Annotated in this window: 109 protein-coding genes, 2 tRNA genes, 1 other RNA gene and 1 pseudogene (2 of these 113 only partly in view); 36 read left to right on the forward strand and 77 right to left on the reverse strand. The window is 70.5% G+C overall.

The annotated features are described in order from the left end of the window. The 4 genes from DEJ21_RS05770 to DEJ21_RS05785 form a co-directional block, all read left to right on the forward strand. Positions 1-498: the 3' portion of a M50 family metallopeptidase gene (locus DEJ21_RS05770; RefSeq protein ID WP_071406357.1), read on the forward strand. Its footprint begins 216 nt before the window's first position; 498 of the gene's 714 nt are visible here — the last part of the coding sequence; its start codon lies beyond the left edge, outside the window; its stop codon occupies positions 496-498. 88 nt (positions 499-586) lie between these two features. Beyond that, positions 587-1,972 carry an O-acetylhomoserine aminocarboxypropyltransferase/cysteine synthase family protein gene (locus DEJ21_RS05775; RefSeq protein ID WP_111224000.1) on the forward strand — a complete coding sequence of 462 codons (1,386 nt, stop codon included), beginning with the start codon at positions 587-589 and terminating at the stop codon, positions 1,970-1,972. Continuing rightward, on the forward strand, positions 1,973-3,289 hold the full coding sequence (locus tag DEJ21_RS05780) for an LLM class flavin-dependent oxidoreductase (protein WP_111224001.1): 1,317 nt from the start codon (positions 1,973-1,975) through the stop codon (positions 3,287-3,289). Positions 3,290-3,412: 123 nt separating this feature from the next. After that, positions 3,413-3,976, forward strand: coding sequence for a heme-binding protein (locus DEJ21_RS05785; protein WP_111224002.1), 564 nt, complete (start codon positions 3,413-3,415; stop codon positions 3,974-3,976). Between the two features lie 92 nt (positions 3,977-4,068). On the opposite strand, the gene DEJ21_RS05790 is transcribed toward DEJ21_RS05785, so the two are convergent. The 3 genes from DEJ21_RS05790 to DEJ21_RS05800 are packed head-to-tail and all read right to left on the reverse strand — an operon-like array spanning position 4,069 to position 6,836. Then, the gene (locus DEJ21_RS05790; RefSeq protein ID WP_111224003.1) at positions 4,069-4,725 is read right to left on the reverse strand and encodes a response regulator transcription factor; all 657 of its coding nucleotides are present in this window, start codon (positions 4,723-4,725) and stop codon (positions 4,069-4,071) included. After that, positions 4,722-5,915 (reverse strand): sensor histidine kinase, encoded by a 1,194-nt coding sequence (locus DEJ21_RS05795; RefSeq protein WP_111224004.1) that lies wholly within the window; start codon positions 5,913-5,915, stop codon positions 4,722-4,724. Before DEJ21_RS05795 ends, DEJ21_RS05790 begins: the two co-directional genes overlap by 4 nt. Before the next feature lie 48 nt (positions 5,916-5,963). Next, the gene (locus DEJ21_RS05800; protein WP_111224005.1) at positions 5,964-6,836 is read right to left on the reverse strand and encodes a hypothetical protein; all 873 of its coding nucleotides are present in this window, start codon (positions 6,834-6,836) and stop codon (positions 5,964-5,966) included. A 211-nt stretch (positions 6,837-7,047) separates the two neighbouring features. On the opposite strand from DEJ21_RS05800, the gene DEJ21_RS17935 reads away from it, so the two are divergent. Continuing rightward, the gene (locus DEJ21_RS17935; RefSeq protein WP_146247705.1) at positions 7,048-8,385 is read left to right on the forward strand and encodes a hypothetical protein; all 1,338 of its coding nucleotides are present in this window, start codon (positions 7,048-7,050) and stop codon (positions 8,383-8,385) included. A gap of 259 nt (positions 8,386-8,644) precedes the next feature. Beyond that, complete coding sequence (locus tag DEJ21_RS05805; protein ID WP_181435795.1) at positions 8,645-9,784, forward strand: reverse transcriptase family protein; 1,140 nt, start codon at positions 8,645-8,647, stop codon at positions 9,782-9,784. A 223-nt stretch (positions 9,785-10,007) separates the two neighbouring features. Here the strand turns inward: DEJ21_RS05805 and ssrA are convergent. The 6 genes from ssrA to DEJ21_RS05840 all read right to left on the reverse strand — a co-directional run bounded on the left by ssrA (position 10,008) and on the right by DEJ21_RS05840 (position 14,534). Continuing rightward, positions 10,008-10,384, reverse strand: a transfer-messenger RNA (tmRNA) gene (ssrA, locus tag DEJ21_RS05810). Between the two features lie 95 nt (positions 10,385-10,479). After that, positions 10,480-10,956: an SsrA-binding protein SmpB gene (gene smpB, locus DEJ21_RS05815; RefSeq protein ID WP_027465851.1), complete on the reverse strand. Its 477-nt coding sequence runs from the start codon at positions 10,954-10,956 to the stop codon at positions 10,480-10,482. A gap of 131 nt (positions 10,957-11,087) precedes the next feature. After that, a complete protein-coding gene (ftsX, locus tag DEJ21_RS05820) occupies positions 11,088-12,002 on the reverse strand; it encodes a permease-like cell division protein FtsX (protein WP_111224007.1) in 915 nt (304 codons plus the stop codon). Then, a complete protein-coding gene (gene ftsE / locus DEJ21_RS05825) occupies positions 11,999-12,754 on the reverse strand; it encodes a cell division ATP-binding protein FtsE (protein ID WP_111023996.1) in 756 nt (251 codons plus the stop codon). The genes ftsX and ftsE overlap by 4 nt, the downstream gene beginning before the upstream one ends. Before the next feature lie 61 nt (positions 12,755-12,815). After that, positions 12,816-13,925, reverse strand: a complete 1,110-nt coding sequence (gene prfB / locus DEJ21_RS05830; protein WP_071244840.1) for a peptide chain release factor 2 — start codon at positions 13,923-13,925, stop codon at positions 12,816-12,818. A 114-nt stretch (positions 13,926-14,039) separates the two neighbouring features. Next, a complete protein-coding gene (locus tag DEJ21_RS05840) occupies positions 14,040-14,534 on the reverse strand; it encodes a GNAT family N-acetyltransferase (RefSeq protein WP_214564971.1) in 495 nt (164 codons plus the stop codon). 151 nt (positions 14,535-14,685) lie between these two features. On the opposite strand from DEJ21_RS05840, the gene DEJ21_RS05845 reads away from it, so the two are divergent. After that, positions 14,686-15,321, forward strand: coding sequence for a hypothetical protein (locus DEJ21_RS05845; RefSeq protein ID WP_111224009.1), 636 nt, complete (start codon positions 14,686-14,688; stop codon positions 15,319-15,321). On the opposite strand, the gene DEJ21_RS05850 is transcribed toward DEJ21_RS05845, so the two are convergent. The 5 genes from DEJ21_RS05850 to DEJ21_RS05860 are packed head-to-tail and all read right to left on the reverse strand — an operon-like array spanning position 15,314 to position 17,973. Then, positions 15,314-15,808, reverse strand: a complete 495-nt coding sequence (locus DEJ21_RS05850; protein WP_111224010.1) for a hypothetical protein — start codon at positions 15,806-15,808, stop codon at positions 15,314-15,316. The two genes, DEJ21_RS05845 and DEJ21_RS05850, sit on opposite strands and share 8 nt — an antisense overlap. 2 nt (positions 15,809-15,810) lie before the next feature. Beyond that, positions 15,811-16,008: a hypothetical protein gene (locus DEJ21_RS17940; protein ID WP_128780060.1), complete on the reverse strand. Its 198-nt coding sequence runs from the start codon at positions 16,006-16,008 to the stop codon at positions 15,811-15,813. 4 nt (positions 16,009-16,012) lie between these two features. Next, positions 16,013-16,585, reverse strand: a complete 573-nt coding sequence (locus DEJ21_RS05855; RefSeq protein ID WP_111224011.1) for a hypothetical protein — start codon at positions 16,583-16,585, stop codon at positions 16,013-16,015. An 8-nt stretch (positions 16,586-16,593) separates the two neighbouring features. Continuing rightward, entirely contained in the window at positions 16,594-16,776 is a 183-nt protein-coding gene (locus tag DEJ21_RS17945) for a hypothetical protein (RefSeq protein ID WP_146247706.1), read from the reverse strand. Between the two features lie 15 nt (positions 16,777-16,791). Beyond that, positions 16,792-17,973, reverse strand: coding sequence for a cysteine desulfurase family protein (locus DEJ21_RS05860; protein WP_111224012.1), 1,182 nt, complete (start codon positions 17,971-17,973; stop codon positions 16,792-16,794). 59 nt (positions 17,974-18,032) lie between these two features. On the opposite strand from DEJ21_RS05860, the gene DEJ21_RS05865 reads away from it, so the two are divergent. The 3 genes from DEJ21_RS05865 to glgB all read left to right on the forward strand — a co-directional run bounded on the left by DEJ21_RS05865 (position 18,033) and on the right by glgB (position 24,865). Further along, positions 18,033-20,132: a glycogen-debranching protein gene (locus DEJ21_RS05865; RefSeq protein ID WP_111224013.1), complete on the forward strand. Its 2,100-nt coding sequence runs from the start codon at positions 18,033-18,035 to the stop codon at positions 20,130-20,132. A gap of 174 nt (positions 20,133-20,306) precedes the next feature. Then, a complete protein-coding gene (locus DEJ21_RS05870) occupies positions 20,307-22,307 on the forward strand; it encodes an alpha-1,4-glucan--maltose-1-phosphate maltosyltransferase (RefSeq protein WP_181435796.1) in 2,001 nt (666 codons plus the stop codon). After that, positions 22,304-24,865 carry a 1,4-alpha-glucan branching protein GlgB gene (gene glgB, locus DEJ21_RS05875; RefSeq protein ID WP_111224014.1) on the forward strand — a complete coding sequence of 854 codons (2,562 nt, stop codon included), beginning with the start codon at positions 22,304-22,306 and terminating at the stop codon, positions 24,863-24,865. The genes DEJ21_RS05870 and glgB overlap by 4 nt, the downstream gene beginning before the upstream one ends. A gap of 88 nt (positions 24,866-24,953) precedes the next feature. Here glgB and DEJ21_RS05880 read toward each other — a convergent pair whose 3' ends face one another. Both DEJ21_RS05880 and DEJ21_RS05885 read right to left on the reverse strand, forming a co-directional pair. Then, positions 24,954-25,964 carry a tetratricopeptide repeat protein gene (locus DEJ21_RS05880; protein WP_111224015.1) on the reverse strand — a complete coding sequence of 337 codons (1,011 nt, stop codon included), beginning with the start codon at positions 25,962-25,964 and terminating at the stop codon, positions 24,954-24,956. Further along, positions 25,961-27,703 carry a hypothetical protein gene (locus DEJ21_RS05885; protein WP_111038568.1) on the reverse strand — a complete coding sequence of 581 codons (1,743 nt, stop codon included), beginning with the start codon at positions 27,701-27,703 and terminating at the stop codon, positions 25,961-25,963. The genes DEJ21_RS05880 and DEJ21_RS05885 overlap by 4 nt, the downstream gene beginning before the upstream one ends. Positions 27,704-27,887: 184 nt before the next feature. On the opposite strand from DEJ21_RS05885, the gene DEJ21_RS05890 reads away from it, so the two are divergent. Continuing rightward, entirely contained in the window at positions 27,888-29,729 is a 1,842-nt protein-coding gene (locus DEJ21_RS05890) for a hypothetical protein (RefSeq protein WP_111224016.1), read from the forward strand. 87 nt (positions 29,730-29,816) lie between these two features. Here DEJ21_RS05890 and DEJ21_RS05895 read toward each other — a convergent pair whose 3' ends face one another. The 10 genes from DEJ21_RS05895 to DEJ21_RS05940 all read right to left on the reverse strand — a co-directional run bounded on the left by DEJ21_RS05895 (position 29,817) and on the right by DEJ21_RS05940 (position 38,623). Beyond that, the gene (locus DEJ21_RS05895; protein WP_111224017.1) at positions 29,817-30,566 is read right to left on the reverse strand and encodes an alpha/beta hydrolase; all 750 of its coding nucleotides are present in this window, start codon (positions 30,564-30,566) and stop codon (positions 29,817-29,819) included. Continuing rightward, positions 30,563-30,865 (reverse strand): hypothetical protein, encoded by a 303-nt coding sequence (locus DEJ21_RS05900; protein ID WP_110863985.1) that lies wholly within the window; start codon positions 30,863-30,865, stop codon positions 30,563-30,565. Before DEJ21_RS05900 ends, DEJ21_RS05895 begins: the two co-directional genes overlap by 4 nt. 12 nt (positions 30,866-30,877) lie before the next feature. Further along, positions 30,878-31,792, reverse strand: coding sequence for a lytic transglycosylase domain-containing protein (locus DEJ21_RS18540; RefSeq protein ID WP_258374888.1), 915 nt, complete (start codon positions 31,790-31,792; stop codon positions 30,878-30,880). A gap of 147 nt (positions 31,793-31,939) precedes the next feature. After that, a complete protein-coding gene (locus DEJ21_RS05910) occupies positions 31,940-32,488 on the reverse strand; it encodes a DivIVA domain-containing protein (protein ID WP_071406375.1) in 549 nt (182 codons plus the stop codon). Positions 32,489-32,565: 77 nt separating this feature from the next. Further along, a complete protein-coding gene (locus DEJ21_RS05915) occupies positions 32,566-33,576 on the reverse strand; it encodes a phosphatidate cytidylyltransferase (protein ID WP_258374889.1) in 1,011 nt (336 codons plus the stop codon). After that, the gene (gene frr / locus DEJ21_RS05920) at positions 33,576-34,130 is read right to left on the reverse strand and encodes a ribosome recycling factor (RefSeq protein WP_027465871.1); all 555 of its coding nucleotides are present in this window, start codon (positions 34,128-34,130) and stop codon (positions 33,576-33,578) included. The genes DEJ21_RS05915 and frr overlap by 1 nt, the downstream gene beginning before the upstream one ends. A gap of 47 nt (positions 34,131-34,177) precedes the next feature. Then, positions 34,178-34,897 (reverse strand): UMP kinase, encoded by a 720-nt coding sequence (gene pyrH / locus DEJ21_RS05925; RefSeq protein ID WP_110859085.1) that lies wholly within the window; start codon positions 34,895-34,897, stop codon positions 34,178-34,180. Positions 34,898-35,024: 127 nt separating this feature from the next. Beyond that, entirely contained in the window at positions 35,025-35,852 is an 828-nt protein-coding gene (gene tsf / locus DEJ21_RS05930; RefSeq protein ID WP_111224018.1) for a translation elongation factor Ts, read from the reverse strand. Between the two features lie 88 nt (positions 35,853-35,940). Beyond that, positions 35,941-36,858: a 30S ribosomal protein S2 gene (gene rpsB, locus DEJ21_RS05935; RefSeq protein WP_027465874.1), complete on the reverse strand. Its 918-nt coding sequence runs from the start codon at positions 36,856-36,858 to the stop codon at positions 35,941-35,943. A 322-nt stretch (positions 36,859-37,180) separates the two neighbouring features. Further along, positions 37,181-38,623, reverse strand: a complete 1,443-nt coding sequence (locus DEJ21_RS05940; protein ID WP_258367097.1) for a sugar porter family MFS transporter — start codon at positions 38,621-38,623, stop codon at positions 37,181-37,183. A 331-nt stretch (positions 38,624-38,954) separates the two neighbouring features. Here DEJ21_RS05940 and DEJ21_RS18135 point away from each other — a divergent pair, with 331 nt between their 5' ends. Continuing rightward, on the forward strand, positions 38,955-39,542 hold the full coding sequence (locus tag DEJ21_RS18135; RefSeq protein ID WP_181435797.1) for a murein hydrolase activator EnvC: 588 nt from the start codon (positions 38,955-38,957) through the stop codon (positions 39,540-39,542). 72 nt (positions 39,543-39,614) lie between these two features. Here the strand turns inward: DEJ21_RS18135 and DEJ21_RS05950 are convergent, their stop codons facing one another. Both DEJ21_RS05950 and DEJ21_RS05955 read right to left on the reverse strand, forming a co-directional pair. After that, a complete protein-coding gene (locus DEJ21_RS05950; protein ID WP_258374890.1) occupies positions 39,615-40,547 on the reverse strand; it encodes a tyrosine recombinase XerC in 933 nt (310 codons plus the stop codon). A 25-nt stretch (positions 40,548-40,572) separates the two neighbouring features. Continuing rightward, complete coding sequence (locus DEJ21_RS05955; RefSeq protein WP_111224019.1) at positions 40,573-41,112, reverse strand: DNA-processing protein DprA; 540 nt, start codon at positions 41,110-41,112, stop codon at positions 40,573-40,575. On the opposite strand from DEJ21_RS05955, the gene DEJ21_RS05960 reads away from it, so the two are divergent. From DEJ21_RS05960 to DEJ21_RS05995, 9 genes are all read left to right on the forward strand, one after another. Next, positions 41,050-42,492 (forward strand): recombinase family protein, encoded by a 1,443-nt coding sequence (locus tag DEJ21_RS05960; protein ID WP_111224020.1) that lies wholly within the window; start codon positions 41,050-41,052, stop codon positions 42,490-42,492. The genes DEJ21_RS05955 and DEJ21_RS05960 overlap by 63 nt on opposite strands. Before the next feature lie 1,013 nt (positions 42,493-43,505). Next, positions 43,506-44,108 carry a hypothetical protein gene (locus DEJ21_RS05965; protein ID WP_111224021.1) on the forward strand — a complete coding sequence of 201 codons (603 nt, stop codon included), beginning with the start codon at positions 43,506-43,508 and terminating at the stop codon, positions 44,106-44,108. Then, positions 44,105-44,335 carry a hypothetical protein gene (locus DEJ21_RS17950; protein ID WP_146247707.1) on the forward strand — a complete coding sequence of 77 codons (231 nt, stop codon included), beginning with the start codon at positions 44,105-44,107 and terminating at the stop codon, positions 44,333-44,335. Before DEJ21_RS05965 ends, DEJ21_RS17950 begins: the two co-directional genes overlap by 4 nt. Next, entirely contained in the window at positions 44,332-44,454 is a 123-nt protein-coding gene (locus DEJ21_RS18545; protein WP_258374891.1) for a hypothetical protein, read from the forward strand. Before DEJ21_RS17950 ends, DEJ21_RS18545 begins: the two co-directional genes overlap by 4 nt. 788 nt (positions 44,455-45,242) lie before the next feature. Continuing rightward, entirely contained in the window at positions 45,243-45,413 is a 171-nt protein-coding gene (locus DEJ21_RS18140) for a hypothetical protein (protein WP_181435799.1), read from the forward strand. Positions 45,414-45,747: 334 nt separating this feature from the next. Beyond that, on the forward strand, positions 45,748-48,417 hold the full coding sequence (locus tag DEJ21_RS05980) for a hypothetical protein (protein ID WP_146247708.1): 2,670 nt from the start codon (positions 45,748-45,750) through the stop codon (positions 48,415-48,417). 861 nt (positions 48,418-49,278) lie between these two features. Further along, entirely contained in the window at positions 49,279-49,401 is a 123-nt protein-coding gene (locus DEJ21_RS18550; RefSeq protein ID WP_258374892.1) for a hypothetical protein, read from the forward strand. Continuing rightward, a complete protein-coding gene (locus tag DEJ21_RS05990; RefSeq protein WP_111224026.1) occupies positions 49,398-49,856 on the forward strand; it encodes a hypothetical protein in 459 nt (152 codons plus the stop codon). The genes DEJ21_RS18550 and DEJ21_RS05990 overlap by 4 nt, the downstream gene beginning before the upstream one ends. Positions 49,857-49,949: 93 nt before the next feature. After that, positions 49,950-50,231 (forward strand): hypothetical protein, encoded by a 282-nt coding sequence (locus DEJ21_RS05995; RefSeq protein WP_146247709.1) that lies wholly within the window; start codon positions 49,950-49,952, stop codon positions 50,229-50,231. 44 nt (positions 50,232-50,275) lie between these two features. Here the strand turns inward: DEJ21_RS05995 and DEJ21_RS06000 are convergent, their stop codons facing one another. From DEJ21_RS06000 to rplS, 9 genes are all read right to left on the reverse strand, one after another. Then, positions 50,276-50,872 carry a hypothetical protein gene (locus tag DEJ21_RS06000; RefSeq protein ID WP_146247710.1) on the reverse strand — a complete coding sequence of 199 codons (597 nt, stop codon included), beginning with the start codon at positions 50,870-50,872 and terminating at the stop codon, positions 50,276-50,278. A gap of 1,002 nt (positions 50,873-51,874) precedes the next feature. Beyond that, complete coding sequence (locus DEJ21_RS06010; RefSeq protein WP_111224030.1) at positions 51,875-52,762, reverse strand: DNA-processing protein DprA; 888 nt, start codon at positions 52,760-52,762, stop codon at positions 51,875-51,877. Next, complete coding sequence (locus DEJ21_RS06015; protein ID WP_111224031.1) at positions 52,762-54,285, reverse strand: YifB family Mg chelatase-like AAA ATPase; 1,524 nt, start codon at positions 54,283-54,285, stop codon at positions 52,762-52,764. The genes DEJ21_RS06010 and DEJ21_RS06015 overlap by 1 nt, the downstream gene beginning before the upstream one ends. Further along, complete coding sequence (locus DEJ21_RS06020; protein ID WP_244993148.1) at positions 54,282-54,659, reverse strand: YraN family protein; 378 nt, start codon at positions 54,657-54,659, stop codon at positions 54,282-54,284. The genes DEJ21_RS06015 and DEJ21_RS06020 overlap by 4 nt, the downstream gene beginning before the upstream one ends. A 163-nt stretch (positions 54,660-54,822) precedes the next feature. Next, the gene (locus DEJ21_RS06025; protein WP_017888250.1) at positions 54,823-55,173 is read right to left on the reverse strand and encodes an Lsr2 family protein; all 351 of its coding nucleotides are present in this window, start codon (positions 55,171-55,173) and stop codon (positions 54,823-54,825) included. A 117-nt stretch (positions 55,174-55,290) separates the two neighbouring features. After that, positions 55,291-55,614: a DUF2469 family protein gene (locus tag DEJ21_RS06030; RefSeq protein WP_017888251.1), complete on the reverse strand. Its 324-nt coding sequence runs from the start codon at positions 55,612-55,614 to the stop codon at positions 55,291-55,293. Between the two features lie 45 nt (positions 55,615-55,659). After that, on the reverse strand, positions 55,660-56,367 hold the full coding sequence (locus DEJ21_RS06035) for a ribonuclease HII (protein WP_111023976.1): 708 nt from the start codon (positions 56,365-56,367) through the stop codon (positions 55,660-55,662). Next, positions 56,364-57,107 carry a signal peptidase I gene (gene lepB / locus DEJ21_RS06040; RefSeq protein ID WP_111224032.1) on the reverse strand — a complete coding sequence of 248 codons (744 nt, stop codon included), beginning with the start codon at positions 57,105-57,107 and terminating at the stop codon, positions 56,364-56,366. Before lepB ends, DEJ21_RS06035 begins: the two co-directional genes overlap by 4 nt. A gap of 124 nt (positions 57,108-57,231) precedes the next feature. After that, positions 57,232-57,588, reverse strand: a complete 357-nt coding sequence (rplS, locus tag DEJ21_RS06045) for a 50S ribosomal protein L19 (RefSeq protein WP_017888254.1) — start codon at positions 57,586-57,588, stop codon at positions 57,232-57,234. A gap of 168 nt (positions 57,589-57,756) precedes the next feature. Between rplS and map the strand changes: the two genes are divergently transcribed. Next, the gene (map, locus tag DEJ21_RS06050; protein WP_111224033.1) at positions 57,757-58,548 is read left to right on the forward strand and encodes a type I methionyl aminopeptidase; all 792 of its coding nucleotides are present in this window, start codon (positions 57,757-57,759) and stop codon (positions 58,546-58,548) included. A 150-nt stretch (positions 58,549-58,698) separates the two neighbouring features. On the opposite strand, the gene trmD is transcribed toward map, so the two are convergent. The 8 genes from trmD to aroA form a co-directional block, all read right to left on the reverse strand. Next, positions 58,699-59,391 (reverse strand): tRNA (guanosine(37)-N1)-methyltransferase TrmD, encoded by a 693-nt coding sequence (gene trmD / locus DEJ21_RS06055; protein WP_111224034.1) that lies wholly within the window; start codon positions 59,389-59,391, stop codon positions 58,699-58,701. A gap of 5 nt (positions 59,392-59,396) precedes the next feature. Beyond that, positions 59,397-59,942 carry a ribosome maturation factor RimM gene (gene rimM / locus DEJ21_RS06060; protein WP_171907871.1) on the reverse strand — a complete coding sequence of 182 codons (546 nt, stop codon included), beginning with the start codon at positions 59,940-59,942 and terminating at the stop codon, positions 59,397-59,399. Between the two features lie 19 nt (positions 59,943-59,961). Next, entirely contained in the window at positions 59,962-60,198 is a 237-nt protein-coding gene (locus DEJ21_RS06065) for an RNA-binding protein (protein ID WP_017888258.1), read from the reverse strand. A 3-nt stretch (positions 60,199-60,201) separates the two neighbouring features. Next, a complete protein-coding gene (gene rpsP / locus DEJ21_RS06070; RefSeq protein WP_027465884.1) occupies positions 60,202-60,615 on the reverse strand; it encodes a 30S ribosomal protein S16 in 414 nt (137 codons plus the stop codon). A gap of 164 nt (positions 60,616-60,779) precedes the next feature. Continuing rightward, positions 60,780-62,915 (reverse strand): FAD-dependent oxidoreductase, encoded by a 2,136-nt coding sequence (locus DEJ21_RS06075; RefSeq protein ID WP_111224035.1) that lies wholly within the window; start codon positions 62,913-62,915, stop codon positions 60,780-60,782. A 4-nt stretch (positions 62,916-62,919) separates the two neighbouring features. Further along, complete coding sequence (locus DEJ21_RS06080) at positions 62,920-63,783, reverse strand: SDR family oxidoreductase (protein WP_111029153.1); 864 nt, start codon at positions 63,781-63,783, stop codon at positions 62,920-62,922. A gap of 83 nt (positions 63,784-63,866) precedes the next feature. After that, complete coding sequence (locus tag DEJ21_RS06085; protein WP_111224036.1) at positions 63,867-65,045, reverse strand: acyl-CoA dehydrogenase family protein; 1,179 nt, start codon at positions 65,043-65,045, stop codon at positions 63,867-63,869. Then, complete coding sequence (aroA, locus tag DEJ21_RS06090) at positions 65,042-68,308, reverse strand: 3-phosphoshikimate 1-carboxyvinyltransferase (protein ID WP_111224037.1); 3,267 nt, start codon at positions 68,306-68,308, stop codon at positions 65,042-65,044. The genes DEJ21_RS06085 and aroA overlap by 4 nt, the downstream gene beginning before the upstream one ends. 119 nt (positions 68,309-68,427) lie before the next feature. Between aroA and DEJ21_RS06095 the strand changes: the two genes are divergently transcribed. Continuing rightward, complete coding sequence (locus DEJ21_RS06095; RefSeq protein ID WP_181431646.1) at positions 68,428-69,567, forward strand: glutamate--cysteine ligase; 1,140 nt, start codon at positions 68,428-68,430, stop codon at positions 69,565-69,567. Between the two features lie 340 nt (positions 69,568-69,907). Here DEJ21_RS06095 and ffh read toward each other — a convergent pair whose 3' ends face one another. Both ffh and DEJ21_RS06105 read right to left on the reverse strand, forming a co-directional pair. Then, entirely contained in the window at positions 69,908-71,458 is a 1,551-nt protein-coding gene (gene ffh, locus DEJ21_RS06100) for a signal recognition particle protein (protein WP_027465889.1), read from the reverse strand. A 44-nt stretch (positions 71,459-71,502) separates the two neighbouring features. Further along, positions 71,503-72,180 carry a hypothetical protein gene (locus tag DEJ21_RS06105; RefSeq protein ID WP_111224038.1) on the reverse strand — a complete coding sequence of 226 codons (678 nt, stop codon included), beginning with the start codon at positions 72,178-72,180 and terminating at the stop codon, positions 71,503-71,505. A gap of 84 nt (positions 72,181-72,264) precedes the next feature. Here DEJ21_RS06105 and lipB point away from each other — a divergent pair. After that, a pseudogene (gene lipB / locus DEJ21_RS18555) lies at positions 72,265-72,909 on the forward strand (lipoyl(octanoyl) transferase LipB); the annotation flags it as partial. A gap of 99 nt (positions 72,910-73,008) precedes the next feature. Further along, a complete protein-coding gene (gene lipA / locus DEJ21_RS18560) occupies positions 73,009-73,992 on the forward strand; it encodes a lipoyl synthase (RefSeq protein ID WP_111029146.1) in 984 nt (327 codons plus the stop codon). 78 nt (positions 73,993-74,070) lie between these two features. On the opposite strand, the gene DEJ21_RS06115 is transcribed toward lipA, so the two are convergent. Next, positions 74,071-75,096 (reverse strand): TerC family protein, encoded by a 1,026-nt coding sequence (locus DEJ21_RS06115; protein ID WP_110859106.1) that lies wholly within the window; start codon positions 75,094-75,096, stop codon positions 74,071-74,073. Positions 75,097-75,313: 217 nt separating this feature from the next. Between DEJ21_RS06115 and ftsY the strand changes: the two genes are divergently transcribed. After that, the gene (ftsY, locus tag DEJ21_RS06120) at positions 75,314-76,183 is read left to right on the forward strand and encodes a signal recognition particle-docking protein FtsY (RefSeq protein WP_017888268.1); all 870 of its coding nucleotides are present in this window, start codon (positions 75,314-75,316) and stop codon (positions 76,181-76,183) included. A 129-nt stretch (positions 76,184-76,312) separates the two neighbouring features. Then, on the forward strand, positions 76,313-76,471 hold the full coding sequence (locus tag DEJ21_RS18145; RefSeq protein WP_017888269.1) for a hypothetical protein: 159 nt from the start codon (positions 76,313-76,315) through the stop codon (positions 76,469-76,471). Between the two features lie 96 nt (positions 76,472-76,567). Here DEJ21_RS18145 and DEJ21_RS06125 read toward each other — a convergent pair whose 3' ends face one another. The 7 genes from DEJ21_RS06125 to DEJ21_RS06155 all read right to left on the reverse strand — a co-directional run bounded on the left by DEJ21_RS06125 (position 76,568) and on the right by DEJ21_RS06155 (position 85,742). Continuing rightward, positions 76,568-80,296 (reverse strand): AAA family ATPase, encoded by a 3,729-nt coding sequence (locus DEJ21_RS06125; protein WP_111224040.1) that lies wholly within the window; start codon positions 80,294-80,296, stop codon positions 76,568-76,570. A 31-nt stretch (positions 80,297-80,327) separates the two neighbouring features. Beyond that, positions 80,328-81,299, reverse strand: coding sequence for a bifunctional DNA-formamidopyrimidine glycosylase/DNA-(apurinic or apyrimidinic site) lyase (gene mutM / locus DEJ21_RS06130; RefSeq protein ID WP_111224041.1), 972 nt, complete (start codon positions 81,297-81,299; stop codon positions 80,328-80,330). 4 nt (positions 81,300-81,303) lie between these two features. Then, the gene (rnc, locus tag DEJ21_RS06135; RefSeq protein WP_173034235.1) at positions 81,304-82,029 is read right to left on the reverse strand and encodes a ribonuclease III; all 726 of its coding nucleotides are present in this window, start codon (positions 82,027-82,029) and stop codon (positions 81,304-81,306) included. A 13-nt stretch (positions 82,030-82,042) separates the two neighbouring features. Beyond that, positions 82,043-82,246, reverse strand: a complete 204-nt coding sequence (rpmF, locus tag DEJ21_RS06140) for a 50S ribosomal protein L32 (RefSeq protein WP_017888273.1) — start codon at positions 82,244-82,246, stop codon at positions 82,043-82,045. A 55-nt stretch (positions 82,247-82,301) separates the two neighbouring features. After that, a complete protein-coding gene (locus DEJ21_RS06145; RefSeq protein WP_071405664.1) occupies positions 82,302-82,874 on the reverse strand; it encodes a DUF177 domain-containing protein in 573 nt (190 codons plus the stop codon). A 115-nt stretch (positions 82,875-82,989) separates the two neighbouring features. Continuing rightward, positions 82,990-83,475 (reverse strand): pantetheine-phosphate adenylyltransferase, encoded by a 486-nt coding sequence (coaD, locus tag DEJ21_RS06150; protein WP_110863963.1) that lies wholly within the window; start codon positions 83,473-83,475, stop codon positions 82,990-82,992. A 38-nt stretch (positions 83,476-83,513) separates the two neighbouring features. Further along, positions 83,514-85,742 (reverse strand): ATP-dependent DNA helicase RecG, encoded by a 2,229-nt coding sequence (locus DEJ21_RS06155; protein ID WP_258374893.1) that lies wholly within the window; start codon positions 85,740-85,742, stop codon positions 83,514-83,516. 97 nt (positions 85,743-85,839) lie between these two features. Between DEJ21_RS06155 and DEJ21_RS06160 the strand changes: the two genes are divergently transcribed. Continuing rightward, complete coding sequence (locus DEJ21_RS06160) at positions 85,840-86,400, forward strand: RsmD family RNA methyltransferase (RefSeq protein WP_111224042.1); 561 nt, start codon at positions 85,840-85,842, stop codon at positions 86,398-86,400. Between the two features lie 18 nt (positions 86,401-86,418). Here DEJ21_RS06160 and thiL read toward each other — a convergent pair whose 3' ends face one another. Beyond that, positions 86,419-87,414 carry a thiamine-phosphate kinase gene (thiL, locus tag DEJ21_RS06165; RefSeq protein ID WP_111224043.1) on the reverse strand — a complete coding sequence of 332 codons (996 nt, stop codon included), beginning with the start codon at positions 87,412-87,414 and terminating at the stop codon, positions 86,419-86,421. Positions 87,415-87,438: 24 nt separating this feature from the next. On the opposite strand from thiL, the gene DEJ21_RS06170 reads away from it, so the two are divergent. After that, positions 87,439-87,924 (forward strand): DUF3515 family protein, encoded by a 486-nt coding sequence (locus DEJ21_RS06170; RefSeq protein WP_111224044.1) that lies wholly within the window; start codon positions 87,439-87,441, stop codon positions 87,922-87,924. A gap of 9 nt (positions 87,925-87,933) precedes the next feature. Here DEJ21_RS06170 and DEJ21_RS06175 read toward each other — a convergent pair whose 3' ends face one another. From DEJ21_RS06175 to leuC, 6 genes are all read right to left on the reverse strand, one after another. Next, entirely contained in the window at positions 87,934-89,016 is a 1,083-nt protein-coding gene (locus DEJ21_RS06175) for a D-alanine--D-alanine ligase family protein (protein WP_111047098.1), read from the reverse strand. Between the two features lie 59 nt (positions 89,017-89,075). Beyond that, positions 89,076-90,089 carry an NAD(P)H-dependent glycerol-3-phosphate dehydrogenase gene (locus tag DEJ21_RS06180; RefSeq protein WP_031259730.1) on the reverse strand — a complete coding sequence of 338 codons (1,014 nt, stop codon included), beginning with the start codon at positions 90,087-90,089 and terminating at the stop codon, positions 89,076-89,078. A 79-nt stretch (positions 90,090-90,168) separates the two neighbouring features. Next, positions 90,169-90,993, reverse strand: a complete 825-nt coding sequence (locus tag DEJ21_RS06185; protein ID WP_084741194.1) for a 1-acyl-sn-glycerol-3-phosphate acyltransferase — start codon at positions 90,991-90,993, stop codon at positions 90,169-90,171. Positions 90,994-90,998: 5 nt separating this feature from the next. Further along, on the reverse strand, positions 90,999-92,366 hold the full coding sequence (murA, locus tag DEJ21_RS06190) for a UDP-N-acetylglucosamine 1-carboxyvinyltransferase (protein ID WP_111023958.1): 1,368 nt from the start codon (positions 92,364-92,366) through the stop codon (positions 90,999-91,001). Further along, positions 92,366-92,962, reverse strand: a complete 597-nt coding sequence (gene leuD, locus DEJ21_RS06195) for a 3-isopropylmalate dehydratase small subunit (protein WP_111023957.1) — start codon at positions 92,960-92,962, stop codon at positions 92,366-92,368. The genes murA and leuD overlap by 1 nt, the downstream gene beginning before the upstream one ends. Beyond that, on the reverse strand, positions 92,962-94,419 hold the full coding sequence (gene leuC / locus DEJ21_RS06200; protein WP_111224045.1) for a 3-isopropylmalate dehydratase large subunit: 1,458 nt from the start codon (positions 94,417-94,419) through the stop codon (positions 92,962-92,964). Before leuC ends, leuD begins: the two co-directional genes overlap by 1 nt. A 202-nt stretch (positions 94,420-94,621) precedes the next feature. Between leuC and DEJ21_RS06205 the strand changes: the two genes are divergently transcribed. Continuing rightward, complete coding sequence (locus DEJ21_RS06205; protein ID WP_111224046.1) at positions 94,622-95,689, forward strand: FUSC family protein; 1,068 nt, start codon at positions 94,622-94,624, stop codon at positions 95,687-95,689. A 322-nt stretch (positions 95,690-96,011) separates the two neighbouring features. Here the strand turns inward: DEJ21_RS06205 and DEJ21_RS06210 are convergent, their stop codons facing one another. The 5 genes from DEJ21_RS06210 to DEJ21_RS06230 all read right to left on the reverse strand — a co-directional run bounded on the left by DEJ21_RS06210 (position 96,012) and on the right by DEJ21_RS06230 (position 97,737). Further along, a complete protein-coding gene (locus DEJ21_RS06210) occupies positions 96,012-96,617 on the reverse strand; it encodes a histidine phosphatase family protein (RefSeq protein WP_027465908.1) in 606 nt (201 codons plus the stop codon). Beyond that, complete coding sequence (crcB, locus tag DEJ21_RS06215; protein ID WP_111224047.1) at positions 96,614-97,003, reverse strand: fluoride efflux transporter CrcB; 390 nt, start codon at positions 97,001-97,003, stop codon at positions 96,614-96,616. The genes DEJ21_RS06210 and crcB overlap by 4 nt, the downstream gene beginning before the upstream one ends. Continuing rightward, entirely contained in the window at positions 97,000-97,446 is a 447-nt protein-coding gene (locus DEJ21_RS06220) for a CrcB family protein (protein WP_111224048.1), read from the reverse strand. Before DEJ21_RS06220 ends, crcB begins: the two co-directional genes overlap by 4 nt. Before the next feature lie 106 nt (positions 97,447-97,552). Then, positions 97,553-97,628, reverse strand: a tRNA-Glu gene (locus DEJ21_RS06225). 33 nt (positions 97,629-97,661) lie between these two features. Continuing rightward, positions 97,662-97,737: transfer RNA gene (locus DEJ21_RS06230), tRNA-Glu, on the reverse strand. 103 nt (positions 97,738-97,840) lie between these two features. Between DEJ21_RS06230 and DEJ21_RS06235 the strand changes: the two genes are divergently transcribed. Continuing rightward, the gene (locus DEJ21_RS06235) at positions 97,841-98,737 is read left to right on the forward strand and encodes a DUF72 domain-containing protein (RefSeq protein WP_111224049.1); all 897 of its coding nucleotides are present in this window, start codon (positions 97,841-97,843) and stop codon (positions 98,735-98,737) included. A gap of 120 nt (positions 98,738-98,857) precedes the next feature. Here DEJ21_RS06235 and DEJ21_RS06240 read toward each other — a convergent pair whose 3' ends face one another. From DEJ21_RS06240 to DEJ21_RS06265, 6 genes are all read right to left on the reverse strand, one after another. After that, the gene (locus DEJ21_RS06240) at positions 98,858-99,493 is read right to left on the reverse strand and encodes an MBL fold metallo-hydrolase (protein ID WP_111224050.1); all 636 of its coding nucleotides are present in this window, start codon (positions 99,491-99,493) and stop codon (positions 98,858-98,860) included. A gap of 10 nt (positions 99,494-99,503) precedes the next feature. Continuing rightward, complete coding sequence (locus tag DEJ21_RS06245) at positions 99,504-100,520, reverse strand: LacI family DNA-binding transcriptional regulator (RefSeq protein WP_111224051.1); 1,017 nt, start codon at positions 100,518-100,520, stop codon at positions 99,504-99,506. A gap of 21 nt (positions 100,521-100,541) precedes the next feature. Continuing rightward, a complete protein-coding gene (locus tag DEJ21_RS06250; RefSeq protein WP_111224052.1) occupies positions 100,542-101,039 on the reverse strand; it encodes a hypothetical protein in 498 nt (165 codons plus the stop codon). 5 nt (positions 101,040-101,044) lie between these two features. After that, complete coding sequence (locus DEJ21_RS06255; protein WP_241660376.1) at positions 101,045-101,887, reverse strand: carbohydrate ABC transporter permease; 843 nt, start codon at positions 101,885-101,887, stop codon at positions 101,045-101,047. Between the two features lie 65 nt (positions 101,888-101,952). Further along, on the reverse strand, positions 101,953-102,978 hold the full coding sequence (locus DEJ21_RS06260; protein WP_111093393.1) for a carbohydrate ABC transporter permease: 1,026 nt from the start codon (positions 102,976-102,978) through the stop codon (positions 101,953-101,955). A gap of 104 nt (positions 102,979-103,082) precedes the next feature. Then, positions 103,083-104,366, reverse strand: coding sequence for an ABC transporter substrate-binding protein (locus tag DEJ21_RS06265; RefSeq protein ID WP_111023949.1), 1,284 nt, complete (start codon positions 104,364-104,366; stop codon positions 103,083-103,085). Between the two features lie 294 nt (positions 104,367-104,660). Here DEJ21_RS06265 and DEJ21_RS06270 point away from each other — a divergent pair, with 294 nt between their 5' ends. Next, on the forward strand, positions 104,661-105,989 hold the full coding sequence (locus DEJ21_RS06270; RefSeq protein ID WP_071405684.1) for a glycosyltransferase: 1,329 nt from the start codon (positions 104,661-104,663) through the stop codon (positions 105,987-105,989). 102 nt (positions 105,990-106,091) lie between these two features. Here DEJ21_RS06270 and DEJ21_RS06275 read toward each other — a convergent pair whose 3' ends face one another. Further along, complete coding sequence (locus tag DEJ21_RS06275; RefSeq protein WP_111224053.1) at positions 106,092-107,405, reverse strand: glycosyltransferase family 2 protein; 1,314 nt, start codon at positions 107,403-107,405, stop codon at positions 106,092-106,094. A gap of 158 nt (positions 107,406-107,563) precedes the next feature. On the opposite strand from DEJ21_RS06275, the gene DEJ21_RS18150 reads away from it, so the two are divergent. From DEJ21_RS18150 to DEJ21_RS06290, 4 genes are all read left to right on the forward strand, one after another. After that, positions 107,564-107,737, forward strand: a complete 174-nt coding sequence (locus tag DEJ21_RS18150; RefSeq protein ID WP_163343513.1) for a hypothetical protein — start codon at positions 107,564-107,566, stop codon at positions 107,735-107,737. Positions 107,738-107,851: 114 nt separating this feature from the next. Further along, positions 107,852-108,814: a beta-1,6-N-acetylglucosaminyltransferase gene (locus DEJ21_RS06280; protein WP_111224054.1), complete on the forward strand. Its 963-nt coding sequence runs from the start codon at positions 107,852-107,854 to the stop codon at positions 108,812-108,814. After that, entirely contained in the window at positions 108,811-110,316 is a 1,506-nt protein-coding gene (locus DEJ21_RS06285) for a lipopolysaccharide biosynthesis protein (RefSeq protein WP_111224055.1), read from the forward strand. The genes DEJ21_RS06280 and DEJ21_RS06285 overlap by 4 nt, the downstream gene beginning before the upstream one ends. Then, a complete protein-coding gene (locus tag DEJ21_RS06290; protein ID WP_181435800.1) occupies positions 110,313-111,524 on the forward strand; it encodes a glycosyltransferase family 4 protein in 1,212 nt (403 codons plus the stop codon). The genes DEJ21_RS06285 and DEJ21_RS06290 overlap by 4 nt, the downstream gene beginning before the upstream one ends. Positions 111,525-111,594: 70 nt before the next feature. On the opposite strand, the gene DEJ21_RS06295 is transcribed toward DEJ21_RS06290, so the two are convergent. The 3 genes in view from DEJ21_RS06295 to DEJ21_RS06305 are tightly spaced (at most 58 nt apart) and all read right to left on the reverse strand, a layout consistent with a single transcriptional unit that may run on beyond the window. Then, on the reverse strand, positions 111,595-112,563 hold the full coding sequence (locus DEJ21_RS06295) for a glycoside hydrolase family 16 protein (protein ID WP_111224057.1): 969 nt from the start codon (positions 112,561-112,563) through the stop codon (positions 111,595-111,597). After that, the gene (locus tag DEJ21_RS06300) at positions 112,548-114,428 is read right to left on the reverse strand and encodes a PIG-L family deacetylase (protein ID WP_181435801.1); all 1,881 of its coding nucleotides are present in this window, start codon (positions 114,426-114,428) and stop codon (positions 112,548-112,550) included. Before DEJ21_RS06300 ends, DEJ21_RS06295 begins: the two co-directional genes overlap by 16 nt. Positions 114,429-114,486: 58 nt before the next feature. Then, on the reverse strand, positions 114,487-114,591 hold the 3' portion of the coding sequence (locus DEJ21_RS06305; protein ID WP_111224059.1) for a glycosyltransferase. 3,459 nt of this gene lie beyond the right edge of the window; the window shows 105 of its 3,564 coding nt (coding positions 3,460-3,564); its start codon lies off the right edge, out of view — the gene reads right to left on this strand; it ends in the stop codon at positions 114,487-114,489.

The following is a 114,591-nucleotide window of genomic DNA, read 5'->3' on the forward strand; positions in this document are numbered from 1 at the left end:
CCCGGCGGCATCCGGTGGCTCGTCCGGATCCTGAACCTGTACGCCGGGTACAGCGCACCCCTGTGGGCGGGGGTGCTCCTGGTGACCGGGGTGCTGCACGGCTCCCGCTGGCTGCCCGTGGTGGTGCTCGCGGTCATCGGGCTCGTCGCGCTGGCGTTCGTCCGGAACTGGTTCGGCCTGCTCGTCGTGCTCGGCTTCGACGCGCTCGCCCTGTGGGTGGCCGTCCGCCCGTCCGAGGCCACCGTCCTGGTGGTCGCCGCCGTCGGGGCCTTCTTCGTCGTCGACGGCCTGCGCTCGGTGGTGCAGGTCGGTCGGTGGCTGCTCACCGGCGCCCGGGTGCAGACTGACTTCCACATCGCCGCGGCCGAGATGCGGGTGCCGGCGTCCCTGTGGTTCGTGCTGTTCGTCGCCGTGAACGCCGTCGCGGTGTGGCTGGCACGCGAGCCGCTGCTCCAGGTCTGGGACACCGTCGTCACCGGGGTCCGCGCGCTCGTCTGAGGCTGCGCTCGCGTAACCGGGGGCCGCAATCGCCTGTCCGCGCCGAGCGGCTGCGAGGCTACCGCCAGACGACCCCCGGAGGTGTCCCATGGCGACCGACGACCACGGCTTCGCGACCGAGCAGGTACACGGCGGCTTCGTGCCCGACGCCGGGCACGGTGCCCGGGTCCCCGCGATCCACATGTCCTCCGGGTTCCTGTTCGACGACTTCGACCAGGCCCGCGACCGCTTCGCCGACACCGACGACGGCTACACCTACACGCGCCTCGGCAACCCCACGAACGCCGACGTCGAGCGTCGCGTGGCGCTGCTCGAACGCGGTGTCCAGGCGATCCTGGTCGGCAGTGGTCAGGCGGCGGCGACCGTGGCGTTCCTCGGCCTGCTGCAGGCCGGCGACCACGTCGTCAGCGCCCGGAGCATCTACGAGGGCACCCGCGGGCTGCTGCTGCAGAACCTCGGCCGGCTCGGCATCGAGGTCGACTTCGTCACCGATGCCCGCGACCTCGACGCCTGGGCCGCCGCGGTCCGACCGAACACGAAGGCGTTCTTCGCCGAGACGATCCCGAACCCGAAGAACGACGTCCTCGACATCACCGGCGTCGCCGAGACCGCGCACCGCGCCGGCGTCCCGCTGATCGTCGACAACACCCTCGCCACGCCGTACCTGGTGCGCCCGGTCGAGCACGGTGCGGACATCGTCGTGCACTCGGCGTCGAAGTTCCTCTCCGGGCACGGCGCCGGACTCGGCGGCGTGGTCGTCGACGGCGGCCGCTTCGACTGGTCCGCCGCCCCCGAGCGCTGGACCCACCTGACCAGCCCCGAACGGTCCCTCGGCGGCGAGAGCTACGTCGACCGGTACGGCAACCGGGCCTTCGCCGTGTTCGCCCGCGACGTCGTCGCCGCACGCATCGGCCCGGCGCCGTCCCCGTTCAACGCGTTCCTGCTCCGCCAGGGCATCGAGACGCTGTCGCTGCGGGTGGAACGCCACTGCGCGAACGCGCTGGCCGTCGCGTCCTGGCTGGACCAGCAGCCGGAGGTGACGAGCGTCGACCACGCGGGCCTGGCCTCCAGTCCGTTCCACGACCTCGCCCAGCGCTACCTGCCCCGCGGGGCCGGGTCCGTCTTCGCCTTCACGCTCGCCGGTGGCGAAGCCGCCGCGCGGGCGTTCATCGACGCCGTGCAGCTGTTCAGCCGGATGACCCACCTGGGCGACGTCCGCTCGCTGATCCTGCACCCGGCGACCACCACGCACGCCGGCCGCACGCCGGAGGAGCGAGCCGAGCAGGGCATCGACGACGGCCTGATCCGGCTGTCGGTCGGCATCGAGGACGTCGCGGACCTGCTCCGCGACCTGGAACGCGGGTTCGCCGCGGTGCGGTCCGCAGACGCCGCCGCCGGCCTGGAGGCACGTGGAGCGTCCGACGCGCAGCGCACGGCAGTCGGTGGGCCGGCCCTCGACCGGCAGGAGCGCTGAATGGCCGAGCTGCAGCACTTCGGGTACTTCTTCTCGCGCGGCTTCGGCCCGCAGGCCTGGGGCCGGTCCGACTGGGACTGGGGCCACGACTGGACGAAGCCGGACCTGTACCAGGAGTCCGTCCGGACGCTCGAGCAGGCCGGCATGGACCTGGTGATCGCCGAGGACGCCGTCTCGCTCGGCTCCCCCGCGACCCTCGACCTGCGCATCCGGCAGGCGTACGGCGGCCCGAAGCACGACCCGCTGCTGCTCGCCCCGTACCTGTTCGCCGCGACCTCGCACATCGGCATCGCGCCGACCGTCAACGCGGGCATCACCCCGCCGTACCTGGCGGCACGGCAGTTCGCGACCCTGGCGCACCTGTCCTCGGACCGTCTGGGTATCAACGTCGTCACCGACGTCGGCAGCGCACGCCACGCCGGCCTGCCGCCGCTGCCGCACGACCAGGCGTACGACCGCGCCGAGGAGTGGATCACGCTGCTCCGCCGGCTCTGGCACTCGTGGGGCGACGCGTACGTCGGCTCACCGGACTCGTGGCACTTCGCGGACGGCGACGCGCTCGACGCGTTCCACCACGAGGGCACCCACTTCACCGCCGACGGTCCGCTCAACGCCCTGCCGCTGGCGTCGGACCCCGTGGTCGTCTCCCCCGGTGGCTCGGGCCGAGGGCTCGCGTTCGCCGGGACCCACTCGGACGTGCAGCTCGCGCTCGCGCCGCTGTCCGCCGCCGCGGTGACGGAGTACCGAGCACGGGTGATCGCGGCAGCCGAGGCCGCAGGGCGGTCCACCGCGGACCTGCGGATCCTGTTCGTGCTCAAGCCCGTGATCGTGTCCTCACCGGAGGAGGCCGACCGCATCGTCGCGGCGTCCGAACACCCCACCGACGACGCGCTGCGTGCGGCGGCGATCGCGTGGTCGAGCGACTCCGAGACCGACCTGCTCGCACTCGACCTGGACGCCCCGGTGCCCGACGGGACCTTCGGGGAGCACGTCTCGGCCGGCACGATCCGCGGGCTGCTCGGGGACACCCCGGACGCACCGCTGCGGGAGCTGCTCACCCGCAAGGCGCGGCAGGGGCGGATCGCGCCTGGGTCGGGATCGCGGTCCGGGTTCGTGGGGACCGCGGACGAGTTCGCGGACTTCATCGAGGAGCTCGGCAGCGACGCCGACAACGACGGGATCATCTTCTCGGGCGACCTGCACCCGGCGCAGATCCACCGGATGTTCGGTGACCTGGTGCCGGTGCTCCGGCGCCGAGGGCTCCTGCGACGGGAGTACGGCGCCGGAGGGATCCGGGCGAACCTGTTCGACTTCTAGCGGGAGCGGCTGCGGGCGCCCCGTCGACCGTTCGGTCCGGATCCGCGGTCCGGACGGTCGATGTGCCGCACCACGCGTCGGCGCGAGGCTGGACCCACCACACCGAACGGAAGGACCATCCCCATGCGTCTCCCCCGCACCCTCGTCGCCACCGCCGCTGCAGCCCTCGCCGTCACCGGCATCACGGCCGGCGCTGCCGTCACCTCGTCGAACAGCGCCACCGCCGATGTCCGCACCGCCACGGACGCCCGCACCGTCGCGGTCACCGGCGACGCCGTCGTCGAGTCGAAGCGGCTCAGTTCCGCCGACGCCATGCGGGCGGCCTCGGCCGCCCTCGCCGCCGCAGAGGCGGACGGCGCCGGCTTCGTCAGCGTCTCGGTCGTCGACCGCAACGGCCAGCTGCAGGCCTTCGTGCGCGGGGAGAACGCCGCGTCCCACACGATCAGCGCATCACGGCAGAAGGCGTACACCGCCGCAGCCTTCGGGTCGCCGACGTCCGAACTCGCGAAGCGCGCCACGGGCGACAACGCCGGGCTGAAGGACCTGCCCGGCACGCTGTTCCTCGCCGGGGCCGTGCCGGTCAAGGCGGGCGAGGCCTCCATCGGCGGCATCGGTGTCGGCGGCACCCCGTCCGGCGCCACGGACCAGGAGTACGCGCAGGCGGGGCTCGACGCGATCACGAAGTGACCCGGCAGCGCTGAGTCGATCGTGACGACGGCGGAGCGACCATCGGTCGCCCCGCCGTCGTCACGTCGTCACGTCGTCACGTCGTCACGTCGTCACGTCGTCACGTCGTCGGGCGAGCGTGCGGTTTGCGCCTGGCCGTCGAAGGCGATGATGCCCCGTCGGGTGGCCTCGGCCACCGCGCCGGCCCGGCCGTCGACACCCAGCTTCGCGAACACCCGCACCAGGTGCGTCTTCACCGTCGACTCGCTCATGAAGAGCCGCCCCGCGATCACCCGGTTCGTCGAGCCGTCGGCGAGCAGTTCGAGCACGTCGAGCTCACGAGGGGTCAGGGCCTCGTCCGGTCGTCGACCACGGTCGAGCATGCGTTCCGCCACGGCCCGCGCGTACACGGCGGTCCCGGTGGCGGCGGCCCGGACCGCGGCGGCGAGTTCCTCGGCCGTGGCGTCCTTGAGCAGGTACCCCGTCGCCCCGGCATCGAGCGCCCGCATGATCGCCACGTCGGTCCCCGTGGCCGTGAACACCAGCACGCGGGTGGTCCGCACCAGTCCGGGGATCAGGTCGACGCCGTTCCGCGTCCCCAGACCCAGGTCGAGCACGACGACGTCCGGGGCAGCCTCGGCGACCAGGGCGGTCACGGCTTCCGGGTCCCCGGTCGACGCGACGACGTCGATGTCGGGGAAGGTGCCGAGGATCGCAGCGACACCGGCCCGGAGCACCGGATGGTCGTCGACGAGCAGGACGCGGGTCATGGTTCCTCCAACGGGACGGTCGCCCGCAGCACCGTACCGTCCGGGCCGGAGCGGATGTCGAGCGTGCCGCCGACGGCCTCGAGGCGCCGGCGCATCATCGTCAGGCCGTGGCCCCCGGTCGGCCCGGGCGTGACCGGCAGGCCCGGGTCGAAGCCGCCGCCGTCGTCGCGGACGACGACCGCGACCGAGTCGTCCTGGTTCCGGAGCTCCAGCGAGATCAATGCGGCGCCGGCGTGCCGTTCGGCGTTGCCGAGCGCCCCCTGCGCGCTCCGCAGCAGGGCCAGTGCACGCATCGGGGTCACCGTCTGCGGCTCCCCGACCGCCGACCAGCGGGCGCCCACGCGCTCGGCGGCCGTGGAGAGCGCGGCCGTCAACGAGTCGGTCAGCCCGTCCGCCGCGCCGTTCGCCGACTCGCCGGCGTCCGGTCGGTCTGCTCCGAGGCCGTCGACGAGCGCGCGGGTGTCCACCACCGCGCTGCGCAGTGCACGGCGTGCCTGCTGTGCCAGGGCATCGTCCCCGGACCGTTCCGCCGCTTCGGTCAGGAACAGTGCGCCCGCCACCGACTGCACCACGGTGTCGTGGAGCTCAGCGGCGACGTGCTGGCGGGCTTCGAGCGCACCGGCCCGCCGCTCGGAGGCAACGAGTCGGGCGCGGGTGGCGACGAGCTGCCGGACGGTTCGCGATCGCTCGTGCAGTGCCACTCGCGACACCACGATCGCGGCGAGGAACACCGAGCCGGACAGCAGACACCCCACGAGCAGCCCCGGGTCGTCGTTCCCGGTCAGGCGGGGCACCGAGACCGCGGCGACGACGAGCGCCGCTGCGCTGGCGAGCGTGGCCGGGACGACCCGCATGGTCGTCTGCAGCAGGACCACCAGCGGGACGACGCTCCACGCGGCGCTCGGGGCGACCACGACGAGCACGACGGTGAGGAGCACGAGTCCGAGGGGTACCGCGACGGGAACCGGCCGGCGGAGGAGCACGACGGCGCTGGCCGAACCCGCTGCGATCAGGGCGACCCCGAGCGTGACCGCGACGACGTGGTTCGGCTCACCGGCGTGGAACTGGTGGTACCGCAGCGTCCCGACGGCGGTGACGAGCGCCAGGGCTGCGGCGGCGAGGGTGCTCGCCCGGCGGCTGAGGAGCCGGCCCAGCCCGCGCCAGGACGACGAGGGTGGGACCGGGGGCACCGCACCAGGGTACGGACCCCCGGTCGGAGATCTGCTGTGCCGCCCCTGCTACTTCTTGGACTTCTTCTTGTCGTCGTCCTTCTTGGACTTCTTCTTCTTGTCGTCGTCCTTCTTGGACTTCTTCTTGTCGTCGTCCTTCTTGGACTTCTTCTTGTCGTCGTCCTTCTTCGACTTCTTCTTCTTGCCGTCGTCCTTCTTCGACTTCGCCTTGCTGGCGCCCGTCGGCAGCGGCAGCACGGCCGACACGGCCTCCGGCTCCGCCTGCGAGGCGTCATCGTCGGCGTCGGTCTCGCCGGACGCAGCCTCGGTCTCGGGCGACTCCACCCCGTCGATCCGCTCGACGACCACGGCCGAGCCGGTGTCCAGCTCGACGTCGACCGCGTGCTCCTCGAGCACCGGTGCCAAGGCGTCGGCAACCCGCTCGACCGTCAGGACGGCGTCTGCTTCGGCGAGCCGGAGCAACGCCTGCGCGGTCCGGACCCGGGTGGTCGTCTTGCGCTCGAGGACGTCGGACCGTGCCCCCTCGAGGAACGTGCGCAGCGAGCGTTCCACGGCGGAGCGTCCGCGCGGTGCGGCGCGGTCGAGCCGATCGAGTTCCCCGGCGACCCCCGAGACGTCGTCGGCGACGTGCTCGTGGCGGACCGAATCGATGAGCGCGGCGATGGCAGCTGCGGCACGCTCGACCCCGACGGAGCGCTGGTCGAGCACGACGAGCATCTCGACCACCGAGCCGTACGTGACGGTCTCGAGCCGCACCGGTTCGGCGCCGCGGCCGCGCACGACCAGGCGGGTGTCGGGGTTCGGCAGCCATGCGGCGAGGGCGGCGACCGTGGCGACGGAGCCCACGATCCGCTCGTACTCGCTGAGCACCACTCGTTCCTGCTCCCGCAGACGGACACGGATCGCGATCTCCTGCACCACGTGCTGACCTCTCGTTCGGGGTTCGGCGCGAGCGTGTGCTGCGCGCCTGTGCCGGAGCGTAGTCCAAAGCCTTGGCTCCGAAGCGTGCGGAACGATCCCACGCCAACGGAGCCCTTCAACGACATCCGACTGCGAGTACTAGTAAGCCATCCGGATTCGCACTATCGTCGGACATGGCGACCTACCACCGGTCGGACGAAAGAAGATAACCATGACGGAATCGGCTAAGCGCTTCGCTGACACATCTAGGGGTCGGGAATGGCTGAGAAACTTCCCGGAATCAGATCGCACAACCGCGACTCTTCTGCTCAACAGCATTACGTACTATTCGGACAACCAGTTTCGAGCAGAAATGAAAGCCCTGCTCGTCTCCACGATTGCAGCCAGCGATAGAGCACCAACAGCCGTATTCCCGATTCATAATCTAAGAAAAACCAGTTCCGCTCATTTTCTGGGATGTGCCGGCTACCACGAGTCGGACGAATGTAAGACTGAATCACTATCAGGTAGCGAGCTTGTAGTCCTTAACATCCTTCAAAAGCTCTCGGTGCCACTCAACCTTCGCGTGTCGCCCAGACCCGATGAGATGTACAGCGATCGAATCCGACGCATCCTTCTCGTGACAGACCAGATAATAACGGGGCAAGAAGCGGAACTCTACCGAGAGTTTGTGATGCGTAATCCGCGGATTCGGAGTTGGACCTCATTAAGGTGGACAACTGTCGAAGTCGTGAGCCATTCCATCTCAGACTCAGCACTATCCCGCCTCGGCCAAGCCGGTCCCATTCACTTCGAGCATGTTGCGAAGACGTTCAATAACGCGGGATGGACCGAAAGCGAACAGGCCGCAGTTCGTGACCTCTGCTTTCGATCCACGCCAGCTTCGAAAGAGCCCCTCGGTCGCGGTGATGCCGAATCTCTCCAGGCCTATGGACACACAGTCGGTAACGGCCTACCGGCAATTCTTCGTCAGACGAAACGAAAGGGCGGCGGCTCCTGGACCCCTCTCCTTCCGTACGATCGAGGTTATGGCTTCGAAACAGCCGAACTGAACGCGATTGAGAAAATCGATCGCCCCTTGGACGGGATCGCCGCGCGCCCGAAGCATCGACCCGGCCTTCGTCGAACTCAAGTCATCCGTAAGACCCTTGAACTCAAAACTAGTCGCGAGAGGTTCGGGAAAAACGCTCAACCCATCGGTATCCTTCTGGCAAGCATTGACGCGGGCAACCACACCGCGGCGGAGGTAGCAGATGCAGCAGACATGTCCACATCTAGATTCATCGCGATCGCGAGTCTCGCCCATGAGTACGGTCTCGTTGCTGGCTACCCTCAATTGAGGGTTGAGATCGGGGCCGGCAAGTGGAGCGGACCTTCCCAGCTATCGCTGACAACGGGAGGCAAAGTTGCCCTTCGTCGGCTTCGGATGCTTGGTACTCGCTTAACCCAGCGCGAGCAGAGACGGCGCTCTTCCACCTCCGGGAGCAGCACGAAGAAATCAAAGTTTGCGCCGAACAGTGAACCGTACTACCCTCAATCCTTAAGGTGAGGGGATCCCGCGTTAGTCAAGAGTCGGTACCGTCGGTATCGATCGCCCCTAGTAGTTGAAGGGGAGCCTTGCGGCCGCTTCGAATCGGAGATTCGGAGCGTGGAAAATCTCCCGCTTCCGGAAGGATCGCAGCACCCGCTTCCCCCTCGAAGACTCGGGACGCGCGCGCTGCGTTGCCCCTCCGGGGCTATGACCAAAGGTAACGATGGAATCCCCTCACCTCTACCGCCGCAACGCTCCGACCGATACGGAAGCCTCCGTGATCGATCGAGCGATTCAACTGATGTCGCTGCAATCTCGTAGCGGGGCGACTCCAATCCTGACCCTTAAACACCTCGCCGTGCAGTCTGGAGTTCGACTTTCGTTCCTTGAGCGCATCGCTGACCGAGAGTTAGACGCTTACGACGTTCACGAAGTGAAAAAACGCGGGCGTTCGTCGAAGCGGCTTATAGCAGCACCGCACGACGAGCTTTTGCGGGCACAGCGGTGGCTGTTGGATAACGTCTTCGCTCACGCGTCAATTCATAGCGCCTCATACGCGTATCAAACGGGACGATCAGCCAAACTTTGTGCACAACAGCATCTTGGTGCACGGTGGGCAATCAAGCTGGATGCCAAAGATTTTTTTCATCAATATGATGAATTTCAAGTCTTTAACCTTCTGAGAGGGTTCGGGTACTCTCCTCTGGTGAGGTTGGAAATTGCGAGGATTTGCACACGGCATGTGAGCACAGATCAGGATTGGTTGCCCGACAAATACAGGCAACCAACGCGTCTGCGGAGCATCCCAGAGCTACCACCCGCTGAATACATGTGGAGCGGACCGGATCTGATCGACGTAGAAGCATATGCACATCTCCCACATTCCCAAGGTCGCCGCCTCGGGTATCTGCCCCAAGGCGCCCCCACAAGCGGGGCTATTTCAAATGCTCTAGCATATGATCTGGATCAATCTTTCGAAAAGCTTGCGGAAGCAAATCGAATGACGTATACGCGATACGCAGACGACATCTTCCTATCCTCATATTCGATATTCGAACGCCCCAGTGCCGAGCAAATTGTGCATCAAGCACACTCAATCTTTGAGCAGCATGAACTCCAACCGCATGCAAGAAAGTCGCGAATCTTGACTCCGGGTCGCCCCATTGAGCTACTCGGTATCCGCGTTGACGGGGAATCAACTCAGTTACCGAAAAGGATCAAGTCCAAGATCGAGTTTCATATTCGAGGAGTAGAATCTTTCGGGGTTCACGTCCATGCAAGTCATTCTGGATTCCGCGAAGGCCTTGGCTTCGTGAATTACTTAGAAGGAATGATTCGCTACGCAATCAACATCGAGCCGGAGCGCGGCCGTCGTTGGAACAGGAGACTTCGGCATGCACTGAGCGGCCGCGTATGAGGACTCTTTCCCTCCTCAACCCTCAGAGCGCGGCTGATTTCGCGCTCGAGGAATCAGGTGACCGTGAATGGCTAGTTCACACATGAAATCCCAGCTCCGAAGGAGTTACGACTGCTCTCGGAACCATCTGGTCGGCTCAATCAAACACGGAGCGCCCCGATGGCATCTTCGAATGACAACAGGGCGCTCCGACAGCGGTGACAGCGGTTCGTCGTTCGGCGAATGGTGGAGATGGGGGGAATCGAACCCCCGTCCATCGCTGCAATTCGACGTCTTCTACGGGCGTATCCGGATAGTTCGTTCTGCTCGGCCCCGTCCTTTGCTACCGGCTTCTAGGACGACGGGCCCAGTCTCAGCGCAAGTCCCGCACGGCCCTGAGGCGCAACCGTGCAGCAAGTCCTCTGGATGACGTCGGGATCAGGTTAGAAGACGGTCACCTGGCCGACGGACTTCATGTGCTGGGCTGCTTACGCAGCGAGAGCGAAGTCAGTGCGCTTGGAATTGGCACTTGTTGTTTTCCACGGATCGTTTACGAGATAACCGTGGGTCCTCGGCCCGCTTCCCGTCGGCACACAGGCAATGTCGAAACCGATCATCCCCATGCGGGCCGGACGTGCGAGCCGCTGTCACGCTGTTGAGTTGCCAATGCCCCTGTCGGAGCAGTCCCTCAGTCTAGCCGAGGAGGTGCGTCGGCGCTACTCTCCGACGCGGTTCCGGGTGCGCATCGCCCGCTCGGCCTCACGCTTGTCGGTCTTCTCGCGCAGGGCCTGGCGCTTGTCGAACTCGCGCTTGCCCTTCGCGACGGCGATCTCGATCTTGGCCCGACCGTCGTGGAAGTAGATCTGCAGCGGCACGAGGGTGTAGCCGCCCTGCGCCGTCTTGTGCGAGATCTTCACGATCTGCTGCTTGTGCAGGAGCAGCTTGCGCTTGCGTCGGGGCGAGTGGTTGTTCCACGTGCCCTCGGTGTACTCCGGGATGTGCACGGCGTCGATCCACGCTTCGCCACCGTCGATGTAGGCGTACCCGTCGACCAGGGACGCACGCCCCATCCGCAGGGACTTCACCTCGGTACCGGACAGGACCATGCCCGCTTCGTACGTGTCCTCGATGAGGTAGTCGTGCCGGGCGCGACGGTTCGTCGCGACGATCTTCTCCCCGCGTTCCTTCGCCATGACGACTCCTCTCGATGGTGACCGGTGCAGTGCGCTGCGTGGGTGGTTCCGCGCAGCCCTACAGACTACTCAACACGAAGCGGGCGGCGCACCTTCCCGGCGCGCCGCCCGTTCGCGGACGCTGTGCTGCGTCAGACCTTCAGGTACCGGCGGATGGCGATCGACGCCGATGCCGCGGCGAGGAGCACCCCGATCACGATCACCGCGGGGACCACGATGGCCGCGTCCCCCATGCCGATGAACGCGGTTCCGCTGAAACGGACGGCCAGGAAGTTCCGGACGAAGAACCACACCACGGCGGTGATCGCACCACCGGCCAGGACGGCTCCGATGGCGGCGGCGATCACCCCCTCGAGCACGAACGGTGTCTGGATGAACCTGTTCGACGCCCCGACGAGCCGCATGATGCCGAGCTCTCGCCGTCGACTGAACGCGGACAGGCGGATCGTCGTCGCGATGAGCAGCACCGCGGCCACGAGCATGAGCGCCGCGATGCCGATCGCCGTGAACGACGAGGCGTTGAGCAGGTTGAAGATCGGTTGCAGGTAGCTGCGCTGGTCGCTCACGCTCTGCACGCCAGCCACCTTCGACAGGCTCTCGACCAGGACGTCGGCCTGCGACGGGTTCTTCAGGTTCACCCAGAAGGTCTCGTTCAGGTACTCGGGCTTCACGAACTCGGTCGCGGCCGATTCCTTGAACTGCTCCTTGAACCGGGTGAAAGCCTGGTCCTGGTCCTCGTAGTACACCTTCTCGATGTACGGCTTGAGCGTCGACGAGTCGAGCTGCGCCTGGACCTGCTCGCGCTGGTCGTCGGTGGCCTTCGCGCCGGTGCAGTTACCCGTGGTGTCGGTGTCGGTGCACAGGTAGACGGCGACCTGCGCCCGGTCGTACCAGTACCCCTTCATCTGGTTGATCTGCATCTGGAGCAGGATCGCCGTGCCGACGAAGGTCAGGGAGATGAAGGTCACGAGGACGACGGAGACGACCATCGACGCATTGCGTCGCAGGCCCGAGCCGACCTCGGACATGACGAGCCCGAGCCTCATCGGATGAGCCCCGGGATGGTCTGGATGCCGGTGGTGTTGGACACGGTGCCTCGCTGGATCGGGACGGCCTGGGTCTGGTAACCGCCGGACTGCTCGTCGCGCAGGACGGTGCCGTTCGAGAGCTCGATGACCCGACGCTGCATCTGGTTCACGATGCTGGCGTCGTGCGTCGCCATCAGCACGGTGGTGCCTCCCTGGTTGATGCGTTCGAGGAGCGCCATGATGCCGGCGGACGTGGTGGGGTCCAGGTTCCCGGTGGGCTCGTCGGCCAGCAGGATCGCCGGCTTGTTCACGACGGCGCGGGCGATGGCGACACGCTGCTGCTCACCACCGGAGAGTTCGTGCGGCATGCGGGAGGCCTTGCCGGCGAGACCGACGAGCTTCAGCACGTCGGTCACGGCCTCGCTGATGAAGCCCTTGCTCTTGCCGATGACCTGCAGCGAGAACGCCACGTTGTCGAACACGTTCTTGTTCGGCAGCAGACGGAAGTCCTGGAAGACCACCCCGAGGTTGCGGCGGAAGTACGGGACCTTCCGCGATGCCAGGGACCCGAGGCGCTGCCCGAGCACGTGGATCTGCCCGCTGGTGGGCTTCTCCTCCTTGAGCACGAGGCGCAGGAAGCTGGACTTGCCGGAACCGGACGCGCCCACGAGGAACACGAACTCGCCCTTGAGGATCTCGAGGGTGAGGTTGTCGAGCGCCGGACTCGGGTTGCCCGAGTAGACCTTGGTGACCTGGTCGAATTTGATCATGACCGGATCAGGGTAGGTCGCCCCGCTTGGAAAGCAAGCGAGGCGCGCGGCTCAGGAACCCCTACTCGGCAGCGGATTGCTTGCGCCAGCGGATGCCCGCGTTGATGAAGCCGTCCAGATCGCCGTCGAACACGGCTGAGGGGTTGTTCACCTCGTGCTCCGTCCGGAGGTCCTTGACCATCTGGTACGGCGCCAGGACGTAGGAGCGGATCTGGTCGCCCCAGCTCGCCGTGATGTTGCCGGCGAGTTCCTTCTTCTTCGCGTTCTCCTCTTCCTTCTTCAGGAGGAGCAGGCGCGACTGCAGCACGCGCATGGCGGCCGCACGGTTCTGGATCTGCGACTTCTCGTTCTGCATCGAGACGACGGTGCCGGTCGGGATGTGCGTCAGGCGCACCGCGGAGTCGGTCGTGTTGACGGACTGCCCGCCGGGGCCCGACGAGCGGAACACGTCGACGCGGATGTCATTCTCGGGGATGTCGATGACGGCGGTCTCCGGCATGAGCGGGATGACCTCGACAGCGGCGAAGGACGTCTGGCGCTTGCCGGCGGCACCGAACGGCGACATCCGGACCAGGCGGTGGGTGCCGGCCTCGACCGAGAGCGTGCCGAACGCGTGCGGGGCGTCGATCTCGAACGTCGCGGACTTGATGCCCGCTTCTTCGGCGTACGAGGTGTCCATCACCGTGGTCTTGAAGTTGTGCTGCTCGGCGTACCGGAGGTACATCCGGAGGAGCATCTCGGCGAAGTCCGCCGCGTCGACCCCACCCGCGCCGGCGCGGATCGTGATGACCGCCGGACGGTCGTCGTACTCACCGTCGAGGAGCGTCTGCACCTCGAAGTCGCCGATCATCTTCTGGATCGCCTTGAGCTCGGCGAGCGCTTCGTCGGCGGACTCCTGGTCGTCGCCCTCGTTCGCCATCTCGACCAGCACCTCGAGGTCGTCGATGCGCTGCTCGGTGTCGGTGATCTTCTTCAGCTCCGACTGGCGGTGCGAGAGCGCGCTCGTCACCTGCTGCGCGTGGTCGACGTCGTCCCAGAGGTCCTGGGCCCCGGCCTGCTCGCTGAGGTCGGCGATCTCACGCTGCAGGCGGTCGACGTCGACCACCGAGCGGATGTTGCCGAAGGTCTCGCGAAGGGCGGAGAGCTGCTCGGTGAAGTCCAGTTCGACCATGGTCATCGATCCTACCGGCGCGAGTCCGACTCGGCCGACCGGGAGGCCCGGTGCGGGTCCGCCCCGCTGGTCGCGGTCTTCGTCCGCCAGCCTCGCACCCCCGCCCCGGCCCCGTCATCCGGGTCTCCGGTGCGACCTGGCGATCGCGTACCGTCGCAGCCGCACGCCACCGCGGCGCTCGGTCGACAGCAGGACGGCGTCGTAGTGCTCCAACACCCCGATGGAGCCGTCGTTGTCATCACGGCAGACGGCGATCACCGGGTCGATCCCGACGCGCGATGCGTGCGCGAGCACCTGGCCCAGCGCCCAGGTCGCCACGCCTCGGCCCCGCGCCGACGGGCGGATCCCGTACCCGACGTGGCCGAACCGCTGCACGCCGGCCGCGTCTCCCGGCGCCCGGAGTGCGATCCCGCCCAGGACGCGGCCGTCCTCGACGATCCACCAGAGCGCCCCGGGTCTGGCGTGCAGTCGGCCGACCCAGGTGCGGAACCCGTCCTCGTCGCCGACGTCGTCGTGGGCGGTGATCCCGAATCCGTCCTCGTGCACGCCCGGCCCCCACTCGGCATGCGCTTCGGCCCATGCCTCGTACAACGCCGTCTGCGGCCTCACCAACTCGAGCATGTCCAAGTATCACAACGATGCGGGTCGGTGGCGATCCCCTCGTGCGGATCCGACGCCAGTCGCTTCCGGGGTCGCGCGCGCCACCCGCACCGACCGTGACCCGTAGAGTCGAGAGACTCTCGACGTCAGGATCCGAACGATGACCAGCCCCGCAACCGACCCAGCCGGAGCCGAGCGTTGGGCAGCCGCCGCCCGGCTCGCCGACGGCCAGAGTGACGATGGGCTCCGCCGTCGCCGGACGCGCGCGTTCGTGTGGGTGGGGGCACTCGTCGTGGTCTCGTGGGCGGTCGGGGTGGTCCTGGCACTGGTGCTGGCGCCGGCCACCGAGAGCAACCACGCGAGTGGCCACGATGGCGTGCAGCTGCTCGTCCAGCTCCTGCTGTTGCTGCTCGGGCTGGTCGTCGGCATCGTCGGTTTCGTGTGGGCCTTCCGCTCCGGTCACTACGTCACTCGCTGGCGTTCAGTGAGCAGCCCGCTCTCCCACGCGGAGCAGCGGTCGGTGCGGCGTCAGATCGCCGGCAAGGAGCCGATCGACGACGAGCACGCGGACATCGTCGCCGCGGTGGCCGCGCAGAACCGTCGAGCCACGCTCGGGATCCTGCCGATCTTCGGCGCCGTGATGCTGTTCGCCGCCTCGACAGCGGTGAGCACGGACAGTCTGCCCATCAAGCTGATCGAGCTCGTCGCGTCGTTCGCGGTGGTGCTCGGGCTCGTCCAACTGGCCGTGCAGTACCGACGAGCCGGGCGGTTCCTCTCGGAGCGCCCCGTCAGCTGACGTCGTCCGGCTGGCCGCCCGCACCGCTCGACCGGCGGCGTCGGCTCCTCAGGACCAGCACGAGAGCGACGAACGACGCGGCGCTCCCGAGGAACACCCCCGCTCCGACCCACGCCGTGATGGACGTGCCGTGCCCGAAGAGCGCGTTGATGAGCATGCCGAGTCCGACAGCCACGCCGGTGAGCAACACCGCGCACGTCGGTTCGAGCCACGGAGGCGACAGGAGCGAGCGTCGGTCGACCGGGAAGCCGCGGTCCAGTCGAGCACGCGCAGCTCGCTCGCGGTCCTGGATCGTGATCCCGATCATCGGCCCCCAGAACGCCACCGTGGCCTGGCTGCCGCCGGGATCGACCAGGATCAGGATCGCCAGCGTCGCCACCGCACCGCCGAGGTACCACCAGGGGAAGACCCGACGGATCGGGACGGCCCAGCGGCTGTCCCGCCGGGTGCCGTTCCGCGGACGGTGCTCAGCGCCACTCGTTACCACGGTCAGCGCTCCCGGCGCAGCCCTCGGATGAGCAGGGCGGTGCACACCAGCATGGTGCCGGAGACCAGCACCGCGGCCCCGAGGACGGCCGTCGGCGTACTTCCTGCGGACACGAGCAGCACGATCCCGATGAGCGCGAGCGGAGCACCGACGAGCAGACCCACCAGGTCGGCACTGCCCTGTGGTTTCGGAGTGGTCACGGGCTCAGGCTACCGGCGGACGTGCGTCCACCTCGTCGCTCCCGGTGAGCACTTGCGCAGTGCCGTCACCTACCCGAGACCGCGCGACCGCCAGTGCCTGCTCAGCCGACGCGAGGAGCACCGGATCACTGGCCTGTCTGAGCGCGACGGCGAGTGTGAAGTCCTCGACGGCACGGTCAACGTTCCCGGCTGCGAGCAGCGCCTTGCCTCGGTGTTGCCGCATCGTGGCCTCGCGAGTCGTGCCGATGCACTCGGCGACGAGGAGGTCGTACTCGCGCACTGCAGCGCGAGTGTGGCCGAGGTCACGGTGGCAGTCGGCCCGCAATGCTCGGACGCGCTGCGTCGAGGCGACCCGTTCGAGGCGACGAAGCGCATCACCAGCCTTGCCGGTCCACAGCAACTCGATCTCCTCACGGAGTGGGTCGTCTGCCAATCCTGCGCGGAACGCAGCGAGGTCGGTGATGACCGGACGGAGATCGGTGGACCGGATCCGCCATCCGGGGCCGCCCTCGACGTCGTGCGTGGCGCCCGTCCCCCGAGTGTGCGGCCTTCGAGGTTCCGGGATGCCGGCTGTCATGGGCGGCGTCAGCGTCGCAGCCGAGATCGCCGGTGTCCCACCTGGGCACTGACCAGGACGACGACCGCGCAGACGAGGGTGACGAACCCGAAGGGCCGCGATCCCGGGAGGGTGAACAGCGCGACCGAGACCCCGAAGAACACGATACCGAGCAGAGCGAAGACGACCCACACGGCGGATGATCGAAGCATGCCCGGAGTCAACCACTACCGCCCGAGCAGCGGCTCCCTCGACGCCATCCCCGCGGCACCGGCCCGAGCGACCGCATCGGGCAGTGCCGTCAGGAACGCGTCGACGTCGGCATCGGTCGTCGTGTGGCCGAGCGTGATCCGGAGCGCACCACGAGCGTCCTGCTCCGACAGCCCCATCGCGAGCAGCACGTGCGACGCCTCGGGCACACCGGCCTGGCACGCCGACCCGGTCGACACCGCGACCCCGGCGGCGTCGAGCAGGAACAGGAGCGAATCGCCCTCGCACCCGGGGAACGTGAAGTGCGCGTTGCCCGGCAGCCGGTCGACCGGGTCCCCCATCAGCACCGCTGACGGCACGGCCGCACGGACCCCGGCGACCAGGCGGTCCCGCAGGGCGACGAGCGACGGGTGCGGCATCGGTTCGGCGACGACGGCACTGGCCGCCACACCGAAGGCCGCAGCCGCCGGGGCGTCCTGCGTGCCGCTCCGCACCTGCCGCTGCTGCCCACCACCGTGGATGAGGGGTTCGACGGTGGCCTTCCGCCCGAGCACGAGCGCACCGATACCGACGGGCCCGCCGACCTTGTGCGCGGAGACGCTGAGGGCGTCGAGGCCGGACCCGGCGAACGACACCGGCACCTGCCCGTAGGCGGCGACCGCGTCGCTGTGCACGGGCACGCCGGCGGCGTGGGCGAGCTCGACGATCCGTGACACGGGCTGGATGGTGCCCACCTCGTTGTTCGCCCACAGGAACGTGACCAGGGCGACGTCCGAGGCGTCGGCGAGCCGCGCCTCCAGTCCGGCGAGGTCGACGCGACCCTGCGCGTCCAACGGGACCACGTCGATGACGGCACCCTCGTGCGTCTCCAGCCAGGTCAGGGTGTCGACGGTGGCGTGGTGCTCGCCGCCCGGGACGACGATGCGGGGCCGCTGACGGTCGCGCTGGCGAGCCCAGAACAGGCCCTTCACGGCGAGGTTGATGCTCTCGGTGCCGCCGGAGGTGAACACGACCTCCACCGGATCGGCGTCGAGTGAGCGGGCGACGACGGCGCGGCCGTCCTCGAGCAGCATCTTGGCGCGCTGACCGGCGCTGTGGATGGACGACGGGTTGCCGACGGTGCCCAGGGCATCGGTGAAGGCGGCGAGCGCCTCCGGCAGGATCGGCGTCGTCGCGGCGTGGTCGAGGTAGACCGACAAATGCACCCCCTGGATCGAGCAGTGTCCAGGATACGCGCCGGTCCTCGTACCCTTGTCGCGTGCACGAGACAGCGATCGACCTGACGCCGGGGTTCTCCCTGGGCGGGACCGTCCCCCGGTTCACCCTGCGGTCCGCGACGGCGACGGGCGTCGTCCTGGTCGTGGCGAGCGCGGGGAGCGCCGACGGAGCCGACCCCTCCGACGTGCTGCCGACGCGGTACGCGCTCGAGCGGGTGCCGGACACGGACGTGTGGACCGGCGAGGTCCCCGGGATCGTGCCCGGCGACCGCTACCACCTGCTCGTCGACGGGCCGGTGGGGCCGCGGCACGAGTTCGACCCGACGCGTCCGTTGCTCGACCCGTACGCGCGGGGCATCCTGCCGACCGGCGACGACGAGGCGGCCGGCCCCCGATGGACCAGCGTGGTCGTCGACGACGCGTTCGACTGGGGCGGCGTCGTGAAGCCGCAGGTCCCGCTCGACCGTGCCGTCGTCTACGAGGCGAACGTCCGCACCCTGACGGCCGCGAACCCGCACCTGCCGGAGCACCTGCGCGGCACGTACGCCGGGGTCGCCCACGAGAGCACGATCGCGCACCTGCACCGCATCGGCGTCACCACGCTCGAGTTGCTGCCCGTGCAGGCGTTCGACACCGAGCGGTGGCTCCGCGATGCCGGCCGGCAGAACGCCTGGGGCTACAACACGCTCGGGTTCTTCGCCCCGCACGCCGCGCACGCCTCGGCACCGGCGCAGCAGGAGGGCGCTGACGCCGTCCTGCGCGAGTTCAAGGGCATGATCCGGCTGCTGCACGAGGCCGGCATCCAGGTCGTCCTCGACGTCGTCTACAACCACACCGCGGAAGAGGGCCTGGGCGGTCCGACGACGAGCCTGCGCGGCATCGACGGTGCGAACCGCTACCGCTGGGCGCAGACCGACCCGCCCCGTCGGGACACCTACTACGACACCACCGGGTGCGGGAACACACTCGACACCTCGGTCGAGGCGACTGCAGACCTCATCCTCGACAGCCTGGTGTACTGGGCGCGCGAGGTGCAGGTCGACGGGTTCCGCTTCGACCTGATGGCCGCCCTGGCCCGCGACGGCGAGCACCGGTTCGACCCGTCGCACCCGCTGCTCGAGCGCATCCGGAACCACCCCGACCTGCAGGACACCCTGGTGATCGCCGAGCCGTGGGACGTCGGACCGGACGGCTGGAAGACCGGGGAGTTCGGCGCAGCCGGCCACCGCACGAGCGAGTGGAACGACGGGTTCCGCAACACGGTCCGGCAGTTCTGGCTCACCGACATCGCCGAGGAGCGCCGCACCGGCCTGCCGCAGACCGGGATCGGTGCGCTCGCCGGAGCCCTGACCGGCTCGCGTCACGTCTTCGGCGCCGATCGCGGCCCGCTGGCGAGCGTCAACTTCGTCACCGCGCACGACGGCTTCACCCTGCTCGACCTGGTGTCGTACGACGGCAAGCACAACGAGGCCAACGGCGAGGACAACCGCGACGGTTCGAACGACAACCGCTCGTTCAACCACGGCATCGAGGGCGACACCGCCGACCGCGGGGTCCGTGCCGCGCGCGGCCGGTCGATGCGCAACCTGGTGGCGACCCTGATGCTCTCCGCCGGGGTGCCGATGCTCACCGCCGGCGACGAGCGGAGCCGCACGCAGCACGGCAACAACAACGCCTACGTGGTGTCCGACGACCTGACCCCGGTGGACTGGTCCGACGACGAGGACGCCGAGACGATGACCGAGGCCGTCGCCGCGCTGGCCCGGTTCCGGCAGGCGCACCCGTCGCTCCGCCCCACCCGCTTCGGCGTCGAGGGGCAGGAGACCCCCGGGGCCTCTCGCATGTCCTGGTACGGGCCGGACGGGCACCCGATGACGATCGAGGGCTGGGACCAGCCGGTGCACCGCGCCCTGCAGTACTTCGTCGAGTCGACGCCGGAGCACGAGCCCTTCGACCGCGTCCTGGTGGTCGTGCACGGCAGCGGCCGCACCCGCGACCTGACCCTGCCGGTGCGCGAGGACGTCCTCGGGTACCGCCTGGCCTGGTCGAGCGAGAAGCACCGCGACCACGAGCGCCTCCGTCCCGCCGGGCAGGTCTTCACCGCCTACGGCCCCGGCATCCACCTGTTCGAGGTGGCGTAGCGCCGAGCGGGCGGGCGCGGCCCGGCGTCGCGACCGGGTGGCGGACGGGAGGCCCGTGGCGGCCCCGCCACGGGCCTCCCGTCCGGTCCTCAACAGGCTCCACGGCGCGCCCGGCCCTCCACAGCGGGCCGATTCCGGGGAACGCGGAGCCGCTCGCCGGGTAGCGTCGCTTCCGTGGCCACCGCAGACCGACCCCGCCGCCCGAAGATCGGGCGCATCCCGATCACCGAGCTCGCCCCGAGGACGCCGAACGGCTTCCCCGGCAAGGCATTCGACGGCGAGGTGATCACGTTCGGTGCAACCGTCTTCCGAGAAGGACACGGCATCATCGGCGCCGACCTCGTCCTCGAACGCCCAGACGGTGGAACCCGCACCGTCCCCATGACCCTCGGTGCCCCCGGCACCGACCGCTACGAAGCCACGGTGCAGGTCGACCACGTCGGCGTCTGGACCTGGCACGTCGAGTCGTACTCCGACGACTGGGCGAGCTGGCTCCACAGCGCACGCCTGAAGATCGCGGCCGGCGTCGACACCGAAGCGACCCTGCTCGACGGTGCCGTGCTGCTCGACCGGCTGGCCGAGGAGACCGACTCCCCCGCCGCGACCCGTGCCGCCGCACGCGTCCGCGACACCGACCTCGACCCGGCCGAACGCCTGGCCGCCGTCGACGACCCGCGGATCGTCGCCGAGGTCGAGGAAGCCCCGCTCACCTCGCTCCGGACTTACTCCGCCACCCAGCTGCTCGACGTCGAACGCACCCGCGCCGGCGTCGGCGCCTGGTACGAGTTCTTCCCTCGCTCCGAAGGCGCGAAGAAGAACCCCGACGGCTCCTGGAAGAGCGGCGACTTCCGCACCGCTGCCCGCCGTTTGCCCGCCGTCGCCCGGATGGGCTTCGACGTCATCTACCTGCCGCCGATCCACCCCATCGGCACCACCGCCCGCAAGGGGCCGAACAACACGCTCACGCCCGGGCCGAACGACCCCGGCAGCCCCTGGGCGATCGGCTCCCCCGAGGGCGGGCACGACGCGATCCACCCCGACCTCGGCACCGAGGACGACTTCCGCGACTTCGTCGAGACGGCGAAGAACACCGGCATGGAGGTCGCGCTCGACTTCGCGCTGCAGTGCTCCCCCGATCACCCCTGGGTCACGCAGCACCCGGAGTGGTTCACGCAGCGTGCCGACGGATCCATCGCGACCGCCGAGAACCCGCCGAAGCGCTACCAGGACATCTACCCGATCCAGTTCGACACCGACCCCGAGGGCCTGGTCACCGAGGTCGAGCGTGTCCTGCGCCACTGGATCGCATTCGGCATCCGCATCTTCCGCGTCGACAACCCGCACACCAAGCCGCTCTGGTTCTGGGAACGCGTCATCCGTGAGATCCGCGACGAGCACCCCGACACCGTGTTCCTCGCCGAGGCGTTCACGCGCCCGGCGATGATGCGCGCGCTCGCCGAGGCCGGGTTCCAGCAGTCGTACTCGTACTTCACCTGGCGCAACACCAAGGACGAGATCGAGGACTACTTCACGGAGCTCTCGCACGAGACGAGCGACTACCTGCGCCCGAACCTCTTCGTGAACACGCCCGACATCCTCACCGAGTACCTGCAGTTCGGCGGCCGTGCCGGCTACAAGGTGCGCGCGGCGCTCGCCGCCACCGGTGCACCGACGTGGGGCATGTACGCCGGGTACGAGCTGTTCGAGGACGTTGCCCGTCCGGGCTCGGAAGAGAACATCGACAACGAGAAGTACGAGTACAAGCCGCGCGACTTCGCCCTGGCCGAGGCCGAGGGTGCGTCCCTGGCGCCGTACGTGACGATGCTCAACCGCCTCCGGGCGGCGCACCCCGCGCTGCGACAGCTGCGGAACCTGCACGTGCACGCCGCCGACGACCCGGCGATCGTCGTCTACTCGAAGCACCTGTCGGGCGAGTACATCCGGTCAGGGCGCCCCGACACCGTGATCGTGGTCGCCAACGTCGACCCGCACTCCGCCCGTGAGACCACCGTGCACCTGGACCTCGCCGCACTCGGTCTGCCGACCGAGGGCCTGTTCGACGTCCGTGACGTCGTGACCGGTCAGCGCTGGACCTGGGGCGCGTCGAACTACGTCCGCCTGGACGCGTTCCAGGAGCCCGTGCACCTGCTCGTCGTGGAAGGACCCCACCGATGACCCCCGAACCGACCGACCCCACGAAGCGCGGACCGGCCGTCCCGCCGGTGCCGCCTCCGCCGCCGGCCGTGCCGCGGTACGAACCGAAGGTGTCCGCGCCCGACGAGGACCTGCCCGGCGCTCCGCCGACGCAGCGCGAGGCGCCGGACCGCGGCGTGGCGGAATCGGCCACGCTCGCCGGGCACCCCGCCGACCCGACGCACCCGCGGCAGCCGTCCGTGGCAGCCGCAGCATCGTCCGACGTCCCGACGGCCCCGACCGGAGGCGCTGCACCCGTGGTCCGCCCGGCCTCCGTCGACGCGCCGGTCGCCCCCAGCACCGCTGCTTCGGCGTCGGCTGCTGCCTCGGCTCCGGCCGCCGCTGCCGCCACCGGTACTGCCACGGATCCGCGTCCGGCTCCGATCGAGGACTGGCTGCGTCTGCAGGTGGCCGAGGGCCGCTGGTCCCAGCCGCACGACGTGCTCGGCCCGCACCCGGTCGACGGCGGCACCAGCGTCCGCGTCGTCCGGCACCTGGCCCGCGCGGTGCGCCTCGTGCGCCCCGACGGCGACGACATCGAACTCACGCACGAGGGCGACGGGCTCTGGGCCGGCGCCACTGCCGAGACCCTCGGTCGCTACCGCGTCGAGTCGGAGTACGACTACGACGAGTCCACGGACGAGGACGACGCCACCTGGACCACCGACGACGCGTACCGGTTCGCCCCGACGCTCGGCGAGCTCGACCTGCACCTGTTCGGCGAGGGCCGTGACGAGCAGCTCTGGCACCACCTCGGCGCACACGCCCGCACGGTCGACGGTGTCGACGGTGTCGCGTTCGCCGTCTGGGCACCCCGGGCCACCGCCGTCCGCGTGATCGGTGACTTCGAGGGCTGGGAAGGCCGCACCACCGCGATGCGCCGTCTGAGCGACCTCGGCGTCTGGGAGCTGTTCTGGCCCGGCGCCGTCGTCGGCCAGCGCTACAAGTTCCAGATCCTCACCGACTCCGGCTGGGTGGAGCGGGCCGACCCGTTCGCCCGCGAGGCCGAGATCGCGCCCGCCACGGCCTCCGTCGTCACCGAGTCCACGTACACGTGGTCCGAGGGCGACGCCGCCTGGATGGAGCGCCGCGCACAGACCACCACCCACGACGCCCCGATGAGCGTCTACGAGGTGCACCTCGGCTCGTGGCGCCCCGGCCTGTCGTACCGCGAGGTCGCCGACCAGCTCATCGGGCACATGGAGTACACCGGCTTCACCCACGTGGAGTTCCTGCCGCTCGCCGAGCACCCGTTCGGTGGGTCGTGGGGCTACCAGGTCACCGGGTACTACGCACCGACCGCGCGCTTCGGTTCGCCGGACGACCTGCGCTACCTGATCGACCGCCTGCACTCCGCGGGCATCGGCGTGATCCTGGACTGGGTCCCCGGGCACTTCCCGAAGGACGAGTGGGCCCTCGGGCGCTTCGACGGCTACGCGCTGTTCGAGCACCCGGACCCCCGCCGCGGCGAGCAGCTCGACTGGGGCACCTACGTGTTCGACTTCGGACAGCCGCAGGTGCGCAACTTCCTGGTCGCGAACGCGCTGTACTGGTTCGAGGAGTTCCACATCGACGGCCTGCGGGTCGACGCGGTGGCCTCGATGCTGTACCTCGACTACTCCCGCACCGACTGGCTGCCGAACATCCACGGCGGCCGCGAGAACCTCGACGCCATCTCGTTCCTGCAGGAGACGAACGCGACGGCGTACAAGCGCTACCCCGGCATCGTCATGATCGCCGAGGAGAGCACCTCGTGGCCGGGCGTGACCCAGCCGACGAGCGCCGGCGGACTCGGCTTCGGGCAGAAGTGGAACATGGGCTGGATGCACGACTCGCTCGAGTACGTGCAGCGCGACCCCGCGTACCGCAGCTACCACCACGACGAGATCACGTTCTCGTTCGTCTACGCGTTCAGCGAGCAGTTCACCCTGCCGATCAGCCACGACGAGGTCGTGCACGGCAAGGGCTCGCTGTACGGCAAGATGCCCGGCGACGAGTGGCAGAAGCTCGCCAACGTGCGTGCGTACCTGGCGTTCATGTGGGCGCACCCCGGCAAGCAGCTGCTCTTCATGGGCCAGGAGTTCGCGCAGCCCGCCGAGTGGTCCGAGGCGAAGGGCCTCGACTGGTGGCTCCTCGACCAGCCCGGTCACCGCGGTGTGCAGGACCTCGTCGCGGAGCTCAACCGCGTGTACAAGGACTCCCCGGCGCTCTGGACGCACGACTCGACGGCCGACGGCTTCGAGTGGCTCGAGGGCGGCGACGCACCGCACTCGACCCTCGGGTTCCTGCGGAAGGACGGCGACGACCGGGTCGCAGTGTTCGTGAACTTCTCCGGCGTGCCGGTGGAGCGTCGCTTCGGGCTGCCGACCGCCGGCGAGTGGCACGAGGTGCTCAACACCGATGCTGCCGAGTACGGCGGCTCCGGAGTCGGCAACCTCGGCGTCGTCACCGCCGAGGACACCCCGTGGGCGGGCCGCCCCGCCTCGGCGCACCTCGTGGTGCCGCCGCTCGGTGCCGTCTGGCTGAAGCTCGCCCAGTAGCCCGGCCAGCGTCCGCGACGCGACCGACGGACAGACGGGAGGCCCGGTGCCAGCTGGCACCGGGCCTCCCGTCTGTCTCGTGCCGGGTCTAGTACAGGGCGTTCGCCAGGCGGCGACGCGCCGCGACGACGCGCGGGTCCTCGCTGCCGATGAGCTCGAAGTACTCGACGAGCCGGACGCGCAGGGCCTCACGGTCCTCGCCGAACACCGTCGGCACCAGGTCCAGGAGACGTCCGAAGGCGTCGTCGACGTGCCCGCCGGAGATGTCGAGGTCGGCGACCGCGAGCTGCGCCTGGACGTCCTGCGGGCCGGCGGCAGCGGCCGCACGGATCTCGTCGGCCGTCCGGCCGTTCAGCCGGTCGAGCAGCGACACCTGTGCGAGCCCGGCCACGGCAATCTGGTCGTGCGGGTCCTGCAGGATGGCGGTCTTGTACTCCTCGATCGCGGTGGCGTAGTCGCCCTGCTCGATCGCGTCGTACGCGGCCTGGTGGTGCGGCGGGAGTGGCTCCGGCTCCGGTTCGCCCTGCTCGGCGTCGACCTCGGTCGCAGCGCCGTCGACGGTCACGCGACCGGCCACGCCGTTCTGCTCGGCGGCCTGGAGCACCTGCTCGTAAACGTCGCGGACCTGCGCCTCGGGCAGTGCCCCGACGAAGAGCCCGAGCGGGCGTCCGCCGATCACGGCTGCGACGGTCGGGATCGACTGCGCCTGGAACGCCTGCACGAGCTGGGGGTTCGTGTCGGCGTCCACCTTGGCGAGCACCACGCGGCCGTCGTACTCCGCGGTGAGCTGCTCGAGGATCGGCGAGAGCTGCTTGCACGGCCCGCACCACTCGGCCCAAATGTCCACGATGACCGGGACGACGTTCGACAGCTCCAGGACGTCCTGGAAGGTCGCGTCGGTGACGTCGATCACGAGCGACGGGACGGTCAGGTCGGCACCGTTCGCGGTGCCGGCCTCGGTGCCGGGAACGGCTCCGCCGGCGGAACCCGCCGGCGCCGGAGCTCCGGACGGCTGGGACGGCCGCTGTGCGCGGTCGACGAGGGACGACAGGTCCACGGCTCCGCGGAGCCCGGACGGGGTCGGGGGGATGTTGCTCATTGCACCTCACTCGCTGCGGTCAGGCCCTGTGTGAACCCGAGCAGGACCACTTTGCCATCCGAGGCGACCGGCGGCACGTAGAAGAGCAGCTGGACGCTGTAGGTCGCGCTGATGCCCTTCTTGCTCGTGTCCACGCCGGACAGTGCCTTGACGGCACCCTCGGTGTTCACCTCGGCGCCCGACGCGGTCGGGGTCACCTTCTCGATCTCGTCCAGGTCCGCGGAGACCAGGGCGCCGGCGTCGTCGGTCGCGATCGCGACGGCGGAGTCGGCGGGCACCTCGGACGAGTACTCGATCTTCGCCGTGTCCGGCAGGGCCTTGGCCTTCTTGTCCTTGTACGCCTTGCCGATGGTGGTGCGGAGCGCATCGCCCTCGGTCGCGAACAGGTCGGCGTACTCGCTGGCGGTGTCCTTCGACAGGATGTCGCCGTAGGCGGTCGCGACCTGGTCGGGCTGGATCGTCAGGAGCTTCGACTCCGGCGCGAGCAGTGCGGCACCGATCGTCGTCGGGGCGAGGCTCGGGATCTTCGCGTCGGCCTCGAGCGAGACGTCGTACGCCACCTTGTAGGGATCGCGGGCGGTGTCCTGCACCAGGGTCAGGGCCTGCGGTGCGGACTTGGCGTCACAGTCCTCGGCGACGATCGTGAAGACCGTTCGGGGCCAGGTGTCGGTCTGCTGCGGCAGCGCGACGCACACCTGCGCGGCCGAGATCGCCGGCGGTGCCTTGACGTCCGAGTCCTTGCCGCGGATCGAGTAGTTCGCCAGACGGAGGTCGAGCGCCGCTCCGGAGAACCGGGTCCGGACCAGGTCGCGGTCGCGCGCCCCGTCGGCCTGCTCGGCGACGGCGGCGGTGCGCTGCACGATGCGGGTGATCTGCTGCTTGGTCGCAGCCGTCGGCTCGGTCGTCTCCGCAGCCCCCGTGGCGGTGGCCGTCGGGGTCGGCGTGGCGAGCGACGGGTCGCCGCCCTGCGGCCAGTAGTCCGAGGAACAGCCGGCCAGGGTCAGGGCGCCGACGAGCAGCACCGGGACGCCGATGAGCGCGCGCGTGCCGCGACGACCGCGGCGCGGCACCTGCGCTCCGGCGGCGGCGGCTCGACGGGACGCACGCACCCGCGGCGGGCGGCTGCCACCACTGCGACGGCGGGGACCGCGGCCACGGCGCTGGTGCAGGAAGGCGAGGACGAGCAACACGAGACCTCCGAGGACGAACACGCCGCCGGCCACGAGCAGCGGACCGACCGCCGGCGTCGCGGTGTCCTGCGGCCAGGTGACGGACACGTCGCTCGGTGCTGCGGCCTTGCCGTCGCTCACGACGAGGACCGAGACGTCCTGCGGCAGGCGGACGGTGAACTGCCCGGCACCGTCGTACTCCTGGTACCAGAGGTCGCTGCCCTTCGGCGACGGGACGCTGGTCTCGCTGCCCGAGGTCGACCCGACCAGCGAGCCCTTCTCGGCGTCGAAACGGAGCGTGGTGTGCTCGGCGTCACCGATCCAGGCGTCGACGTCGGCGGTCTTGCCGTAGGCCGCGAAGACCTTGCCGGAGCCGGACACGTTGATGCGCTGGTAGCCGGGATTGGCGTTGAGCGTCGTCCCCGGGATCACGGTCACCGGGGCGGAACTGGTCGTCGAGCTCTCGGCCACGAGCGAGGACGGCGGCGCGAACACGGTCCGCTGTCCCACCGCCAGCGCCACGAGCAGCAGACCGATGACGAAACTGACGATCGCCAGGACGAATCGCACGAACTCTCTCCCTACCGCGCCGGGGTGGGGATGTCGGCGCGCGAATCAGCGACTCAGGATAGCGAGCAACGCTGGACAGCGCATCAATCCGCTCTGTCGCCGGACTCAGACGACCCGCTCCGGCCGCCACTACAATCGACCGCGGGCCGATCCGGGCCCTCCGCCGAGCACCCAGGAGCGACACGTGGCGAACGACGAGGCCGAGTTCGGGACCGAGCTGCGGGGGTACCGCCGCGACGAGGTGGAGCGTTCGCTGAACGACCTGCGCCGCGAGCTCATCAAGTCGAACAACGACCGCGCCGACGCCGCGAAGGAGATCCGTCTCCTGCAGGCCCGGGTCTCCGAACTGCAGGGCGAGCTCGACGAAGCCGGCACCCCCACGTACAGCGGTCTGGGCACCCGCCTCGAGTCCACCCTGCGTGTGGCCGAGGAGCAGTCGACCCGCCTCATCAGTCAGGCGGACATCGACGCCCAGCGCCTCCGGGCCTCGAGCCGTTCCGAAGCCGAGCGCACCGTCCGCGAGGCCCAGGAGGAAGCGCGCGACACCCTCGAGGACGCCCGCACCCGCGCCACCAACGAACTGACCCGCGCCCGCGCCGAGGCAGCCGACACCGTCGAACGTGCCCGCGCCGAGGCCGGTCTGCTCACGCAGGACGCCCGCAACGAAGCCGCCGCGATCCGCGGCGCCGCCGTGACCGAGGCCGCCGAAGTCCGTTCCGTCGCCATCCGCGAGACGAACGCACTGCGCGCCCAGGTCGAGCACGAGGTCGCCGAGCTGCGCGAGATCGCCCAGCGCGAGTCCGCCGACGCCCGCACCGCTGCCGCCGAGCTCGACCGCGAGACCGAGCACCGCCGCTCGGTCTTCGAGGCCGACCACGCCCGCCGCACCGAGGACCTCGACCGCGAGGAGACGACCCGGCGAGAGGCCCTGGAGCGCGAGGTCACCGAGGGCCGTGCCGCCTGGCACCGTGAGCGTGACGAAGAGCAGCAGGCACACGCGCTGGCACTCGAGACCGGTCGCGCCGAACTCGAGTCCGAGGTCACCCGCCGTCGCGCCGAGCTCGACACCGAGGTCGCCGACCGCCGCCGCGAGCTCGACGAGGAACTCGCCGCGGCCCGCGCCCAGTGGGACCGCGAACTGGCAGCAGCCCGCACCGCACTCGAGCAGGAGATCGAGGCGGCCCACGCGCAGCTCCGCGTCGACGAGGAGCAGACCCGCGTCGAGAACGCGCGCCTGGTGCAGGAGACCGCCGACCGGATCGCACGTGAGCTCGAGGAGCACGACGCCCGGATCGCGCAGGAGCGCGCCGAGGCCGACGCGGCAGCCGAGCGCGCCGTGCGGGAGCACGAGAACGCCATCGCCGCCCGACGCGAGCGCGAGCACGCCGAGGTCGATACCGAGATCGCCGACCGTCGCACCGCCGAGCTCGGGGTGCTCGAGGCCGAGCGCACCGCCCTGCGGCAGGAGATCGACACCGCCCGCGCCGCCCTGGTCAAGGAGCGCGACGAGGTCCGTGCCGAGATCGCCCGGGAGCGCGACGAGGCCCGCACGACGCTCGAGTCGGAACTCGCGTCCCGCCGCGACGACGCTGAACAGGACTACCTGCGGAAGCACCACGAGACGGTGACCGAGACGCAGAAGTACCTGGACGAGGCCAACCTGCAGCTCGCCGAGGCCACGCGCCGCGCGACCGAGGCCCGCGAACGCGCCGAACGCCTGCAGCAGGAGGCCGACGACCTCGAGCGCACCAGCACGGCCGAGGCCCAGGAGCATGCCCGCACCATCGTCGCCGACGCGCAGGACCGGGTGCACCGCATGGTCGCCGACGCCGAGGAGCGCACCGCCGGCGTCATCGCCGAGGCCGAGGACCGCCTGGCGGCGATCCGCACCGAACGCGAAGCCGTCGCGGGCTACCTCGAGAACCTCCGCGGGGTCCTCACGAACGCCACGGGCCTGCTCGGCACGGCACCCGCCGCAGCGTCCGCTGCGGACGCTGACGACGACGTGGACGCGACCGACCGCTGACGGTCCACGGCCTGGAGGCGCGACCCGCGCCTCCAGGCCGTCCCACCTGGTGCAGGTGGCAGGCCGCAGGGCGTCGTACAGTCGTGCTCAGACGGGCCAGTGGGTCGGCAGCGGGGCGCTGCCCGGCACGACGAGGTCGGCGATCGCGTCGAGGACGATCCGCACGTACCGCTCCCCCACCCACAGGTGCTTCGCACCGTCGACGGGCACGACCCGGACGTTCGGGGCGAGCGCGAACCGTGCCACCGCGGCCTCGGGCTGCAGGAAGTCGTCGTACTCCGGGACGAGCGCCACGACCGGCACCCCGACGGCAGCCCAGCGGGCGAGCTCCTCGTCCGAGGTGCGGTGCAGCGGCGGGGACAGCAGGACGACACCGGCGACCGTGCCGGCCTCGACGTGTTCGAGCGCGTGCTTGAGGATCACCTCGGTGCCGAAGGACCACCCCACCAGCCACGGCGTCGGCAGGCCGCGGTCGACGACCTCGGCGACGGCGGCGCGCAGGTCGAAGCCCTCGGACACACCCTCGCCGAAGACGCCCTCGGACGTGCCGCGCGGGGACGTGACGGACCGGAAGTTGAACCGCAGCACCGCGATGTCGGCGAGGGCGGGCAACCGTGCCGCGGCCTTCTTGAGGACGTGCGAGTCCATGAACCCGTGCGCGGTCGGCAGGGGGTGGAGCGTGACGATGGTCCCGCGGGCCGGGGCGTCGGCCGGCTCGGCGAGCTCACCGACGAGCGTCAGGTGGTCGTCCGTGACGAGCTCGACCTCGGTGCGACGGGCCGGCAGCACGGTGGCGGACCGGATCTCGGTGTCGTGCGTCACGTCGTGCTCGGTCATGCGATGCTCCAGCAGTGGTTGTGCCAGTGCCGGCGCGACGCCAGGTCGGCGGCGTCACCGAGCACGCCGTCCGCACGCCAGACCACCACGTGGGCGGTGCCGGGCAGGACGCTTCCGCCGCACCCCGGGCAGATGTACTCCTTCTGCGCCGACGCGGCCGAGATCGGCTGCACCTGGTACTCGCGACCGTGGCGGACCTCGGTGCGCTTCCACGAGCTCATCAGCCGGTCGAGGGTGGTCTCCTCGTCAGGCTCGACGTCGCGACCACGGGGACGCCGCGGCCGGTTGCTGCGCGGCACCCGAGCAGCCGATCAGTACCAGTTGTTGGCCTGGCTGTGTCCCCAGGCACCGCAGGGGGTGCCGTAGACGCCGGCGATGTAGTTGAGACCCCAGGTGATCTGCGTCGCCGGGTTGGTCTGCCAGTCGGCGCCGGCCGTGGCCATCTTGCTGCCGGGGAGGGCCTGCGGAATGCCGTACGCACCGCTGGGGTTGTAGGCGTTCACCCGCCAGCCGGACTCCTTGTTCCACAGCGAGACCAGGCAGTTGTACTGGTCGGTCCCCCAGCCACGAGCCGTGACCTGCTGCAGGGCGATCGCCTGCGCGCTGCCCGGGTCGGGCGTCGCGGCGGTGGCGGCGAGCGTGTTGGCGGCCGAGACCGGCTGGGTCTCGGTGGCCGCGGCGTCCGCGCTGTCGTCGGTGGTCTCGGCGTCGGCGTCGGCCTCGTCCTCTTCGACGACGGGCTTGACGACCTTCGGGGCCGGGACGGTGACGTCGTAGCCGTCACGGTCGGCCGCGGCCAGGGCGTAGGTGCCGTGCGCGGTGTACTGCTGCGGCGCCGGCGGCGTCTTCACGAGCACCGGGGTGTCGACGGCGGCCTGTGCCACGTCGGCCTGCAGCGGGTTGAACAGCGAGCCGCCGACGAACAGGAACACGCCGACGAAGGACATCATCGGGGCGACCGCACGCTTGCGGGCGACGGCGTTCACCGACGACGCGGTGGGCTTCACGAGCTTCGGCGTCGCTGGGCGCTGCACCGTCGCGGTGCGCTGCTTCGCGGGACGCTGGTCGGCCTCGACCAGGGCATCGTGGGCGAAGGACGCCACACGCTCGTCGGAGACGCGGTTCGCCGCCACCGACTTCGGCGTGGCGACCGGACCCGTCGTCGCGGGCGCTGCCTGCGGGGTCACCCCGAACGCCGACGTCTCCGTCGTGCGGGTTCGCTGCATTGCCGCGCGGCGCTCACCGGAAGCCTGGAGGCTGAGGTGCTCGCGGGTATCGCGGTCGGAGCTTGAGTCTGCCGTGTGCCTGCCCATGAGTAGGACCAGGGTAACGGAACGATCACGGAAAGCGAAGCACCTGGGGACAGCGCGTCGTCAGCGGACAGCGAGCATCACTTCGACGACGGCGTCGAGCAGGGCGTCGACCTGCGCCTCGCGGTACCCGCCGTGCTTCGGGCGGAAGACGATCGAGCGGACCTCGGTGAGGCTGAGCGGCTTGCCCTCGCGGAAGTACCCGGCGAGCCGGGCGGCGAACGCGTCGACGTCCTTCGGGTGGTAGCCGGTGCCGAGCACGCTGACCCGGCTGAACCGCTGCCCGTCGGGCCGTTCGAGCCGCGCCACGACGTCGGAGGCCTTCGTCCGCGCCTCGGCGTACCAGGCCTTCTTGCCGACCTCGCTCATCTCCCGCTCACGCTCGCGGGCCGCGAAGGCGTCCTCGAGTCGCTCGAGTGCGGCGTCGACGTGCGACGTGGAGTAGCCGCCCTTGCGCATCGAGAACGCCGTGGCGCGGATCTTCGCGGCCTCGATGCCGGGGGCGCTGTCGTCGGCGGAGTACGCGCGCCGGGCGTCCTCGAGGAAACGCTCGACTTCGTCGACGTCGTAACCGAGGGCGGAACGGGCTGCGGTCGGGAAGGTGGTGGCCACGGCGTCATTCTGCCAGTCCGGACCCCTGGCACAACCTGGACGCGCTGAGTGCGGCGTTCAGCCCGGCACGGGCGCAGTCAGTGGTTGACGACGAGGTACAGCACGTAGGCCACCGCGGCGGACGGCAGGATGCTGTCGATGCGGTCGAGCAGGCCGCCGTGACCGGGCAGGAACGACGAGATGTCCTTGATGCCGAGGTCGCGCTTGATCATCGACTCGGTGAGGTCGCCGAGCGTGGCCGAACCGGAGATGAGCACACCGAGCAGGACACCGGTCCACCAGGGCAGCCCGAGCATGAACACGGTCACCAGGATGCCGACGACGATGCTCGCCGCCACGGACCCGGCGAAGCCCTCCCACGTCTTCTTGGGACTGATGCGGGGTGCCATCGGGTGCTTGCCGAGGTTCAGCCCGGTGGCGTACGCGCCGGTGTCGACCGCGACGACGACGAGGATGAACCCGATCACCCAGAGGTTGCCGTCCGGCTGGGCGGAGAGCAGCACGACGCACGCGCCGAGCAACGAGATGTAGGCCTGGACGAACAGCCCGTTCGTGAGGTCACGGGCGACGTTGCCCGCCGGGGGCTTCTGCCGCGCGACGGCGACCTCGAGCAGTCGCCAGACGCTGATCAGGACGATGCCGCCAAGCAGGGTGAACAGCGCCGCCACCTGGCCGAGCAGGAACGCCGCCGGCACGATCGCGATCGCGACGGCGACGCTCGGTATCCGCGGGACGTCGCGGCCGGCGAACCGCATCGCGCTCGTGAGTTCGTAGACGCCGACGCCCAGCAGGAACGCCGCGACGACCATGAAGGACGGCGGCCAGAGGAGCAGCGTGCCGAGCATCACGACCGCGAACGCGAGCGCGATGCCGATCGCCGCCGGCAGGTTGCGCCCGGTCCGCGCGGTCAGCGCTTCGTTGCGCGCGCCGAAGTCGGCCTTGCGCTGGCGGAGCTGCGCCTCGAAATCGGTGCGCGCCGCTCGTGCGCGCGCATCGAAGTCCTGACGGAGCCCCTTCTTCACGGGCTCGCTCGACGCGGGCCCGTGCTCTGCTGTGGGGCGGTCATCGCCCTGGTCGGAGCGACGCATCAGACCTCGAGGAGTTCGGCTTCCTTCTTCTTCAGCGACTCGTCGATCTGGTCGACGTGCTTCTTCGTCAGGGCCTCGAGGTCCTTGTCGCCGCGCGAGATCTCGTCGTCGGAGATCTCACCCTTGAGTGCGTCGAGGTCGTCCTTGGCCTTGCGGCGGATGTTCCGGACGACGACCTTGTGGTCTTCGCCCTTCGTCCGCACGAGCTTGACGAACTCCTTGCGGCGGTCCTTGGTGAGCTCCGGGATCGTCACGCGGACGATGTCGCCGTCGTTCGTCGGGCTGGCGCCGAGGTTCGGGAAGGTCGCGATCGCGCGCTCGATCTCCTTGAGCGCCGTCTTGTCGTACGGCGTCACGATGAGCGTGCGGGCCTCGGGGGTCTGCAGCGACGCGAGCTGCGCGAGCGGCGTCGGCGTGCCGTAGTACTCGACCGGGATCTTCTGGAAGAGCGCCGCGTTGATGCGGCCGGTGCGGACGGTCGAGAAGTCGTCCTTGGCGACCTCGACAGCCTTCGCCATCTTCTCGGTGGCTTCGGTCAGGACATCACTGATCACGGTGTTACTCCTTCGGTACTGGCGTCGAGTCTAGTCAGCGCCGGGGGTCAGTTGCTGACGACGGTGCCGATGCGCTCGCCACGGATCGCGGCCTGGACGTTGCCCTCGCCCTCCATGCCGAAGACGTGCATCGGCATGCCGTTGTCCATGCAGAGCGAGAACGCGGTGGCGTCGACGACCTTGAGGCCCTTGAGCAGCGCGTCCTGGTAGGTCACGTGGTGCAGCTTCTCGGCGGTGGCGTCCTTCTTCGGGTCGGCGGTGTACACGCCGTCGACGCCGTTCTTGGCGACGAGGACCTCGTCCGCCTTGATCTCGAGCGCACGCTGCGCCGCCACCGTGTCGGTGGAGAAGTACGGCAGTCCGGCACCGGCGCCGAAGATGACGACCCGGCCCTTCTCGAGGTGCCGCTCGGCGCGCCGCGGGATGTACGGCTCGGCGACCTGGGTCATCGCGATGGCGGACTGCACGCGGGTCGCAGCGCCCGCCTGCTCGAGGAAGTCCTGCAGCGCGAGTGCGTTCATCACCGTGCCGAGCATGCCCATGTAGTCGGCCCGCCCGCGGTCCATGCCGCGCTGCGAGAGCTCGGCTCCGCGGAAGAAGTTGCCGCCGCCGACGACGATCGCGATCTCGACCTCACGCGCGGCGACGGCGATCTCCTTGGCGATGGTGCCGATCACGTCGGGGTTCACCCCGAGGGAGCCGGCGCCGAACGCCTCTCCCGACAGCTTCAGCAGAACGCGGCGTCGTCCGGTCTTCTCGTCGGTCATCTGGTCCGCACCCTTCGTCGTGGTCTCGTGGAAATGTACTCGCGGATGTGTCGCGCGCGTGTCGTGCCGGCGCGCGCGAAAAACGGGGCCAGGAACCTGGTTGGTTCCTGACCCCGTCACGGGTTCGTTACGCGCCGACCTTGACGCGGGCGAAGCCCTGGATCGTGATGCCGGCGTTCTCGGCGGCCTTCGCGACGGAGATCTTGTTGTCCTTCGCGTAGTCCTGGTCGAGGAGCGACACCTGCTTGATGTAGGCGTTCACCCGGCCCTCGACGATCTTCGGGAGCGCAGCCTCGGGCTTGCCCTCTTCGCGCGTGATCGCCTCGACGGTCGCACGCTCCTTCTCGATGGCCTCGGCCGGGACCTCGTCGCGGGTCAGGTACGTCGGGTTCGCGAACGCGACGTGCTGTGCGATCGAACGCGCCTCGGCGGCGTTGTCACCCTCGTACGCGATGACGACGGCGATCTGCGGCGGCAGGTCCTGGCTGGTCTTGTGCAGGTAGATCTCGAAGGCCGAGCCCTCGACACGGCGGACCGTGCGGACCTCGAGCTTCTCGCCCAGCGCGGCAGCCGACTCGTTGACGACCTCGAGGACGGTCTTGCCGTCCAGCGGTGCGGCGTTGGCAGCAGCGACGTCGGCGGCACCGGAAGCGGCGACCGCGCCCAGCACCTTGTCGGCGAGGGTCGTGAACTTCTCGTTCTTCGCGACGAAGTCGGTCTCGCTCGCGAGCTCGACGACCGTGGCGGCGCCGTTCTCGGAGGTCGCGACGACGACACCCTCGGAGGTGGCACGGTCGTCGCGCTTGGCGACGGCCTTGGCACCCTTGATGCGGAGCAGCTCGACGGCCTTGTCGTAGTCGCCGTCGGCCTCGACGAGCGCGTTCTTCGCGTCCATCATGCCGGCGCCGAGGTCCTCGCGGAGCTTCTTCACGTCAGCAGCGGTGAAGTTTGCCATTGACTGGAGTCCTTTCTGGACTGTACGTGTGTGGAGAGTGGAGTGCAGTCGGGGCGCCGGACCCGGTGGGGTCCGGCGCCCCGGCGACTCACTCGGCGGGGGTGGTCTCCGCGGCTGCCTCGGCCTCGGCCGTCGGCTCCGCGTTCTTCGCCTCGTCGGCGATCGGCTCGCCGATCTCCTTCGCGGCGACCTGCGCGTCAGCGTCGTTCTCCTCGACGGGGGCGGCGGGCGCCTCGGTCGTGGCGGCGGTCTCGCCACCGAGGAGCTCCTGCTCCCACTCGGCGAGGGGCTCGCTGGCCTCGTCCTCGTCGCCACCGTTGTGGCGGGTCTTCAGGCCCTCGGCCGCGGCGTCGGCGACGATGCGGGTCAGCAGACCGACGGAGCGGATCGCGTCGTCGTTGCCCGGGATCGGGTACGTGATCTCGTCGGGGTCGCAGTTGGTGTCGAGGATGCCGATGATCGGGATACCGAGCTTCTGCGCCTCGTCGACGGCGAGGTGCTCCTTCTTGGTGTCGACGATCCAGAGCGCGCTCGGGGTCCGCGTGAGGTTGCGGATACCACCGAGGGTCTTGTGGAGCTTGTCCAGCTCGCGCTTCTTGATGAGGAGCTCCTTCTTGGTGAAGCCCTTCGTCGTGTCGTCGAAGTCGATCTCCTCGAGCTCCTTCATGCGCGCGAGGCGCTTGGAGACCGTCTGGAAGTTCGTGAGCAGACCGCCGAGCCAACGCTGGTTGACGTACGGCTGGCCGACGCGGGTCGCCTGCTCGGCGATGGAGCCCTGGGCCTGCTTCTTGGTGCCCACGAAGAGGATCGTGCCACCGTGCGCGACCGTCTCCTTGACGAAGTCGTACGCGCGGTCGATGAAGGCCAGCGACTGCTGCAGGTCGATGATGTGGATGCCCGAGCGCTCGGCGAGGATGAAGCGCTTCACCTTCGGGTTCCACCGACGGGTCTGGTGTCCGAAGTGGACGCCGCTGTCGAGCAGCTGGCGGATGGTGACGACGGCCATGTGCCGTCCTCCTTCTGTGTTCTCGGCGCGCAGCCGTGCTCTCGCACGTCGCTGCGGACCTGTTGCGGTTGTGTCGATCACGACCGTCGGTCGTGGTCCCTGGTGTCCTGGCACGCGACCGCCCGCTCGTGAGAGCAGGACCGGTGGTCGGGTACCGAGCCCGTGAGGGCTTGGTGGACACGCGAAGTCAGCGCGCATCAGCACGCTGCTGGATAGATGCTAACAGAAGGGAGGCCCGGATCACGCGCGCCTCGCGGCTGACGTGATCCGGGCCTCCAGTCCGGCGATCCGTGCGGAACGGACGCGGTGCGCGACCGGCCGATCAGGCCTTGGCGTCCACCGTGTCGCCGTCGGCGGAGATGCCCATCTCCTCGAGCGAGCGGCCCTTGGTCTCCGGGATCTTGGCGATGACGAAGAACAGCGACAGCAGCGCGAACAGCGCGTAGATGCCGTAGGTGACCGTCAGGTTGAAGCCCGAGAGCACCGGGAACGAGATCGTCACGATGAAGTTCGCGATCCAGTTGGCGGCCGAACCGATGCCCAGCGCCGTGGCGCGGATGCGGTTCGGGAACATCTCGCCGAGCAGGACCCACATGAGCGGACCCCACGTGGCGCCGAAGGACACGACGAAGAGGTTTGCGAAGATCAGCGCGATGACGCCCCACGAGCCGGGGAGGCTCGGGCTGCCGTCGACGATCGTCGCCTGCGAGAACGCGATGGCGACCATGGTGAGCGAGACGAACATGCCAGCGGAACCGGCGACGAGCAGCGGCTTGCGGCCGACCTTGTCGACCAGGAAGATCGCCACGAAGGTGACCGCGACGTTGACCACCGAGGTGATCGTGGAGATGAGGAACGAGTCCTCCTCCTTGAAGCCGACGGCCTGCCAGAGCGTCGTCGAGTAGTAGAAGATCACGTTGATGCCGACGAACTGCTGCAGCACGGCCAGGATGATGCCCACCCAGACGATCGGCTGGAGCCCGAAGCGGTTGCCCCGGATGGAGCCCTTCTTCTCGTTGGCTTCCTTCTTGATGCCGTCCTGGATCTCCTCCAGGCTCGTGTTCACGGTGTCGCGCGGGACGATCTTGCCCATCACGACGCGCGCGTCGTCCGCACGGCCCTTGGTGAGCAGGTAGCGCGGGGACTCCGGCAGCGTGATCGCCAGGACGCCGTAGACGACCGAGGGGATCACCCCGACCAGGAACATCCAGCGCCAGGCGGCGAGGCCCCAGACCTCGGCCGAGGCGCTGCCCGCGGTGACGGCGAACAGCTGGTCGGACAGGAGCGCGGCGAAGATACCGAGCGTGATCGCCAGCTGCTGGAACGAGGCCAGCCGGCCGCGGATCGCCTTCGGGGAGACCTCGGAGATGTACGCCGGCGCGATGACCGAAGCGGTACCGATGCCGAGACCGCCGACGAGACGCCAGATCACGAGGTCCCACGTCGCGAACGCGAACGCCGAACCGATCGACGAGACGAAGAACAGCACGGCGGCCCAGAACATGATCCGAGTGCGGCCGTAGCGGTCGGCGAGGCGGCCGGCGAAGTAGGCGCCGAACGCGCAGCCGATCAGGGCCGATGCGACCGCGAAGCCGCTGGCCGCGTCGGAGAGGTTGAACTCGCCCTTGATCGCGTCGACGGCGCCGTTGATGACGGACGAGTCGAAGCCGAACAGGAAGCCACCGACCGCCGCCGCGATGGCGAACAGGGTGACCTTCCCCTTGAACGCACGGTCTTCGCCGTGCCCGGTGGTCGTGGTGGACACGATGCTCCTGGGTTCTGCCGCCGTGCCGGTGTGCAGCACGGTGCCCCGGCGGTCGGCTGGTTCGCCGTCCGAGCGGCGTTGCGTGTTCCGGAGCGGCCCCGACTGTACTCCTCGCTCGGGATCTGGTCATAACCGGGGCGTGATCGGGACGGCGCGGCTCGGGCGGTCTGGCTTGGGCGCCGACGCGGAACGACGCTGTCGCCGTCGTACGACGTCGGTTCTGTCGTTTCCGTCCTCGGCACGTTCCTCCCCAGGCCTGGAGGCGCGACTCCCCCTCCACAGATCTCCTCGGTCCGCCCCGGGGCCGGGTTCCACTGCCCAGGCTGGTGACATGCGATCGAGCGCACGTCCCGTCCTGCTGTCCGTGGTGTGCGCAGCGGTGCTGGGCGGGACGGTACTGAGCGGGACGGTGCTGGGCGGGGCGGCGGTGTTCGGGGCCGCGCCGTCGACGGGAGCCGGGGCGTCGGTGGGCACTGCGACCGATTCGGGGCGGGTCGAGGCTCGCTGGGTCTGGCCCACCGGATCGCGGGTGGTCGAGCGCGCGTGGGAGGCACCGTCCTCGGACTACGCCGCCGGCCACCGTGGCCTCGACGTCCCGGCCGCCCTCGGCAGCACTGCCTCGGCGGTGGACGACGGCACCGTGGCGTTCGCCGGCGCGGTCGGTGGACGCACCGTCGTCACCATCGACCACGGCGACGGACTCGTCAGCACCCTCGACTCGGTGACGCCCTCGGTCGCCGCCGGAGACGAGGTCGTGCAGGGCTCGCCGGTCGGGTGGGTCTCGGTCGGGCACTGTCCGGCGTCGGCGCCGTGCCTGCACCTCGGTGCTCGTGTCGACGGTCGCTACGTCGACCCGATGGCGTACCTGCCACCAGCCGAGTGGCCGGTGCTCCTGCCCGAGTCGGCCTGGCCCGGGTGAGTCGAGCCGACCGGAGACCTCCCGGAGACCGACCGAAACCGACCGGGAACCGGAACGCAGGTCGCCCAGCCGTTAGGCGCGCGGGTGCGCCGTCCGGTAGACCTCGCGCAGCCGCGCCGACGACACGTGCGTGTAGATCTGCGTCGTGCCGAGGCTGGCGTGACCGAGGAGTTCCTGCACCGCGCGCAGGTCCGCTCCCCCGTCGAGCAGGTGCGTCGCCGCGGTGTGCCGGAAGGTGTGCGGCCCGCTCGGCCCCTCGCCCGGCAGGTCACCGAGCAACCGCGCCACCACGCGGTAGGCACTGCGGACGCCGAGTCGGGCGCCACGGTCGCCGAGGAACAGCGCCGTGCCTGCCGGTCCCTCCGACCGTGCGACCAGGGTGGGCCGTCCGCGCTCGAGCCACGCCTCGAGTGCGTCCCGCGCCGGAACCCCGAACGGCACCACGCGTTCCTTGCCGCCCTTGCCGAGCACCCGCACGGTCAAGCGTCCGCGATCGACGTCGGTCACGTCGATCCCGACGAGTTCGCTGACCCGGATGGCCGCCGCGTACAGGAGCTCGACCAGGGCCAGGTCCCGCAGCGCCGCCGGGTCGTCCGTCGCCGCCCGGGCACCGAGCCCGTCGAGCAGGGCGCGCACCTGGTCGGCCGACACGACGCGGGGAAGGTGCGCCCCGCCCTTCGGTGCACGGAGCCGGACCCCGGCGTCGGTCGTCGTCACCCCGGTCTCGCTCGCCCACCGCGTGAACGCCCGCACGGACGAGGACCGCCGAGCGATCGTCGACCGGGCGAGCCCCCGGTGGTCGGCGTCCCACAGCCAGTCACGGAGGAGCTCGAGCTCGACGTCGGCGACGCGGTCGACCCCTCGGGTGTCCGCGAAGGCCACGAGCTGCTCGAGGTCGTTGGCGTACGCGCGCAGGGTCTGCTCGCTGAGACCCCGCGCGTGCCGGGCGTGCCCGAGGAAGGCGTCCACCGCCACCACCAGTCGACCGTCCGTCCGCGCAACCACGACGTCAGCGTACGGCTGTCGACCGTCATGCCCGACCCCACCCGCCGCCGCTCGCGACGACGAGTCCCTGCAGCTGCGCCAGGGCGAGCGCGTCGGCGACGTCGGCCGTCGACATGCCCGCCCGACGGGCGATCTCGGCCTCGGGCAGAGCGCGACGACCGAGCGCGTCGAGCACCCGGAGCACCTCGGGATCCTGCCGACCGGACAGGAGCGGTTCGTCCGGCACCGCTCCCCCGCTCGTCCCGGTCGCCGGCCTCGCCGCCGCGACCGGATCCCCGGGGTGCACGACGATCTGCGCCCGTCCCTGTGCGATGAGCCGGTGGCACCCGACCGATGCCGAGGACGCGAACGCTCCCGGGACCGCGAACACCGGCCGGCCGAGCTGCGCGGCGTGGTGGGCGGTGTTGAGCGCCCCGGACCGGGCGCCCGCTTCGACCACGACCGTGACGTCGGCCAGCGCGGCGATCAGCCGGTTCCGGGCGCGTAGACGTACGTTATATGCGTGACCCGCGCTGTGATCTACACCCGCCAGTCTGAAGACGTCTCCGAGGGCATCACCCGCCAGTTAGAACGCTGTCGCGCACTCATCCAGCTTCGGGACTGGGAGGTAGTCGAGGAGTTCATCGACAACGATACGAGCGCATCAAAGCGCCGGGGAGCAGATACTCAGTGGGCGACGATGCTCGACCGGCTACGCGCCGGGGAGGCGGAAGTAGTCGTGTCCGTCGACCTGGACCGCCTACTTCGCGACACCCGCGACCTCATGACAATCATCGACACCGGCGCTCACGTGCTCACGGTCGACGGACAGATCGATCTCACGACTGCCGACGGGGAATTCCGGGCGACGATGCTCGCAAGCATCGCCCGCTTCGAGGTCCGGCGGAAGGGCGAGCGCCAGCTCCGCGCCAACGTGGCGCGCGCCGCGGCCGGACGCCCCGTTCCGACCCGACGACGATACGGCTATGAGTCTGACGGTGTGACGCCCCGTCCGGCCGAGGCGACGGTCGTCCGCCACATGTTCGAGCACGTGGCCGACGGCGGGTCGCTTCGCAGCCTTTCACGCGAGCTCGCGGAGGACGGCGTCGACCCCTCGCCGGGGAAGGAGTGGAGCCCACGCCGCCTCCGGGACATCTTGCTGAACGAGACTTACGCGGGATTCGCGCGGTACAAGGGCAAGGACGGAGCGGAGTTCCAGGTGGTGAAGTCGGACCACGTCGTGCCGGTCGTGGACGAGGAGCTCGCCGCCGAGGTCCGGGCGATCCTCTCCGACCCAGGTCGCCGAACCTCACCGGGCGGCCAGGCACGCCACCTTCTCAGCGGCCTCGCGCACTGCGCGGCATGCGGTGCTGCCCTCCACTTCATGCGCGCATACAAGTGCCCGACGCCCGGTAAGGGACACCCCTCGATCAACGCAGCGCTGATCGAGCCGCTCGCCGTCGACGCTGTCGTGACAGCGCTCCTCACGAGCGGCGCGGACCTCTTCCCGACTACGGCGAGCGCGAGCATCCGCTCGCTCGTCGAGCAGCACGAGGCGAACGCCGGGAAGGTCCGCCTCATTCTCGACGACAGGGACGCCGGGGTCGTGCCACCAGCGATCGCGCGCACGCGGCTCATTGAGCTGAAGAGCGAGCGCGAAACGATCGAGGCTGACTTGGATCGAGCCCGAAGCGAGAAGACAGCGGCGGGGGCTCTCCACGAGCTCGCGCGTGGCCTCCTCCGTGGCGAAGCCGAGTGGACGATGCCCGAGTTCGGCGAGATGCGGTCGCGGGTCCGAGAGCGCTTCGAGGACCTCGGGCTGGAGCAACGGCGCGAGATCATCCGTGCGCTCCTCTATATAGAGCTGGAGCCGGGCAGGGACGCCGCGAAGCGGGTCCGCATCGAGCATCGCCTCGCGACCCATCTCAATCCCGGCGCCGAGGACCCGCAACACGCGTTCGACTGACCGTTGGTGCGATGAAGCGCGTTTACACGTGTACGAGAAGGCTTCTCCACGCCGGAGAGGCCCTCTTCGTCGTCTCCAGGGGTGACGAAGTGACGGTTCTAGCGTCACCCCGTATAGGTGTGTGAAGAGAGAGAGTTCTATACACCTAACAGAGGTACCCGTCACTTCCGTCACTTCGTCACCCTCGGCGTCACCCGGCGTCACCCGGCGTCGATCTGAGCAGCTGGCTCGCGGCCGGTCCCCTTCTGCAACATGAGTCGCCACTCCGCCGCCCTCTCGCCGACAACCGACGCCGAAACCCTCGTTCGAGCCGCCACCGCCGCAGCCGGGTGGAGCGCCGAGGTCGGGGAAGCGGCTGTGCGGTCTCTTCATCGTCGCCAATCGAGCGCGGGGAAGACATGCGGCCGATGCGGCACACATCAGCCCTTCGCGGCGTTCGGCGTCGACTCGACCCGGCGTGACGGCAAGGCGTCTTCGTGCCGCCGCTGTCGCCGCCGCGCAGTGCGCCGACGCTGATTGCGCGTCACGGTCCCGGTCCCCTTCTCCGGTAGAGCGATCTGTCTCGTTCTCATCTGGGTGAATGACGCCCGCGCGTTGGAAAACAGGGCCAGCGTGCGGGCGCTCTCTATCGCCTCGATCCGTTGTTGACATCTGACCGAGGAGGCCGATGCAGGACTCACCTTCCGGCTGCCTCTGGTGCGGCCAGCCCTTCGCCGCGTCCCGCGCGGACGCCCGCTACTGCTCCGCCTCGCACAGAGTCTCGGCATCCCGAGCTCGACGGAGGGACGAGCACGCGCTCAGCGCTCTGGACGCGGCGCGTGAGTCGATCCGGCACGTGCTCAGCGCCGACAGCACGCAAGGCCCCTCAGCAATCCACGCAGCCCCGTTCGCGGGCACCGCAGAGCTCGTCGACGCCGCGTTGGCGGACGTCCGCTCGGCGTTCGCACGCTCTACAGACTCCCGACGCGGCGGGGTAACCCGCGCACCCCTCCACCCCGATGAAAGGAACACCTGTGACCGACAAGCGCACCCCTGACGAACTGCCGTCGTGGCTCTACCTCGCGGCTCCAGAAGCCTCCGGCAAGCGCGAAGAATGGCGTCGACTCATCGCCGCCGACCGGGACCGCATCGCCCCGCTCGCTCGCGAACGACTTGCGGTGGGGCAGGCGATCGTCGACAAGACGATCGTTACCGGCCCCGTCGGCAATCCTGATGGTCGCGTCCCGCGTCAAGGCGTCACGCATGCCGAGGTCGACGCCCTCACGGACCGCGAAGCCGAGCTCGCCGCCGCGATGCGACCGGACCCGGCAATCGCGAAGATCGAAGCCGATCTCCGCGCGCTGACGCGAAAGACGGCCGACGAGGTAGACCTCCGAGCGATCACCGCGGAGGCGACCCGTACTGCGCACGGCCGCATGATCGCCGCGCTTGCCGAACTCCGCGCTGCGTTCAGCGACCGCGAGCAATCTCACGCGTCATGGGTCCGCGCGGCCGGAGTCGGCGGCACCGTCACCGTCGGCCGCACGAGCTACGAGCTTCGCGCCTTCGAGCTGGAAGAGATCGAGCGCTTCCGTTCGGGAGCCCTCACGGACGGACTCGAAGGAGCCGCGTCGTGAAGTCGGCGATCGACCGCGCTGTGGGCGAGGCACGCACGGCGGGCGCGCTACCTGAACGCCTAGAAGACGTCGACGCGCAGACACGCCGCAAGGTCGAGGTGGAGGCGCGCTGGCACCGGATGACGCCGGAGCGCTACTACCGCGAGGCGCTCACTGCGCGCAACGCCGCCAACTCGCTAGACGAGACGACGGACGACGTCCTGGCGGAAATCCGAGGTCTGCGATGAGCCTCCGACCGACCACAACTGTCCGGGTAAACGGCACCGTCTACGTCACCGACGAGAGCCATCCCGACGGCGACCCCATCGCCCTGCTCGACGTGCGCGACCTCGGCGAAGACGACTGATTCTCCTTCCTCCACTTCCCACAGCGCGGGAGCTACATGCCCGCGTGCGGCTGGATGCCGCGTCTCATGCGAAAGCACCGCCTTCTCCTGGACCACGCTCGCCAGCTCCTCGGCGACGGCTACGGCCCGCGCCTTCCGATGCTCGCCTCCGCGAGCGCGCGCAGGCACCTCCACAGGAACGTCCTCGACGCCCTTCCCCACCGCTTCGCGGAGCTCTCCTCGGGCGCTCGCCGCGAGGCTGTCGCCGCCTGGGCGATCCAACTCGTCGCCGATCGCGGCGTCACTGAGGCAACCCGCATCGTCGGCGACCATGTCGACCGCATCGACGCTGCCCTCCGACACGACCGTGAGCGCGTCGAGCATGATTGGCAGCCAGCGGAGGCGCGACTTCGTGCCGCCGAGGCTCCTCGCCGCGTCAGCACGGCCAGTAGCTACGTCGTGCCGTGCGCAACCGGCTGCGGTCACTGGCTGCCCGCCGCTGGACCGCGCCCCGTCGTCGCCCGCAGCAGCACGTGCGATCGGCCGGCGGGAGCAGCGCGCCGAGCGAAGCGCGCCGAGCGCCGACGGGAGCGCAGCGCATGACCGCCCTCCCCGTCGCCGAGCACCCCTACCCCGTTGAGGTAGAGGACCGGGGTTCACCGACCCGACCACCTCTCCCTGCGCAGGTACGGCGGCACGCCGAGCTTGCCCTCCGCCTCGCCCACGCACTCGACGGAGTAAGCGAGGCGCAGTATCAGCGTGCCTCGCTCAGCCCGCGGCCCGAGTCCCTCGGCATCCGGACCAGCGGGGTGAGCGACCCAACTGGTGACACCGCTGCCGACTCGCGGCGCCTGGCACTTCGCGCTGCCGCGGTGCACGCTGAGCTCATGCTCGAGCGCACCGCGCAGGCGCTGGAACACGCGCTCGGCGTCCTCGACCAAGCGACCGCACGATGGTCCGGCGACCGGACCCACGTGTAGCCATCAGGGCGGCCGGACCGCGCCCGGCTGCCCTTCAGGGGGTGGGGGTGGACCTCCCCCTCCCCCCCCTGTCGCCCCTACCGAACCGGCATAGCGCCTCGCTGTGCGTACGGGCATAGAGGTCCTCATCAATCCGTAGGCGAGTCCGCCTCCCGAGGCCCTCCAGGGCCGCCCCGTCCCCGTCTGAGCCCCTGAGCAATCGCCAGGGGGATTGTCAGCCCTCGACGCTTCCACCCGACGGCGTCTGGGAAGTGGCGACTAGCGCCTCGCCCGGCTGCACTGGGTTCGATGAGAACCACTCTGGTCCTTCACGACCCGTCGCCCATTCTGCGATGTGCTTCGCCACAGCATTCACGACGTTGGTCATAGCCTTCGGGTTTTTCTCGGACTGATCGGCCTTGCCCCACTCGGTCGTCACACGCGCGAGCTCGGAACGAGCAGCGTCGACCCATTCCGCTACGGGAAGCTCAGCCTCTTTCAACTCCAGCCGCAACGCGGTGATGGACGTCGAGACGCCTTGCAGCGCGGGGATCAGGTCATCGACTTTAGGGCCCTGCTTCGAGTGACTCATCAGGGGACGGACGATGCCGCGGAACGCTCCGGCCACTTCGAGGGCGATCTCGCGCCGTCGTGCAAGCCGATCTTGGCGAGCACTCGAGATCTGCAACAGCAGAGAGGCTCCGGCGCCAAGTCCTGCGCCAACGATGCCTGTCAGGAAACTTGCCCAGTCGAACATGCCTCAAATCTAACGCCTCAACCGTCCGACCCGACCCCCGCCGCTTCTAGTGGCGGGGGTTTCGCATTCCCACCGGAGGACCTCATGAAGAACGTCGGCTTCTCCACAATGTCCCTAGTCCCGGACGCTCACCGGTTCGGACTCGCGCTCCCGACCGCCGCACGCGCCAGCCTCGGCCGGGCGGGGAACCGCGGCGGCGGCCTGTTCTTCGCGAGCACGCTCCGCGCGATCGCCCCACTCGCCGCGATCTCGGCGGGCCTATGGGTGGCCGGAAAGGTCGGCGGTTTCTTCAAGGACGCTGTCTCCGGTGCTTCCGAGCTGGAGCAGTCCGTCGGCGCGATCGAGACGGTGTTTAAGGGCTCGGCCGGGCAGATGCTCGATTGGTCCAACAACGCCGCGACCGCGGTCGGCCTGACGGCGAACGAATACAACACGCTCGGGACCCTGATCGGTACCCAGCTGAAGAACGGTGGCACGGCGACCGACGAGCTCGCCGGGAAGACCAATGACCTGATCGGCGTCGGCGCGGACCTGTCCTCCATGTTCGGCGGGACGACGTCCGACGCGGTCTCGGCCCTGTCCTCGGCCCTGAAGGGCGAGCGCGACCCGATCGAGGCGTACGGCGTGAGCCTGAATCAGGCAGCCGTCGACGCGAAGGCCGCCGAGCTCGGCTTCTCGAAGGTCGGCGGCGCGCTCTCCACGGAGGCGAATCAGGCCGCGACCCTCGCGCTCATCATGGACCAGACCGCGGACGCGCACGGCAACTTCGGGCGCGAGAGCGACACCCTCGCGCACAAGCAGCAGGTGCTAAATGCGATGTGGGAGAACGGCAAGACGAAGATCGGCCAGGCCCTCCTCCCGGCTTTCTCCGGCCTCGCCTCGGCCCTGATCGGTGTCCTCGGTCCGTCCCTCGACGGAGCCGTGACGGCGATCAATTGGGTGGTCGACGCCTTCGGCGGTCTCGGCTCGACGTTCGGCCCGGTGATCGGCTCCATGGTGAGCGCCTTCGCCCCGTTCGTCCCGCAGATCACCGGAGCGCTCTCGGAGCTCGTCCCGGCGTTCGCATCGGTCCTGCCGAGCCTGTCGCCGTTCGGCGTGATCCTTCAGGGGCTCCTCCCGATCCTCCCGCAGCTTCTCCCGCTCGTCGTCCAGCTCGCGACGCACCTCGGCGGCGGCCTCGTCGCGGTGCACGCGCAGTTCCTCCCGCTTGTCGCGTCGCTCGGCGGACTGTTCCGCCAGCAGCTTGCCGCGATCCTGCCCTACCTGGCGCAGGCCGCTGGCCTCTACGGGGCGCTCCTCCGGGACGTCCTCGTGCCCGCGTGGGCGACGCTTCTCTCTGCCCTCGTCCCGGTCGTCGCCGCGCTCGTCGACGTGGTGCTCCCTGGCTTCGCCTCGCTCATCGCCGCCCTCGTGCCTGCACTGGCGGCATCGGCGATGCTCGTTGGGGCTGTCGGCCCCGTTGTCGCTGCGCTCCTCGGCGTGCTCCTGCCGATGGTCGAGGCGCTGACGCCGGTCGTCCGGGCCGCGGCGTCCCTGGTGATCTCCGTCGTGACCGGCGCCCTTCAGATCGTGCAGGGCCTCCTTCAGACCGCAACGGCGCTCATGTCCGGCGACTGGGCTCAGGTCTGGTCGGGGCTGGCGACGGTCCTCTCCGGTGTGTGGGCGCTCGTGACGGGCCTCCTCCGAGGATCGGTCGGTGTTGTCGTCGCCGTCATCCGTGCGGCGCTCACGGTCGTGCGCTCGGCGTGGTCCGCCGCTGTCGGCGCGCTCTCCGGCCCCTTCCGCGCCCTGACCGACGGCCTCCGCTCAGCGATTGTCGAGCACGTCGGCGTTCTCGTCGGCTTCCTCGCCACCCTCGGCGCTCTCGCCGTCTCAGGTCTTTCCGGCACGGGGTCGTGGCTGCACAGTGTCGGCCGGAACATCGTCGAAGGTTTGATCGAGGGAGTGAAGGCGATGACTCAGCGCATCGCCGACGCCGTCCTCGGCCCGATCAAGGGCTCGGTGGACGCGGTGAAGAGCTTCCTCGGCATCCACAGCCCCTCGCGCATGATGCGCGAGCACGCCGCTGACGCCGTCGCGGAGAGCGCACGGAACATGCACTACGTGGAGCCCGCCACAGCGCCGAGCGCGCTCTTCAAGCCGGGACCGGACGCGGCGAGCACCTGGACCGGTCGAGACTTTGAGCTCAGCTCGACGGGAAGCCTGCGCGGCGACCTTCGAGAGGTCGACTTCCTGATCCGGACCCAGCAGCACGCCTACGCGCGCTAAGCCGTCTGACAATCCGTAACAATCCGCCTCGCAGCCGAACGCCCCCGTCCCGGACCTCAGTCCTGGACGGGGGCGTTTCGTCGTACTCGGGCTTTGTTCGCGAGCTACCGGCGCCGCCCGTGGCCCGGTAGTCCGCCACTCACGACGCGGATGCGGGGGAAGGCGTACCCCCCACCGCTGCCGCGGGTGGGCTCAGCCTTGTCCATGCGTTCCACGAGCTCGGCCCAACGACGCTTGTCCTCGGCGTCTCGCGCCTTGAAGGCGACTCGCTTGGCTTCGCGCTTCCTGTAGCGCTCGGCTGCTTCCTCCGATGGGGATGGACGGACGCCGCCCTCGAAGGTCTCGGTTGTGACGACTGTTCCTGTGGCTGCACACCTGAGGGTGTGCGTTCCCGGGTGGTTCCCGAGGCGGTTGTCCGCGGTCACGTGGGTAGCGTGTCCGCAGTCGGGGCAGATGGTTCGGGCCATTGACAACTCCCATCGCACGAGCGTCTGCGTTCGTGCGTGGACAGGGTAGACGACTTGAACGTACGTTCGAAGCGACACGCCGCGCGACACGCGAAGAAGTGTTCGATAGTCGGGTCGGAAGCGGTTCGGAGAGTCAGGCGAGGACCCGACGTGCCTTCTCCAACGCCGCGGCAGCAATCCAGCGGGTCGGATGCGACTCTCCGTCCAGCCGCGCGGCCCTCTCAATCTCGTCTAGTTCGCCCGGCGAAAGGCGCACGGATCGGGTGAGGCTCTTCGGGTCAACGGCTCGCGGACGACCCGGCTTACGTCCTTCGGTCATGGCCAGACAATATCAGTGTTGCGGAAACCTCCCTCGGCTGCGATAGTTGTTGCAACACCGAAACTAGGAGGCAGCGTGATCAGCAACACCGACTCAGCCTGGGTCATCGTGTCCGACGGCAGCGGCGGTACCTGGACCGTGTTCGCGGACGGCAGCCGGACTCGATGGGTCCCCGAGATCGATGGGGCCCCGCTGTGAGCGCGGAGGTGGACGTCCTTCTCGACCCGGGCACCGCCCTCCGGAGAAGAGCGCTCTACTGGACAAGCGAGGGCAAGCTCATCGTGGACGCCGACGGCAGAACGGAACATGATCACGACGGCACCCTCGGGGACTCCCGGCGCGCGTTCTACGCTCGGCGCGCTCGCCTCGGTCGCGAAGCGGCGGGCGGTCCCGACCTGATCACCGAGCTACGCTTCCGCCTCGCCGCAGCCCCCGAGGTCGGCGAGTTCACGTTCTCCTCCACCGAGATGGGCCAGCTCGGCGACGACGCGAGCGTGGCCGATGCGCTGGAAGCTGCCGACGGCCCGATCCTCGCGACGCTGAAGATCGAGCCCGTGAGCTTCGTCGCGAAGAACGGCCCCATGAAGGGCCAGGAGGTCAACTACAACAAGCCGGTGCTCACCCTGAAGGGCGCCGCTCCGGCCGCCGAGTAGCAGCTCGGCTCGTCTCAACCGAAGGCCCCCGTCTCCTCGCGAGGCGGGGTCCTTCGTCGTCTCCGCGTCAGAGGCCCGAGGCAGACTCCCCGCATGGGAAAGCGACGCTCTGATCGGTGGCAGCCGCCGATGCAGGCGACGCCCTTCAGTCTGTCGAAAGAGGCGTACGGCGGCCCCGTCGTCGGCGCGGGGCTCCTCCCGGTGCGGGCCTACGTTCAGACGCCGGAGGGACTCTTTCGGGTCGACGGCTTGGCTGTCTCGCAGACGCCCGACGCGGTGCTCGTCCGCTGGGATCGGGCCGACGGGCTTCCCTTGGAGGCGTGGGTCTGGAGGGCTGCGGTTAGGCACCGCGGAAGCGCTCGCAAGCCCGGTTGATCTGGAGGGTGCTCGACAACGACAGGCTTGCCTCCGCGATGGGGCTACGACGGCGACGTTTCGTACTTCTGCCGAGCCTCGTCCGCCTCGTGCCAGTCGCGCTGAATCGTGTCAAGCGCCCTACTTTTACCCGTCGCGTCCTCTCGGAGGTGTGCCGCCGCCAGCTCCCGCACCGCCGACAAAATACGGGTTTCCCGAACGTCGATCTTCTCGTACTCCCAGTCATCCTCGTCCACGAGCCACGTCGAAAGCTGGAACGCGGTCACTCCGCGCACGATGCCGCTACGGGCTTCTTGGTCATGCACGAGTAATGCGGCTGCGAGAATCTCACGAGTCTCCATGAGCTGGGCTGCACGATCACCGGCGTCCACGGGCTCCTTGCGCAAGCGACGCAAACGCCGCGCACGCATGACATCCAGGAACCGAGTCCCCGCCTCAATCACACGCACGAGTGACTCGCGGGATTGCGCCCGGAGCTCAGCGTCTCGATCGGCCGCGCGTTCCTCAGCTCTGGCCTCTCGATTGAGCCTCGCCGTACGGTTGAACGTGACGGCACCGCCCAAGATCGCGAGCGCACCCGTGGCTGCCGCGATCACGTTCCCCCACGAATCGGCGTCAAGGCCGAACCAACCAGATGACACAACCTCACCCTATCTCTAACTCGTCTGTAGGCCCGGCGCGATACCCCAGGGCGCTATCCGGTCCGAAGGATCGCCGGTCCTTCCAGATATGGCTCAAACGAGGTAGGCCGTGTCAGTGCCGCTTCCGCCGGTTCCACTTCCTTCGACTCCTCCATATAAGCCATTGCCGTCGTGGCCGTGTCATGATCTCTGAGTGATTCTCGCCGCGTCGACCGAGGCGGCTAACGCCGCAGCCCCGTTCTGGTCCGCCATGCTCACAGTGATCCCAGTCCTCGCGCTAGCGATGAGTGTCGAAGTCGGCCGCCAGCTGCGTAACGCAGAAGTGCTTCCTTGGTGGCTTCGAGTAGTGCAGTCAATCTTCCTTGCGGGATACGCCGCCGCGCTGTTGGTCTCCTTCAATATGACGCTGGACGCACTCGTCCATCGAGACGGGATGGAACGGGCTTCCATAGTTGGCGCGCTCGTGTGGAGCTCCCTGTTGTTCCTCGTTGCGCTGCCTGTTTGGGATGTGTTGCAGCGCGTGAATCCCGAAGTGACCGAGGTCCTCTTGCGAGTTGCTCCCTGGTCTCGCTGGCGAAGGATGCGGCGCAAGTTGAGGAAAGCGCTGGTTGAGGTGCGTCGCACGCAGGCCGGGATCGACCGATCAGTCGAAGACACCAGGACTGCCCTAGCGGAGATGGAACGAAAGCTCGCGGACGCGCAGGAAACCCGCGCGCGCTGGCCTGGACTGCGGGCCCTACACGACAGCCGTCCGTCGACTCCAGAGGCCGAAGCGGAGTGGGCGGAAGTGCTACGACTCGCGGACAACCTGGGGCTCGATCGGCTGGCGCCCGGCACTGCTCTCGGGGCTATGGAGAGGCTCGTCCATGGGATGCAAGCGAGCCTCTCTGAACAGGTGCAACTCCAACGGAAGGTGGCGGTACTAGTTCGCCAGGTCGAGCTTCGAGTTCGAGGGGCGCGGATCCTCCGATTCAGTGGGCAAGAGAAAACGGACTTCGCGGCTCAGATCCGATCTGTGCAAACGGAAGTAGCCCAGCAGCAGCGCCAGTAGGCCGCGTTCGGTGGCTCAACCTGCGGGGACGAATACGCATACTGCTTGCGCCAACTGGCGAGGAAACGCCAACGCGTCGGTCGCGTCCCCGGTGCCGACTCAGCGAGCAGCGCCCCCTGCCGCGCCACGTTGTGGAGCAGCTGCGCGTTGCCCACCGGGTAGAGCTGGTCGATGCCACCCGCCAGGACGGCGACCGTGGGCGTCCCGGCGGCGACGGCGACACGGTGCGCCACCGCGTCGATGCCGTAGGCACCCCCGCTCACGATGAGGAATCCCGCGTCCGCCGCCGTCGAGGTGATCTCCGCGGCGGCCTCGGCACCGGCCACCGTGTTCGCCCGGGACCCCACGACCCCCAACGCCGGCATCCCGTCGCCGAGGCGCGCACCCGTGCTGCGCGTCCAGAGGACCACCGGGGCGTGCGGCCCGAGGTCGTCCAACGCGGGCGGCCACCCGTCGCTCTCGGGGACCAGCAGTCCGGCACCGACCGCACCGACAGCCGCGAGCACGTCGCCCACCTCGACAGCGGCCAATCGGGGCCGCCAGCGTTCCACCGCGGTCTGCAGCACGCCGAGCAGCACCGCTGGGTCCTCGGCACCCGGCACCTCGGCGTCGACGCAGCATCCCAGCAGCGAATCGAAGTCTCCGTCGGCGGCGAGCAGCACCGCACCGAGCGCGCGCTCGGGTCCGAGGCCGTTGAGGAGCTCGCCGGCGACGGAGTCCCCCGGTTCGACGATGGCCGACCAGGCGACCCGTGCCGCGGCCTGCACCGGATCCACCGCGGCACCGCTGGGCCCGAGCAGGCGCGCCACGGTGTCGAGGAGCTCCGTGCCCGCCGGCATCACAGCGCGCTCCGCAGGGCCAGGGCGCCGCGGACGTGCGCGCCCGTGGGCCGCTCCACCGCGTCGAGGTCGGCGAGCGTCCATGCCAGGCGCATGACACGGTCCCACCCGCGCATCGTCAGGGTCCCGAGGTCGAGTGCGCGATCGAGGTCTGCCGTCGACCCGGGTTCGATTCGCCCCTCGGCTCGGAGCCACGTCCCGGTGACCTCGGCATTGCGCGTCCATCCTGTGCCGTGCAGTCGCTCCGCCATGCGGGCTCGTGCTGCCGCGACCGCCGCACGCGCCAGCGCCGTCGTCGGGGTGCTGCCGTCCGCCTCCCGCATCCGACCCGTCGTCACCCGGGGCACCAGCACCCGGATGTCCATCCGGTCGAGCAGCGGCCCGGACATGCGGCCGAGGTACCGGCGGACGGTGCTCGGCGAGCACTCGCACGGCTGCCCGTGCGCACCACCGGCGTTGCCGCACGGACAGGGGTTCGCCGCCAGGACGACCTGGCAGCGTGCGGGGAACTCGGCCGCTCCCGCCGCACGGTGGATCGTGATCCGCCCGGACTCGAGCGGTTGCCGGAGCGCGTCGAGCACGGGCCGCGGGAACTCCGGTGCCTCGTCGAGGAACAGGATGCCCCCGGTGGCGCGCGACACGGCTCCGGGGCGCAGGACCCCGGATCCGCCGCCGATGAGCGAGACCGCCGACGCAGAGTGGTGCGGGGCTTCCCACGGTGGCTTCGTGCTCCACGACGCGGGGCCCAGCCCGGCGACGGACCGGACGGCGGCGACCTCGAGCGCGGTCTCGTCGTCGAGGTCGGGCAGTAGCCCGGGCAGCCGTTCGGCGAGCATGGTCTTGCCGGCGCCCGGCGGCCCGAGCAGCAGGGCATGGTGTCCACCGGCCGCCGCGGCGATGAGTGCTCGGACGCCGACCGGGTTCCCCACGACGTCCGACAGCTCGGCCACGGGACGCGGCACAGCCGTGACCGGGACCGGCAGCACCGGGTCGACCTCGACCGTCGGCAGGAGCGCCCCGGCGTCGATCGCCGCCGCCCGCAACGAGTCCACGCCCCGGATCCGGACCCCGCCGACCACACGGGCCTCGGTCAGGTTGCCGACGGGCAGCACGACGCGGTCCACACCGGCGTCGCGCGCGGCGATCAACATCGGGATCACGCCGGGGACCGGACGCACCCGCCCGTCGAGGCCGAGCTCGCCGATGTAGACGATGCGCTCCGAGACGTCCGGCGCGAGACCGGCACCGGCGAGCACGGCCATCGCGATGGCGAGGTCGAACCCCGAACCGCGCTTCGGGATCGCCGCCGGGGTCAGGTTCACGGTGATCCGGCGGGCGGGCAGCGGACACCCCGCGTTCGCGGCCGCGGATCGCACACGTTCCCGTGCCTCGCCCAACGAGGTGTCGGGCAGACCGATGATGCTGAACGCCGGCAGCTGACTGGTCAGGTGCGCTTCGACCTCGATCCGCCGACCGGTGACCCCGAGCAGCGCGACCGCGGCAGCGCGACCGATGCCCGTCACAGGACACCCGCCAGGTGCTCGACGACGGTGCGGGGGCCGTCGACGTGGACCGCGACGACGTCCACCCGGACCGCGCGCGCCGAGACCTCGGGATGCGCGTCGAACCACTCGGGCACGAGTCGTCGCATCCGGGTGAGCTTCGCCGCCGTGATCGCCTCGAACGGGTGACCGGTGGCGGCACCGGAACGGGTCTTCACCTCGATGAAGGCGAGCGTGCAGGAATCCCACGCGACGATGTCGATCTCACCGCGCGCACATCGCCAGTTCCGCTCGAGCACGCGGAATCCCCGGGCTTCGAGCCAGGCCACCGCTCGCTCTTCACCGAATCGTCCGAGTCGGCCGTTCCGGAGCGACCGCCCCGGTGCTCGTTGCACGTCTTGTTCCATGTCGTTGCCTCCACGACAACGATCTCCGGAACGCACACACCGATCGGCGGACTCGGAGAGTCTGTGGAATCAGTGCGGACGAATTGCCCCTGTGGAGGAAAGAAGCAGGACCCGGGCGATCGAGATCACCCGGGTCCTGCTGCGACGAGCGTCAGTGCGCTGCTGCGTAGGCTTCCTGCACCTGCGTCGAGATGCGCCCGCGGGAGGAGACCTCGTACCCGTTCTCCTTGGCCCACTCGCGGATCTTGCCGAGTTCTTCGGAGTTGCCGCGCTTCGGGGCGGACTTCGGCGCGGAACCGCCGCCGGTGCGGCGACCGGAGACCTTGCGCGCTGCGGCGATGTAGTCGGAGATCGCCTCGCGGAACTTGTCGACGTTGTCGTTCGACAGGTCGATCTCGTACGACGAGCCGTCGAACGCGAATTCGACCGTCCGGCCTTCACCGGTGGTGATGGGGGAATCGTCGAGGTCGTCGACGAGCTGGACGGTGACCTTCTGTGCCATGGGGTGCTCCTGTTCGTGGGGCGGTTATTTCCCCATCAGAATAGCGCGCACAATTCCCCGGCGGTCCGGATCAGCGGCGATTCACCGAGAAAGAAGCAGGAGAAAGGAAATTGACGATCACTCGTCGAGTGCGAGTTCCTTCGGCAGTTCGAGTTCCCGCGTCGTGAGTTCCTCGACATTCACGTCCTTGAACGTGAGTACCCGGACACCCTTGACGAACCGGTCGGAACGGTAGACGTCCCAGACCCAGACGTCGTTCATCGTCAGTTCGAAGTAGAAGTCGTGCTCCGTGTCACGGCGCACGAGTTCGACCTCGTTCGCCAGGTAGAAACGGCGCTCCGTCTCGACCACGTAACGGAACTGCGACACCACGTCGCGGTACTCGCGGTACAGGGCCAGCTCGACCTCGCGGTCGTAGTCGTCGAATTCGTCCTCATCCATTGCGCCCACAGTCTACGGCGACGGAGGCCCGTGCGGACGACGGGCTCAACCGGCGAGGGCGTCGAGTTCGTCGAACCCGTCCAGCGCGACGCTCGAGGCCTGGTGCAACCAGGACTTCCGGTGCAGCGCGTGCGCCCCGATCGCCCGGATCGCGTCGTAGTGCGCCGTCGAGCCGTAGCCCTTGTTCGACACCCATCCGTAGTGCGGAGCCTCGTCGTGCGCGGAGATCATGAGCGCGTCACGAGCGACCTTGGCCACCACGGACGCCGCGGCCACCGAGGCGCAGTCGCGATCGGCCTTGACCCGGACGACGACCTCGAGCGGATCGGCGGCCGGACGGAGCGACGCGGGCAGGGCGCGGCTCAACCAGTCGAACGAGCCGTCGAGCACGACCACCGCGCCGTCGAGGGACACCCCGTCGGCGACCAGGGAGCCGAGCGCCTGCGCACCGGCTGCACCGAGAGCGGGCACGATGCCCTGCTGGTCGACGAAGTCCGCCGACGCCATGCCGACCGCCGTGCGCGCCCAGCGCTGCACGACGGGCACGAGGTCGGTCCGGCGCGCCTCCGACAGCAGCTTCGAGTCCGCGAGCCCCTGGGGCACACGACCGATGTCGAGCGTCACCGCGGCCACACCGACGCCGACCGGACCGGCGATGGCGCCACGGCCGACCTCGTCCATGCCGATGACCGTCACGCGGCCCTCGGCGAGCAGACGTTTCTCGACCCGGAGCGACGGACGGACGGCGGTCACTCGTCGCGCTCCTCCACGCCGGCGAACACCTCGGGGTGGTCGTCGAGCCACGTCCAACGGCTCGCCGGCCACGAGATGACGAACGCGCGGCCCGTGACGTCGGACATCGGGACGAAGCCCTTCGACGGGGTGTCGCCGTTGTACCGGGAGTCCTTCGAGTCGTTCCGGTTGTCGCCCATCACCCAGATGGTGCCCTTCGGCACGGTCACCGAGAAGTCGGTCGCCGAGGCCGGGGCGCCGGCGGGGAGCTTCAGGTACGGCTCCTTGATCGGCACACCGTTCACCGACATCTGCCCGAGGTCGTTGCAGCAGGACACCTTGTCACCGGGCAGACCGATGACGCGCTTGATCAGGTGGTCGTCGCTGTCACCGGTGCCGAGACCGACCTGGGTCAGCGCCCAGTCGATGGCCTTCGCGGGCTGGGTGTCCGGCGTGACGCTCGGCACCTCGGACCCGGTGAGCCAACCGCCCGGGTCCTTGAAGACGACGACGTCTCCCCGCTTCAGCGCCACGGCGCCGGGGACGAGCTCGTTGACGATGACGCGGTCGTTGATCTGGAGCGTGTTCTCCATCGACGCCGACGGGATGTAGAACGACCGGATCAGGAACGTCTTCACCAGGAACGACACGAGCAGTGCCGCGACGAAGATGATGACGAGGTCGCGGAGGAATGTGAGGACACCGTTCCGTTGCTTCTCGGCACGTGGCCTGCGCCCGGAATCCTCTGTCGTGTCCGTCATTTCCGCTCTCGTTCGAACCACTGACTCCCCGCAAAATGGGAAGAGCCCCCCGTCGATGCACAACCGTACATGGACGAGGGGCTCGCAGCGGCGTCCGGCTCGCGGACGTTCACTGTGAAGGCGATCAGGCGTCGCGCTTCTCCTTGATCTTGCGGCGGGCCGCCTTGCCGCGGAGCTCGCGCAGGTAGTAGAGCTTCGCACGACGGACGTCACCCTTGGTGACGATCTCGATGTGGTCGATGATCGGCGAGTGCACCGGGAACCAGCGCTCGACGCCGACCTGGAAGCTCACCTTGCGGACCTTGAAGGTCTCGCCGATGCCGTGGCCCTGACGGCCGATGACGACTCCCTGGAAGACCTGGATACGCGAGCGCGTGCCTTCGATGATGTTGACGTGCACCTTGATGGTGTCGCCGGGACGGAAGTCCGGGACGTCGGTACGCAGCGATGCTGCGTCGACGTTGTCGAGGAGCTGGCTCATGGTGGGTTTCACTCTCTGCGGACGCGCACGGGTCGCCGCGGATCGAAGGTTCGGAAAGTGGTGGTGCGTGCCCGGTGTCGGCGACTCCCCCGTGGCAGAGTCCAGCCAGGGCACAGCGTTCAATACTGCCACAGAGAGCGCGGGAGACAAAACGACGAGGATGGACCCATGATCGAACTCCGCACCCCCGCCGAGCTGGACGGACTGCGCGTCGCCGGCCGGTTCGTGGCCGACGTCCTCGACGAGCTGCTCGAGACCGTCGACGTCGGCGTCAACCTGCTCGACCTCGACCGCGTCGCGGCCAGGATGATCGCCGAACGCGGCGCGGAGAGCTGCTACGTCGACTACCACCCGTCGTTCGGCATGTCGCCGTTCGGCAAGAACCTCTGCACCTCGGTGAACGACGCCGCCCTGCACGGCCTGCCGCACGACCACATCCTGCAGGACGGCGACCTGGTGAGCCTGGACTTCGCCGCGAGCGTGGACGGCTGGGTCGCGGACTCCGCCGTCAGCGTCCAGGTCGGCACACCGCGCGACGAGGACCAGGCACTGATCGCCACGGTCGAACGGGCACTGGCCGCCGGCATCGCCCAGGCGGCTCCCGGCAACAAACTCGGCGACGTCTCGCACGCCATCGGTCACGTGGCGCACCAGGCCGGTCACGACGTGAACCTGCAGTTCGGCGGGCACGGCGTCGGTCGCACGATGCACGGGGACCCGCACGTGCCGAACGACGGCCGCCCGGGTCGCGGCCTGAAGCTCCGGCCGGGTCTGGTCGTCGCGATCGAGCCGTGGCTCATGCAGACGACCGACGAGCTCTACCAGGACGACGACGGCTGGACGCTGCGCAGCGTCGACGGCTCGCGTGCCGCGCACGTCGAGCACACGGTCGCGGTCACCGAGGCCGGCCCCGAGGTCCTGACCCTGCGTCGCGCTCAGCGCGCCGACCCGACCGTCTGACGGACGGGAGGCACGGTGCGGGCCCGCCCCGTGCCTCCAGGCAGACGCGCCGGAGCCGGGTTTCGTGCTCAGCGACAGTCCACGCGGAACGAACCGCGAGGAGTGTCGCTCTGCCCGAAAATCCTTCCAGCAGGCAAGCGCGCCAGCCGGTCAGGCAGGCGGCAGCAGGTCCGGACGGATGCGCCGCGTCCGCTCCAGCTGCTGCTCGTGCCGCCAGGCACCGACGCGGGCGTGGTGCCCGCTGAGCAGGACGTCGGGGACGTCGAGGCCGCGCCACGACGCGGGCTTGGTGTACGAGGGGTACTCGAGCAGGCCGTCCTCGTGGGACTCCTCGACCAGCGACTCGGGGTTGCCGACGACGCCGGGGACGAGTCGACCGACGGCCTCGATGATCGCCATCGCGGCGACCTCGCCGCCGTTCAGCACGTAGTCGCCGAGCGAGAGCTCGACGACGGTGGCGCGCGACGATGCCCACTCGAAGACGCGGGCGTCGATGCCCTCGTACCGCCCGCAGGCGAACACGAGGTGCTCCGACGTCGACGCGAGGGACCGCGCGATGGACTGCGTGAAGGGCGTGCCGGCCGGCGTCGGGACCACCAGGGTCGACGAGCCGTCGGGCCGGAAGAGCGCTTCGAGCGCCTGCGCCCACGGCTCCGGCTTCATCACCATGCCGGCGCCCCCGCCGTACGGGGTGTCGTCGACGGTGCGGTGCCGGTCGGTGGTCCACGACCGCAGGTCGTGCACGTGCAGGTCGAGGAGACCGCCGGAGCGGGCCCTGCCGAGCAGGGACACGTCCAGCACGGAGAAGAACTCCGGGAAGATCGTGACGATGTCGATCCGCACGGGGACTAGTCCGTGACCGTCTCGGGGCGCGAGGTGTCCTCTGGGTCCTCGAACAGGCCCTGCGGCGGTGTCACCGTGACGGTGCCGGCCGCGATGTCGACCGCGGGCACGATGGCCGACACGAACGGCACGAGGACCTCGCCGCGGGACGGCGTGTCGATCGCGAGCAGGTCCTGTGCGGGCATGTGGTCCACACGGGCGACCGTGCCGACCTCGACGCCGTCACGCAGGACCTTGAGCCCGACGAGCTGGTGGTCGTACCAGGCGTCGTCCTCGCCGGTCTCGGCGTCGGCGTCCTGCTCGACCCAGAGGATGATGCGGGCCAGGGACTCGGCCGCGGTGCGGTCGTCGATCCCGGCGAAGAACGCGACGGGGTGACCGTTGTACCAGCGGAGTTCGTCCAGCTCGAGGGTCTTGCCCGACCACGGTGAGTCGTCGGGGACCTGGAGCGTGAAGGTGGCGCCCGGGGTGAACCGACGATCCGGGTCGTCGGTGTAGAGCTCGAGCTTGATGCCGCCCTTGAGCCCGTGCGCCTTCGTGATTCGACCCACCCGGAGCTGGGTCGTCTCCCTAGGAATCGGTGTCCACCACGTCGACCCGCACGCGCTTGCCGTCGGCCAGGGCCGTGACGAGGGTGCGGAGCGCCTTGGCGGTGCGCCCGGCGCGACCGATCACGCGGCCGAGGTCCTCGGGGTGCACGCGCACCTCGAGGACCTCGCCGCGTGGGGAGGTGGAGCTGGCGACGCGCACGTCGTCAGGGTGATCGACGATCCCCTTGACGAGGTGCGTCAGCGCGGATTCGAGCAAGGACTACGCCTCGGTCGTCTCGTCGGCGGTCTCGGCGTCGTCGGCCTTGGCGGCGGGAGCCGTCTTCTCCGACTTCGGCTTGAGCACGGCCTTCTTCGAGGAGTCGACCTGGAAGGCCGGCTTCGGCTCGGCGACCTTGACCTTGGACTCGGTGTCCTTCTCGCCCTTGAACTTGGCCCAGTCGCCGGTCAGCTTGAGGAGCGCCGCGACCTGCTCGGTCGGCTGCGCGCCGACGCCGAGCCAGTAGAGCGCACGCTCGGACTCGATCTTGATGACCGAGGGCTCCTCGGTCGGGTGGTACTGACCGATCTCCTCGAGGACACGACCATCGCGCTTGGTGCGCGAGTCGGCGACGACGATGCGGTAGTAGGGCGCACGGATCTTACCGAGACGCTTCAGACGGATCTTGACAGCCACAATTGCTCCTGTTTGCTTTCGTTGTGGTTGAACTGGAACCGCGGGCGTGGGGGCACACACGGCGAAAGCTCGAGAGAGATCGCTCACAGCTGGATAGAGGGTCGAGCTGCGGCGATTCGACCGTTCATTCTTGCAGATTCCCGGCCGTGATGCGAGCCGACTCGCTACGGCGCGAGGCGCCGCACCGCTTCGAGGGCCTCGGACGTCGCTCGGACCGCGTCCACGCTCCGTGCGTCCCGCGCGCCGCCGACGACGGCGTACGGCACGCCGGCGGCCTGGAGGCCCGCCACGAGTCCGTCAGGCGCGTCGCCCTCGGCGTCGGTCGCGCGCTCCTGCCCGGCGCAGACCACGACGGTGTCCGCCGGGACGCCGACCTCGTCCCCGTGCTCGTCGCGGATCCAGAGCACCCCGGGTTCGATGCGCAGGTACTCCTGCACGCCGCCGAGCATCCGCACCCCGGCGTCCCGCAGCCGGCCGATCGCGACCCAGCGCGAGGTGATGCCGATCCCCTGGCCGAACTTGCCCGAACGCCGGAGCACCGTCACCTGGGACCCCGGTCGGGTGGTGCGCCGTGCCGCGGGGAGGCGCTGCGGCACGTCGCCGACGAGCTCCTCGGACACGTCGAGGTCCCAGCGGGCCGCGAACTCGGCGGCCCGGACGACCTCGTCGGGCGACTCGGTCAGGAACGCCGCGGTGTCCACGCCGATGCCGCCGCCGCCGATGATCGCGACGGTGCCCTCGGGTACGCCGTTCCGCAGGGCCTGCTCGTAGGACAGCACGTGCGGCAGGTCGCTGCCGGGGACGTCGATGCTCCGCGGGACCACCCCGGCCGCGAGCACGACGGCGTCGCTGTCGACGAGGTCCCGAGCCGTGGCCGGGCGTCCGAGGTGGATCGTGGCGCCCCGCTCCGCGAGCTCGGCACGGGCGGACCGCACCGTGGCGGCGTAGTCCTCCTTGCCGGGCACGAGTGCGGCGAGGCCGAACTGGCCGCCGAGCCGGTCGGACGCCTCCCAGACGGTGACGTCGTGGCCCCGGCGGGCGGCGTCCACCGCGGCGGCGAGTCCGGCCGGTCCGCCACCGACGACGTCGACGCGCTTCGGGTCCGCGGTCGGTCGGGCGGGGAAGGCCACTTCGCGGGCGGCACGTGGGTTCACGAGGCACGACACCGGTGCACCGATGATCGAACGGTCGAGGCACGCCTGGTTGCAGCCGATGCAGGTGTTCACCAGGGCGAACCCGCCCGCGAGCGAGCGCGACACGATGGCGGGGTCGGCGAGGAACGGCCGGGCGAGGGCGACGGCGTCGATCAGGCCGTCGCTGAGCACGGCCTCGCCGTCGCGCAGGTCCGTCATCCGGTTCGAGGCGATCACGCGGACGTCCGGGTACGCGGACGAGCGCACCACCGCGGCGATCCGTGCCGCGTACGCCAGCCACGCCCCGTGCGGCACCGAGGCCTGCACGGTCGGGGTGCGGGACTCGTGCCAGCCGATGCCGACCGAGATGCCGTCCAGCCCGAGCGGCAGCAGGTCGTGCACGAGCGCGTCGACCTCGTCGTCGGTCGACGAGCCGGGCATCAGGTCCGCGCCGGACAGCCGGATCGTCACGGCGAGCTCCGGCACCGCGGCGCGCACGGCCCGGACGACCTCGACCGCGAAGCGCCGACGCCGTTCCGCATCGCCGCCCCACTCGTCGTCGCGCAGGTTGGTCAGCGGCGACTGGAACTGGTTGATCAGGTACCCCTCGGACGCCATGATCTCGACACCGTCGAACCCGATCGCGCGCGCTGTGCGGGCCGCGGCGGCGAAGTCCTCGATGGTCCGCTCGACCTCGGCCGACGTCAGCGCGGTCGGCACCACACCGCGGGCGGCCGCCCACGGCAGGGCCGAGGGCGCCACGACGCGCTGCGGGTCGCCGTGCCGGTCGACCATGCCCGACGCGAGCGCGTACCGCCCGGCGTGGAACAGCTGCGCCAGGATGGTCCCGCCCTCGTCGTGCACGGCGTCGACCGCCACCCGGAACCGCTCGTCGGCTCCCCCGACGCCGAACACCGCGAAGTCCGGACCGCCGCGGGCCTCGTCGTTCACCGCGATCCCGCCGGTGATGATGCACGCCGCCCCGCCGGCCGCCCGTTCGCGGTAGAAGGCGGCCATGCCGGCTCCGCCGTCGTCGTGCACCTCGAGCCCGGTGTGCATCGACCCCATCACCACCCGGTTCGCCAGGTGCAGGGGGCCGAGGGTCCAGGGTGACGCGACGGTCCGGAGGGACTCCGGCACGACGGGGGCGGAAGCGACGCTGCTCATGCGCCTATTCTGCGGTGTCCGCGGCCGGAGCGTCGGCCGGCAGCACCGCGTCGCGGAGGGGCGACGTCGTGTCCGACCAGTACGGCGGTGCGATGACCGTCAGCCCGCCGTCGACCGAGAGCACCTGCCCGGTGATGTACCCGGCCTTGTCCGACAGCAGGAAGTCGACGGCGTCGGCCATGTCATCGGCCGTCCCAGGGCGCTGCAGCGGGAGCTTCTCGAGGACGGTGTCCATCGGCGCCTGCCCGGGGACCTTCGTGTAGAAGTACTCGAGCGAGTCGGTGTCGATGAGACCGCCGTTCACCGCGTTGACCGTGATCTGACGCGGACCGAACTCCACCGCCATGTACTTCATGTACGCCTCGCTCATCGCCTTCGCGGCACCGAGTGCGGCGTAGGTCGGGAATGCCCGGAGTGATCCGTACGAGGTCACGACGACGATGCGGCCACCCCGGTCCATGAGTTCCGCGGCGCGCTGGGCGCCGAGCACGAACGAGCGGGCGTTCGTGGCGTAGCTGCGGTCGAGGTGGTGCAGCTTGAGGTCGGCGACGGGCTTGAACGCGCTGGCGGCGGCGTTCGCCACGAACATGTCGAGGCGTCCGTAGGTGTCGCGCACCAGGTCGAACAGGGCGTCGATCGACTCCGGCTGCTCGATGTCGACCTGCGCCGTGATGCCGTCGCCGCCGGCCGCCCTGACGTCGGCGAGGGACTCCTCGGCCAGGTCGGCGTTGCCCTTGTACGTCACCACGACGGTGACGCCGCGCTGGCCGAGCTTCTGCGCGAGCAGGCGGCCGATGCCGCGCGAAGCGCCGGTGATCAGTGCGATGGGCGAGCTGAGCGCGATGGGTGCGTTGGTGCTGTCGGTCACTGCGGTCCTTTGCGTGCGTGGGGACGGACGGGAGGCGCGGGGCGGGCCCGCCACGGGCCTCCAGTCCGGTGGTTGGGTGCGGTCTAGAACCCGGCCTGGCCGGTCACGACGGCGCGGCCGACGATCAGCTTCTGGATCTCGTTGGTGCCCTCTTCGAAGCGCTGCGCGCGTGCGTCGCGGTAGACGCGCTCGATGGCGTTGCGCTTCCAGTAGCCCTGCCCGCCGTGCACCTGCAGGGCCTTGTCGGTGACGCGCGCGAGCATGTCGACGGCGACCATCTTCGAGGCGCTGGACAGGGTGCCGGCGTCGGGACGGTCGTCCTCGTAGGCGCGAGCGGCCTCAAGCACCAGGGCGCGGGCGGCGGCGATGTCGGCGTAGTTCTCGGCCAGGTAGAACTGGATCGCCTGGCGGCTGGAGAGCCGCTTGCCGAAGGTCTCGCGCTTGTTGGCGTACTCGACGGCGAGCTCGTTCGCCCGCTCGGCGAGCCCGACGGCGCTCATCGCGACGGACACCCGGCTCGGCAACAGGAAGCCGCCGAGCGCGACCTCGAGACCCTGGCCCTCGGCGCCGAGCAGTGCACTCGCCGGCACGGGCACGTCGGTGAAGCGCAGGATCGCGTGGTCGGTGCCGCGGATGCCCATGGTGTCGGAGTCGTCGATCACCTCGGCACCCGGCAGCCCGTTGTTCGGCATGAGGAACGCGACCGTGCCGTCCTGGCCGCTCGTCCCCTCGAGGCGGGCGGCGATGAGCCAGTAGTCGGCCTTGACGCCGAAGGTGATGAGGTGCTTCTCGCCGTTCATCACGTAGGTGTCGCCCTCGCGCCGGACGGTCGTGCGGATGTCCGCTCCGGTGCCCGCGGTGGCCTCGGTCAGGGTGAACGCGACGAGCATGTCACCGGCGACGGACGGCTTGACGACCTGCTCGATCTGCTCCGGCGTCGCGTAGGGAGCCATCGCACGCCAGGTGCCGTTGATGACGTGCACGAGCATGCGGATGGAGGCGTGCGAGCGGGAGACGACCTCCATGATCTCGAGGTAGCGCGAGAAGGGGATCGCCCGTCCGCCGAGCTCCGTCGGGGCGGCGAGGCTGAGCCACCCGTTGTCCTTGAGCTCCTGGAACAGCTCGGGGGCGACCCGGCCCGTGCGCTCGATCTCGTCCGCCCACTCCTCGCCGGGGCCGCGCACCCACTCGGTGACCTCGGCCTTGAGCTGCTGGAAGGCGGCTTCGTCGAAGCCCGTGCTCGTCTGCTCGACGATCGTCATCGTGTCTCGTTCTCCTTCGTCGCGACGAGTGCGGCCGCCTGCTCGCGCAGGATGTTCTTCTGGACCTTGCCGACCGCGTTGCGCGGCAGCTCGGTGGTGTACTCGAGTCGCTCCGGCCAGTAGTACTTGCTCACGCCGGCCGTGTCGAGGTACTGCTGCATCCCGGCGAAGTCGAGCGGCTCCTCCGCGCGGGCGTTCACGACCCAGGCGCAGGCACGCTCACCAAGCCGCTCGTCCGGCATCGCGACGATCGCGACGTCCGTGACCAGCGGGTGCTGGTACAGCAGGTTCTCGATCTCGACGACGGGGATCTTCTCGCCGCCGCGGTTGATCACGTCCTTCACGCGCCCGGTGATCGACAGGAAGCCCTTCTCGTCGACCTTCGCCAGGTCGCCGGTCCGGTACCAGCCGTCCGCGGTGAACACGTCGTCGGTCAGGTCCGGGCGGTCGAGGTAGCCCGCGAACATCGTCGGCGAGTGCAGCTCGAAGTTGCCCTCGGTCCCGGCAGGCAGCTCGATCCCCGCGTCGTCGACGATGCGGATCGCAATGCCCGGCAGCGCCCGGCCGTCGTGACCGTACGCGTCGGCGGGGTCGTCGCTCGGGCTGGACAGGGCTCCGAGACACGTCTCGCTCGTCCCGAAGGCGCCGAGGATGGCGCTGCCGAGCACCGTGCTCGCTCGCTGGGCCAGTGCGCGGGGCACCGCGGCGCCCGTCGGCACGAAGATCCGGAGCGACTCGGGCTGCGGAGCACCGGACTCGACCAGGTCGACGAGGTCGGTCAGGAACGGCGTCGCGCACTGCACGAAGGACGCCCGTGCGACGCCGAACGCCTGCTCGAGTGCGACGCGGCCGTCCCACACCGGCTGGATGACCTGCGGGGCACCGAGCCGGAACGCCAGCAGCATGCCGTACAGGAACCCGGTCTGGTGGGCGAGCGGCGACGGGATGTAGATGCGGTCGGCGCTGGTCAGCCCGGACTGCGCCACGTGCATGGCGGTCGCGAGCCCGAGCGTGCGGTGCGGGTGCTGCACGCCCTTCGGCTCCCCCGTGGTGCCGGAGGTGAAGAGCAGCTGGCACACGTCGTCCGGGCCGGGAGCGTGCGACGCGATCTCGTCGACGTCGACGTGCACCGCGGCGAGGGCGTTCTCGAAGTAGCGCCAGTGCCAGTCGCTCGCCACGACCCGTTCCAGGGCGTCGGCGGGCAGCGGCGGCTGGTTCGTCGGGGTGTCCCCCTGCCCGCGGGCCTCGGCGCGGAGCACGATGACGTGCTCGAGCGACAGGCGGCGGTCCTGCGCGGCGGCCTCGTCGATGACGTCGAGGAGTTCGAGCGCTGGACGGCGCTTCCGGAACACGTTCGGCAGGAAGACCACACGGGCCTTCGAACGCGCCAGCGTCATCGTGGTCTCGCGGGGACCGAACACCGGCATGATCGGGGTCGCGACGGCGCCGATCTGGACCGCACCGAGGGTGATCGACACGAACTCGCGCCAGTTCGGCAGCTGCATCGCGACGGATTCACCCGTGCGCACGCCGAGTTCGAGCAGCAGGGCGGAGACCCGGTCGGCCTCGTCCTGCAGCTCCTTCCACGTGGTGTTCGCGGGGCTCGCACCGCCGACCTCGATCACGGCCAGGCCGTCGGGGTCGGTCTGGGACAGGGCACGGACCCGCTCGCTCAGGACGAGGGGGTCGGCGTCGACGCCGGCGAGCTCGGGCACGGCGGCGGCGGGCTGCGGGGCGGCGGGCTGCGGGGTGGCGGGCTGTGCGGCGGGCTGCGCGACCGGCTGGTCGGCGGGCTCGGGTGCCGCCGACGTCTCGAGGTCCTCGGCTGCCGCGCTGACCGGGGGCGTGCCCAGGTGCGTGCGGACCCCTTCGGCCTCGGCGGCGTCGATCCGGTCGTCCCGCGCCACCTGGGCTGCGAGCCGGTCGCCGACGGACATGTCGAGCCCGACGGAGTTCATCGCCTCGAGGAACGTCGGGTAGGAGATCCGGTAGGCACGCGGGTAGGTCAGGCCGGACACCCCGTCGGCACCCGACGCCGCGACCGCGAGCGACATCAGCACGCGGTGGTCGTTGAACGAGGACATCGGCGCACCGTGCAACCCGGCCGCACCGACACCGGTGACCCGTAGCTCGTCCGCGCCCTGCTCGGCACGGCCGCCCATCCGGTTCAGCTGGAGCATCGCCGCCACGCGGTCGGACTCCTTCAGCCGGATGTGCGCCACGTTCCACAGTCGGCTCGTGCCCTCGGCGAAGGTGACCATCGTCGACAGCACGGGCAGCAGGTCCGGGATCGGACGGCAGTCGACGTCGAGCGGCCGGAGCGGGGACCCGTCGTGCTCGATCCGGAGGAAGCCGGTCTCCTCGTCGATCCGCATCGGGACGCCCATCGCGGTCGCGAGGTCCAGGAACTCGCTCTCCGGGTGGTCGGTCTCGGCCGTCGTCGTGGCCGTCATGCCGCGCAGGAGCACGTTCGACTCGCGGGTGCCGGCCGCCGCGATGCCGAACGCTGCAGAGCCGATGTCCGGTGGGATGACGTAGTCGTGCGGGGTGGCCTGCTGGCCCGCCGGGATCCGGTACTCGAGCCAGTCGTCGGAGACCTCGACCGTCAGGCCGAACTGCCGCATCATCCGTACGGTGAGCTCGACGTAGGGCTGCTCGTTGAGCCGCCCGCCGGTGATGTGGATCCGGGTCTCGTGCTCGGCGAACGGTGCCACCAGCAGCAGCCCGGACACCCACTGCGACAGGGTGCCGGCGATCGTCACGTCACCGCCGCGCGGACGCTTCGGCTGCACGGTGACGGGCGGGCAGTCGTTCGTTGCCTCGAGCTCCACCCCCATCTGCGTCAGCGAGGTGAGCAGCGCCTTGATCGGGCGGCGCTGGAAGTACTTCATGCCCGACAGGGTCATCGGGCGGTCGGCCAGCGAGGCGAGCCCGGTCATGAAGTAGAGCGTGGTGCCCGAGGACCCCATGTTGAGCAGTCCGTCGACACCGCGCGAGCCGTGGTCCACGACGTCGGTCGCCTGGTACCGGCCGCCCAGCCCGGTCACGTGGTACGCGTTCCCGCGACGCTTGACGTCGACGCCGAGGGCGCGGAGCGTGCCCACGGTCCACTCCACCTGTCGCGTCGCGCTCACCCCGGAGACGACACTCGTCCCCTTCGCGAGCGACGCGAGCACCAGCGCGCGGTGCGCGTGGTACTTCGAGACCGGGATGTCGAGTTCTCCGACGAGCGGGACGTTCGTCCCGCGCACCACCAACTGCATGCGTACCTCTTCCCTGTAGGAACATTTCAACGGTACGCCCACAGTGGAACTAGTTGCAGGACGATCCGCACGATCGGGACAACGCTTCGTTGTGCGTGTCCGACAAGGACCCGGGCAGGATGGACGGCATGGACATCCGCTTCACCGAGTCCCGCCCGTCGACCATCGGCGTCGAGTGGGAACTCCCCCTGGTCGACCGGTCGACCGGCGACCTCGCTCCCCGCGCCCCCGCCGTCATCGCCGCCGTGCACGAGCGGCTCGGCGACCACGACCGCGTCACCGAGGAGCTGCTGACCAACACGGTCGAGGTCGTCTCGAGCGTCCACGATCGCGTGGGGGCTGCGACGAGCGAGCTGTCCGGCATCATCGGCGAGGTCATCGACGCCGCCGAACCGCTCGACGCCCAGGTGATGTGCTCGGGCACGCACCCGTTCGCGGTGTGGGACCAGCAGGAGATCACCCCGGACAGCGAGCACTACACGACCCTGATCGACCGCACCCGCTGGTGGGGACGCCAGATGCTCATCTGGGGCGTGCACGTGCACGTCGGCATCGACGACCGCGACAAGGCGGTCCCGATCATGAACGCGATGCTCGCCTACGTCCCGCACCTGCAGGCGTTCACCGCGTCGAGCCCGTTCTGGGGCGGGACCGACACCGGGTACGCCTCGAACCGCGCCCTCATGTTCCAGCAGCTCCCGACCGGCGGGCTCCCGCCGCAGCTCGGCGCCTGGGCGAACTTCGAAGAGGTCGTCGGCGACCTCACACACACCGGCGTCATCGACGGCGTGAAGGACCTGCGCTGGGACATCCGTCCGTCGCCGGGCTGGGGCACCCTCGAGAACCGGGTCTCCGACGGCATCTCGACCCTGCACGAGGTCGGCGCCGTCACCGCGCTCGTGCAGTGCCTGGTCACCGCCTGCTCGGACCGGCTCGACGCCGGCGAGACCCTGCCCACCATGCAGCCGTGGTTCATCCGCGAGAACAAGTGGCGCGCGGCCCGCTACGGCATGGAGGCCGAGATCATCACGAACGTCGCCGGCGACGAGCGGCTCGTGACCGACGAGGTGCACGACCTGGTGCAGCGGCTCGACCCGATCGCCGAACGGCTCGGCTGCCTCGACGAGCTGCACCACCTCGACACGATGATCGAGCGCGGCGCCTCGTACCAGCGGCAGCTGCAGGTCGCGCAGGAGAACGGCGGCGACCTGCGCGCCGTGGTCCGCCACCTGGTGACCGAGTTCCGCGAAGCGCTCTAGCCGCGACCGGCCCGCCCCCGAATCGGGCGTACCTGGTCGAATCGGGCGTACCTGGTCGCTTCTTTCGACCAGGTACGCCCGATTCCACTTTCCATCGCGCGTGCGATGGGAAGGAACGTCGCGACGCCGCCCCGCGCGTCCAGTCCGCGCCCACCCACCTGATCGATCCGGGGATACCTGGTCGAATCGGGCGTACCTGGTCGTTTCTTTCGACCAGGTACGCCCGATTCCACTTTCCATCGCGCGTGCGATGGGAAGGAACGTCGCGACGGGACCGGACGACGGACGGGAGGCCCGGTGCCAGCTGGCACCGGGCCTCCCGTCCGTCAGGTGGTCGCGACTAGCGACCCAGGAACTTCTGCAGGCTCGCGAGCTCTTCCTCGGTCGGTGCCTTGCCGCCCTTGGCGCCACCGAGGCCGAGGCCGGACCCCTGCGGGGCCTGCTGCGGCGCAGCCGCCGCGCCGGCCGCGAGGGCCGCGCGCTTGGCGGGGTTGCCCACCTTCGACTTCTTCTTGCCGCCCTGCTGCTGCTTCTTGCCGCCGTGCATGCCCGGGATCGGACCCATGCCCGGCATCTGCGGCACGCCACCGCGGGCGACGGTCTTCATCATCTTGGCGGCCTGCTCGAAGCGGTTGACCAGCGCGTTGACCTCGGTGACCGTCGATCCGGCACCGCGGGCGATGCGCAGACGGCGCGAACCGTTCAGGAGCTTCGGGAGCTCGCGCTCCTGGGGCGTCATCGACTGGATGATCGCCTCGGTGCGGACGATCTCGCGCTCGTCGAAGTTGTCGAGCGCCTCGCGCATGCCCTTCGCTCCCGGGAGCATGCCGAGCATGCCCTTGATGGAGCCGGCCTTGCGGAGCTGCTGCATCTGCTGCAGGAAGTCGTTCAGCGTGAAGTTGTCGGTCGCGATCTTGTCCGCGACCTTGCGCGCCTCTTCCTCGTCGAAGGCGCCCTGCGCCTGCTCGATGAGGGACAGGATGTCGCCGAGGTCGAGGATGCGGCTCGCCATGCGGTCCGGGTGGAACGGCTCGAAGTCGTCGAGCGACTCACCCGTCGACGCGAACATGATCGGCCGGCCGGTCACGCTGGCCACCGACAGGGCTGCACCACCGCGGGCGTCACCGTCGAGCTTGGAGAGCACGACACCGGTGAAGTCGACGCCTTCCTGGAACGCACGCGCCGTGTTGACGGCGTCCTGACCGATCATCGCGTCGATGACGAACAGGACCTCGTCGGGGTCCACGGCCTTGCGGATGTTCGCGGCCTGCTTCATCAGCTCGGCATCGACACCGAGTCGACCGGCGGTGTCGACGATGACGGTGTCGTACTGCTGGTCGATCGCGGCCTTGATGGCGTTCTTGGCGACCTTGACCGGGTCGCCGACACCGTTGCCGGGCTCGGGTGCGAAGACGTGCACGCCGGCCTGCTCGCCGACGACCTGCAGCTGCTGCACGGCGTTCGGACGCTGGAGGTCCGCCGCGACGAGCATCGGGGTGTGGCCGTCCTTCTTGAGCCACTTGCCGAGCTTGCCCGCGAGGGTGGTCTTACCGGCACCCTGCAGACCCGCGAGCATGATGACCGTCGGCGGCTTCTTCGCGAACTCGAGCCGTCGCTGCTGCCCGCCCAGGATGCCGACGAGTTCCTCGTTGACGATCTGGACGACCTGCTGCGCCGGGTTGAGCGCGCGGTTGACCTCGTCGGAGAGGGCACGCTCGCGCACCGATGCGGTGAACGCCTTGACGACCTCGAGCGCGACGTCGGCGTCGAGGAGCGCCCGCCGGATCTCGCGGACGGTGCCGTCGACGTCGGACGGAGTCAGCCGACCCTTGCTCCGCAGATTGCGGAAGGTCTCGGTCAGCCGATCGGAGAGTGAACCGAATTGCGCCATGATCCGTCGATTCTACAAGGCTCCCGCCGACGGCACCGGCCCGTTCACCGCAGGAGGACACCCTCGGTCAGCTCGAGCGGTGCCCCGAGCCCCACGTCGATGACCACCGGCGCGCTCGACGGGCTCCGGTCCCCGGTCGGGAACCAGCGTCGGTCGGGCGACACCAGGATCACGAGACCGTCCACGTCGCCGACCGCCGCGAAGGACTCCCCCGGCGGGTTGGCGTACGGCTCGACACCGGCGCGTCGCAGGGCCTCGACAGCGCCGAGGACGTCAGGGACGGGGACGCCGACCTCGCTGACGGAGACGAGCGGGACGACGGTGCCGGTGCCGGTGCCGGAACCGTCGCCGGCGCGCCGGGCGCCCGACTCCAGGTCCCGCCGCTCGATGAGCTCGAGGAGCTGCTGGTCGGGCCCCTCGAAGTAGACCGACCGCGAGTTCCAGTTCGGCGGCCCCTCGAACTCGTCCTGGTCGTCCGTACCGAGCACCGTCGTCAGTCCGGCGATCCAGGCCTTGGCCGCGTCGAACGTCCCCGTGGGGATCGTGATCGCCAGGTGCAGGGCTCCGGTCATCTCGGGCAGTTCGCGGAACACGAGGAGCGACGACCCCACCACGACGCGCACCGTGGCGTCGACGACCTCGACCGGACACCCCAGTCGTTCGTAGAACCGGGCGGTGTCGGCGAGCGATCGGGTGGCGAGCTGTACCTGTCGGATGTCCATGTCCTCATCGGACCATCTCAACCATTGTTGAGGTCAAGCACCCGGTTGTTGGACGCCGTCCAGAAACTGTCGTACGCTCGCCGCATGCCGGAACTCGAGATCGTCCGCCACCACGGCCTGCTCGACTACGCGGACGGCCTCGCCCTGCAGCGGGACCTGCACGCCGACGTCGTCGCCGGCCGCTCCTCCGGGGCCCTCGTCCTCTGCGAGCACCCGTCCGTGTACACCGCCGGACGCCGCACCGAACCGTCCGACCTGCCGACGAACGGCGCCCCGGTCGTCGACACCGACCGTGGCGGACGCATCACCTGGCACGGGCCGGGGCAACTGGTCGCCTACCCGATCGTCAGGCTCGCCGAACCCCTCGACGTCGTCGCCTGGGTGCGCGACCTGGAGCAGGTCGTCATCGACGCCGCGGCCGCAGTCGGGGTGCACGCCGAACGGGTCGCGGGTCGCAGCGGCGCCTGGGTGCCGGGCACGGACGGCACCCCCGCCGCCAAGGTCGGCGCCATCGGCCTGCACGTCGCCGAGGGCGTGACGAGCCACGGCATCGCGATCAACTGCGACAACGCCCTCGACGCCTACGCCGCGATCGTCCCGTGCGGCATCGCGGACGCCGGGGTCACGACGCTGAGCGCCGCCGCGGCGCACGTGGGGCGTGCCCACGTGACCGTCGAGGACCTCGCGCCCCTCGTCGCAGGGCGTGTCCAGCAGGCCGTCGACGGCATGCACAGCGGCCACCGGATCAGCACGACGACCCCCAGCACCAGCACGAGCACCAGCACGAGCACCAGCACCGCGCCCGCCCGCCCGACAGGAGACCCTCGTATGACCCTCGCCCCCGAAGGCCGCCGCATGCTCCGGGTCGAGGCCCGGAACGCCGAGACCCCGATCGAGACGAAGCCCGCGTGGATCAAGACCCGAGCCACGCAGGGCCCGGAGTTCCGCGAGCTGTCGAGCCTGGTGCGCGACAAGCAGCTGCACACCGTCTGCCAGGAGGCCGGCTGCCCGAACATCTTCGAGTGCTGGGAAGACCGCGAGGCCACCTTCCTGATCGGCGGCTCGCAGTGCACCCGTCGCTGCGACTTCTGCCAGATCGACACCGGCAAGCCGGAACCGCTCGACCGCGACGAGCCCCGCCGGGTCGCGGACTCCGTGGCGGAGATGGGGCTGCGGTACGCGACCGTGACCGGCGTCGCCCGCGACGACCTGCCCGACGGCGGCTCCTGGCTCTACGCCGAGACCATCCGGGCGATCCACGAACACTCCCCCGGCACCGGCGTCGAGATCCTGGTGCCGGACTTCAACGGGCGACCGGACCAGCTCGGCCCGGTGTTCGACGCCCGCCCCGAGGTCTTCGCCCACAACGTCGAGACCGTCCCGCGGATCTTCAAGCGGATCCGGCCGGCGTTCACGTTCGAACGCTCCCTCGACGTCATCACCCAGGGCCGCGACGCCGGACTGGTCACGAAGTCGAACCTGATCCTCGGCATGGGCGAAGAGCGCATCGAGATCGAGGACGCCCTGCAGCGCCTGTTCGACGCGGGCACGGACATCATCACGCTGACGCAGTACCTCCGCCCGTCGCCCCGGCACCTGCCGGTCGCGCGCTGGGTCAAGCCGGAGGAGTTCGTCGAGCTCCGCCAGGTCGCCGAGCAGATGGGCTTCGCCGGAGTGCTGGCCGGACCGCTGGTCCGGTCGTCGTACCGGGCGGGCCGGCTCTGGGCGCGTGCGACGGTGGCCCGCGGCGGCTCGGTTCCCGAGCACCTGGCCCACCTGCTCGACGCGACCCCTGGTCGCCAGGCCGTCTGACGCTCCGGATGACACCCGGACAGACGGGAGGCGCGGTGCCAGCTGGCACCGCGCCTCCTGTCCGTCAGGTGGTGACGACTACTTCGCGTCGGCCTCGACCGACTCCTTCGGCTGGCCGGTCGGGGTGAGCCCGCGCTCCTGGCGGCGCTTCGAGACCACCAGCGACGCGGTCGTGGCGACCGCGATCGTCAGCGCGATGAAGCCCAGCGAGAACCAGATCGGGATCTCCGGCGCCCACTCGATGTGCTCGCCGCCGTTGATGAAGGGCAGCTCGTTGACGTGCATGGCGTGGAAGACGAGCTTCACACCGATGAACGCCAGGATGACGGCCAGGCCCTGACCCAGGTAGATGAGGCGCTCGAGCAGCCCGGCGATCAGGAAGTACAGCTGCCGGAGGCCGAGCAGCGAGAACGCGTTCGCCGTGAACACGATGAAGGCGTCCTGCGTCAGCCCGAAGATCGCGGGGATCGAGTCGAGCGCGAAGAGCACGTCGGTCAGGCCGATGGCGACCATGACGAGCAGCATCGGGGTGAACAGCCGCTTGCCGTCGACGCGGGTGGTCAGACGGTCGCCGTCGTAGTGGTCCGAGGTCGGGATGATGCGCTTGAGGATCCGGATGAGCCGGGATTCACCCTCGCTGCCGTGGTCGTTGCCGCTGCGGGCCTGCGACCAGGCGAGCCAGAACAGCAGCGCACCGAACAGGTAGAAGACCCACGAGAAGTTCTCGATGATCGTGACGCCGAGGGCGATGAAGACACCGCGGGCGACGAGCGCGATCGCGACGCCGACCAGCAGGACCTTCTGCTGGAACTCCTTCGGCACGGCGAAGCTCGACATGATGATGAGGAAGACGAAGAGGTTGTCGACCGACAACGCCTTCTCGGTCAGCCAGCCGGCGAAGTACTCGCCACCGGCCTGCCCGCCGCCGAACACCAGGATCCCGATGCCGAACAGGATCGCCAGCCCGATGTAGAAGGCCGACCAGAACGCGGATTCGCGGATGTGCGGCACGTGCGGCGTGCGGACGTGCGAGTAGAAGTCGAACACCAGCAGCGCGAGGATGCCGGCGATCGTGATGAGCCAGACGAAGAGTGGGACGTCCACGGTTTCCTTCAGGTAGGGCGCGCCGCTGATGTGTGGGTACGCCGAGGCCTGAAGGTCTCTTCCGTCGTCCCGCACCGGAACCGGTGCCGCACGACCGGCGCCCCGGGGCCGGATCGTTCCGGACCGTACTGACGGGGTCACCGAGAGGGAATACTCCCCTTCGTGATCCCGAGCATACCGGGCACAGCGGACATGTGCCGCGCTCTAAGCTGGGAGCATGGCGAGTTCTTGGTCACTGTCCACACGGCTGCGCGGCCTCTTCCAGCGCAAGACGATCGACGAGACCACGTGGGAGGACCTCGAGACCGCCCTCATCGGCGCCGACTTCGGGCCCGACATCTCCGAGGAGATCATCGAGGACCTGCACGCCCGCGTCGACCGGTACGGCACGACCGACCCCGCCGACCTGCAGCGCATGCTCCGCGAGGTCCTGGAGGAACGGCTCTCGAAGCTCGACACCACCCTGAAGCTCAGCGCGCGGCCCGCCGTGGTGCTCGTCGTCGGGGTGAACGGCGTCGGCAAGACCACGACGATCGGCAAGTTCGCCAAGTTCCTGAAGACGTACGACCGCACGGTGCTCGTCGGCGCGGCGGACACGTTCCGCGCCGCGGCGGTCGAGCAGGTCGCCACCTGGGCCCAGCGCGCCGGCGTCGACGTCGTCCGTCCGTCGCAGCCCGGGCAGGACCCGGCGTCGGTGGCGTACCAGACCGTCGAGAAGGCGATCCGCGACCAGACCGAGATCGTCGTCATCGACACCGCCGGGCGCCTGCACACCAAGGCCGGCCTGATGGACGAGCTCACCAAGATCAAGCGCGTGGTCGAGAAGCAGACCGAGATCAGCGAGGTCCTGCTCGTCCTCGACGCGACGACGGGCCAGAACGGCCTCGCCCAGGCCCAGGCCTTCATCGAGGGCGCCGGCGTGACCGGCCTCGTCATCACGAAGCTCGACGGCTCGGCCAAGGCCGGCTTCGTGCTCAGCGTGCAGGAGAAGACCGGCATCCCGATCAAGCTCATCGGGCAGGGCGAGGGCATCAACGACCTGACCGGCTTCACGCCGCACGTGTTCGTGCAGAACCTCGTCGGCTGAGCGAAGGCGGCCCCGTCGGCTGAGCGAAGGCGGCCCCGTCGGCTGAGCGAACGCGTCGGCACGCCGAGGAGTAGCGTCCCTGACGGTCCGGGCATCTGCTCGGTCTCGTTCCAGGGATAGGAGACCCTCATGCCCGCACTGCTGATCATCGCGATCATCGTCGGCCTCGTCCTGCTCTTCAGCGGCATCTTCGTCGGTGCGCTGAAGCTCCTGCTCTGGGTGGGCATCGTGCTCATCCTGCTCGGGATCATCGGCTGGCTGCTCCGGACGATCCGCGGTCGCGCGTAGCGACCCGGCGTCCCGTCCGGACGCACCTGACAGAACGGGAGGCGCGGTGCCAGCTGGCACCGCGCCTCCCGTCTGTCGTGGTCGCGACCAGGGCGCCTAGGCGACCGCGTCCGCCGGCTCGCGCTTCTGCACCCGCTGGCCGACGACGGCCGAGACGCCGTCCTGCCGCATCGACACCCCGTACAGGGCGTCGGCGATCTCCATCGTGCGCTTCTGGTGCGTGATGACGATGAGCTGGGACGACTCGCGGAGCCGCTCGAACACGGTCAGCAGGCGGCCGAGGTTGGCGTCGTCGAGTGCCGCCTCGACCTCGTCCATGATGTAGAACGGCGACGGCCGAGCGGTGAAGATCGCGACGAGGAGCGCCACCGCCGCCAAGGACCGCTCGCCGCCGGACAGCAGGGTCAGGCGGTCGATCTTCTTGCCGGCGGGCTTCACCTGCACGTCGATCCCGGTGCCGAGCAGGTCGGTCGGGTCGGTCAGGTTGATCGACCCCGAGCCGCCCGGGAACAGGATCGGGAAGATGACGTCGAACGCTTCCTTCGTGTCGTTGAACGCGGACTCGAAGATCGTCTGCATCTTCGTGTCGAGTTCGTCGATGATCGTCAGCAGGTCCGTCCGGGTCTTCTGCAGGTCCTCGAGCTGCTCGGCGAGGAACGCGTGCCGCTGCTCGAGCGCCTGGAACTCCTCGAGCGCGAGCGGGTTCACCTTGCCGAGCTGTCCGAGGTCGCGCTCGGCGGCCTTGAGTCGGCGCTCCTGCTCGGCACGGACGTAGGGCACGGTCTCGACGTCGGCGGGGTCGACCTCGTCGGTGGTGTCGAACTCGGGCAGCGCGGGGCCGCCGGGCAGCGTGGACTCGGCGTCGACGAGGGCCACGTCGTCGGTTTCGGGGCTCGCGTCTGCCGCAGCTTCATCCGGCTCGGTCACGCCCGCGGCCTCGGCGGCCGCAGCCGCCGCCGCGCGCTCCGCCTCACGGTGCTTCCGCGCGCGCACCCGGGGGTCCACGAGCACGTCGACCGGCACCGGCACGTCCGGCCCGTACTCGGCCACGAGCACCGCCTCGGTCAGTCCGAGCTCGCTCTGCGCCCGGTCGAGCACACCGGACACGTGCAGCTTCTTCTCGTAGATCTCCATCTCGAGCGAGTGCACGCCGTCGGTGATGGTCTGCAGGCGGTCCCGCAGCTCGCGCTCCTCGTTGCGGATCGTCTGCAGCTCGGTGTTGCGCTTCGACCGCTCGGCCTCTTCCGTCGCCAGCTGGACCCGGGCCTCGGCGAGTGAACGGTCGACCGCGCCGAGCACACCGGGCAGGTCGGCGAGCACCGCCTCGGCGGTGCGGATCTGGCCTCGGCGGATGACCGCGAGCCGTGCGGCCTCCTCGGCGGCGGCGCGCTCGGCCTCGAGCTGGCGTTCGAGCTGGTCGGCACGGTGCCGTTCGGCGCGCACCCGCTCACGCACGGTCTCGACCTGGATCCGCTGCTCGACCTCGGCGGCGCGTGCGGCCTCGAGCGCGTCCTGCAGCGCGGGACGCTCGGAGGCGTCGACCACGGGACGCTCCTGCTCGGTGAAGACACGGTGCGCCGACTCGGCCTCGGCCAGCACCGCCTCGGCGGTCTCGACGGCGCCGTCGGTCTCGGCCAGCGCGGCACGCAGCCGTTCGACCTCGGCCACGGCGTTCTCCGCCTTCGCCCGCGTCGACGCGCTCGTGCGGTCGTACTCGGCCTTCGCCCGCGTGTACGCGCGAGACGCTGCGTCGGCCTCGTCCGCGCGGCGACGTGCGTCCTCGACTGCGCTGCGCGCGGCCTGGAGGCCCGTGGCAGCGTCCTCCGCGTCCGTCGCGATCGCGTCGCGCCGGGTCACGGCGTCGTCGCGCTCGGCGACGAGCTCGATGCGCGAGGTCACGCGCTCCCCGCCGCCGGTCACGCGGACCGCACGGACGAGGTCACCGGACCGGGTGACCACCGTGGCGTGCGGGGCGGCCGTGAGCACCGCCTCCAGGTCGAGGTCGTCCGTGTCGGCGACCAGCGTGTCGCGCAGGATCGACGCGAGCGCCGGTGGGCCCTGCACCAGGTCGGTGGCGCGTCGGACGCCGGCCGGCGACGTGTCGGGCAGGGCCGTGGTGACGGCCGCGGCGTCGGCGACCACGACGTCGATCCGGCCGAGGTCGGCGGCGCGGGCGTGGTCGACGGCGTCGAGCGCCGTCCCACGGTCGTCGGCCAGGACGGCGTCGGCGAGGCCCTCGAGCGCCGTGGCGATGGCGGCTTCGAACCCGGGCGTCACCGTCAGGCTGTCGGCCAGGCGTCCGACGATGCCCGCCCGGCCGGCGTCGATCAGGGCCTGCGACCCGTCGCGGACCTCGATCGACATGCCGAGCGCCGTGACCCGGGCGTCGAGGGCGTCCCGCTCGCGCTCGAGGGCGTGCAGCCGGTCGCGCTGTTCGTCCCGCGCGGCCTGCGTCCGTTCCAGTTCGGCGCGCGCCTGGTCGAGCGTCTGCGCCAGTGCGGACTCGTCGACGCCATCCGAGGGGTCGACGCCGAGTTCGGCGAGGGCCGCCGCAGCACGCTCGGCACGCTCCCCCGCCTCGGCCAGTGCCCGTTCCCGCCGCTCGCGGTCGGCGACGGCGGACCCACGCTTCGAGCGGGCGACGTCGACCGCGCTCGAGAGCCGCTGCGCCTCGAGGTCGTGCTGCGAGACGCGGGCGGCCTGCGCGGCGATCTGCTCGTCGAGGGCGTCGAGCGCGGCCCGGGCGTCCTGCACGGCACGGGCGGTCGTCGCCGAGCTGCCCTGCATGGCGTCGGCACGGGCGGCGAGGCGGTCGGCCTCGGCCCGGACCCCGGCGACCCGCTCCGGCGTCACCGTCGGACCCTGCTGCGGGGCGTCGGCCTGCTGCGCGAGGAACATCAGGCGCTGGTTCGCCAGGCTCGACAGGCCGCGGAGGCGCTCCTGCACGCTCTCGAGCCGGTGCACGACGGTGCGGGCGCGGTCGACGTCGTCCCCGACCATGCTCTGCTCGACGTGCTGCTGGCGCACCCGCGTCTGGTCGAGCCGCTCGGTCAGGACGATGCGCTCGGACTTCCGGCCGGCCTCGACCTCCTGGTGGTCGTGCAGCTCGCGGCGCAGGCGCACCACGTCGTCGGCGAGGAGGCGGGCCTTGGCGTCGCGGAACACCGCGGCGACGGACTGCGCCTTGCGGGCGACCTCGGCCTGGCGTCCGAGGGGCTTCAGCTGCCGCCGGATCTCGCCGGCGAGGTCGGACAGGCGGGTCAGGTTCGTCTGCATCGCGTCGAGCTTGCGGAGGGTCTTCTCCTTGCGACGGCGGTGCTTCAGGATCCCCGCGGCCTCCTCGATGAAGCCACGGCGGTCCTCCGGGGTGGCGTGCAGCACCTTGTCGAGCTGCCCCTGCCCGACGATCACGTGCATCTCACGACCGAGGCCGGTGTCGCTCAGCAGCTCCTGCACGTCGAGCAGCCGGCAGTTCTCGCCGTTGATGGCGTACTCGCTGCCACCGTTGCGGAACAGCGTGCGCGCGATCGTCACCTCGGAGTACTCGATCGGCAGCAGGCCGTCGCTGTTGTCGATGGTCAGCAGCACCTGGGCGCGACCGAGCGGACCGCGGGTCGAGGTGCCGGCGAAGATGACGTCCTCCATCTTGCCGCCGCGCAGGGTCTTCGCGCCCTGCTCCCCCATCACCCAGGCCAGGGCGTCCACCACGTTCGACTTGCCGGAGCCGTTCGGGCCGACGATGCACGTCACGCCCGGCTCGAACGCGAACGTCGTCGGCTGCGCGAAGGACTTGAACCCCTTGATGGTCAGGCTCTTCAAGTACATGCGGTCTCCGGATGCTCTGGTTGGCGTCAGGCTAACGCGTGCGGGCGCGGGGACGTGGTTGGCACACGGGGCAGATGTGGCTCGACCGGTTCATGAAGGCCTCGCGCACGATCGTCGTGCCGCAGAGTGGACACGGCTTCCCCTGCTGGCCGTAGACGTTCAGGCGCTGCGAGAAGTACCCGGACTGCCCGTTGACGTTGACGTACTGGGCGTCGAAGCTCGTGCCGCCGTCCTCGAGCGCCCGGCGCAGGATGGCGCGGACCTCGTCGAGCAGTCGTCGCAGGTCGGCACGGGTGAGGCGGTCGGCGGCGCGGTCGTAGTGCAGCTTCGCGGCCCAGAGCGACTCGTCGGCGTAGATGTTGCCGATGCCGCTCACGACGCCCTGGTCGAGCAGCACCCGCTTGATGCCGCTCGACCGCTTCCGGGCCATCGCGGTGAACCGGTCGTCGTCGAACGCGGGGTCGAGCGGGTCGCGGGCGATGTGCGACACCTGCCCGGGCACCCACCGACGCCACACGGCATCGGGGTCGATCGCGTCGACCTGCCCGCCGAACCCGGCGGGAGCACCGTCGATCGTCGGCACCATCGCGTCGATCGCCATCGAGCCGAACGTGCGCTGGTCGACGAACTCGAGTTCCACCGGGGGCTCCGCCGCACCCGAGCGGTCCGTGCCCGCGGGCTGCACGTCGATGAGGATCCGCCGGTGCTTGGCCGCCGGTCGACCACGGCCGAGCAGGATCTGCCCGCTCATGCCGAGGTGGGCGACGAGTGCCTCGGGGCGGTCCCCGTCGTGCTCGGGCTGCAGCGGCATCCAGAGGAACTTGCCCCGGCGCACCGCAGCGGCGATCGTGCGACCGGTCAGTCGGTCAGCGAAGTCTTCCGAGGGGCCGTCGTGCCGGGTGAGGGCGCGGTCGTCGACCACGTCGACGTGCAGGACCCGCGCGCCGCTGACGGCGGGTTCGAGGCCGGCGCGGACGACCTCGACCTCGGGGAGTTCGGGCACGCGGTCAGGCCGCTCGACCGGACAGCCGGGTCCAGGCGTCGAGCGCGGCGGCCATCTCGGCGGCCTTCTTGCTCGACCCGGTGCCGGTGGCGATGTCCTCGCCCTGCAGGACGACCGTCGCCATGAAGGTCTTGTCGTGGTCAGGGCCGGTCTCGGTGACGCGGTACGCCGGGTTGCCGAGCGAACGGCTCGAGGCGAGCTCCTGCAGGCTCGTCTTCGGGTCCATCGCGGCGCCGAAGCGGTCCGGGTCGATCATGAGGGGTTCGACCAGGCGGAGCACGAGCTCGGTGGCCGGGTCGGGACCGGCCGACAGGTACGTCGCGCCGATGACGGCTTCGACGGTGTCGGCCAGGATCGACGACTTGTCGCGCCCGCCGGTCTGTTCCTCGCCCTTGCCGAGGCGCAGGTAGCGGCCGAGCCCGATCATCCGGGCGATCTCGGCCAGCGCCACGGTCGACACCAGGCTCGCTCGACGCTTGGCGAGGTCACCCTCGTCGAGGTCGGGGAACGACCGGTAGAGCTTCACGGTCACGGCCTGGCCGAGGATCGAGTCCCCGAGGAACTCGAGGCGCTCGTTGTGCTTGATGCCCCCGTGCTCGTAGGCGTAGGAGCGGTGCGTCAGGGCGAGCTGGAGCAGCTCGAGGTCGATGTCGGCCCCGAGGATGCCCTGCAGACGAACGACGTCCGGCCCCGCGGGGCGAGACCCCGCAGCGCCGGACGTTGTCGTCATGCGTTCGGTCCGATCAGACGTCGGCGACCTTGCGGCCCTTGTACTCCATGTACAGGGGCGTGCCGGCCGAGTCCTCGACGACCTTCGCGCGGTGCGGGAGGCTGTAGGTGACCTGACCGTTCTCGATCGTCTTCACGAGCTGGATCGGCGTGGCCTTCCACTGCGAACGACGGGCGTGCGTGTTCGCACGGGACTGCTTGCGCTTGGGAACGGCCATGGTGAATCTCTTTCGGTTGGTCGGTGGTCGGTACGGGGGCTGGCGGTGTCGGGACCTACTCGGTCTCGGCCCGCTCCTCGCCCTCGGTGGTCTTCGGTGCGGTGGTGTCACCGTCGGTGCTGTCGTCGAGCTCGATCGCGCTGAGCGCTGCCCAGCGGGGATCCAGCACCTGACGAGCGGGCTGCTCGCCGAGGTCGGCCAGACGCTCGCCCGTCACCGGGTCGAGTCCTGGGCAGTCCGGTCGGCAGACCGGCTGGAACGGCAGCGACAGCACCACCGCATCTCGAACGACCTGTTCGGTGTCCACGTGGTCATCGCGAACGAAGAAGTCGAAATCCTCCGAGGCATCATACGCGAACAGCTCGGCGAAATCGACCTCGATCGGTTCGCTGATGTCGATGAGGCAGCGCGAGCACTCCCCCGTGGCGTCGGCCGAAGCGTGTCCGGACACGAGGACGCCCTCGTGCAGGCCTTCGAGTTTGACGTCGATGTGCAGTTCGGCACCCTGTCGGACGCCGATCAGACCGGCCCCCATCGCGTCGGGCACCTCGATGTCGAGCGAGTGCTCGCGCATCTCACCCGGCCGGTGCGCGAGGTCGCGCACGCGCAGGGCGTAGGGGCTGTTCACGGGGGAAGACACGATCGACAAGCCTAGCGCGATCCAGGCCGAGAGTCGAGGTGGCGACAGGCGTGTCCGGACGCGGTGGGCGCGGTGCGCGTGCTGGGCAGGCTGGCGGGTGTGCTCAGCGGGCCGCGAGCGCGTCGGCGACCGTCTTCGGCACGTAGGGCGTGACGTCACCGCCGAGGGACGACACCTGGCGGATCAACGAGCTCGACACGTGCGCCCGCGACGCCTCGGGCAGCAGGAACACCGTCTCGACGTCGGCCAGGTGGCGGTTCATGATGGCCATCGGGGTCTCGTACGCGACGTCTTCGCCGGACCGCACACCCTTCACCAGGACCTTTGCCCCGACCTGCCGGCAGTAGTCCACCAGCAGACCGGACGTCCACTCGCCGACCGTCACCGTCTCCGGCGCGCCGACCTCGACCAGCGAGTCCTTGATGAGCCGGACCCGGTCGACCGCCTCGAACATCGCCGGCTTCTTGTCGGGGTTGTGCACCACGAGGACGTGCACCTCGTCGAAGAGCCCGGCCGCGCGGCCGATGACGTCGAGGTGCCCGAGGGTGACGGGGTCGAAGGAACCGGGGACCACCGCGATCTGCGCCATGGCAGCGACGATACCGCCCGCGACGCTGTGCCCCCGGGTCAGTTCTTGCCGAGGAACGCCGCGTCGGACTCGTCGAGACGCCGGGCGAGGGCGTCGCGGAGGGCCGGGGACCCCTCGAGCTCGGGATCGGGTTCGAGCACGCGCTCCGCTTCTCCGCGCGCGTCGACGATGAGGTCGGCGTGCTCGACCACCCGGAGCAGGTTGAGCGAGGACCGCCCACCGGACTGCCGTTCGCCCAGGACGTCGCCCTCGCGCCGGAGCTCGAGGTCGACCCGGGCGAGCTCGAACCCGTCGTCCGAGGCGGCCACGGCGTCGACGCGCTCGCGCGAGGTGGTCTCGAGCTCGGCCGAGGTGACGAGCAGGCAGACACCGGCCCACTGCCCACGACCGATGCGGCCGCGGAGCTGGTGGAGCTGCGAGACCCCGAACCGGTCAGCGTCGAGGACGGCCATCATCGCCGCGTTCGGCACGTCGACGCCGACCTCGATCACGGTCGTCGCCACGACCACGTCGAGGTCGCCAGCGGCGAAGGAGGTCATCACGCGGTCCTTCTCGTCGGCGGTCATCCGGCCGTGCAGGACCGCGATCGAGCGCCCTTCGAGCACGGGCATGGTGCGCATCCGCTCGGCGGTGGCGAGCACGGTCGCCGGGGCACGCTTCGGGGCGTCGTCCTCGCCATCGGCCGGCTCCGGCTCGCCGTCGTCCTCGGTGTGGGCGTCGTCGATGGCAGGGCAGACGACGAACGCCTGGCGACCCTTGGCCAGTTCCTCGGCCATGCGTGACCAGATCCGGGGTTCCCACCCGGGGTGCTCCGCCAGCGGGACCGTGAAGGTCTCGACGCCGGCGCGCCCCGACGGCATGCCCGTGATGGTCGAGACGTCGAGGTCGCCGAACACCGTCATCGCGACGGTGCGCGGGATCGGCGTCGCGGTGAGCACGAGCACGTGCGGCGGGGTCGTGCCCTTGGTGCGGAGGGCCTCGCGCTGCTCGACACCGAAGCGGTGCTGCTCGTCGACCACGACGAGCCCCAGCTCGGCGAAGTCCACCCGGTCGCCCAGGAGCGCGTGGGTGCCGACGACCAGCCGTGAGCTGCCCGACACCGCCGCGAGCAGGGCCCTTCGACGTTCGTCGGTGGACTGCGACCCCGTCAGGATCACCGGTCGGAGCTCGGCGGCCAGGTCCGGCCCGAGGAACTTCACGATGGAGCGCAGGTGCTGGGCCGCCAGCACCTCGGTCGGGGCGATGAGCGCGGACTGGCCGCCGGACTCGGCCACCGTGAGCATCGCCCGGATCGCCACGAGCGTCTTGCCCGAACCGACCTCGCCCTGGATCAGCCGGTGCATGGGCCAGGTGCGGGCGAGGTCCTGGTCGATGTCGGCACCGACGGCCCGCTGGTCGTCCGTCAGCGTGAAGGGCAGGGCGGCGTCGAAGCGCTCGAGGATGCCACCGGGGGCGGCCACACGCGAGGTGGCCGCGGTGCGACGGGCCGCGATCCGGCGCTGCACCAGGGCGGTCTGCAGGACGAACGCCTCGCGGTAGCGCAGGGCGTCCTGCGCGCGCTTGAAGTCCGCGACCTTCTCGGGGCGGTGCAGCAGCTCGAGGGCACGGCGGAACGGCACGAGGTCGAGCCGGGACCGCGCGGACGCCGGCACCGGGTCGGGCAGGTCCGGCAGGGTGTCGAGGACGATCCCGATGGACTTCGCGATCTGCCAGGACGTGAGCGAGGCCGTCGCCGGGTAGATCGGGATCGGCTGGCGCGACCACCGGATCGCTTCGTCGGAACCGGGCTCCGCCGTGGCGCGGGGGTCGTCGGGGTCGAACAGCTCGTAGTCGGGGTGGGCGAGCTGTCGGGCACCCCGGTAGTCGCTGACCTTGCCGGAGAAGATGCCTCGGGCGCCGGGGACGAGGTCCTTCGTGCGCCACCCCTGGTTGAAGAACGTGAGGGTGAGCAGGCCCTTGCCGTCGCCGATCTTCGCTTCGAGGATGGAGCCGCGGCGCGCGCGCATGGTGCGTTCACGGACGTCGACCACCTCGGCCACGATGGTGACGGGTTCGCCGATCGCGAGCGAGTCGAGGGCCGTCAGCGCACCACGCTCGGCGTAGCGGCGGGGCGCGTGCTCGAGGAACTCCCCCACCGTGCGGTAGCCGAAGGCCTTCTCGATCGCGGTCGCCGTCCGACCGCCGAGCACGTTCGCGAGCCGCGCGTCGAGCGGCGCCGGACCGAGGTCGGGCGCGGCCGGCGCAGCGGGGGTTCCGGAGGTGACCACGCTCCAACGGTACCGGGCACGACCGACCCCGCCCGTGCCTCCCGAGCGGCCTGTGGAGAACGCCGGACCGGACCCGTCGGGCCGATACGGTGGCTGCATGACCCGCATCATCGCCGGCGCCGCCGGCTCCCTGACGCTCCGGGTGCCGAAGTCCGGCACCCGCCCGACGAGCGACCGCGTGCGCGAGGCGCTGTTCTCGTCGCTCGAGGCACGGGAGCTCGTCGAGGCCACGTCGGTGGCCGACCTGTACGCGGGGACGGGCGCGCTCGGGCTCGAGGCGGCGTCCCGCGGTGCGGCCGAGGTGGTCCTGGTCGACCGGGCATCCGCCGCCGCGCAGGCCTGCCGGGCGAACGCGAAGGCCGTGCAGCAGCGGGTGCCGGGCGTCCGGATCGACGTGCAGCCGCAGCCGGTGCTCGGGTACCTGCGCGGGACCGTCCGCACCTTCGACCTGGTGTTCATCGACCCGCCCTACGACGTCACCGAGCACGAGCTCGCCGAGGTGCTCGAGGCCCTGTCTCCGAAGCTGACGCCGGATGCGGTCGTCGTGGTCGAGCGGAGCAAGCGCTCCCCCGAGCCCACCTGGCCGGCGGGGCTCGCGCCGTTCAGCAAGCGCAGCTACGGCGAGACCGTCGCGTGGGAGGCCGTCGCCGCCGGCTGAGGCAGCCGGTCAGCCCGGTCAGCCGGCGGCGCCGTCCCAGTCGGCGTAGGGGTCCCAGCCGGTCGTCGGCACCGGCGATCCGGCGCGCAGCAGGTCCGCGTCACCACGCTCCAGCACGACACCGATGCGCCGGAAGCCCCCGGGCAGAGCCGTGCCTGCCGGGAACGTGGCGAGCAGTCCGTGGTCTTCGCCGCCGTGCAGTGCGACCTCGTCGACGTCGGCGGCGGCATCGAGTTCGAGCGTCACCCGGCTGGCACGGGCGAGCCGACCGGCGTCGATCGCCAGGCCGTCGGACAGGTCGAGCATCGCGGTGGCCCCGGCCCCGGCTGCGAGCGGCCCGTCGGCGATCGGGGGCACCGGGCGGCGCTGGCGTCCGACGTCGGGGTCGACGTCCGCGCCGCTCGCGACCGTCGCGGCGCGGTCCGGCTCGCCCCGGTCGTCGACGCCCTCGCGGAACAGCCGGGACAGCCCACGGGCGGCACGTCCGAGCTCGCCGGACACCGCGAGCACGTCGCCGACGGTCGCACCCGACCGGAGCACGGGCGCGCGGCCCAGCAGGTCACCGAAGGCGGTGACGGCCACCGTGAACGTCGCCGAGGTGGAGAGGTCTCCCCCGACGACCCCGCACCCCGGCGCGAGTGCATCGACGGCGAGCCGGAAGCCGTCGGCGATGCCCTCGAGGACGGCCACGGGGGTGCCCTGCGGTGCGGCGAGGGCGATCACGAGGCCGCTCGGTACGGCACCCATCGCGGCGACGTCGGAGAGGTTCGTGGCGGCCGCCTTCCAGCCGATGTCCGTCGGTGACGACCACGCCCACCGGAAGTCCGGACCGTGGACCATCATGTCCGTCGTGACGACGAAGCGGCCGTCCGGAGCGGCGACGACGGCGCAGTCGTCACCGGGGCCGAGGATCGGCGTGCCCGCGGGCAGACGGCTCGTGATCCGGTCGAGGACGACGAGTTCGCCGAGCTCCCCCACCGTCGGTCCGGCCCAGGCGTCGTCCGTCGCATCCACACGAGAACGGTAGCCTGGACGGCGATGGACACCGCGCGCCGCACCCCTCGCACCCTCGCGATCCTGGGGGCCGTGATCACCCTCGCCGCCGGACTGACCGGGTGCACGAACGCCGTGTCGATGTCCGCCGCCCCGTCGGCGAACGCAGCGGCGTGTGCGGCCGTGCAGGTCCGACTGCCCGCGACCGTGGACTCGAAGTTCGACCTGCGGAACACGAACGCGCAGGCCACGGCGGCCTGGGGCGACCCCGAGGTGGCGATCTACCACTGCGGTGTCGCCGTCCCCACCGTGTCCGACCTGCCGTGCTTCTCGCAGGGCGGCGTCGACTGGATCCGCGACGACCGCGGCGACCAGGTCGTCTACACGACGTTCGGTCGGTCACCGGCCGTGCAGGTCGTGGTCGACTCGACGAAGACCACGTCATCGGTCGTGCAGGAGCTGTCCGACGCCGTGTCGTCACTGCCGAAGGACGGGCACGAGTGCCTCGACCCGGCGGACGTGCAGGGCTGACCGAACTGGTCAGCGGACGGCGGCGCGACCCAGCTCGATGAGCTCCGTGATCAGCTCACCGTAGGACACCCCCGACGCCGCCCAGCAGCGCGGGTACATCGACAGCGGCGTGAAGCCCGGCATCGTGTTGACCTCGTTCACGACGAAGCCGTCGTCGGTCAGGAAGCAGTCGACACGGGCCAGCCCCGAGCCACCGATGGCCTCGAACGCGCGGGCACCGATGGAGCGGATCTCGTCGGTCTCGTCGTCGGTCAGCGGTGCCGGGCAGAGCAGCGACTCGTCGCCGCCCAGGTACTTCGAGGCGAAGTCGTAGAAGCCATCCTCGGCCACCACGATCTCGCCCGGCAGGCTCGTGCGCGGCACACCGTCACGGCCCTCGAGCACGGCGACCTCGACCTCGCGGCCGATCACACGGGGCTCGACGATGACCTTGGAGTCGTGCTCGAACGCCAGGTCCATGGCGGCACCCAGCTGCGAGGGCTCGTCGACGCGTGAGACACCCATGCTCGACCCGGCGCGGGCCGGCTTGACGAACAGCGGCCAGCCGTGGGCGGCGATCGTCTCGGCGACGTCGACCGGGTCGGCCGCCCACTGCCGGCGGAGCACCGTGGTCCACGGGGCGACCCGCAGCCCGGCGTGCTCGAGCACGGCCTTGGCGACGTGCTTGTCCATCGCCAGGGCGCTCGCGAGCACGCCGTCGCCGACGTAGGGCAGCCCGGCGATCTCGAGCAGGCCCTGGATCGTGCCGTCCTCGCCGAAGGGGCCGTGCAGGATCGGGAACACCACGTCGACCGGGATCGCGGTGACGGTGCCGTCGGGGTGGGAGACGACGAGTTCGTTGGTGGCCGGCGAGGTCGGGAACGCGATCCGCGTGCCGTTGTCGGGCACCGTCGGCAGCGCGCCGTCGCGGATGGTCCACTGCGCCGGGTCGTCCGACTGCAGCGTGAAGGCACCGTCCTGGGTGATCCCGATCGGCACGAGGTCGTACTCGGCCCGGTCGACGACGTCCATGATGCCGCCGGCGGTCACACAGCTGATCTCGTGCTCGCTCGAGCGACCGCCGAAGAGCACGGCGACGGTGGTCCTGGGCATGGGGGTTCCCTCGGGGATCGTGGGCACGGGAGTCCCTTCGTGACTCGGTGCGGGACCGGTCACTCGCCCTGCGGCTCGTCGGTCTCGGTGAGGTGCGGCGCGATGTTGCGCGGATCGAGCCTACCGGCGAGGACCTCGCCGACCTGGCTGACGATGGGCATGTCGACGCCGTTCGCCGCGGCCAGCTCGAGGATCGGGGCGACCGAGGCCAGCCCCTCCGCCGTCTGGTTCATCTGGCGGACGACCTCGTCGAACCGGTAGCCCTGGCCGAGCAACCGCCCGGCGGTGTTGTTCCGCGACAGCGGCGACTGGCACGTGGCGATGAGGTCGCCGAGGCCCGCGAGCCCGGACAGCGTGGACGACTGCGCGCCGAGCGACACCGCGAAGTCGGTCATCTCGGCGAGGCCGCGCGTGATGATCGAGGCCTTGGTGTTCTCGCCGTACCCGACCCCGTCGACGATGCCGATCGCGACGGCGATGAGGTTCTTCAGCACACCGCCGAACTCGGTGCCGATGACGTCGGTGTTGATGAACGACCGGAAGTACGGGTTCGTCGCGACGGCGGCGACGTCGGTGGCGGTCTCCAGCGAGGACGACGACACCACGGCGGCGGTCGGCTGCCGACGGGCGATCTCGAGCGCCAGGTTCGGGCCGCTGGCCACCGCGATGCGGTCCTGGTCGATGCCGAGGCCCTGCAGCAGGACCTCGCTCATCCGCAGACCCGTGCTCTTCTCGACGCCCTTCATCAGGCTGACGACCGGCACGTCGGCCGGCAGCAGCTCGCGGATCGCGGCGAGGTTGGAGCGCAGGGTCTGCGAGGGCACCGAGACGTACACCTGCGAGGCGCCGTCGAGCACGCGCTCGAGCGACGTCGAGGCGGTCAGGGTGCGGGGCAGGTTGATGCCGGGCAGGTAGTCCGAGTTGCGCTTGGTCTCGGTGATCTCGCGGGCGACCTCGGGGCGTCGGGCCCACACCACGGTGGACGCACCGCCCTCGGCCAGCACCTTCGCGAAGGTGGTGCCCCAGCTGCCGGCACCGATCACGGCCACCCGGGGCTTGTCGGTCGACTGCATGACCACGCGGATCGCGGCGGTGTCGAAGGCCCCAGGAGCCGCGACGGCGGGGTCGGGTCGGTCGTCGTGGGGTCGGAGGTCACTCAAACCGGCCGGTCTCCTTCTGGTTGTTCGCCGCCGGGTCCCAGCGGGTCGCGGGTGCCCGTTCGCCACGGAGCACCTCGAGCAGCGCGGTGATCTCGCGCATGACGAGTTCCGTGGCCTCGCCGAGCATCTGCTGGTCGATCTGCCGACCGCGGTACGCCGACAGGTCGACCGGGTCACCGATGATCACGTCGACGCGGGACGGCGGGAACAGCCGGAGCTTCTTGCCGTACCTGGCCATGATGTTCTGCGTGCCCCAGTGGGCCATCGGGATGAGCGGCACGTCGTTCTCGAGCGCGATCCGCACCGCGCCCGTCTTGCCGCGCATCGGCCACAGGTCGGGGTCGCGGGTGAGCGTGCCCTCGGGGTAGACGATGATCGCCCCACCCTGCTCGACCAGGGACCGGCCGCCACCGAGCGGGTCGCTCAGACGCGTCCGGCCGGAGCGTTCGACCGGGATCTGCCCCATGCCGGACATGAGCTTGCCGACCACCGGCACCTTGAACAGCGACGCCTTCGCGAGGAACCGCGGCGCCCGCTTCGAGATGTACACGGCGGTGCCCACGACCAGCGGGTCGATGTTCGTGAAGTGGTTCGGTGCGAGCACGAACGCGCCCTCCGCCGGCAGGCGGTTCGGGCCGTGCCAGTGGTAGCGCGCCGAGAACCGGAACGTCGGGATGACGATCGATGCGACGATCCGGAACGCGGTGTTCAGCTCGCCGCGGCGCCACCGGCGCCCACGGACGGGGAGGCCGGTCGCGACCTGCGCGTCGGAGCCGCCACGGGCCTCCAGACCGTCGCCTTTTCCTTCTGCCGGCACGGTGCCTACCCAGCGAAGTCGAAGTCGGCGCCGAGCTTGCGCAGCTTCGGGATGAAGTGCTCGTAGCCGCGGCTGATGATGCCGACGTTGGTGATGTGCGACTCGCCGTCGGCGGTCAGCGCCGCGATGAGGTGGCTGAACCCGCCGCGCAGGTCGGGGACGCGGACGTTGGCGGCGTGCAGCTTCGTCGGACCGGTGATGACGGCGGCCTGCTCGAACGGGCGGCGGGCGACACGGCGGTCGTGGCCGGGCAGCCCCTCCTTGTGCACGACGATGTCGGCACCCATCTCGTTCAGGGCGTCGGTGAAGCCGAAGCGGTTCTCGTAGACGGTCTCGTGCACGATGCTCTGGCCGTCGGCCTGGGTCAGCGCGACGATGAGCGGCTGCTGCCAGTCCGTCATGAAGCCGGGGTGCACGTCGGTCTCGATGACGACGGGCTTCAGGGTGTCCAGCTCGCGGTAGAACCGGATGCCGTCCTCCTGGATGTCGAACCCGCCGCCGACCTTGCGGAAGACGTTGAGGAACGTCATGAGCTCCTGCTGGTTCGCGCCCTCGACGAAGATGTCGCCGTTGGTGGCGAGCGCGGCGGAGGCCCAGCTCGCGGCCTCGTTGCGGTCGTTGATCGCGCGGTGCGTGTAGCCGCGGAGCGACTCGACGCCCTCGATGAAGATGACGCGGTTCGGCTCGACCGAGACGATGGCGCCCATCTTCTGCAGGATCGCGATGAGGTCCATGATCTCGGGTTCGATCGCGGCGTTCCGCAGCTCGGTGACGCCCTTGGCGAGGGTCGCGGAGAGCAGGACCTGCTCGGTGGCGCCGACGCTCGGGTACGGCAGCTCGATCGAGGCGCCCTTCAGGCCGTCCGGGGCCGTCAGGTGGATGCCGTTGACCTGCTTGTCGACGACCGCACCCATGGCGCGGAGGGCGTCGAGGTGGAAGTCGATCGGACGGTCGCCGATGCGGCAGCCGCCGAGGTCGGGGATGAACGCCTCGCCGAGCTTGTGCAGCAGCGGACCGCAGAACAGGATCGGGATGCGGCTCGAGCCGGCGTGCGCGTCGATCTCGGCGAAGTGCGCCGACTCGACCCGCGACGGGTCGAGGATGAGTTCGCCTCGTGCAGGATCGGTGATGCGCACGCCGTGCACCTCGAGCAGCCCGCGGACCACCTTGACGTCGGAGATGTCCGGCACGTCACGGAGGATCGACGGGGTGTCACCGAGCAGCGACGCCACCATGGCCTTGGTCGCGAGGTTCTTCGCCCCACGGACCTCGATGCGTCCCACGAGCGGCTTGCCCCCGCGGATGACGATCTCGTCCGACTTGAGGCCCACGCGCGCCCCTGCGGCCGCTGCGTCCTGTACGAGAGAGTTCACTACTTCACCGGCAATGTCTTCGGCCGCCAACTGGAGCGGCGGGATTCGAACTCCGTGATCGAGGTCTCGTCACGGAGGGTGAGCCCGATGTCGTCGAGCCCTTCCATCAACCGCCAACGAGTGTAAGCGTCGATCTCGAAGGGGACGTCCACATCCCCCAGCGACACGCGCTGGGTCACGAGGTCGACCGTCGCCTCGATGCCCGGGTTCGCCTCGATGGCGGCCCACAGGCGCTCGACTTCCGGTTCGGTCACGATCGCGGTGACCAGGCCCTGCTTGCCGGCGTTGCCCCGGAAGATGTCCGCGAACCGGGGCGAGATCACGACCGAGAAGCCGAAGTCACGGAGCGCCCAGACGGCGTGCTCGCGGGACGACCCGGTGCCGAAGTCGGGGCCGGCGATCAGGACGCGGGCGCCCTGGTAGCGCTCCTGGTTCAGGACGAAGTCGGGGTCCTGACGCCACCCGGAGAACAGGGCGTCCTCGAAGCCGGTCTTCGTCACGCGCTTCAGGTAGACCGCGGGGATGATCTGGTCGGTGTCGACGTTGGACCGCTTGAGCGGGGCAGCGATGCCGGTGACGGTGGTGATCTTGTCCATCAGAAGGTCCCGTCGGTGGCGGTGGCGGACGTCGCCGCCGCGATCTCGTCGTCGGTCTCCAGGTCCCACGGGCTGGACAGCGTGCCGCGCACCGCGGTGGCCGCGGCGACGAGCGGCGACACCAGGTGTGTGCGGCCGCCCTTGCCCTGGCGGCCCTCGAAGTTGCGGTTCGAGGTGCTGGCGCAGCGCTCCCCCGGTGCCAGCTGGTCCGGGTTCATCCCGAGGCACATCGAGCAGCCGGCGAACCGCCACTCGGCGCCGAACTCGGTGAAGACCTTGTCGAGCCCCTCGGCCTCGGCCTCGAGCCGGACGCGCGCGGAGCCGGGCACGACCATCACCCGGACGCCGTCGGCCTTGGTGCGGCCCTTGATGATCGACGCGAAGGCCCGCAGGTCCTCGATGCGCGAGTTCGTGCAGGACCCCATGAACACCGCATCGACGGCGATGTCCTTCATCGGGGTGCCGACGGTGATGTCCATGTACTCCAGGGCGCGGCGTGCGGCGGCCTGGTCGTTGGGGTCGCTGTAGGCGGCCGGGTCCGGCACGCTCTCGGACAGCGAGACGCCCTGGCCGGGGTTCGTGCCCCAGGTGACGAAGGGCTCGAGCTCGTCCGCGTCGATGAACACCTCGGCGTCGAACACGGCGTCGTCGTCGGTGGCGAGCGTCTCCCAGTACGCGACGGCGTCGTCCCAGTCCTGGCCGGTGGGCGCGTGGTCGCGGCCCTGCACGTAGTCGTAGGTGGTCTGGTCGGGGGCGACCATGCCGGCGCGGGCACCGGCTTCGATCGACATGTTGCAGATCGTCATGCGGCCCTCCATCGAGAGGGCGCGGATCGCGGAGCCGCGGTACTCGAGCACGTAGCCCTGGCCGCCGCCGGTGCCGATCTTCGCGATGACGGCCAGGATGATGTCCTTCGCCGTCACCCCCGGGCGCAGCGTGCCCTCGACCGTGATCGCCATCGTCTTGAACGGCTTGAGCGGCAGGGTCTGCGTGGCGAGCACGTGCTCGACCTCGGACGTGCCGATGCCGAACGCCATCGCGCCGAAGGCCCCGTGGGTGCTGGTGTGCGAGTCGCCGCAGACCACGGTGATGCCGGGCATGGTCAGGCCGAGCTGCGGACCGACCACGTGGACGATGCCCTGCTCCTTGTCGCCCAGGGAGTGCAGCCGGACGCCGAACTCCTCGCAGTTGCGACGGAGGGTCTCGATCTGGATCCGGCTCGTCGGGTCCGCGATGGGGCGGTCGATGGCGAGCGTCGGGGTGTTGTGGTCCTCGGTCGCGATCGTCAGGTCGAGGCGACGCACCGGTCGCCCGGCCTGCCGCAGGCCGTCGAACGCCTGCGGACTCGTCACCTCGTGCACGAGGTGGAGGTCGATGTAGAGGAGGTCGGGGTTGCCGTCCTCGCCCTTGACCACGACGTGGTCGTCCCACACCTTCTCGGCGAGCGTCTTTCCCATGAGCTCAGCCCTCCTCGTCCTCGTCGTTGCGCCGCGACCGCGGCGCGATCAGGCGACTCTACCATTGGTATACCAAAGCGCGGCACCCCGCCCGCCGCGGGTCCGTCACCCCGCCGTCGCACGCCCGTCACCCCGTGACGGCACGGCCTGGAGGCCCGTGGCGACTCCCCGACACCTGTCGCGGTGGGAAGATGGTGACGACATGACGACACCTGCGCACTCGACCCGGACCATCAACCTCGAGGGCGCGGCACGCGCCGCGATCGCCGGTGGCGCACCGCTCGCGCTGCTCATCGCCCTCGGCATGCCGGGGTACGCCGCCTTCGCCATGTTCGCCGGGTTCACCGCCATCTTCGGCGCGACCGAGCCCTACCGGCAGCGTGCCGTCACGACCGGCGTCGCGGGTGCGCTGCAGGCGCTCTGCATGTTCGCCGGCATCGGGGTCGGGCTCGTCGGATCGCCGCTCTGGCTGCAGGCCGTGGGCCTCGTCGTCGTCCTGGTGGTCGCGGTCTGCACCCTCTCCACGCTCCGGGCGATCCCCGCGCAGCCGATCTTCCCGGTGTTCGCGTTCGTCGTGTCCGCACTCATGCCGATGCGCCCGGCCGACGTCCCGCTCGTCACGACGATCATCGTCTGCTCGGTGGTCTGGGCCTGGCTCGTCGCGATGTCCGGTGCGGTGCTCCGTCGGGTGCTCCACCCGCACGCCCCGCACCGGTTCCGCCCGCTGGCCGACCGCAAGCACCGGTCGCTCGCGGTCCTGCGCACGCCGGCGCTCTGGGAGACCGTCGCGCTCAACGTCGTCGGGTCACTCGTCGCGGGTGCGGTCGCGGAGTCGATCCCCGGGCTCGGGCACCCCTACTGGGCGGTCATCGCGGTGGTCTCGACCCTGCCGGCGATCCGGCAGCGGCACACCGTCGTCCGCGCCGGGCAGCGTGTGGTCGGCACGATCGGCGGCACCGTGATCGCGGTCGGCATCCTGCTGCTCGAGCCGTCGGCGTGGTGGATCGTCGTGCTGGCCGTCGTCGGGCAGTTCTTCGCCGAGATCTTCGTCGCCCGGAACTACGCCGTGTGCCTGCTGTTCCTCACCCCGCTCGCCCTGGCGGTGTCGTGGCTGAGCCTGCCCGAGGCACCCCAGCTGCTGGCGCTCGACCGCATCGCGCAGACCGTGCTCGGTGCCGTGGTCAGCGTGGGGCTGCTGCTCGTCGGGCGCGCGATCGAGCGCCGGCGCGGCCGTGCCCTGGGTGCGACGAGCGCGATCCGGACCGTCTGACGCGCCCGGTCGGACCGGGCGTACCGGGTCGAGTCGGGCGTACCTGGTCGAACCGGGCGTCCCTGGTCGAACCGGGCGTCCCTGGTCGAACCGGGCGTCCCTGGTCGTTCCTTTCGACCAGGGACGCCCGATTCCGCCTGCCATCGCGCGTGACAGGGGAAGGAACGTGCGTGGACGGCGGACTGGAGGCCCGTGGCGGCGCCGCCACGGGCCTCCCGTCCGCCGATGGTCGCAACCACTGCGTCCTGCGAAAGCGACAGATCGCTGCGGAACAACCGCGGGGATCTGTCGCTTTCGCGAGCCCGTCCACCCCACCAGCGCGTCAGTCGCGCGGCTGGATGTTCCAGGCGTCGATGACGGGGCGGCCGTGTTCGTAGCCGAGGATGCTGACCGAGGCGGTGCCGAGCTTCAGCACGGCGCCGTCCTGCGGCGCGAGCCGGATCCACGCGGCACCGAGCGCGCGCAGCACGTGGCCGTGAGCGATGAACACCGCGTCGTGGCCCTCGGCGAGCACCGGTCGGGCACGGTTCAGGATGCGCTCGACGCGGACCCGGACCTCGGCGGCGTTCTCACCGGGGGTGTCGCCGGCAGGGACCCCGTCGGTCCAGAGGTCCCACGGACCGTGACGCAGCACCTTGATCTGCGGGGTGGTGAGGCCCTCGTACGCGCCGTAGTCCCACTCGTACAGGTCCTCGTCGAGCTCCGGCTCGACGCCGATCAGGTGCGCGGTGTCGCGGGCGCGCTGCAGCGGGCTCGACAGCGCCAGCGCGAACGACCGGTCCCCGAGGTACCGGCCTGCGCGCTTCGCCTGCTCGACACCGTTGTCGGTGAGCGGGATGTCGGTGCGGCCGGTGTGCTGCCCGCTCTTCGACCACTCCGTCTCTCCGTGACGGACGAGGACGAGTTCGCCGGGGCGTTCCGAGGTCATGAGTTCCTTCCGATCCAGAGGCCGAGCGCAGCTGCGCCGACCGAGACGACGAGCATCCCGAGGCCGTTCAGGACGGCGAGCCGGGTCTTGCCGGATCGGAGGAGCTGTACGGTCTCGACGCTCGCCGTCGAGAACGTCGTGTACCCACCCATCATGCCCGTCCCGAGCACAGCGACCGTCGAGGCGGGGATGGTGCCGGCCTGCCCGAGGCCCGTCAGGACCCCGAGCACGAGCGATCCGGACACGTTGATGAGCAGGGTCCCGACCGGGAACCCGGCGAACCGGGAACCGGCGACGCGACCCTTGACGAGCCCGTCGAGCACGAAGCGGAGCGAGGCGCCGGCTCCCCCGCCGACGGCGACCAGGACCAGTTCGACCGGGCTCATCGGGCGTCCTCTCGGGGTTCGGGGCGCGTGCGGGGCCGGGTGGCCGCGGCGGCCCACAGACCGAGGACGACCGCGACGAGTCCGAGCACGACCGACAGCAGCGCGTACCCGGTGCCCGCCGTCCAGCGCCCGAGGTCGAGCAGCTGCGCGGTGTCGTCCGCAAGCGTGCTGTAGGTCGTGAATCCGCCGAGGACGCCGGTGCCGACGAACAGCCGGACCGCGCGACGACGACCGATGTCGGGGCCGCGGCGTGCGAGCGCGTCGAGCAGGAACCCGAGGCAGAACGCCCCGACGACGTTGATCCCGAGGATGGTCCAGCTGATCCCGTCGTGCGCGGGGAACGCCGCGGCGAGGAGTGCTCGGACGGCCGTCCCGATCGCGCCGCCGAGGGCGACGAGGGCGACGAGCCTCCAGCGCAGGTGCGGTGGGCGTTCGGCGTGCATCGTGCTCCCGTCGCGAGGCGATCGTTCCCCGGGTGACGGGGACGATCCAGGCTAGCCGAGACGACGAAACCCCCGCCGAGCCGGAGCTGGACGGGGGTTTGCGTGCTGGTGACCCCAGCGGGATTCGAACCCGCGTTACCGCCGTGAGAGGGCAGCGTACTAGGCCGCTATACGATGGGGCCGCGGCTGTTGTCGGACTCGGAGCATGTCACCTGTGGTGACCCCAGCGGGATTCGAACCCGCGTTACCGCCGTGAGAGGGCAGCGTACTAGGCCGCTATACGATGGGGCCGTTCCGACAACTCGACAAGTATTGCACAAGGCTCGCATCCGCACCAAAACGGGGCGTGTCGCCCGGGTGTGCCGCCATGTCGGAGCAGGCATACGGTGGATCGATGACGGCCGACCACGACGCGATCGCCCGGGCCAGACACGTGAGCGGCTGCCCGTCGGCCACGGTCCGGATCGGCCTGTGCGGGTGGCAGTACGACGGCTGGCGTGGGGACTTCTACCCCGACGGCCTCGCGAAGCGGCGGTGGCTCGAGCACGTGGCGTCGCGGTTCCCGACGGTGGAGCTGAACGGGCCCTTCTACTCGCTGCAGCGCCCGGCGCGCTACCGGGCGTGGCGTGCGGCCTCGGGCGGGCAGCCGTTCCGGTTCGCGGTCAAGGGCGGCCGGTACGTCACGCACATGCTGCGGCTGCGGAACGTCGAGACCGCGCTGGCGAACTTCTTCGCCTCGGGTCCGCTGGAGCTCGGGGACACCCTCGGGCCGGTGCTCTGGCAGCTGCCCGAGCGCCTGCTGCCGACGCCGGAGGTGCTCGACGCGTTCCTCGGGCTGCTCCCCCGGACGCACGGTGCCGCCGCTGAGCTCGCTCGCCATCACGACGACAAGGTCCCCGGCGAACCGGACGGTCTCGTGGTGCCCGAGGAACCGGCGTGGTCGATCGACCACGCGCTCGAGGTCCGGGCCGCCGGCTTCGGCGACGAGCACCTCGACGTGCTGCGCCGACACCGCATCGCCCTGGTCGACTCGCACGCCGGCGACTTCCCCCGCTTCCGGGCGGACACCGGGGCACCACTCGCGTACCTCCGGTTGCACGGCGCACCCCGGACCTACCACGACGGGTACTCGCCCCAGGCACTCGGCGGGTGGGCGACGACGGTCCTCGAGCACGCCGAGGCCGGTCGGGACGTCTACGTGTACTTCGACAACGACGCCGAGCGGCACGCTCCGTGGGACGCCCTGGCGCTCGACCGCCTGGTCGCGGCGCGACTGCGCCGCGCTTCGTGAGCAGGAACGGTCGCCTCGGGCGCACGGACCCGACCGTTCCTGCTCACTCGGTGACGGACAGGAGGCGCGTGGCGGCGCCGCCACGGGCCTCCAGGCCGCGCAGCGCCGCGCAGCGCAGCCCTAGAGCGTCAGCGACTCCCCCGGACGCAGCACGACGAGCGACCCGCCGGGCTCGACGGCCTCGCGGAGCCGGCCCGTGTGCATGCCGAGGCCGACCTCGGACAGGGTGGCCTCGTGGATCGGGTACGCCCGGGACGGCGCGATCGCGGCGACGTAGTCCATCATCTCGGCGACCTTGAGCCACGGCGCCCCGACGGGTGCCGCGAGGACCTCGACCGGGACGCCCGGGTCCGTGTAGGAGTCGCCCGGGTGGAACAGCCGGCCGTTCACGAGCACGCCGGTGTTGTCGACGATCGGCACCGAGGAGTGGATCAGCTGGTGCCGCGTGCCGTGGAAGGTGAGCGTGAACGGGCCGACCGTCCGGTGGTCGCCGTCCGTGACGACGTCCACCGTGACACCCGCCTCGGCGAGCGCCGCGCGCACGCCCTCCGGTCCGATGACGACCGCACGGGGGTTGGCGTCGAGGATGCGCCGGACCTGCTCGGGGGTGACGTGGTCCGGGTGCTCGTGTGTGACGACGACGGCGACGACCCCGGTCGCGTCGACCGGTCGGGTGAAGTTCCCCGGGTCGAGGACCAGGCGGGCGTCCCCCTCGGTGATGACCTGGCAGGCGTGTTCGAGTTTGGTGACCTCCATGCGGGCGACCCTACGCGGGACGGTGCGGGCGGGGTCCCGTGGTCGCGCGGACGACCAGGTGCGCTGGTGCCGCCGCGATCGGGCCGGCGACACCGCCGTCGACCTCGGCGAGCACCGCCCGTGCAGCGGTGCGTCCCTGGGCCACCGGGTCCTGCGCGACGGTGGTGAGTCCGACGGTGGCGCCGTACTCGTGGCCGTCGACCCCCATCACGGACACGTCCTCCGGGACCGCGAGTCCGGCTCGGCGTGCGGCGAGCAGGACGCCGAGGGCCATCTCGTCCGAGGCGCAGAGCACCGCCGTCGGACGCTCCGACGCCGGCTCGGCGAACAACACGGCCCCGGCGGCGGTCCCGCCGGCGAACGAGAACCGGCCGTCGAGGGACCACCGTTCCGGCACGGCGTGTCCCGACGACCGCACGGCGTCGAGGAACCCGTCCCGTCGCAGGTGCGGCACGGCGACGTTCATGCCGGCCTCGTCCTGCCCGCCGACGTAGGCGATGCGCCGGTGGCCGAGGCCGTGCAGGTGCTCGACCGCGATCCGGGTGACCTCGCGGTCGTCGACGCCCACGTTGCGCAGGCCCGGTGCCGGGCCGCCGATGACGACCATGGGGTGCCGGCTGAGTTCGAGCTCGGCCCGTTCGGTGGCGTCGAGCACCAGGGAGAGCAGGACGAGGCCGTCGACGCGGTGGCGCAGCATCGAGCGTCGGAACGCCCGGTCGCGGTCGCCGCCCGGGCCGCCGAGGTTGTAGAGGACCAGGTCGTACCCGGCCTGGCGGAGTTCCGCGTCGACGCCGCCGAGTGCCTTCACGTAGAACCAGCGGTCGATGACGGGCACGACCACCCCGACGGCGCGCTGACGCCCGGTGGCGAGGCCGGCCGCCGCCGAGCTCGGGACGTACCCGAGTTCGTCGGCGACCCGCTGCACCTGCTCGATCGTGGTGTCGGCCACGTTCGACATGCCGCGGAGCGCCCGCGAGACGGTGGACTTCGACAGCCCCGTGACGGTCGCGATCTCCTGGATCCCCATCGGTGCGACCCGGGAGGCCCGTCAGCCGTCCGTGCCGTGCGTCACGTCCGCCGGTGCGTCGGGTCCACCCCGTCGGGCCGCCACCGCGGGCACGCCGCGGTCCGCCCGGCGTTGCGGGACCCGTGCGGGGCGCGCCGGCCGTCGTGCAGCCGGTGCGACCTCGTCCCAGCCGGCGTGCTGGTGCACCCGTCCGTCCGCGCCGGGTCGGGGTCGGCGACCGGTGGGGTCGGTGACCGACGTGTGCACCGGGGCGACCGCGGGCGCAGCACCGACGCCCCGGGGCACGGACGCACCCGTCCCGTCCTGCGGTGCGGTCCGGCGGAGGACGGCGACCCGCCACCGGTCCAGGGCGACGACGCCGAGCACGCACACGAGCAGGGTGAGCGCCCAGCCGAGCACCGGCCGCCCGGTGAGCTCGCAGAACACCGTGACGCCGAGGAACAGGACGCCGAACATCCCGACGAAGCCGATCGACTCCTCGATGTGGGCGGTGGGACGGGTGGGTCCGCGCTGGGCCATGGTCGTCAGCCCTTCACGCCGCCGGCGGTGAGCCCCGCCACGATGCGCCGCTGGAAGATCAGCACGAGGATGACCAGCGGGATCGTGACGATCGTGCCGGCGGCCATCACCGCCGTGTAGGGCTCCTGGTGCGGCTGCGACCCGGCGAACGAGGCGATCGCCACGGTCACCGGCTGGGTCGCGTCGCTCGACAGCTGCGACGAGATGAGGTACTCGTTCCAGCTCGAGATGAACGCCAGGATCGCCGTGGTGAACACCGCGGGCGCCGCGAGCGGCAGGATGATCCGCCGGAACGCCTGCACCCGGGTGCACCCGTCGATGCGGGCTGCCTCTTCGAGGTCCCACGGCATCTCGCGGAAGAACGACGCGAGCGTGTACACGGTCAGCGGCAGCACGAACGAGATGCTCGGCAGGATGAGCGCCTGGTACGACCCCATCCACCCGATGTCGGTGAACAGCTGGAACAGCGGCGAGATGAGGGCGACGCCGGGGAACATCGACGCGGCCAGGATCGCGCCGGCGATGAGCGACTTGCCGCGGAACTCGAGCCGGGCGAGGGCGTACGCCGCCGTGGTGCCGACGAGCAGGGCGATGATCGTCACGACCCCACCGATGAGCAGGCTGTTCGCGAGCGCCCGACCGAGGTGGTTGCCGAGCGACGTGGAGAACGCCGTCGCGTAGTTGTCGAGCGTGACGTGCGTCGGCCACGGGGTGGCGTCGAACGTGAACCCGACGTCGCGGAAGCTCGTCACCACCATCCAGTAGAACGGCAGGAGGCACCACACGGCGATGACGATCGCCTGCACGGCCGTGCGGATGCGCGGCCCGGTGTCGCGGCGCACGCGCACCTCGGTGCGGTCGACGGCGCGGTCGCGTGCTGCGGCCGAGGACCGGGGGCGGTCTGCTGCGAGGGTCACTTGAGTTCACCCTTCTGCTGGGCGGCCTGCGTCTGCACGACGTTGGCGCCGAGGAACCGGACGAAGACGAACGCCACGATGAAGATCACCAGGAACGTGATGGTCGACAGGGCCGACGCGGAGTTGAAGCCCTGCCGGATCTGTTCGACGACCAGGATCGACAGGGTCGTGGTGGCGTTGCCGGAACCACCGCCACCGCCGGTGAGGATCGCGGGCAGGTCGTACATGCGCAGCGCGTCGAGCACGCGGAACAGGATCGCGACCATCAGCGCGGGCTTGATCAGCGGCAGGGTGATGAGCACGAAGCGCTGGAACGTCGACGCGCCGTCCATCTTGCCGGCCTCGTAGACCTCCTCCGGGATGAGCTGGAGTCCCGCCAGGATGAGGAGCGCCATGAACGGCGTGGTCTTCCAGGTGTCGGCGATGATGACCGCCCACCGGGACGCCCATTCGCCGCTCGTCCACAGGATCTGCTGCCCGAGGACGTGGTTCAGCACGCCGTTCGCGTCGAAGATGAAGTACCAGAGCTTCGCGGTGACGGCCGTCGGGATCGCCCACGGCACCAGGATCGCGGCACGGACGAGGGCACGGCCCTTGAAGTTGCGGTTCATGATGATGGCCATCCACACGCCGATCACCGTCTCGGCGAGCACGGTGACGACGGTGAAGAAGAACGTGTTGCCCATCGACACCCAGAACTGCGAGCCGAGGCTGCCGGGCGGGCACGTGACGTTGCCGCACTGCTGGCCGAGCCAGTGCGCGTAGTTCGTGATGCCGGCGAACCCGCCCTGCACGAACAGGCCGGTGGCCTTGTCGAGGCCCTGGTCGAGCTGGAACGACTGGATGATCGCACTGACGACCGGGTAGCCGATGACGATCGCGAGGAGCAGGATCGTCGGGCCGATGAGGTACACGGCCCAGCGGCCGTGCTCGGCGTTGAGTCCGCCCTTGCGCCGTCGGCGCTTCGGTTCCGTGCCCGTCGGGTTGGGGATGGCTGCGGGGATCTCGGTTGCTGCTGACACGTGTCGGCCTCCTTGCCGGGGGTGTCGGAACGCAAGTAGGGGGCGGACGGGAGGCCCGTGGCGGACCCGCCACGGGCCTCCCGTCCATCAAGCGGCGTGCGCCGCTAGCTGCTGGTCGCCGACTTGAGGGCGTCCTGCATGTCCTTCATGGCTTCGTCGACCGACTTCGATCCCTTGAGCGCCGCGTAGGTGTTGTCCTGGATCGCCTTCGTGACGGCCGGGTAGAACGGCGTGACCGGGCGCGGCTCCGCCGACTCGATCGACTTGAGCAGCGTCGGCAGGTAGGGCAGCTGCTTCGTCAGCTCGGGGTCGGTGTACAGGTCACCGACGACCGGGGCGAGCGAGCCCTGGGTCGCGAAGAACTTCTGCGTCTCGTCCGAGGTCAGGAACTCGAGGAAGTCGTGCGCCGTGGCCTTGTGCTTCGAGTACACGCTGATCGCGGCGTTGTGGCCGCCGAGCGTGGAGGCACCGACGCCGTCGGCACCGGGGATCGGCGCGATGCCGAAGGTGTCCTTGACCTTCGACGAGCCGTCGGTCTTGGCGAGGCTGTAGACGTACGGCCAGTTGCGCAGGAACAGCAGCTTGCCGGCTTCGAACGCGGTGCGGCCCTGCTCCTCCTGGTAGGTGATCGCCTCGGCCGGGATGTTCCCGTCCTCGAACGCGTCCACCAGGTTCTGCAGGCCGGCCTTCGCCTTGTCGGTGTCGACGTCGGGCGCACCGTCGCTGCCGAGCACCGAACCGCCGGAGCCGTTGATCGCCTCGGAGGCGTTGACGGTGAGTCCCTCGTACTTCGCGAACTGCCCCGCGTAGCAACCGATGCCGGCGTCCTTCGCGATCTTGCAGTCGTCCATCATCTCGTCCCACGTCGTCGGGGGCGTCTTGACGAGGTCCTTGCGGTAGTAGAGCAGCGCGCCGTCCGACGTCTGCGGAGCGGCGTAGAGGGTGTCGTTGTACGTGGCGGTCTTCACCGTCGACGGCAGGAGCTTCGAGGTGTCGATCTCCATGTCGCCGGTCAGCGGCGTCAGCCAGCTCTTCGCGGCGAACTCGGCGGTCCAGACGACGTCCACGTCGACGACGTCGTAGTTCTCGTCCTTCGCCTGGAAGTGCTGCACGAGGTCGTCGTGCTGCTGGTCGGCCTGGTCGGACTGTTCCTTGAAGGTGACCTTCTCGTCCGGGTGGGCCTTGTTCCACTTCGCGATGAGCGGGCGGACGACGTTCGAGTTGTCCTTGCCCTGCACGTAGGTGATGGGGCCGCGGCTGTCCTGGCCGCTCTTGGCGTCGTCCGATCCGGCGCCGGAGCTCCCGCTCGAGCAGCCGGTGAGCACGAGGCCGATGACGGCGACCCCGGCAACGGATGCGAACCGCACCCTGGAGCGTGTTGTCTTCACAGCGTTGTCTCCTCATTGAGATCACCAGGGGGCATCGATCGGGTTCGACGACACTGCCCTGGAGCAGGCGCCGCTGCCTGCTGGTGGAGGAAGCTACGCCCGGTCCGGCGGGAGCGCAACCGGTTGCATCGGTTCCGTGACCTGAGCGTGACCCATGAGGTTCCCGTGGCTTCCTGGGTGAGCGCTCACCCCCGTCGGGGGCACACGCACCGCGCTGCGGAACCCCGCACGAACCCCGCCACTGCTGGTCCGGTCCGTTGTCCGGACACCGCGGGCGGTCGTAGCGTCCCGACCATGACCCTGCACTCCTCCGTCACCGTGCCCGGCCCCCGTCGGGTCGTCAGCGTCGACCTCGACGCTCCGCTGCCGCGCCTGGTCGCCGACGAGTCGGGTTCCTCCGCGCTCGTCGTCGGCTACCGCGACGGCTTCCCCGTCACCACCCTCGACGTGCTGCTCACCGCGGACCCGGCCGACGCCGCCCGCGCGATGGCGCCCCTGGTCGACGGCCTCGCACGGACCTCCGGTGCGACGGAGACCCCGATCCCCGACCTCGAGCTCCCGCTCATCTCGATCGTCGTGTCGACCATCGTCACCCGGGTCGAGGACATCCGGAAGCTGCTCGACTTCCTCGAGCACCTCGACTACCCGCGGTACGAGGTCATCCTCGTCGACAACCGCGTGAAGCTCCCCGAGGTCGACGCCCTGCCCGGGCTGCTCGAGGGCCGCGACGTCCGGCTGGTCACCGAACGCCGTCCGGGCTGCTCCGCCGGCCGCAACGCCGGGGTCGCAGCGGCGCACGGCGAGATCATCGCGTTCACGGACGACGACGTCCGGGTGGACGCACAGTGGCTCCGGTCCATCGGCACGCGCTTCGTCCGCGAGCCCGAGGTCGCCGCGGTCACCGGGATGATCCTGCCCGTCGAGCTCGAGACCCCCGCGCAGATCTGGTACGAGGCCTACTACGGCGGCTTCAGCGGCGAGCGCACCTTCCAGCCGGTGACGATCGTGCCGGACGACGTCCCCGGGGTCATGCGGCACGCGCAGGCCCGGGCCGTCCGCCCCGACGGCTCGGTGCAGAAGCACTTCGCCGTGTACGGCATCGGCGGCTACGGCGCCGGCGCGAACTGGGCGGTCCGACGGTCGGCGTTCGACGCCGTCGGCGGGTTCGACCCCGTGCTCGGTGCCGGTGTGCCCGCCCGCGGTGGCGAGGACCTGGCGATCTTCATCGACATCCTCTGGAGCGGTGGCCGGATCGGCTTTGAACCCCGTGCGGTCGTCCACCACCGGCACCGGCAGGACCTCGCCGGGCTGCACGGGCAGCTCCACTCGAACGGCGTCGGGTTCACGGCGCTGATGTGCGAGCTCATCGCGAAGGACCGCCGGCACGCGCTCGTGCTCGCGCGGCTGATGCCCCGCGCCGGCAAGATCAAGCTGAAGCAGCTCGTGTCGCGACTGGCCGGCCGGCGTGACGCCGCGGCCGAGAGCATCACCGAGGCCTCCACGACCCGGATCCCGCGCTCGCTGGCGTACCACGAGTTCCGCGGCTTCCCGGCGGGTCCGGCGGCGTACTTCCGCAGCCGTCGGTTCTGGCGCGAGGTCGAGGAGGGCCGCTTCCGCCCGTAGGCGGCGTGCAGGAGACGTCCGCACCGGACGGACGGGAGGCCCGTGGCAGCGTCGCCACGGGCCTCCCGTCCGTCCGGTGCGTGCCGTGCACGCGGAGCGCGGTCACCCGCGTCGCGACCGCCCGACGACGTACCGCCACGGGCCACCGAGCGCCGCCACGAGCTCGACGCGCTTGAGGCCGGCCGTCGCCTCGCGGAACGCGTCGTCGACCGGCCACCCGCCCACGGCGTCCACCGCGGCGGACACCTGGTCGGCGTCGGCACCGGTGCCCTGTCCGAGCGCGCCGAGCTGCCGCAGCGCCCCGACCGCCCGACGGAGCACGGCCAGTGCGGTGCGCGGGCGCAGCATGAGCTTCGCGACCCACGCGCCGAGGCCGGTGCCGTAGCCGAGCGCCTGCGAGCGCAGGGCCGCACGGTCCGGCCGGTGCTTGTGCCAGACGACGGCCGAGGGCTCCACGGCGAGCGCGCCGCCGGAGAAGAGCACCCGGGTGAACAGGTCCGGGTCCTCGCCGGCGCGGGCCAGGGTGCCCGGGCCGAGTGCGACGTCGAACCCGCCCAGGGCGAGCGCGGCCGAGCGGCGGAGCGACATGTTGGCACCGGTGCCGAACGCGCCGACGGAGAACGGGAACAGCGGCAGGTCGGCCGGCGGCGCCGACGTGCGGAACACCCGGCGGTCGGTGTTGCGCGCCCAGGTGACGCGCTCGTCGAAGTACCGCTGCGTGGGGGTCCGGAGTTCGCCGCTGGGCACGAGGCCGGTCACGCAGACGACGTCCGCGTCGCGGGCGTACGCGTCGGCGAGCGCTGCGAGCCAGTGCCGGTCGACGACCACGTCGTCGTCGACGAAGGCGACCACGGCCCCGGACGCGAGGGCGAGTCCGGCGTTCCGTGCGCGCGAGACGCCGGGTCGGGCCTCCAGGACGTACCGCAGCCGCGGGTCCGCGAGCGACGTGACCACGTCGCGGGTGGCGGTGGTGGTGGGCGCGTTGTCGACGACCAGGACCTCGAAGTCGTCGTGCTCGGACGCGAGCACCGAGCGCACGCAGCGGCGCAGGTCGTCCGGCCGGTCGCGGGTGCCGATGACGACGGAGATGCGCCCGACCGGCGTCCCCACGGGGGCGGCCGGGAGGCCCGTGGTGCGCAGCGCGCGCAGGGCCGGTCCCAGCTCGGCCGGGTCCACGCCGCCGTCCGCGTCGACGCTGACGTCGACGAACCCGGCGATCTCGCGTCCGTCACGGACGAGCAGGCGGGCGCGGCGGAAGCCGGTGGCGCCGGCGAGTTCGACGGCGGACGCGGCGAGCGCCTCCTGTCGGTCGACGGCGCCGACCCAGGCCGCGCCGGCCCAGGCGGGCACGTCCGGGGACGGCATCGCGGGCGTGAGCGTGAGCACGCGGGTGGTGGTGGCCTGCTGGTCGGTCATGGTCCGATGCTCCGGTGGGCCTGCTGCGGGGTCAACGGCGGCCGCCCGCGGTTGCGGCGACGGTCGTCCGACTTGCGGTTTGCCGCCAGTGCACACTCCCCGGACGGTAGGATCGTGAGGACGACTCGGCGGCAGCACGCCGGGCACGAGGAGGACGCATGTCGATGGGCCCCACCGACGAGCTCGGCGCCGTGCTCCCCTCGGAACAGAGCGTCTTCGTGGTCGACGCCGTGACCTGCGTCTGCGGCCACGTGCAGGACGCCCACGAGCACTACCGTCCGGGCACGGACTGCGCACTCTGCGACTGCCAGAAGTTCCGCAAGAAGCGCTGATCCGACGCTTTCGAGCACTGACCGATCGGGGGCGGTGCGGGAAACCGCCGCTTCCCCGCAGACGGGCACGGGTCGCCTTGTCGGCCCCGGAACGGCGCGGTTAGCGTCGCGTCCATGGCCATCTCCCCCGCGGTTCCCGCGTGCATCGTCCTCGCCCACGAGGACCCGGCACACGTGCGCCGACTCGTCGAGGCGCTCGACCCGTTCCCGGTGTTCCTGCACTGCGACGCGCGCACCCCCGAGACGGTGTTCCGCGCCATGACCGACGGGCTGCCGGACCGCGTCCGGCTGCTCCCCCGCATCCGGACCGGCTGGGCCCGCTGGGAGAACGTCGCCGCCGAGGTGTCCGGCTACCGGGCCGCCCTGGCCGAGACCGACGCCTCGCACGTGGCCGTGCTGACCGGCAGCGACTACCCGCTCGCGAACCCCACCGAGATCACGGCCCTGCTCGAGTCCCACCGCGAGGAGTCGTTCATCTCGGTCAACCCGCTGCCGTTCGCACCGTGGGGCCGTGACGGCGGCATCTCCCGCATCCGGTTCCGGCACTGGGCGTGGCGCAAGCACATGCTCCGGCTGCCGGTCCCCCGCCGCGTGCCGGCGAAGGTCTCCTTCGCCGGGGGCTCGCAGCTCAAGGTCCTCGCCCGTCGGCACGCCGCCGCGGTCGTGGACACCGTCGACCAGCGCCCCGACCTGGTCCGGTTCTGGCAGCGCACCTGGGTCGCCGACGAGACCTTCGTGCCGTCGGTGCTCAACTCGCCGTCGCTGACACCGGGGTTCGCCGACGAGCACGTCTCCCAGCCGCTCTGGTGGATCGGGTGGGACGGCACCGCGCGGAAGAGCCCGCCGTGGTTGACCGTCGCCGACGCGGGGCAGCTGCTCGAGCGTCGGACGGACGCGGACGTCGAGGTGCAGCACCTGTTCGCGCGGAAGTTCTCGACCGACCGGAGCGGTGACCTGCTCGACGTCGTGGACGCTGCCTTCGGGCTACGCCAGGGCGCGGCGACGGGGTCGGGGTCGGCGTCGGCGTCGGTGCCCGCGTCGGCGCGGCAGGATGCGGCAGCGGTGGTCGCACCGTGAGCTTCCCCCCGCAGACCCGCCGCGAGGCCCGCGCAGCGCGCGAGGCACCCGTCCCCGTCGCCGCCGTGCCCGAGTCGCTCGACACCGGGTCGGTCGCCGTGCGGAAGGGCGCCTCCGTCCTGTTCGGCCGCGGCCTGCTGTACGTCGTCGTCTGGTCGATGCAGCTCGTCGTCTCGTCGCTCATCTCCCCGGTGCTCGCACACCTCATGCCCCCGGCCGAGTTCGGCGTCCTCGCCTCGGCCATCGCCCTGTACCAGGCGCTCGTCGTGCTGGCCGTGCTCGGCATCGACCAGGCGTCGGTGCTGCAGCGGGCCGAGGACGGCGACGACCGCCGGGCGCGCGGCCTGCTCGCCGTCGGCATGGTCACCGCGATCATCGTCACCGTCGCCGCGCTCACCACGATCCCGGTCTGGGCCGACGCCGCCGGGTTCGTCGGCAACCACCCGCTGCTCCTCGTCGCGGTGCTCTGGACCGGCCCGGCCGCCATCGTGCAGATCTCCCTCGCGCTGCTCGTCGCCCAGGACCGCATCCGGGTCTTCGCGGTCACGAGCCTGCTGTCCTCGATCGGCGGCTCGGTCATCGGCCTCGGGCTCCTCACCTGGGTGCAGGCCGACGCGACCACCTACGCGTGGGGCGGCGTCGTCGCCCAGGGCGTGGCGATGGTCATCGGCATCGCGGCGACCCGCCCGCGTCTCGCCGGCCTGTTCGACCGCAGGACCACCGCCCGGGCGTTCCGCCTCGGCGTGCCGATCGCCCTCGGCAACCTGTCGTACTTCGTGCTGAACGCCGGCGACCGGATCGTCGTCCAGCGGCTGCTCGGCCCGGACGAGGTGGCCCGCTACCAGATCGCCTACGTCGTCGGCTCGGCCGTCATCCTGCTCCTGACCTTCACGAACCAGGCCTGGGCGCCGCACTTCGCCGCCCTCCGCGACCCGGTCGCCCGCCGACAGCTCGCGATGCACTCCCGCGACGAGCTGTACAAGATGCTCGGACCGGTCCTGCTCGCCGTGACCCTGGTGTCACCGGTCGCGCTGCCGATCCTCGCCCCGGCGTCGTACCGCGTGCAGGAGCTCTCGGTCGTCGTCTTCGTCGTCGCGATCACCGCGTTCCCCGTCGTCGCCAGCGGCGCGACCGGACGCCTGCTGCTGGTCGAACGCCGCGGTGTCGCCGTCGGGGTGATCGCCGCGATCGCCGGCGCCGTGAACATCGGCGCGAACCTCGTGCTCGTGCCCGTGCTCGGCATCGCCGGCGCGGGCCTCGCCACCGTCGTCGCCTACGCGATCCTGGCCGCCATGCAGTTGCTGGCCCTGCCCGATCGCCGCGAGTGGCGCGGACCGGGAGCCCGGATCGTCCTGACGACCCTCGCCGCGCTCGTCGTGGCCGCCGCGTCCCTGCTCCTGCCGCAGGACGTGCTCTGGAACTGGGTCCGCGTCGCCGGGGTGGTCGCCTGCCTCCCCTGGTTCCTCCGCCGACTGAAGACCGCAAGGGGTGGTGTCTCGTGAGACCGCGACAGACTGCAACCGACGGCACCCGCCGACTCCGCGTCGGCGTGCTGGTGACCGGACTCGCCATCACCGGCGGACTCGAACGCTGCGTGCTCGAGGACACCCGCGAGCTCGTCGCCGCCGGCCACGAGGTCGAGGTCTGGCACCGGAACGCCCAGTCCCCGCGCGCCGCCGAGGGCCCGCCGCCCTACGAAGCGATGGGCGTGCGCCTGGTGGAGGCAACCGACTACCGGTTCGGCATCACGACCGCTCTCCGCGACGCCTGGCGTTTCGCCCGCGAGGGGCTGCGGATCCGACGGTCGCACCTCGACGTCCTCTGGCTGAACCGCCCCGAGTACCTGCCGTTCGGCCGCGTCGCGTCGCTCGTCTCCGGCATCCCGCTCGCGGTGCACCTGCACCACGCGCCGAACTACCGGCGGCTCGGACCGATCGCCGGCGGCCGCACCCGCTACTTCGCCGTCTCGCACGCGATGGCGCGCGCCTGGGCGGCCTCCGGCGTGCCGACGGACCGCATCACGATCGTGCCGAACGGCGTCGACACCGACGCGTTCCCGGCCGCGACCCCGGCATCCGTGCACGACGCCCGCGCGGCACTCGGCATCGCCGAGGACACCCCGACGGTGCTGTACTACGGTCGGCTCACCCGGTCGAAGGGCGTGCTCGCCCTCCTGGAGGCATGGGGTCGCGTCCGCACGGCCGCTGCGGCACGCGTGCCGGTCACCACTCCCCCCGTGGCCGGTCACACGGCGCCCGCACCGCTCCTCGTGCTGGCCGGTGCCCTGTACCCGGAGGAAGCCGACGCCGTGCACGCCGCGATCGACGCGCTCCCCGCCGGTTCCGTGCTCGTGCTCCCCGAGCGGGACGACGTCGTCCCGCTCCTGCACGCCGCCGACGTCGTGGTGGCGCCGTCCATCGAGCCCGAGGGCTTCGGCCGGGTCGTGGTCGAGGCGATGTCCGCCGGCCGTCCGGTCGTCGCGGCCGCATCGGGCGGCACCGGGGAGATCCTGTCCGGTGACTGGGCGCGGTACACCGTCGACCCGGCCGACGCCGACGCACTGGCGGAGAAGCTGCTCGACACCCTCGACGACGCCGAGCTCGACCCGTCCCTCGCCGCCCGGTGCCGCGCGTGGGTGCGTGACCGCTACGGGCGCGAGCCGCACGTGCGCGCGCTGCTGCAGGCGCTGCTGGCACACGCCCGGCGCTGACCGGACCGGGCCCGCGTCGTCCGTGCGCGCCTGGCTGCGGCGGCGTCGATCTGCGCCGGGCTCGGCGGCGTCAGCCGGCGGTGGGGTCCGTGGACGGCAGCGTGGCCCGGGGGCTCTCGCCGTCCGCGGGCACGTCGATCGTCATCCAGTCGACCAGCAACGACCCGGCGGCGTCCCGGGGCGGCAGGCCCTCGAGGGATCCCGTCTGCACGACCAGGTGCATGCGCTCCACGGGGATGTCCTGTGTGGTGCTCCCGACGACCTCGTCGTCGACCAGGAACGACATCCGCGACGGCGTCCACTCGATCGTGTACGTGTGCCAGTCGGCCAGCGACGCGTCGGTCTCGTGGTGGACGCACTTCTCGGCCGGGTCGACCAGGCAGTGCACGTTGAGCCAGGCGGGCGCACCGAGCGCACCCTCGGGGAAGTCGATCTCGCCGTGCGCCCAGACGTTCTCGTCGCTCCAGAGCAGCACCGCCACCCCGTAGCCGTCGACCTCGTCGCTCTTCATCCGGATGCTGTACCGGCCGGAGGTCTGTCCGCCCCATCGTCCGTCGACGAGCGGCACGACCCCGCCGGCGAGCGGGGTGCCCGCCTTCGTCGTGCGGAGGTGCATGTCGAGCATCCCGTCGTGGGCGCTCAGCGTGGACGCCTGGTACCGACCGGTCCCCGCGGTGTCCGCGAAGCCGTGGTAGACGGTGAACCGGTCGTCGTAGGCCGCCTCGAACCCGCCGGACGGGGCGGACTCGTCGAAGTCCTCGGAGAACACCCGCTTCCAGCCGTCCCCGTCGCCGGTCGGCATCGCGACCCCGCTGGGGCCGGGGCCGACGGAGGTCGTGCCGGTGGTCGCCGCGGCGACGGCACCGACCGCGACCACCAGGGCGGCGGCCACGATCGCGACCCGTCGTCCCCGTGTCCGGAGCGGGGTGCGGTGACGGGAGGTGCCGAGGCCGTGCGCGGGCGGGGCGCCGTGCGCGGCGGCCGACTGCTCGGCGACGGGGCGGGGGCCGTCATCGTCCGGGGTCATCCAGCTGTCCATGCGCGGACCTCCGAGAGACCGACGTTGATCGTGCTGTTCGACACCCCGGTGGTGGTGAACCGCACCCAGGTGACGTTGCGGGCGGTGAAGTCGACCGTCCGGGCGCTGCCGTCGTTGGGGAGCTCGCCCACGGCGACCTGGCTGCCGTCCGAGAACGTCAGCGTGCCGCTCGTGATCTGGTCGTCGCTGTTCGGACGGTCGTGCAGGACGATGCGCTGGAGCGCGACCGGAGCGGCCCAGTCGAGCTGGATCCAGATGCCGGTCCGTCCCCAGGGCACGGCCCACTCGGCGGTGTGGTCGACCGGGTGGCCGGACACCACGCCGTCGACGGCCTTCGCGACGGTCTGGCCGTCGGCCGGGTTGTCGGCGATCGCCGTCGGGGTGGCCGAGCCGGTGACGTCCCGCAGGCCCGGAGTGGGCGTCGGGGTCGGCGTGGGGGTCGGCGTAGGCGTGGGCGTCGGAGTAGGGGTCGGGGTCGGCGTCGGCGTCGGCGTCGGCGTCGGCGTCGGCGTCGGCGTCGGGGTCGTACCGCCGCTGCTCGCCGGGGAGAACGCGCGGATCTCGGCGAGTCCGACGTTCTGCGTCCCGCCACTGACCGAGGTCACCGTGAACCGCACCCACGTGACACTGCGCGCCGCGAACGTGATCCGCTGCACCGCACCACCGTTGTGCAACGCCGGCACCGTCACACTCGAGCCGTCCGAGAACGTCAACGTCCCACCCAGCACCTGGTCCACTGCGTTCGGCCGATCAGCGAGGTCGACCGCGTCCAACGCCGTCGCCCCCGCCCACCCGAGCTGGATCCAGGTCCCCGCACGACCGGACGGCGCAACCCACTCCGCCGTCGGCGCATCCGGGTACCCGCTCACCACACCGTCGACCGCCTTCACGGCCGTCTGACCATCAGCCGGGTTCTCCGCACTCGCCGTCACCGACGCCGCACCCGTCACGTCCTTGTGTGCGGGGGTCGGGTCCGTGGGGTCGGTGGGGTCCGTCGGCACGGGCGAGCCTGCGGTGTACTGCCGGCTGAGCCACGAGGTCTCGGGTCGAGCCGAGCAGGCCTCGTACGAGGCGCAGGTCTCACTGTCGTGCGCGGCGTAGGTGAAGAACGCGTCGGCCTTCGCCTGGGTCTCGGCCGTCGTCAGGTTCGCCGGACGGTCGGCGATCGGGTACCCCATGTACCCGGTGAAGCCGTGCGCGCCGGTGTACTGCTGCTGCACCTGGTCGGTCAGGTACGCGACCGTGTGGTGGTCGCTGTGGTCCCCGTCGCCGTACTCGCCCTCGTGGTCGAGGGTGTGGATGTCCGTCGGTGCGAAGTCCTGCACGATCCCCTGCAGCGTCGCCCGGAGCTGCGCGAGCGTGTACGTGGCGGCGTGCGGGGCATCCGCGACGGTGTGCAGCGTGTCCATGTCGCCCGTGTACAGGCGCTGGAGGCTCTCGTAGCCGTTCGCCCAGAAGCCGTTGCCCTCGACGTTGCCGTCCGGCAGGTCCATGAAGACCAGGCTGATCCGCGGGTCGGCGGTCAGGGTCTCGGTGAGCAGGGTCCGTCCGGCGACCGTCGTGGAGCCGGTCGTCGACGCCGGGTCGACGCCCGCCATGCTCGCGTAGGCGGCCATCAGCCCGACCTGGCGTTCCTGCCAGTACCAGTCGGGCTTGCCGGCGTCGCCGGCCGTGACGATGACGGAGCGCACGCAGCGCCCCGCCTCGATGTCCTTCCGCAGGTCCGTGCCCTGGAAGAGCAGGTCGTCGTCGGGGTGGGCGACGACGTTGAGCACCCGCCCGGCGCTGCAGTCCGCAGCCGCAGCCGCGGCCGGCTGGACGGCGAGGTTCGACGCGACCAGCACGGCGAGCACGGTGGCGAGCACGCCCGCGACGGACGCGACGGTGGCCCGTCGCGTCCGTCGCGGTCTGTCGGAGGTCGGTTCAGTCGGTCGCATGGCGCAGGCCCTCCGTCGTCAGCTCGTACATCGCGGTCGTCCCCGACGACCAGACCCGCTTCCAGTAGGGCGAGGACGCCATGGCGGCGGC

The organism is Curtobacterium sp. MCSS17_006 (assembly GCF_003234215.1).
GTDB lineage: Bacteria > Actinomycetota > Actinomycetes > Actinomycetales > Microbacteriaceae > Curtobacterium > Curtobacterium flaccumfaciens.

Excerpts from the sequence above, each read along its gene's own strand:
- DEJ21_RS05775 (WP_111224000.1), top strand. The coding sequence starts at position 587 with ATGGCGACCGACGACCACGGCTTCGCGACCGAGCAGGTACACGGCGGC.
- DEJ21_RS05780 (WP_111224001.1), top strand. The coding sequence starts at position 1,973 with ATGGCCGAGCTGCAGCACTTCGGGTACTTCTTCTCGCGCGGCTTCGGC.
- DEJ21_RS05785 (WP_111224002.1), top strand. The coding sequence starts at position 3,413 with ATGCGTCTCCCCCGCACCCTCGTCGCCACCGCCGCTGCAGCCCTCGCC.
- DEJ21_RS05790 (WP_111224003.1), bottom strand. The coding sequence starts at position 4,725 with ATGACCCGCGTCCTGCTCGTCGACGACCATCCGGTGCTCCGGGCCGGT.
- DEJ21_RS17935 (WP_146247705.1), top strand. The coding sequence starts at position 7,048 with ATGACGGAATCGGCTAAGCGCTTCGCTGACACATCTAGGGGTCGGGAA.
- smpB (WP_027465851.1), bottom strand. The coding sequence starts at position 10,956 with ATGGCGAAGGAACGCGGGGAGAAGATCGTCGCGACGAACCGTCGCGCC.
- ftsX (WP_111224007.1), bottom strand. The coding sequence starts at position 12,002 with ATGAGGCTCGGGCTCGTCATGTCCGAGGTCGGCTCGGGCCTGCGACGC.
- ftsE (WP_111023996.1), bottom strand. The coding sequence starts at position 12,754 with ATGATCAAATTCGACCAGGTCACCAAGGTCTACTCGGGCAACCCGAGT.
- prfB (WP_071244840.1), bottom strand. The coding sequence starts at position 13,925 with ATGGTCGAACTGGACTTCACCGAGCAGCTCTCCGCCCTTCGCGAGACC.
- DEJ21_RS05845 (WP_111224009.1), top strand. The coding sequence starts at position 14,686 with ATGACCAGCCCCGCAACCGACCCAGCCGGAGCCGAGCGTTGGGCAGCC.
- DEJ21_RS05855 (WP_111224011.1), bottom strand. The coding sequence starts at position 16,585 with ATGACAGCCGGCATCCCGGAACCTCGAAGGCCGCACACTCGGGGGACG.
- DEJ21_RS17945 (WP_146247706.1), bottom strand. The coding sequence starts at position 16,776 with ATGCTTCGATCATCCGCCGTGTGGGTCGTCTTCGCTCTGCTCGGTATC.
- glgB (WP_111224014.1), top strand. The coding sequence starts at position 22,304 with ATGACCCCCGAACCGACCGACCCCACGAAGCGCGGACCGGCCGTCCCG.
- DEJ21_RS05880 (WP_111224015.1), bottom strand. The coding sequence starts at position 25,964 with ATGAGCAACATCCCCCCGACCCCGTCCGGGCTCCGCGGAGCCGTGGAC.
- DEJ21_RS05895 (WP_111224017.1), bottom strand. The coding sequence starts at position 30,566 with ATGACCGAGCACGACGTGACGCACGACACCGAGATCCGGTCCGCCACC.
- DEJ21_RS18540 (WP_258374888.1), bottom strand. The coding sequence starts at position 31,792 with ATGCAGCGAACCCGCACGACGGAGACGTCGGCGTTCGGGGTGACCCCG.
- DEJ21_RS05915 (WP_258374889.1), bottom strand. The coding sequence starts at position 33,576 with ATGCGTCGCTCCGACCAGGGCGATGACCGCCCCACAGCAGAGCACGGG.
- pyrH (WP_110859085.1), bottom strand. The coding sequence starts at position 34,897 with ATGACCGACGAGAAGACCGGACGACGCCGCGTTCTGCTGAAGCTGTCG.
- tsf (WP_111224018.1), bottom strand. The coding sequence starts at position 35,852 with ATGGCAAACTTCACCGCTGCTGACGTGAAGAAGCTCCGCGAGGACCTC.
- rpsB (WP_027465874.1), bottom strand. The coding sequence starts at position 36,858 with ATGGCCGTCGTCACCATCCGCCAGCTGCTCGACAGCGGCGTCCACTTC.
- DEJ21_RS18135 (WP_181435797.1), top strand. The coding sequence starts at position 38,955 with ATGCGATCGAGCGCACGTCCCGTCCTGCTGTCCGTGGTGTGCGCAGCG.
- DEJ21_RS18545 (WP_258374891.1), top strand. The coding sequence starts at position 44,332 with ATGAGCCTCCGACCGACCACAACTGTCCGGGTAAACGGCACCGTCTAC.
- DEJ21_RS05995 (WP_146247709.1), top strand. The coding sequence starts at position 49,950 with ATGGGAAAGCGACGCTCTGATCGGTGGCAGCCGCCGATGCAGGCGACG.
- DEJ21_RS06010 (WP_111224030.1), bottom strand. The coding sequence starts at position 52,762 with ATGCCGGCGGGCACGGAGCTCCTCGACACCGTGGCGCGCCTGCTCGGG.
- DEJ21_RS06025 (WP_017888250.1), bottom strand. The coding sequence starts at position 55,173 with ATGGCACAGAAGGTCACCGTCCAGCTCGTCGACGACCTCGACGATTCC.
- DEJ21_RS06030 (WP_017888251.1), bottom strand. The coding sequence starts at position 55,614 with ATGGATGAGGACGAATTCGACGACTACGACCGCGAGGTCGAGCTGGCC.
- lepB (WP_111224032.1), bottom strand. The coding sequence starts at position 57,107 with ATGACGGACACGACAGAGGATTCCGGGCGCAGGCCACGTGCCGAGAAG.
- rplS (WP_017888254.1), bottom strand. The coding sequence starts at position 57,588 with ATGAGCCAGCTCCTCGACAACGTCGACGCAGCATCGCTGCGTACCGAC.
- map (WP_111224033.1), top strand. The coding sequence starts at position 57,757 with ATGATCGAACTCCGCACCCCCGCCGAGCTGGACGGACTGCGCGTCGCC.
- DEJ21_RS06075 (WP_111224035.1), bottom strand. The coding sequence starts at position 62,915 with ATGAGCAGCGTCGCTTCCGCCCCCGTCGTGCCGGAGTCCCTCCGGACC.
- DEJ21_RS06085 (WP_111224036.1), bottom strand. The coding sequence starts at position 65,045 with ATGACGATCGTCGAGCAGACGAGCACGGGCTTCGACGAAGCCGCCTTC.
- aroA (WP_111224037.1), bottom strand. The coding sequence starts at position 68,308 with ATGCAGTTGGTGGTGCGCGGGACGAACGTCCCGCTCGTCGGAGAACTC.
- DEJ21_RS06095 (WP_181431646.1), top strand. The coding sequence starts at position 68,428 with ATGGACGGCATGGACATCCGCTTCACCGAGTCCCGCCCGTCGACCATC.
- ffh (WP_027465889.1), bottom strand. The coding sequence starts at position 71,458 with ATGGCGCAATTCGGTTCACTCTCCGATCGGCTGACCGAGACCTTCCGC.
- DEJ21_RS06105 (WP_111224038.1), bottom strand. The coding sequence starts at position 72,180 with ATGGACATCCGACAGGTACAGCTCGCCACCCGATCGCTCGCCGACACC.
- lipA (WP_111029146.1), top strand. The coding sequence starts at position 73,009 with ATGACCCTCGCCCCCGAAGGCCGCCGCATGCTCCGGGTCGAGGCCCGG.
- ftsY (WP_017888268.1), top strand. The coding sequence starts at position 75,314 with ATGGCGAGTTCTTGGTCACTGTCCACACGGCTGCGCGGCCTCTTCCAG.
- DEJ21_RS18145 (WP_017888269.1), top strand. The coding sequence starts at position 76,313 with ATGCCCGCACTGCTGATCATCGCGATCATCGTCGGCCTCGTCCTGCTC.
- DEJ21_RS06125 (WP_111224040.1), bottom strand. The coding sequence starts at position 80,296 with ATGTACTTGAAGAGCCTGACCATCAAGGGGTTCAAGTCCTTCGCGCAG.
- rnc (WP_173034235.1), bottom strand. The coding sequence starts at position 82,029 with ATGACGACAACGTCCGGCGCTGCGGGGTCTCGCCCCGCGGGGCCGGAC.
- rpmF (WP_017888273.1), bottom strand. The coding sequence starts at position 82,246 with ATGGCCGTTCCCAAGCGCAAGCAGTCCCGTGCGAACACGCACGCCCGT.
- coaD (WP_110863963.1), bottom strand. The coding sequence starts at position 83,475 with ATGGCGCAGATCGCGGTGGTCCCCGGTTCCTTCGACCCCGTCACCCTC.
- DEJ21_RS06160 (WP_111224042.1), top strand. The coding sequence starts at position 85,840 with ATGACCCGCATCATCGCCGGCGCCGCCGGCTCCCTGACGCTCCGGGTG.
- DEJ21_RS06170 (WP_111224044.1), top strand. The coding sequence starts at position 87,439 with ATGGACACCGCGCGCCGCACCCCTCGCACCCTCGCGATCCTGGGGGCC.
- DEJ21_RS06175 (WP_111047098.1), bottom strand. The coding sequence starts at position 89,016 with ATGCCCAGGACCACCGTCGCCGTGCTCTTCGGCGGTCGCTCGAGCGAG.
- DEJ21_RS06180 (WP_031259730.1), bottom strand. The coding sequence starts at position 90,089 with ATGCAGTCGACCGACAAGCCCCGGGTGGCCGTGATCGGTGCCGGCAGC.
- leuD (WP_111023957.1), bottom strand. The coding sequence starts at position 92,962 with ATGGACAAGATCACCACCGTCACCGGCATCGCTGCCCCGCTCAAGCGG.
- leuC (WP_111224045.1), bottom strand. The coding sequence starts at position 94,419 with ATGGGAAAGACGCTCGCCGAGAAGGTGTGGGACGACCACGTCGTGGTC.
- DEJ21_RS06205 (WP_111224046.1), top strand. The coding sequence starts at position 94,622 with ATGACGACACCTGCGCACTCGACCCGGACCATCAACCTCGAGGGCGCG.
- DEJ21_RS06210 (WP_027465908.1), bottom strand. The coding sequence starts at position 96,617 with ATGACCTCGGAACGCCCCGGCGAACTCGTCCTCGTCCGTCACGGAGAG.
- crcB (WP_111224047.1), bottom strand. The coding sequence starts at position 97,003 with ATGAGCCCGGTCGAACTGGTCCTGGTCGCCGTCGGCGGGGGAGCCGGC.
- DEJ21_RS06220 (WP_111224048.1), bottom strand. The coding sequence starts at position 97,446 with ATGCACGCCGAACGCCCACCGCACCTGCGCTGGAGGCTCGTCGCCCTC.
- DEJ21_RS06235 (WP_111224049.1), top strand. The coding sequence starts at position 97,841 with ATGACGGCCGACCACGACGCGATCGCCCGGGCCAGACACGTGAGCGGC.
- DEJ21_RS06240 (WP_111224050.1), bottom strand. The coding sequence starts at position 99,493 with ATGGAGGTCACCAAACTCGAACACGCCTGCCAGGTCATCACCGAGGGG.
- DEJ21_RS06245 (WP_111224051.1), bottom strand. The coding sequence starts at position 100,520 with ATGGGGATCCAGGAGATCGCGACCGTCACGGGGCTGTCGAAGTCCACC.
- DEJ21_RS06250 (WP_111224052.1), bottom strand. The coding sequence starts at position 101,039 with ATGGCCCAGCGCGGACCCACCCGTCCCACCGCCCACATCGAGGAGTCG.
- DEJ21_RS06270 (WP_071405684.1), top strand. The coding sequence starts at position 104,661 with ATGACCCTGCACTCCTCCGTCACCGTGCCCGGCCCCCGTCGGGTCGTC.
- DEJ21_RS06275 (WP_111224053.1), bottom strand. The coding sequence starts at position 107,405 with ATGACCGACCAGCAGGCCACCACCACCCGCGTGCTCACGCTCACGCCC.
- DEJ21_RS18150 (WP_163343513.1), top strand. The coding sequence starts at position 107,564 with ATGTCGATGGGCCCCACCGACGAGCTCGGCGCCGTGCTCCCCTCGGAA.
- DEJ21_RS06280 (WP_111224054.1), top strand. The coding sequence starts at position 107,852 with ATGGCCATCTCCCCCGCGGTTCCCGCGTGCATCGTCCTCGCCCACGAG.
- DEJ21_RS06295 (WP_111224057.1), bottom strand. The coding sequence starts at position 112,563 with ATGGACAGCTGGATGACCCCGGACGATGACGGCCCCCGCCCCGTCGCC.